Source organism: Mesonia aestuariivivens, from assembly GCF_019311235.1.
In the GTDB taxonomy this organism is placed as follows: Bacteria; Bacteroidota; Bacteroidia; order Flavobacteriales; family Flavobacteriaceae; genus Mesonia; species Mesonia aestuariivivens.
The window spans coordinates 1-115,343 of sequence record NZ_JAHWDF010000003.1 but is presented as its reverse complement, the minus strand read 5'-3'; the positions used below and the strand labels follow the sequence as shown (position 1 = coordinate 115,343).

Annotated in this window: 115 protein-coding genes, 5 tRNA genes and 1 other RNA gene (1 of these 121 running past the window's edge); 66 read left to right on the top strand and 55 right to left on the bottom strand. The window is 32.5% G+C overall.

Translation table 11 applies throughout. The annotated features are described in order from the left end of the window. Positions 1-23, bottom strand: partial view of a glutaminase gene (locus KW502_RS03815; protein WP_219039212.1) — the 5' portion only. 892 nt of this gene lie to the left of the window's left edge; only the first 23 of its 915 coding nucleotides appear in the window; its start codon is at positions 21-23; the stop codon falls past the left edge of the window. A gap of 1 nt (position 24) precedes the next feature. Continuing rightward, positions 25-729 (bottom strand): dipeptidase PepE, encoded by a 705-nt coding sequence (gene pepE / locus KW502_RS03810; RefSeq protein ID WP_439651376.1) that lies wholly within the window; start codon positions 727-729, stop codon positions 25-27. Between the two features lie 112 nt (positions 730-841). Between pepE and KW502_RS03805 the strand changes: the two genes are divergently transcribed. From KW502_RS03805 to KW502_RS03775, 7 genes are all read left to right on the top strand, one after another. Continuing rightward, a complete protein-coding gene (locus tag KW502_RS03805; RefSeq protein ID WP_219039210.1) occupies positions 842-1,636 on the top strand; it encodes a BamP family beta-assembly machinery protein in 795 nt (264 codons plus the stop codon). A 34-nt stretch (positions 1,637-1,670) separates the two neighbouring features. Beyond that, complete coding sequence (locus KW502_RS03800; RefSeq protein ID WP_219039209.1) at positions 1,671-2,420, top strand: BamP family beta-assembly machinery protein; 750 nt, start codon at positions 1,671-1,673, stop codon at positions 2,418-2,420. Next, positions 2,420-3,187, top strand: coding sequence for a BamP family beta-assembly machinery protein (locus tag KW502_RS03795; protein ID WP_219039208.1), 768 nt, complete (start codon positions 2,420-2,422; stop codon positions 3,185-3,187). The genes KW502_RS03800 and KW502_RS03795 overlap by 1 nt, the downstream gene beginning before the upstream one ends. Then, complete coding sequence (locus tag KW502_RS03790; protein WP_369412510.1) at positions 3,188-3,694, top strand: DUF6702 family protein; 507 nt, start codon at positions 3,188-3,190, stop codon at positions 3,692-3,694. A gap of 26 nt (positions 3,695-3,720) precedes the next feature. Continuing rightward, entirely contained in the window at positions 3,721-6,033 is a 2,313-nt protein-coding gene (locus KW502_RS03785; protein ID WP_219039206.1) for a M1 family metallopeptidase, read from the top strand. Between the two features lie 80 nt (positions 6,034-6,113). Beyond that, positions 6,114-6,392, top strand: coding sequence for a Sec-independent protein translocase subunit TatA/TatB (locus KW502_RS03780; RefSeq protein WP_219039205.1), 279 nt, complete (start codon positions 6,114-6,116; stop codon positions 6,390-6,392). A gap of 8 nt (positions 6,393-6,400) precedes the next feature. Next, positions 6,401-6,970, top strand: coding sequence for a phosphatase PAP2 family protein (locus KW502_RS03775; RefSeq protein ID WP_219039204.1), 570 nt, complete (start codon positions 6,401-6,403; stop codon positions 6,968-6,970). Here the strand turns inward: KW502_RS03775 and KW502_RS03770 are convergent. From KW502_RS03770 to KW502_RS03690, 17 genes are all read right to left on the bottom strand, one after another. After that, the gene (locus KW502_RS03770) at positions 6,965-7,606 is read right to left on the bottom strand and encodes an O-methyltransferase (protein WP_219039203.1); all 642 of its coding nucleotides are present in this window, start codon (positions 7,604-7,606) and stop codon (positions 6,965-6,967) included. The genes KW502_RS03775 and KW502_RS03770 overlap by 6 nt on opposite strands. Further along, positions 7,606-8,688 (bottom strand): amidohydrolase family protein, encoded by a 1,083-nt coding sequence (locus KW502_RS03765; RefSeq protein ID WP_219039202.1) that lies wholly within the window; start codon positions 8,686-8,688, stop codon positions 7,606-7,608. The genes KW502_RS03770 and KW502_RS03765 overlap by 1 nt, the downstream gene beginning before the upstream one ends. Before the next feature lie 169 nt (positions 8,689-8,857). After that, positions 8,858-9,643: an SDR family oxidoreductase gene (locus tag KW502_RS03760; RefSeq protein WP_219039201.1), complete on the bottom strand. Its 786-nt coding sequence runs from the start codon at positions 9,641-9,643 to the stop codon at positions 8,858-8,860. Between the two features lie 36 nt (positions 9,644-9,679). Next, complete coding sequence (locus tag KW502_RS03755) at positions 9,680-11,134, bottom strand: aldehyde dehydrogenase (protein WP_219039200.1); 1,455 nt, start codon at positions 11,132-11,134, stop codon at positions 9,680-9,682. Between the two features lie 101 nt (positions 11,135-11,235). After that, a complete protein-coding gene (locus KW502_RS03750) occupies positions 11,236-12,513 on the bottom strand; it encodes an AbiH family protein (protein ID WP_219039199.1) in 1,278 nt (425 codons plus the stop codon). A 33-nt stretch (positions 12,514-12,546) separates the two neighbouring features. Further along, the gene (locus KW502_RS03745) at positions 12,547-12,975 is read right to left on the bottom strand and encodes a RidA family protein (RefSeq protein ID WP_219039198.1); all 429 of its coding nucleotides are present in this window, start codon (positions 12,973-12,975) and stop codon (positions 12,547-12,549) included. An 81-nt stretch (positions 12,976-13,056) separates the two neighbouring features. Continuing rightward, positions 13,057-13,818: a 2-keto-4-pentenoate hydratase gene (locus tag KW502_RS03740; protein ID WP_219039197.1), complete on the bottom strand. Its 762-nt coding sequence runs from the start codon at positions 13,816-13,818 to the stop codon at positions 13,057-13,059. Between the two features lie 16 nt (positions 13,819-13,834). Beyond that, positions 13,835-15,226: an FAD-dependent oxidoreductase gene (locus tag KW502_RS03735; RefSeq protein WP_219039196.1), complete on the bottom strand. Its 1,392-nt coding sequence runs from the start codon at positions 15,224-15,226 to the stop codon at positions 13,835-13,837. Next, positions 15,226-16,497, bottom strand: coding sequence for a kynureninase (kynU, locus tag KW502_RS03730; protein WP_219039195.1), 1,272 nt, complete (start codon positions 16,495-16,497; stop codon positions 15,226-15,228). Before kynU ends, KW502_RS03735 begins: the two co-directional genes overlap by 1 nt. Positions 16,498-16,655: 158 nt before the next feature. Further along, positions 16,656-16,820 carry a hypothetical protein gene (locus tag KW502_RS03725; RefSeq protein WP_219039194.1) on the bottom strand — a complete coding sequence of 55 codons (165 nt, stop codon included), beginning with the start codon at positions 16,818-16,820 and terminating at the stop codon, positions 16,656-16,658. Positions 16,821-16,847: 27 nt separating this feature from the next. Next, complete coding sequence (locus KW502_RS03720) at positions 16,848-17,006, bottom strand: lmo0937 family membrane protein (protein WP_219039193.1); 159 nt, start codon at positions 17,004-17,006, stop codon at positions 16,848-16,850. Positions 17,007-17,089: 83 nt separating this feature from the next. Then, complete coding sequence (locus KW502_RS03715) at positions 17,090-18,625, bottom strand: cryptochrome/photolyase family protein (RefSeq protein ID WP_219039192.1); 1,536 nt, start codon at positions 18,623-18,625, stop codon at positions 17,090-17,092. A 27-nt stretch (positions 18,626-18,652) separates the two neighbouring features. Then, positions 18,653-19,972, bottom strand: a complete 1,320-nt coding sequence (locus KW502_RS03710) for a DASH family cryptochrome (protein WP_219039191.1) — start codon at positions 19,970-19,972, stop codon at positions 18,653-18,655. After that, complete coding sequence (locus KW502_RS15580; RefSeq protein ID WP_369412512.1) at positions 19,945-20,025, bottom strand: DUF2256 domain-containing protein; 81 nt, start codon at positions 20,023-20,025, stop codon at positions 19,945-19,947. The genes KW502_RS03710 and KW502_RS15580 overlap by 28 nt, the downstream gene beginning before the upstream one ends. Before the next feature lie 42 nt (positions 20,026-20,067). Beyond that, a complete protein-coding gene (locus tag KW502_RS03700) occupies positions 20,068-20,715 on the bottom strand; it encodes a flavin reductase family protein (protein ID WP_219039190.1) in 648 nt (215 codons plus the stop codon). Positions 20,716-20,841: 126 nt separating this feature from the next. Next, entirely contained in the window at positions 20,842-20,985 is a 144-nt protein-coding gene (locus KW502_RS03695; RefSeq protein ID WP_219039189.1) for a hypothetical protein, read from the bottom strand. An 89-nt stretch (positions 20,986-21,074) separates the two neighbouring features. Then, on the bottom strand, positions 21,075-22,724 hold the full coding sequence (locus tag KW502_RS03690) for a vWA domain-containing protein (RefSeq protein ID WP_219039188.1): 1,650 nt from the start codon (positions 22,722-22,724) through the stop codon (positions 21,075-21,077). A 108-nt stretch (positions 22,725-22,832) separates the two neighbouring features. Here KW502_RS03690 and KW502_RS03685 point away from each other — a divergent pair, with 108 nt between their 5' ends. Continuing rightward, the gene (locus KW502_RS03685; RefSeq protein ID WP_219039187.1) at positions 22,833-23,372 is read left to right on the top strand and encodes a DUF1697 domain-containing protein; all 540 of its coding nucleotides are present in this window, start codon (positions 22,833-22,835) and stop codon (positions 23,370-23,372) included. 186 nt (positions 23,373-23,558) lie between these two features. Here KW502_RS03685 and trpA read toward each other — a convergent pair whose 3' ends face one another. The 10 genes from trpA to KW502_RS03635 all read right to left on the bottom strand — a co-directional run bounded on the left by trpA (position 23,559) and on the right by KW502_RS03635 (position 32,273). Then, on the bottom strand, positions 23,559-24,323 hold the full coding sequence (gene trpA / locus KW502_RS03680; RefSeq protein WP_219039186.1) for a tryptophan synthase subunit alpha: 765 nt from the start codon (positions 24,321-24,323) through the stop codon (positions 23,559-23,561). Positions 24,324-24,476: 153 nt separating this feature from the next. Beyond that, positions 24,477-25,664, bottom strand: a complete 1,188-nt coding sequence (gene trpB, locus KW502_RS03675; RefSeq protein ID WP_219039185.1) for a tryptophan synthase subunit beta — start codon at positions 25,662-25,664, stop codon at positions 24,477-24,479. Beyond that, positions 25,661-26,284, bottom strand: a complete 624-nt coding sequence (locus KW502_RS03670; RefSeq protein ID WP_219039184.1) for a phosphoribosylanthranilate isomerase — start codon at positions 26,282-26,284, stop codon at positions 25,661-25,663. The genes trpB and KW502_RS03670 overlap by 4 nt, the downstream gene beginning before the upstream one ends. A gap of 122 nt (positions 26,285-26,406) precedes the next feature. Then, on the bottom strand, positions 26,407-27,198 hold the full coding sequence (trpC, locus tag KW502_RS03665; protein ID WP_219039183.1) for an indole-3-glycerol phosphate synthase TrpC: 792 nt from the start codon (positions 27,196-27,198) through the stop codon (positions 26,407-26,409). Next, positions 27,198-28,190: an anthranilate phosphoribosyltransferase gene (gene trpD / locus KW502_RS03660; protein WP_219039182.1), complete on the bottom strand. Its 993-nt coding sequence runs from the start codon at positions 28,188-28,190 to the stop codon at positions 27,198-27,200. The genes trpC and trpD overlap by 1 nt, the downstream gene beginning before the upstream one ends. A gap of 57 nt (positions 28,191-28,247) precedes the next feature. Then, positions 28,248-28,841, bottom strand: coding sequence for an anthranilate synthase component II (locus tag KW502_RS03655; RefSeq protein WP_219039181.1), 594 nt, complete (start codon positions 28,839-28,841; stop codon positions 28,248-28,250). Between the two features lie 129 nt (positions 28,842-28,970). Beyond that, a complete protein-coding gene (locus tag KW502_RS03650) occupies positions 28,971-30,365 on the bottom strand; it encodes an anthranilate synthase component I family protein (RefSeq protein WP_219039180.1) in 1,395 nt (464 codons plus the stop codon). 189 nt (positions 30,366-30,554) lie between these two features. Next, positions 30,555-31,130 (bottom strand): YceI family protein, encoded by a 576-nt coding sequence (locus tag KW502_RS03645; RefSeq protein WP_219039179.1) that lies wholly within the window; start codon positions 31,128-31,130, stop codon positions 30,555-30,557. 25 nt (positions 31,131-31,155) lie between these two features. Beyond that, positions 31,156-31,788 carry an NAD(P)H-dependent oxidoreductase gene (locus KW502_RS03640; RefSeq protein WP_219039178.1) on the bottom strand — a complete coding sequence of 211 codons (633 nt, stop codon included), beginning with the start codon at positions 31,786-31,788 and terminating at the stop codon, positions 31,156-31,158. 32 nt (positions 31,789-31,820) lie between these two features. After that, entirely contained in the window at positions 31,821-32,273 is a 453-nt protein-coding gene (locus tag KW502_RS03635; protein WP_219039177.1) for a MarR family winged helix-turn-helix transcriptional regulator, read from the bottom strand. Between the two features lie 196 nt (positions 32,274-32,469). Between KW502_RS03635 and KW502_RS03630 the strand changes: the two genes are divergently transcribed. The 10 genes from KW502_RS03630 (at position 32,470) to KW502_RS03585 (ending at position 40,596) form a co-directional block, all read left to right on the top strand. Next, positions 32,470-32,988, top strand: a complete 519-nt coding sequence (locus KW502_RS03630) for a TlpA disulfide reductase family protein (protein WP_219039176.1) — start codon at positions 32,470-32,472, stop codon at positions 32,986-32,988. A gap of 9 nt (positions 32,989-32,997) precedes the next feature. Continuing rightward, positions 32,998-33,636, top strand: coding sequence for a thioredoxin family protein (locus tag KW502_RS03625; RefSeq protein WP_219039175.1), 639 nt, complete (start codon positions 32,998-33,000; stop codon positions 33,634-33,636). Between the two features lie 31 nt (positions 33,637-33,667). Next, positions 33,668-33,982 carry a rhodanese-like domain-containing protein gene (locus tag KW502_RS03620; protein WP_219039174.1) on the top strand — a complete coding sequence of 105 codons (315 nt, stop codon included), beginning with the start codon at positions 33,668-33,670 and terminating at the stop codon, positions 33,980-33,982. Further along, the gene (locus tag KW502_RS03615) at positions 33,972-34,394 is read left to right on the top strand and encodes a rhodanese-like domain-containing protein (RefSeq protein ID WP_219039173.1); all 423 of its coding nucleotides are present in this window, start codon (positions 33,972-33,974) and stop codon (positions 34,392-34,394) included. The genes KW502_RS03620 and KW502_RS03615 overlap by 11 nt, the downstream gene beginning before the upstream one ends. Positions 34,395-34,536: 142 nt before the next feature. Next, on the top strand, positions 34,537-35,031 hold the full coding sequence (locus KW502_RS03610; protein WP_219039172.1) for a hypothetical protein: 495 nt from the start codon (positions 34,537-34,539) through the stop codon (positions 35,029-35,031). 140 nt (positions 35,032-35,171) lie between these two features. Next, positions 35,172-35,498, top strand: a complete 327-nt coding sequence (locus KW502_RS03605) for a hypothetical protein (RefSeq protein WP_219039171.1) — start codon at positions 35,172-35,174, stop codon at positions 35,496-35,498. A gap of 223 nt (positions 35,499-35,721) precedes the next feature. Beyond that, complete coding sequence (locus KW502_RS03600; protein WP_219039170.1) at positions 35,722-36,645, top strand: FixH family protein; 924 nt, start codon at positions 35,722-35,724, stop codon at positions 36,643-36,645. 1 nt (position 36,646) lies between these two features. Then, positions 36,647-38,635, top strand: coding sequence for a TonB-dependent receptor plug domain-containing protein (locus KW502_RS03595; RefSeq protein WP_219039169.1), 1,989 nt, complete (start codon positions 36,647-36,649; stop codon positions 38,633-38,635). 33 nt (positions 38,636-38,668) lie between these two features. Further along, on the top strand, positions 38,669-39,520 hold the full coding sequence (locus KW502_RS03590; protein ID WP_219039168.1) for an MbnP family protein: 852 nt from the start codon (positions 38,669-38,671) through the stop codon (positions 39,518-39,520). A gap of 56 nt (positions 39,521-39,576) precedes the next feature. Then, positions 39,577-40,596, top strand: coding sequence for a cytochrome-c peroxidase (locus KW502_RS03585; protein ID WP_219039167.1), 1,020 nt, complete (start codon positions 39,577-39,579; stop codon positions 40,594-40,596). Positions 40,597-40,783: 187 nt separating this feature from the next. On the opposite strand, the gene ssrA is transcribed toward KW502_RS03585, so the two are convergent. Beyond that, positions 40,784-41,182, bottom strand: a transfer-messenger RNA (tmRNA) gene (ssrA, locus tag KW502_RS03580). A gap of 279 nt (positions 41,183-41,461) precedes the next feature. Between ssrA and KW502_RS03575 the strand changes: the two genes are divergently transcribed. Genes KW502_RS03575 through KW502_RS03565 form a run of 3 tightly spaced genes read left to right on the top strand, consistent with a single transcriptional unit; the run spans position 41,462 to position 44,090 of the window. Beyond that, on the top strand, positions 41,462-42,667 hold the full coding sequence (locus KW502_RS03575) for an NAD(P)-dependent oxidoreductase (RefSeq protein ID WP_219039166.1): 1,206 nt from the start codon (positions 41,462-41,464) through the stop codon (positions 42,665-42,667). Positions 42,668-42,672: 5 nt separating this feature from the next. Further along, positions 42,673-43,506 carry an endonuclease/exonuclease/phosphatase family protein gene (locus KW502_RS03570; protein WP_219039165.1) on the top strand — a complete coding sequence of 278 codons (834 nt, stop codon included), beginning with the start codon at positions 42,673-42,675 and terminating at the stop codon, positions 43,504-43,506. A gap of 2 nt (positions 43,507-43,508) precedes the next feature. Further along, a complete protein-coding gene (locus KW502_RS03565) occupies positions 43,509-44,090 on the top strand; it encodes a DUF1287 domain-containing protein (protein ID WP_219039164.1) in 582 nt (193 codons plus the stop codon). Positions 44,091-44,234: 144 nt separating this feature from the next. On the opposite strand, the gene creD is transcribed toward KW502_RS03565, so the two are convergent. The 9 genes from creD to kdsA all read right to left on the bottom strand — a co-directional run bounded on the left by creD (position 44,235) and on the right by kdsA (position 52,564). Continuing rightward, on the bottom strand, positions 44,235-45,584 hold the full coding sequence (gene creD, locus KW502_RS03560) for a cell envelope integrity protein CreD (RefSeq protein WP_219039163.1): 1,350 nt from the start codon (positions 45,582-45,584) through the stop codon (positions 44,235-44,237). An 11-nt stretch (positions 45,585-45,595) separates the two neighbouring features. After that, positions 45,596-46,084 carry a hypothetical protein gene (locus KW502_RS03555; protein ID WP_219039162.1) on the bottom strand — a complete coding sequence of 163 codons (489 nt, stop codon included), beginning with the start codon at positions 46,082-46,084 and terminating at the stop codon, positions 45,596-45,598. 54 nt (positions 46,085-46,138) lie between these two features. Next, a complete protein-coding gene (locus KW502_RS03550) occupies positions 46,139-46,906 on the bottom strand; it encodes an oxygenase MpaB family protein (protein WP_219039161.1) in 768 nt (255 codons plus the stop codon). 97 nt (positions 46,907-47,003) lie between these two features. Beyond that, complete coding sequence (locus tag KW502_RS03545) at positions 47,004-47,303, bottom strand: winged helix-turn-helix domain-containing protein (RefSeq protein WP_219039160.1); 300 nt, start codon at positions 47,301-47,303, stop codon at positions 47,004-47,006. Position 47,304: 1 nt separating this feature from the next. Further along, a complete protein-coding gene (locus tag KW502_RS03540; protein WP_219039159.1) occupies positions 47,305-47,916 on the bottom strand; it encodes a hypothetical protein in 612 nt (203 codons plus the stop codon). Between the two features lie 111 nt (positions 47,917-48,027). Further along, positions 48,028-48,885 (bottom strand): universal stress protein, encoded by an 858-nt coding sequence (locus tag KW502_RS03535; RefSeq protein WP_219039158.1) that lies wholly within the window; start codon positions 48,883-48,885, stop codon positions 48,028-48,030. Positions 48,886-48,888: 3 nt separating this feature from the next. Next, positions 48,889-50,499, bottom strand: a complete 1,611-nt coding sequence (locus KW502_RS03530; protein ID WP_219039157.1) for a BCCT family transporter — start codon at positions 50,497-50,499, stop codon at positions 48,889-48,891. Positions 50,500-50,514: 15 nt separating this feature from the next. Then, complete coding sequence (locus KW502_RS03525; RefSeq protein WP_255554032.1) at positions 50,515-51,666, bottom strand: hypothetical protein; 1,152 nt, start codon at positions 51,664-51,666, stop codon at positions 50,515-50,517. A gap of 79 nt (positions 51,667-51,745) precedes the next feature. Next, positions 51,746-52,564 carry a 3-deoxy-8-phosphooctulonate synthase gene (kdsA, locus tag KW502_RS03520; RefSeq protein WP_219039156.1) on the bottom strand — a complete coding sequence of 273 codons (819 nt, stop codon included), beginning with the start codon at positions 52,562-52,564 and terminating at the stop codon, positions 51,746-51,748. A 299-nt stretch (positions 52,565-52,863) separates the two neighbouring features. On the opposite strand from kdsA, the gene KW502_RS03515 reads away from it, so the two are divergent. The 7 genes from KW502_RS03515 (at position 52,864) to KW502_RS03485 (ending at position 61,116) form a co-directional block, all read left to right on the top strand. Further along, positions 52,864-53,511 carry a hypothetical protein gene (locus tag KW502_RS03515; RefSeq protein WP_219039155.1) on the top strand — a complete coding sequence of 216 codons (648 nt, stop codon included), beginning with the start codon at positions 52,864-52,866 and terminating at the stop codon, positions 53,509-53,511. 5 nt (positions 53,512-53,516) lie between these two features. Next, a complete protein-coding gene (locus tag KW502_RS03510; protein ID WP_219039154.1) occupies positions 53,517-53,816 on the top strand; it encodes a hypothetical protein in 300 nt (99 codons plus the stop codon). A 2-nt stretch (positions 53,817-53,818) separates the two neighbouring features. Then, positions 53,819-55,039, top strand: a complete 1,221-nt coding sequence (locus KW502_RS03505) for a patatin-like phospholipase family protein (RefSeq protein WP_219039153.1) — start codon at positions 53,819-53,821, stop codon at positions 55,037-55,039. A gap of 229 nt (positions 55,040-55,268) precedes the next feature. After that, positions 55,269-57,071 (top strand): translational GTPase TypA, encoded by a 1,803-nt coding sequence (gene typA / locus KW502_RS03500; RefSeq protein WP_219039152.1) that lies wholly within the window; start codon positions 55,269-55,271, stop codon positions 57,069-57,071. A gap of 104 nt (positions 57,072-57,175) precedes the next feature. Further along, entirely contained in the window at positions 57,176-58,477 is a 1,302-nt protein-coding gene (locus KW502_RS03495) for an O-antigen translocase (protein WP_255554029.1), read from the top strand. Positions 58,478-58,841: 364 nt separating this feature from the next. Next, the gene (locus KW502_RS03490; RefSeq protein ID WP_219039150.1) at positions 58,842-60,029 is read left to right on the top strand and encodes a phosphoethanolamine transferase; all 1,188 of its coding nucleotides are present in this window, start codon (positions 58,842-58,844) and stop codon (positions 60,027-60,029) included. Continuing rightward, entirely contained in the window at positions 60,022-61,116 is a 1,095-nt protein-coding gene (locus tag KW502_RS03485; RefSeq protein ID WP_219039149.1) for a glycosyltransferase, read from the top strand. Before KW502_RS03490 ends, KW502_RS03485 begins: the two co-directional genes overlap by 8 nt. Here the strand turns inward: KW502_RS03485 and KW502_RS03480 are convergent. Further along, a complete protein-coding gene (locus tag KW502_RS03480; RefSeq protein WP_219039148.1) occupies positions 61,103-62,041 on the bottom strand; it encodes a glycosyltransferase family 2 protein in 939 nt (312 codons plus the stop codon). The two genes, KW502_RS03485 and KW502_RS03480, sit on opposite strands and share 14 nt — an antisense overlap. Continuing rightward, entirely contained in the window at positions 62,034-62,924 is an 891-nt protein-coding gene (locus KW502_RS03475) for a glycosyltransferase family 2 protein (RefSeq protein WP_219039147.1), read from the bottom strand. Before KW502_RS03475 ends, KW502_RS03480 begins: the two co-directional genes overlap by 8 nt. 46 nt (positions 62,925-62,970) lie before the next feature. On the opposite strand from KW502_RS03475, the gene KW502_RS03470 reads away from it, so the two are divergent. Beyond that, positions 62,971-63,795: a 2OG-Fe(II) oxygenase gene (locus KW502_RS03470; protein ID WP_219039146.1), complete on the top strand. Its 825-nt coding sequence runs from the start codon at positions 62,971-62,973 to the stop codon at positions 63,793-63,795. 24 nt (positions 63,796-63,819) lie between these two features. Here the strand turns inward: KW502_RS03470 and KW502_RS03465 are convergent, their stop codons facing one another. Together KW502_RS03465 and KW502_RS03460 are read right to left on the bottom strand one after the other, a co-directional pair. Then, positions 63,820-64,557: a class I SAM-dependent methyltransferase gene (locus KW502_RS03465; RefSeq protein WP_219039145.1), complete on the bottom strand. Its 738-nt coding sequence runs from the start codon at positions 64,555-64,557 to the stop codon at positions 63,820-63,822. Between the two features lie 3 nt (positions 64,558-64,560). After that, entirely contained in the window at positions 64,561-65,244 is a 684-nt protein-coding gene (locus KW502_RS03460; protein WP_219039144.1) for a cell division ATP-binding protein FtsE, read from the bottom strand. A 188-nt stretch (positions 65,245-65,432) separates the two neighbouring features. Here KW502_RS03460 and KW502_RS03455 point away from each other — a divergent pair, with 188 nt between their 5' ends. From KW502_RS03455 to KW502_RS03445, 3 genes are all read left to right on the top strand, one after another. Further along, on the top strand, positions 65,433-68,456 hold the full coding sequence (locus KW502_RS03455; protein WP_219039143.1) for a tetratricopeptide repeat protein: 3,024 nt from the start codon (positions 65,433-65,435) through the stop codon (positions 68,454-68,456). Positions 68,457-68,486: 30 nt separating this feature from the next. After that, positions 68,487-70,238: a TonB-dependent receptor gene (locus KW502_RS03450; protein ID WP_219039142.1), complete on the top strand. Its 1,752-nt coding sequence runs from the start codon at positions 68,487-68,489 to the stop codon at positions 70,236-70,238. A gap of 93 nt (positions 70,239-70,331) precedes the next feature. Further along, complete coding sequence (locus tag KW502_RS03445) at positions 70,332-71,993, top strand: amidohydrolase (RefSeq protein ID WP_219039141.1); 1,662 nt, start codon at positions 70,332-70,334, stop codon at positions 71,991-71,993. A 19-nt stretch (positions 71,994-72,012) separates the two neighbouring features. Here KW502_RS03445 and KW502_RS03440 read toward each other — a convergent pair whose 3' ends face one another. Next, a complete protein-coding gene (locus KW502_RS03440) occupies positions 72,013-72,774 on the bottom strand; it encodes a membrane metalloprotease (RefSeq protein WP_219039140.1) in 762 nt (253 codons plus the stop codon). 55 nt (positions 72,775-72,829) lie between these two features. Next, positions 72,830-73,543: a class I SAM-dependent methyltransferase gene (locus tag KW502_RS03435; protein ID WP_219039354.1), complete on the bottom strand. Its 714-nt coding sequence runs from the start codon at positions 73,541-73,543 to the stop codon at positions 72,830-72,832. 28 nt (positions 73,544-73,571) lie between these two features. On the opposite strand from KW502_RS03435, the gene KW502_RS03430 reads away from it, so the two are divergent. Then, positions 73,572-74,063, top strand: a complete 492-nt coding sequence (locus tag KW502_RS03430) for a YkgJ family cysteine cluster protein (RefSeq protein WP_219039139.1) — start codon at positions 73,572-73,574, stop codon at positions 74,061-74,063. A 51-nt stretch (positions 74,064-74,114) separates the two neighbouring features. Here KW502_RS03430 and KW502_RS03425 read toward each other — a convergent pair whose 3' ends face one another. After that, positions 74,115-75,335: an exo-beta-N-acetylmuramidase NamZ family protein gene (locus KW502_RS03425; RefSeq protein WP_219039138.1), complete on the bottom strand. Its 1,221-nt coding sequence runs from the start codon at positions 75,333-75,335 to the stop codon at positions 74,115-74,117. A gap of 5 nt (positions 75,336-75,340) precedes the next feature. On the opposite strand from KW502_RS03425, the gene KW502_RS03420 reads away from it, so the two are divergent. From KW502_RS03420 to KW502_RS03290, 27 genes are all read left to right on the top strand, one after another. Then, positions 75,341-76,579 carry an ABC transporter permease gene (locus KW502_RS03420; RefSeq protein WP_219039137.1) on the top strand — a complete coding sequence of 413 codons (1,239 nt, stop codon included), beginning with the start codon at positions 75,341-75,343 and terminating at the stop codon, positions 76,577-76,579. A 117-nt stretch (positions 76,580-76,696) separates the two neighbouring features. Next, complete coding sequence (locus KW502_RS03415) at positions 76,697-77,674, top strand: PLP-dependent cysteine synthase family protein (protein WP_219039136.1); 978 nt, start codon at positions 76,697-76,699, stop codon at positions 77,672-77,674. 131 nt (positions 77,675-77,805) lie between these two features. Beyond that, positions 77,806-79,086, top strand: coding sequence for a DUF2851 family protein (locus KW502_RS03410; RefSeq protein ID WP_219039135.1), 1,281 nt, complete (start codon positions 77,806-77,808; stop codon positions 79,084-79,086). Between the two features lie 15 nt (positions 79,087-79,101). Continuing rightward, positions 79,102-79,332 (top strand): PspC domain-containing protein, encoded by a 231-nt coding sequence (locus KW502_RS03405; protein WP_219039134.1) that lies wholly within the window; start codon positions 79,102-79,104, stop codon positions 79,330-79,332. Continuing rightward, positions 79,322-80,365: a potassium channel family protein gene (locus KW502_RS03400; RefSeq protein WP_255554026.1), complete on the top strand. Its 1,044-nt coding sequence runs from the start codon at positions 79,322-79,324 to the stop codon at positions 80,363-80,365. The genes KW502_RS03405 and KW502_RS03400 overlap by 11 nt, the downstream gene beginning before the upstream one ends. Before the next feature lie 133 nt (positions 80,366-80,498). Continuing rightward, positions 80,499-82,592, top strand: coding sequence for an amino acid carrier protein (locus KW502_RS03395; RefSeq protein ID WP_219039133.1), 2,094 nt, complete (start codon positions 80,499-80,501; stop codon positions 82,590-82,592). Between the two features lie 11 nt (positions 82,593-82,603). Further along, entirely contained in the window at positions 82,604-83,479 is an 876-nt protein-coding gene (locus KW502_RS03390; RefSeq protein WP_219039132.1) for a ComEA family DNA-binding protein, read from the top strand. 85 nt (positions 83,480-83,564) lie between these two features. Further along, positions 83,565-84,731: an acyl-CoA dehydrogenase family protein gene (locus KW502_RS03385; protein ID WP_219039131.1), complete on the top strand. Its 1,167-nt coding sequence runs from the start codon at positions 83,565-83,567 to the stop codon at positions 84,729-84,731. 135 nt (positions 84,732-84,866) lie between these two features. Further along, positions 84,867-85,061: a 30S ribosomal protein S21 gene (gene rpsU, locus KW502_RS03380; protein ID WP_219039130.1), complete on the top strand. Its 195-nt coding sequence runs from the start codon at positions 84,867-84,869 to the stop codon at positions 85,059-85,061. A 74-nt stretch (positions 85,062-85,135) separates the two neighbouring features. Then, positions 85,136-86,026, top strand: a complete 891-nt coding sequence (locus tag KW502_RS03375; RefSeq protein WP_219039129.1) for a tyrosine-type recombinase/integrase — start codon at positions 85,136-85,138, stop codon at positions 86,024-86,026. 292 nt (positions 86,027-86,318) lie between these two features. Next, positions 86,319-86,392 (top strand) — tRNA-Thr (locus KW502_RS03370). A 41-nt stretch (positions 86,393-86,433) separates the two neighbouring features. Continuing rightward, positions 86,434-86,515, top strand: a tRNA-Tyr gene (locus tag KW502_RS03365). Between the two features lie 39 nt (positions 86,516-86,554). After that, positions 86,555-86,627 (top strand) — tRNA-Gly (locus KW502_RS03360). 64 nt (positions 86,628-86,691) lie between these two features. Then, positions 86,692-86,763 (top strand) — tRNA-Thr (locus tag KW502_RS03355). A 109-nt stretch (positions 86,764-86,872) separates the two neighbouring features. Beyond that, entirely contained in the window at positions 86,873-88,060 is a 1,188-nt protein-coding gene (gene tuf, locus KW502_RS03350; protein ID WP_219039128.1) for an elongation factor Tu, read from the top strand. Positions 88,061-88,118: 58 nt separating this feature from the next. Continuing rightward, positions 88,119-88,191, top strand: a tRNA-Trp gene (locus tag KW502_RS03345). Between the two features lie 72 nt (positions 88,192-88,263). Continuing rightward, on the top strand, positions 88,264-88,461 hold the full coding sequence (gene secE / locus KW502_RS03340; protein WP_219039127.1) for a preprotein translocase subunit SecE: 198 nt from the start codon (positions 88,264-88,266) through the stop codon (positions 88,459-88,461). Between the two features lie 12 nt (positions 88,462-88,473). Then, complete coding sequence (gene nusG / locus KW502_RS03335; protein WP_219039126.1) at positions 88,474-89,025, top strand: transcription termination/antitermination protein NusG; 552 nt, start codon at positions 88,474-88,476, stop codon at positions 89,023-89,025. A gap of 79 nt (positions 89,026-89,104) precedes the next feature. Then, complete coding sequence (gene rplK, locus KW502_RS03330) at positions 89,105-89,542, top strand: 50S ribosomal protein L11 (protein WP_219039125.1); 438 nt, start codon at positions 89,105-89,107, stop codon at positions 89,540-89,542. A gap of 19 nt (positions 89,543-89,561) precedes the next feature. Next, positions 89,562-90,260 carry a 50S ribosomal protein L1 gene (gene rplA, locus KW502_RS03325; protein WP_219039124.1) on the top strand — a complete coding sequence of 233 codons (699 nt, stop codon included), beginning with the start codon at positions 89,562-89,564 and terminating at the stop codon, positions 90,258-90,260. Positions 90,261-90,270: 10 nt separating this feature from the next. Continuing rightward, positions 90,271-90,792 (top strand): 50S ribosomal protein L10, encoded by a 522-nt coding sequence (gene rplJ / locus KW502_RS03320; RefSeq protein WP_219039123.1) that lies wholly within the window; start codon positions 90,271-90,273, stop codon positions 90,790-90,792. A 55-nt stretch (positions 90,793-90,847) separates the two neighbouring features. Then, positions 90,848-91,222, top strand: coding sequence for a 50S ribosomal protein L7/L12 (gene rplL, locus KW502_RS03315; protein WP_219039122.1), 375 nt, complete (start codon positions 90,848-90,850; stop codon positions 91,220-91,222). Between the two features lie 169 nt (positions 91,223-91,391). Next, a complete protein-coding gene (rpoB, locus tag KW502_RS03310; protein ID WP_219039121.1) occupies positions 91,392-95,204 on the top strand; it encodes a DNA-directed RNA polymerase subunit beta in 3,813 nt (1,270 codons plus the stop codon). Between the two features lie 77 nt (positions 95,205-95,281). Continuing rightward, positions 95,282-99,583 carry a DNA-directed RNA polymerase subunit beta' gene (gene rpoC, locus KW502_RS03305; protein WP_219039120.1) on the top strand — a complete coding sequence of 1,434 codons (4,302 nt, stop codon included), beginning with the start codon at positions 95,282-95,284 and terminating at the stop codon, positions 99,581-99,583. 51 nt (positions 99,584-99,634) lie between these two features. After that, positions 99,635-99,955: a DUF3467 domain-containing protein gene (locus tag KW502_RS03300; protein WP_219039119.1), complete on the top strand. Its 321-nt coding sequence runs from the start codon at positions 99,635-99,637 to the stop codon at positions 99,953-99,955. Positions 99,956-100,152: 197 nt separating this feature from the next. After that, entirely contained in the window at positions 100,153-103,014 is a 2,862-nt protein-coding gene (locus tag KW502_RS03295) for a S8 family serine peptidase (protein ID WP_219039118.1), read from the top strand. 11 nt (positions 103,015-103,025) lie between these two features. Continuing rightward, complete coding sequence (locus KW502_RS03290) at positions 103,026-103,727, top strand: T9SS type A sorting domain-containing protein (protein WP_219039117.1); 702 nt, start codon at positions 103,026-103,028, stop codon at positions 103,725-103,727. A 63-nt stretch (positions 103,728-103,790) separates the two neighbouring features. Here the strand turns inward: KW502_RS03290 and KW502_RS03285 are convergent, their stop codons facing one another. Then, a complete protein-coding gene (locus KW502_RS03285; protein ID WP_219039116.1) occupies positions 103,791-105,377 on the bottom strand; it encodes a peptide chain release factor 3 in 1,587 nt (528 codons plus the stop codon). 192 nt (positions 105,378-105,569) lie between these two features. On the opposite strand from KW502_RS03285, the gene idi reads away from it, so the two are divergent. The 5 genes from idi to KW502_RS03260 are packed head-to-tail and all read left to right on the top strand — an operon-like array spanning position 105,570 to position 108,243. Beyond that, entirely contained in the window at positions 105,570-106,082 is a 513-nt protein-coding gene (idi, locus tag KW502_RS03280; protein ID WP_219039115.1) for an isopentenyl-diphosphate Delta-isomerase, read from the top strand. Beyond that, the gene (locus KW502_RS03275) at positions 106,082-106,495 is read left to right on the top strand and encodes a 6-pyruvoyl trahydropterin synthase family protein (RefSeq protein ID WP_219039114.1); all 414 of its coding nucleotides are present in this window, start codon (positions 106,082-106,084) and stop codon (positions 106,493-106,495) included. Before idi ends, KW502_RS03275 begins: the two co-directional genes overlap by 1 nt. A gap of 9 nt (positions 106,496-106,504) precedes the next feature. Beyond that, positions 106,505-106,966, top strand: a complete 462-nt coding sequence (locus KW502_RS03270) for a peroxiredoxin (protein WP_219039113.1) — start codon at positions 106,505-106,507, stop codon at positions 106,964-106,966. Then, on the top strand, positions 106,959-107,936 hold the full coding sequence (locus KW502_RS03265) for a type I phosphomannose isomerase catalytic subunit (RefSeq protein WP_219039112.1): 978 nt from the start codon (positions 106,959-106,961) through the stop codon (positions 107,934-107,936). The genes KW502_RS03270 and KW502_RS03265 overlap by 8 nt, the downstream gene beginning before the upstream one ends. 40 nt (positions 107,937-107,976) lie before the next feature. Further along, a complete protein-coding gene (locus tag KW502_RS03260) occupies positions 107,977-108,243 on the top strand; it encodes a hypothetical protein (RefSeq protein ID WP_219039111.1) in 267 nt (88 codons plus the stop codon). 59 nt (positions 108,244-108,302) lie between these two features. Here KW502_RS03260 and KW502_RS03255 read toward each other — a convergent pair whose 3' ends face one another. The 4 genes from KW502_RS03255 to KW502_RS03240 are packed head-to-tail and all read right to left on the bottom strand — an operon-like array spanning position 108,303 to position 112,095. Next, positions 108,303-109,031: a DUF4369 domain-containing protein gene (locus KW502_RS03255; protein ID WP_219039110.1), complete on the bottom strand. Its 729-nt coding sequence runs from the start codon at positions 109,029-109,031 to the stop codon at positions 108,303-108,305. Between the two features lie 45 nt (positions 109,032-109,076). After that, on the bottom strand, positions 109,077-110,342 hold the full coding sequence (locus KW502_RS03250; RefSeq protein WP_219039109.1) for a DUF819 family protein: 1,266 nt from the start codon (positions 110,340-110,342) through the stop codon (positions 109,077-109,079). Between the two features lie 13 nt (positions 110,343-110,355). Next, positions 110,356-111,165 carry a Cof-type HAD-IIB family hydrolase gene (locus tag KW502_RS03245; RefSeq protein WP_219039108.1) on the bottom strand — a complete coding sequence of 270 codons (810 nt, stop codon included), beginning with the start codon at positions 111,163-111,165 and terminating at the stop codon, positions 110,356-110,358. Between the two features lie 6 nt (positions 111,166-111,171). Further along, positions 111,172-112,095 (bottom strand): alpha/beta fold hydrolase, encoded by a 924-nt coding sequence (locus KW502_RS03240; protein WP_219039107.1) that lies wholly within the window; start codon positions 112,093-112,095, stop codon positions 111,172-111,174. A 142-nt stretch (positions 112,096-112,237) separates the two neighbouring features. On the opposite strand from KW502_RS03240, the gene KW502_RS03235 reads away from it, so the two are divergent. Beyond that, positions 112,238-113,023: a S1/P1 nuclease gene (locus KW502_RS03235; RefSeq protein ID WP_219039106.1), complete on the top strand. Its 786-nt coding sequence runs from the start codon at positions 112,238-112,240 to the stop codon at positions 113,021-113,023. Positions 113,024-113,029: 6 nt separating this feature from the next. On the opposite strand, the gene KW502_RS03230 is transcribed toward KW502_RS03235, so the two are convergent. The 4 genes from KW502_RS03230 to KW502_RS03215 form a co-directional block, all read right to left on the bottom strand. Continuing rightward, positions 113,030-113,305, bottom strand: coding sequence for a TIGR03643 family protein (locus KW502_RS03230; protein WP_219039105.1), 276 nt, complete (start codon positions 113,303-113,305; stop codon positions 113,030-113,032). After that, the gene (locus KW502_RS03225) at positions 113,302-113,655 is read right to left on the bottom strand and encodes a SpoIIAA family protein (protein WP_219039104.1); all 354 of its coding nucleotides are present in this window, start codon (positions 113,653-113,655) and stop codon (positions 113,302-113,304) included. The genes KW502_RS03230 and KW502_RS03225 overlap by 4 nt, the downstream gene beginning before the upstream one ends. A gap of 100 nt (positions 113,656-113,755) precedes the next feature. Further along, positions 113,756-114,337: an alpha-ketoglutarate-dependent dioxygenase AlkB family protein gene (locus KW502_RS03220; protein ID WP_219039103.1), complete on the bottom strand. Its 582-nt coding sequence runs from the start codon at positions 114,335-114,337 to the stop codon at positions 113,756-113,758. 3 nt (positions 114,338-114,340) lie between these two features. Further along, positions 114,341-114,700, bottom strand: coding sequence for a DoxX family protein (locus KW502_RS03215; RefSeq protein WP_219039102.1), 360 nt, complete (start codon positions 114,698-114,700; stop codon positions 114,341-114,343). Between the last annotated feature and the right edge of the window lie 643 nt (positions 114,701-115,343).

Genomic DNA, 115,343 nt, shown 5'->3' with positions numbered 1-115,343 from the left:
TTTAAAATTGCCTTGTAATCCATCTTAGTTTAAGTCTTTAAAAGAGGTTCCGCTTTCTACCTCATAAGGTTCTTGGTCTTTTTCGAAAACGCGTGCTTTTAAGCCACCTTCCAGTTTTATGTCTTGTTGGTGTACGCGAAGCCAACTTCCTTCTCTCAATCCAACAACGGGCATGGAGTTAAGGTGATGAAATTCTTTAATTCTAGTTTCACGGGTTTCTCCCTTGTGGGTAGAAGAAGGATCTGGATCTAAATAATGCGGGTTTAAATTAAATTCTAAAATACCTAGGGTTTTAAAACTTGGTGGGTAAACAATAGGCATATCGTTAGTGGTACCCATAGTTAAGCCACAAATATTACTCCCAGCGCTAGTGCCTAAATAAGGTGTTCCTCCTTTTATTGCTTCTTTAAGTGGAGTTAATATTTTTTGATTATAAAGTTGAGATACCAATAAAAAGGTATTGCCGCCGCCTGTAAATAATGCTTGAGCTTCTTGAATAGCTTTAACGGGATTTTCAAACTCGTGTAAGCCTTTTACCGTTTTGCCTAAAAATGCTAAACCTTTTTTTGCTTTTTTAGTATATTCAGCATGAGATATGCCTCCTGGTCTGGCGTATGGTATAAAAATTATTTCAGAAACATCTTTATATAATTCGTTTAACGCTTCTTCGAGGTATGCTAGATAATTACTACCATGAATGGTGGAAGTACTGGCTATAATGCAATTCATATTCTTCATTTTTTACGTAAATTTATAGCAAAGAATTACTTTAACAAAAGTTTACTCTCGTTTTAGGTTTTTTATAAGACACTTTATTGCTAACTTAACTTAAAAATTAACAATGAAAAATATAGTATTTATCTGTTCGCTCGTATTTATTGCTTTTTGTTCTACTGCCAATGCTCAAATAGATGTAAGGAGTCTAATTAAAGGTAAAATTAATGTAGATGCTAGTGCTTCAGCAGCAGATATAAATGTATATAACCTAAATACAACTAAAGGTACAGTGACTAATGATTATGGTGAGTTTTTTATAGAAGTAGAAGAAGGTGATGAGCTTTATTTTTCTGGGGTACAATACCAAGATTTTAAAGTGATAATTAAGAAAAAAACCATAGATAGTGGTAAAATAAATATAACGATTAATGAAGCCGTTACAGAGCTAGATGAAGTTACCGTAAAACCTTATGGACTTTCTGGTGATGTAGAGGTAGATGTAGCTAAAATTAATACCGTAAATACTAATTACCCTGATCAATCAAGTATAGAAATGGTTAGAACTACAGATTATGAGTTAAGACCAGATAGCCAAACAGAAGTAGAGAATGACGCTATTGATAAAAGTTATTTAAAAAATGGGTTGAATTTTGCTAACATTTTTAGAACCATTTTTAATTCTAAGAGAGACAACAATTCAGAAGCTATTAATGAAAATATAGATGTGCAAATTAGAAAGGTCTATAATGATGATTTTTTTAGAAAATACCTAGATATAGATCGAGATAATATTAATGAGTTTATTTATTATGCTGAAGAACATGGACTTAAAGAAGAGCTTTTAACGAGAGGAAGTGAATTAGAGTTAATTGAATTCTTAATCGATAAAAGCAAAATGTATAAAATGCAACAAGATTAATAAAATTACGTCTTTAAAGAATAGATGAACGCTTATGAAACACTATTCTATTCTATTTATATTATTTTTAGGTTTAAGCTTACAGGCACAGCAAGAACTAAAAGGTACCATTGTAGCAGATTCAATTTCTTTCACTCAAGTTAATATTGTTAACTTAAATAAAGAATTAGGAACCGTTAATAACACTAAAGGAAAATTTACAATTGTAGCGGAAGCTGGAGATGAAATCGTTTTCTCATCAGTACAATTTGAGCCTTATCAAATTCAGGTGACGCAAGAAATGCTAAAACAAGATCAAACAATTTATCTTTTTCCAGCGGTAAATGAATTAGAAGAAGTGAAATTAAGTAACATTAATTTATCGGGAGATCTAACCAAAGATGCATCAAATCTAAAAGTAAAACCCTATTTTAATCCGTCACAAGTAGGTCTTCCTAACCCGTTACCGAAATTAACAGTAGAAGATCGTCGTTTGTATACTGCGCAATCTGGTGGCCCTGCTGGAGTTTTAGCCGATGTGATTTCAGGTAGAATGGCTATGCTCAAAAGAATGAAAGAAATTGCAGAATATGAGGCGCTGGTTCATAAAGCTAAACGATTAGTAAGTTTAAGTTTTGTGGAAGAAGATTTAAATATACCCCAAGATTATATAGATGATTTTTTCTATTTCTGTACAAAAGATGAAAAATTTGAAGCAGTAGTAAAGCGAGCAGGGAAACTAGAAATGATTGAATTTCTAACCCAAAAGAAGGGTGAGTATTTTATATATAAAGAATGGGAGTAATGCGTTACTATTTTTTAATTCCTCTTTTTTTGATAAGCTTTTTATTATGCTCTCAGTCGCAATTAAGAGGAAAAATATTAGCAGATTCTATCGCTTTTACGCAAATAAACATCGTTAATTTTACTCAAGAAATAGGAACGGTAAATGCTAAAAATGGGAAATTTGTAATTGATGCCAATGTAGGTGATAGATTAATTTTTTCTTCAGTTCAATATGAACCTTATCAAATTACAGTTACTTTAAAAATGCTTCAAAGCGACAATAATAGTATTTATTTATTCCTATTGGTGAATCAATTAGATGAAGTAAATATTACTGATATTGATCTAACCGGAGATCTTAATAAAGATACGAATCATATAGAAACCCTTCCGTTTTTCAACCCTAAAAAGTACGGTTTACCTGTTAATTCTAAACCTAAACCAACAACTGCTCAAAGAAGAATTTACACCGCAAGTACCGGAAACGGAATTATACCTTTAGATCCCATCATTAATGCTATTTCTGGAAGATTGGCAATGGTTTATCGACAGCGAGATTATGAAATACAGCGAAACCTAATGATAAAAGCCTATAATTCTCGTCCGTTAGAATTTTTTGTAATACAGCTTAACATCCCAGAAGATTATGTGGAAGACTATTTATATTATTGTGTAAATTTTAAACCTTTTAGAAATTTACTAGTCCAAAAAGAAAACACCTTTAAATTATCTGAGTTTTTTCAAGAAAAAGCAGTTTCTTATAAAGATCTTAAAAAATTAGAATAAATGAAAATCGACAGATTCGTTATATTGTTCATTTGTTTCATCTCATTATCGGGCTTCACTTCAGCTGCTCATAAATATTATATGAGTGTAACCGAAATAGAATATGTAGAAGAAAAAGAAACGCTTCAAATTATAAGTAGGCTTTTTGTAGACGATTTTGAAAAACTTCTAAAAACACGTTATGATGAAAATGTAGAATTAATTAGAGGTGAAAACAACGCTCAAACCAACACTTATATTTCTAAATATTTTGAAGATAAGTTAAAAATTCTTATTCAAAATAAACAAATGTCTTTAAAATTTATAGGTAAACGCTATGAAGATGACTTGATAATTTGTTATTTTGAGGCGATTAAGGTTAAAGAATTTAACCAAGTAACTATCAAAAATCTAATTCTTACGGATTTATTTGAAGATCAAAAAAACTTAATTCATTTTAAAAAAGATGGAAATACAGAAAGTTTAATGTTAATGAAAGATAAATCTAAAGGAACAATAAAATTTTAATACACTAATTTAAAATTCAATATATAATGAAAAAAGTGAAGTTCTTATTTACTTTTATTTTTGCTTTTTTTTCGTTGCTAGCAATAGCTCAAGAAGAAGAACAAAATGAAAAAGAGCCTCAGTCGGGGCATATTAATCAAAATAAATTTAAGCAACTCTATCAAGAGTTCTCTACTCCCAATCAATACAGAACAGCATCTGGAGCTCCTGGGTCTGCATACTATCAAAACACAGCAGATTATGATATGGAGGTTACTTTAGATGATAAAAATCAAAAGTTATATGGTGAAGAAACGATTACTTACACCAATAATTCACCAGATCCTTTAACTTATTTGTGGGTTCAATTAGATCAAAATGTAAGAGCTAAAGACAGTAAATCTTCTTTAAGAAATGGCAACAGCATAAGTCCTGTAAACCAGCCAGGACGTTTTGTGTCAGAATATGTTGAAGAACCTTTTGATGGCGGTTTTAATATTGAAAAAGTTACTCAAAATGGAGATAATTTAAAATATACTATTAATCAAACCATGATGCGTATAGATCTTCCAGAAACATTAGAGTCGGGAGATGATTTCGAATTTTCAATTAAATGGTGGTATAATATTAATGACCATGTGGTGAATAGAGGTCGCTCAGGTTATGAATATTTTCCTGAAGATGGAAACTATGCTTACGTTATAGCGCAGTTTTTTCCTAGAATGGCTGTTTATAATGATGTTGAAGGTTGGCAAAATTATCAATTTTGGGGAAGCGGAGAGTTTGCTTTACCCTTTGGAAACTATAAAGTGAAAATTACTGTTCCCGCTGATCATATTTTAGATGCCACGGGGAAATTACAAAATAGAAATAAAGTTTTTTCGAAAAAGATGATGAGTCGTTACGAGAGAGCGAAAGAATCTTTTGATGATCCAGTATTGATTGTTACTCAAGAAGAAGCTGAGAAAGCTGAAAAAGGATTTTCTATCAAGACCAAGACTTGGGAGTTTGAAGCAGAAATGGTTAGAGATTTTGCATTTACAACTTCAAGAAAATACATTTGGGATATGCAGGCGGTTAACGTTGGCGGTAAAAATGTAATGGCAGTTTCTTTATATCCAAAAGAAGGAAACCCACTTTGGGAAGAATATTCAACAAAAGCTGTAGCACATACGTTAAAGTCTTATAGTGCACATACGTTTGATTATCCGTACCATAAAGCAATTTCTGTTCATGCTAAAAATCAAGGGATGGAATATCCTATGATTTGCTGGAATTACGGGAGACCTAATCCTGATGGAACATATACAGATAGAACTAAATTTGGGATGATTAGTGTAATTATACATGAAGTTGGTCACAACTTTTTCCCAATGATTGTAAATAGTGATGAGCGCCAGTGGGGCTGGATGGACGAAGGCTTAAATAGTTTTGTAGAATATATGGCAGAACAAGAATTCGGAAAAAAATATCCAGAAGCGATTGCGCCTTTAGACAAATATCCTTCTCGTCGTGGAGAGCCTACTAAAATTACTAGTTACATGAAAGGAGATCAGCAATATATTACTCCTATTATGAGTAATCCAGAAAATGTATACCAATTAGGTAATAATGCTTACGGTAAACCTGCCACCGCCTTAAATATTCTTAGAGAAACGGTAATGGGAAAAGAGTTGTTCGATTATGCTTTTGCAACCTATGCTAAAAGGTGGATGTTTAAACACCCAACACCTGAAGATTTTTTTAGAACGATGGAAGATGCTTCTGGTGTAGATTTAGATTGGTATTGGAGAGGTTGGTTTTACACCACAGATTATGTAGATATAGGAGTTGCAGATGTGAAGTCTTATTTTGTAACCGATAACCCAACTAAAGAAGGAAAAGAAATGTTGAAACGCTATGGAGTCGAAGATCCAAGTACAATTTCTGCAGTTTACGTGGTAGAAGAGTCTAGCGATGAATTTACAGAAGATTTAAAAGATAAATCTCCATTAGAAAATGCTGTTACGTTAAACGAATATATGATGGATAACTTTAATAATCAAGAAAGAAGAACAATGGAAGTCCCTCAACATTTCTACCAAATTACTTTTAATAAGCCAGGAGGTTTAGTGATGCCATTAATTGTAGAATATAAGTATAAAGATGGTTCATCAGAAAGAGTAACCTACCCACCACAAATTTGGAGAAAAAATGATAACGAGGTAAGTAGAGTATTAGCAACGAATAAAGAATTAGAAAGTGTGGTAGTAGATCCAGATTTAGAAACTGCGGATGTAAATATAGAAAACAATTCTTGGCCTAGAAAAGAAGAGCCTAATGAGTTTGAGAAATTTAAAGAGAAACAAACAAAAGGATAAAGCAAAATATCGAATTAAATTTAAGCTGACTTTAACGAGTCAGCTTTTTTTATACTACTTTTGATCTATATATTTGTATTATGTTCACAATACCATTTTTTATTAGCGGTGGCGAAATAGCTTTCATTATGTTTATCTTAGTGATGGTTTTTGGTGCCGATAAAATACCAGAAATCGCTAGAGGTTTAGGGAAAGGAATGCGTACTCTTAAAGATGCAACCAACGATATTAAATCTGAAATCACCAATAGTGCCGAAAAACACTTAGACGGTTCTGGGGGTGAAAATATTAAAAAAGAAATTGATAAGGTGAAAGATGATATTGAAGAAATTACTGGTTCTATCAGTAGAAAGAAATAAGATTTTAAATGTTTGAGCAATTAAAAGAATGGGATCGCGAGTTGTTTGTTTATTTAAACGGCTTAGGTATAGAAGGTCTCGATTCTTTTTGGATTTTTGTAACTCAAGAAGAAACTTGGATCCCGTTATACATCATCATGTTCATTCTTATTTTTGTTGTTTATAAGTTCAAAAAAGCTTTAGTTGTTACCGCATTTTTTTTGATTAGCTTCTTGCTCACTTTCGGTCTTACACGAATTATAAAAGCAACAGTCGCAAGGGCAAGACCCAATAATGTAGAAAGTTTAAAAGAAGTAATTCGTATTCTTCAGGAGCCAACTTATTATAGTTTTGTTTCGGGTCATACATCTACCTCTATGGCAATTACAACTTTTATTGTTTTGATGTTAAGGCATCGTTTTAAATGGATTTACATTTTTTATATATGGCCTATTTTATTTGCGACCAGTAGGGTTTATGTAGGTGTACACTATCCTTTAGATTTGGCTGCAGGAGCATTGCTAGGAGTGATAATAGCTTATTTTTGTTACCTAGTCTGTCTTAAAGTCTTGGCAAAAAATAGTTTTAAAGATTTATAAAACCCTAGTCACTGTCAATCCATCACGAATAGGAAATAAAACGGTTTCTACCCGCTTATCACTGGCTAATTGTTTATTGTAGGCTAATAAAACTTTGGTGTCTTTATCCCCTTTTTTTAATTCCTCCACCACTTTACCACTCCATAATACATTGTCAGAAAGTATAATTCCTCCCGTATTCATTTTAGGAAGAATAATTTCAAAATAGTTGGGGTAGTTTTTTTTGTCGGCATCAATAAATACCAAGTCAAATTTTTCTTCTATTTCCGGAATTATATCTAGCGCTTTTCCAACATGCTGATGCATTTGCGAACCCCAACCAGATTTATCAAAATATTTACGCTGAAAGTCATACAGCTCTTCATTTTTATCAATAGTATGCAAACTACCATTTTGCTGAATACCTTCCATCAAGCATAAAGCAGAATAGCCCGTATAGGTTCCAATTTCTAAAATATGCTGAGGTCTTATTAATTTAGAGAGCATACTCAAAATTCTACCTTGAAAATGACCACTAAGCATACGGGGTTGTAGTACTTTTTGGTGGGTTTCTCGGTTCAATTCCGCTAGAAGTTGAGGTTCTGCTTGAGAATGTTCTGCAGCGTAGGTATCGATAGCTTCTGGTAAAAAATGCATTAGCCTTTAATTCTTGTTAAGAGTTCTTGTTTCGCTTTTTCGTCATCACCACAAAGCCATTTAATCACGTTATTTTCCCAAATATCGTCATATTGATCTTCGGTAATGATGTTACGTTCTTTCGCCAAATCTAATATTTTTCCAGGATATGACGATTGCGGAGCACTCTCCATTTCACCTAAAGGGTAGGGATCATCAAGTCCCATAATAATTTGTTGTGGTTTTTGGTTTTCAACTAAAAGCTTCATCGAGCCAGTATCGTGAACGAGCGTGTCAAAAAAGATATTTTTATGACCAACAGATTTTCTAGGATGAACTTTTCCTTCAAATAAATCGGGTCTTCCATCAAAACCTTGTATTCTTCGGCCTAAATTAATTTGCGCTAACTGTCCGCCGTGCGCAAAACAAACTCGCATATTTGGATATTTATCAGGATAGCCATTTAGCGTTAAAAAGTGGTACGCATCGGCACATTGTGCAAGCATCCAAATAAGATGAAACCGCCAAGAAGTATTTTCTAATTTTATAAACTTCTCCCCGTCGTAAGGATGTATTTCTACCGCAAGATTATACTTACTAGCCATTTCAAAAATAGGCTCATTTTCTTCATCAAAAATACAACGCCAAGTACCAATACTATCCATATAATGTGTAGGTAAACATAATAAACGCATCCCTAACTCTTCTACACAACGTTCAATTTCCCATAAAGCGCCGCGCACAAAGCCCGGATGTACCACAAAACCACACGTAAATTTTGTCGGGTGATCGTGTTGCACACGTGCATTAAAATCATTCTGAAATCGAAGCGCTTGTTTCATTTCTTCAACCCTTAAACCATTACCATAAAGCTGAGAGAGATTTAAAACTACGGCGTGATCAATATTAAAACGCTCCATCCATTCTAACTTTTCTTTTAAGAAGAAACTAGAATCAGTTACCGGTCTGCTCCAGTTTTTTTGAAGCATAAATTTACGTTCTTCATCTACCCAAAAAATTTCTTTATCTTTCATAAACTGCGGAATTTCTTCTGGATAAGGCAGTAAATGAGAGTGTCCGTTGATACGTAATTTTTTTTTCATGATTATGTTGTTGGTTGGTTTATGGCGTGTTTTATAATTCTATTTTGTTAAAAATAGAATTATAAAACCGGGCTATTCGCTATATCTTTTTTAGGTTTAAAAACTTCTCGACTCCGCTCGAAGTGACATATAAAAAAGGATGCCGCTGCTATCCCTCACGCAAACTAAATTACAAACTTTTTGTTCTTCCGCCATCTACAGGAACGTTAATTCCGTTAATGTAACTTGCAGCTTCACTCGCTAAAAAGGTAACCGCATTTGCCAACTCTTCTGGTTGTCCAAATCGCTTGGCAGGCACTGCACTTTGCATAGCTTGACTTACTTCTTCTTCTGTTTTTCCAGTTTTATTCGCTTTATTCTTAATAATACCTGTTAGTCTTCCCGTAGCCGTAGCACCTGGTAGAATATTGTTTACCGTAATGCCAAATTCACCAAGTTCGTTCGCCATGGTTTTACTCCAATTAGCAACCGCACCACGAATAGTATTAGAAACACCTAAACCATCTAGAGGTTGTTTCACCGAAGTAGAAATTATATTAATTACACGACCGTAGCCGCGTTTTTTCATACCTGGCAATAAAGCTTGAACTAGAATATGATTACAAATTAAATGCTGCGTGAAAGCAGTTTGAAATTCTTCTGTTTTTGCTTCAGAAATTTTACCACCTGGAGGACCACCAGTATTATTCAATAGAATATGGTAAGCTTTCGTTTGAGTAGCTTCTCCTACTTTTTGTTTTAAAGTTTCTGGATTAGAAAAATCAGCAACAAAGTAATGATGTGTTTGCCCTTGATTGTTGTTTAATTCTTTTAAAACTTTTTTTAGTTTTTCTTCATTTCTGGCTACTAAGGTAATGTTTACACCTTCTGCTGCAAGTGCTAAAGCAGAAGCTTTGCCGATGCCTCCTGTTGCCCCACAAATGAGTGCGTTTTTATTTTTTAAGTTTAAATTCATAGATATATTTTCTATTCGTTTTTTATTTTTACAACTTTAGCTTCTAGCATTGTACTGAATACATACATTTTTAGGTTCGGTGAAAAAGCGTAAAGCTTCAAAACCTCCTTCACGACCAACGCCGCTATCTTTTATGCCGCCAAATGGTGTACGTAAATCTCGGTTTAACCAAGTATTCACCCAAACAATTCCAGCTTCTAACGTGTTGCTTAGTCGCATCGCACGATCCAAATTACTGGTCCAAACCGTAGCTGAAAGTCCGTAGTGAACATCGTTCGCCAGTTCTAAAGCTTCTTCTTCATTTTTAAATGGCATAATAGTAACCACTGGTCCAAATATTTCTTCTTGATTCAATTGGCAGCGGTTGGAAGATACTTCTATAATTGTTGGTTCTAAATAATATCCTTTTTCATGATCTTTAACAGTAATTCGTTTTCCTCCGGTGAGAATTTTAGCTTCTTGTTTTTCAGCATTATTGATATAACTTAATACCTTTTCCATATGTGCTTTGGAAACTACCGCCCCTAAATCTGAAGAAGCTTTACTGGGAACGCCAACTTGCAACTTTTTGGTTTCAGTAATAAAATCGTCTTTAAATTTTTCGTAAATTGATGCTTCCACAAAAATTCTTGATCCACATAAACAAATTTGTCCTTGGTTAGCAAAAGAAGATCTTACCGTAGTTTTAAGCATCTCATCATAATCGCAATCGGCAAAAATTAAATTCGGATTTTTCCCACCTAATTCTAACGAAAGTTTTTTAAACATTGGTGATGCGGTTCTTGCTAAATGTTCTCCAGTTTTGGTACCGCCAGTAAACGAGATTGCTTTAATTTGTGGGTGTTCTACAATGGCTTGCCCCACTTCGTTGCCTAAGCCGTGCACAATATTTAAAACACCATTGGGTAAACCAGCTTCTATACAAACTTCACTGAGTAAGTATGCTGTCATCGGAGTGATTTCGCTAGGTTTTGCTATTACGCAATTTCCTGCGGCTAGGGCAGGAGCAATTTTCCAAGAGAAAAGATAAAGTGGCAGGTTCCAAGGTGAAATACAGCCGACAACGCCAATAGGTTTTCGAAGTGTAAAGTTGATAGTATTTTTACCTACGCTTTCGTGAGCTTCGCTACCAAATTGAGTGAGTGCGTGTGCGTAAAATTTAAAATTACTAACCGCTCGCGGAATATCGATATTCAAAGCTAAAGCAAGCGGTTTCCCGTTATCCTTAGATTCAGCTTTCGCAAAATCGACTAATTTTTGTTGAAGTAAACTCGCAATGTTTAGAAGTACTTTGCTGCGTTCTTCTAAAGTAGTGTTACTCCATGCTGGGAAGGCTTTTTTTGCAGCTTCAAATGCGAGTTCTACATCTTCTTTTTTGCTTCTGGGAATTTGACTGTAAACTTCTCCTTTTGAAGGATCGAAATTGTCGATCCATTCTGAAGAAAGAGGTGAGATCAATTCACCATTAATATAATTTTGTAATTGTTGCATGAGTTGAAAAATTGTAGAATTCTGAAAAAATTCCACTCAAATATAACGCATGTTGAAAAAATGACTTAATAGAATTAGAAATATTATTTTTCTATTTTGAATTAACAAAGAGGAGAACAATATGTTTTATTTACAACCCTTTCTCTCATTTTTTTCTTATCATTAAAATTTCTAGAAATATTCATTACGATATTACTATAATTATCATGTTTTTCATCTTTTTGATGGTAATAAACTTTGATAGAGCAACAATTTTTATGTTCAAATAAAGTATTTAGCATGGTTCTATCTGATGTCCCGCAAGAATGTCCCATTATACAGATTTGATAGTAATCACTATTAGCAAATTCGAGTAGCTTTTTGTAATTATCAGTTTCTAAATATTTGATTGACTTGATGTTTTCTAAATATTGATTATCGTTTAATTTTTCAATTTCTTTATAATCCTCGTCTAGTTCATCACCAAATCCAAAAATTATTGGATTTTCATCTTCAATTTTATTGCTCCCATGGATGTGAATTTCTTGAGCATTTGTTACATTATCAAAGCTATAATATTTATATTTTGAAGGATTAGAGTAAAAAGAATCAGTAGAAGTATAGTTAAAGTTTAATATTAAAGTTTGTTCTGGAGTTAAATCGATGCATCCTTCACCATATTCACTTGATAATAATTCTCGAAAATCTTTTTTTGTAAATGGTCTTGATAACCTTTGGAATAATTTTTTTCTATATTCATCCAATAAGTCTTCACTAAACGTTCCATCTTTATTTAAAAATTTTTGATAATCATTTTTAACTAATTCATAGTGTTTATCTATTTCTAAATTTTTTAATTTTTCAGTTAATTCTTTTATTTTATACTTTGAGAAAATTTTGTGACCAATGCTATTTCTCTTTCGTAATATTGGCGTATTATTTGCGATTTTGTTAAAACCTTCTTCAATTGTTACTAAATAGTCATTTAATAAGTCTTTAATTCTTTGGAAATCTTTATTTAATTTGCTAATGTTTATATTGCTAGTTAATAGCCCTTTATAGCAATTTTTTAAGAGAATATAATATTCATTTTCAATATCAACCCATTTCTTTAAATCGCCTTGTTCAGTTATTTTTTCTAGAAATAAATTTTTGTATTCAATTTTAGAGCCGTAATTATTTAAGGTTGATTTTATTTCTTGATAGTTAGAACATTCAGAAATTAAATGGGTGGGTACATTTTTTATTAAAATGTCTTCATCCTCAAATATTCTACCTTGAAAAGTATTTTTTATGTTATTAATTTTATTTGACCAAAAACTATCTAAAAAATCTTTATAAGTAGTTTTCATTCCGTGAGCTAAATCAAAACCATTTCCAATTAATATTATTCTATTCATATTTACATTGATTAGTTAGAAATGTTTTTTATATTAATGCGTAGCGTATTGTTGCTTTTTGTAAGCGATTACTTTAATTTCGATCAATAAATGTGGATGCGGTAATTGATGCACGGCAACTGTCGTACGCGTTGGACCTGTTTCCGGTTCAAAAAACTTTCCGTAGGTTTCGTTGTAACCACCAAAATCGTTCATATTCACTAAAAATGTTGTCACATCGACGACATCTTTTAACGAAGCGCCTTCTTCGTGTAAAATACTGTCGATATTTTCTAGAACCGCTGCGGTCTGTTTCTTGATATCAAGATTGGTAGTTCCCATCTCATCAACTTCAACGCCCTCGAAAGTGTTGTCGGGTCTGCGAGAGCTGGTTCCTGAAACATAGATAAAATCGCCCACGCGTTTTACGTGCGGATATTTTCCTCTTGGGGTTGCTTTTCCTTCAATTACTTTTCCTGACATTTTTTTATTTTTTAGTTGAAAATAGGATTAAAGTGCGTGCTCATATTTTAAAAACAGATACTTATAATCTTTAATTTTTTTCTAATTTGTCTTAAAACTTACTTTTCCTAATTTTTCAATTTGTGCTTCAATTAATTGGTTACTTGAAAAATTTATGGAAGTTGTTGCTGCTCCCGCTAATACAATTTGCCCTTTTTTTATCACGGTACCAGCTTTAGAAGCCAGACGACTTAGCTCGACCACTGATTGTAACGGATTAGAAAGAATAGCGTTCGTTTTTCCTTCTGCTAAAGTTTCTCGATTCACCTTTAAATGAATTTGTAAGTCATTAATATTTTCTTCTAAATTAATCCAATCTCCAACAACATAAGCTGAAGCTGAACAATTATCGGCAACTACATCTTCTAGTGAAAATTTAAAATTCTCATAGCGGCTATCTACAATTTCTATGGCCGGTGCCATTTTATCAATGTAATTTGTGATCTCTTTTAAACCTACAGATTCTTCAATATCTTTTGAAATTCTAAAAGCGATTTCGGTTTCGGCACGTGGTTGTATCCATCTAATAACCTCTACTTTTTCTTGATTTAAAATTTCCATAGAATTAGTCAATACACCCCAAATTAAATCGTGTACTCCTAGTTCTTGCATCTTTGCGCGATTAGTAATACCGAGTTTATAACCGGTAACATACTCACCACGCTCTAAGCGTTTACTTACACAAAGATTTTGTATTTGATACGCAGCATCTAAATCTATTTGACAGTCTGTGGCTAATTGTGATATGGGTCTAGCATACCTTGCGGCCTGATCTAAAATCTCTGCTATCTCCTGATGATTCATTGTTATTGATTTTATTTTAATAGACAACGTTAATTTCTTCTAAGATATGAGTTGTTTCTGCTTTTACCAATTTTAATTTTTCTTCTAGCGTCATCTGCTCATTAATTTTACCTTTAGAAATTAACCGAAGCATCGCTTTATCTTGAGCTCGGCCACGTTGCATTGCTTCTGCATAACCAATTTCTTCTTGGAAGGTTACCAAGCGATATTTTGAAGCATATGCTGCTGGGAATTCTTGTTCAAAAGCAGTTTCTAATTTTCTTTTCTGCTGAAAAATAGGAGCCGCCGTGTGCTCTTTCATTTCATAGAAATTATCAATTGCTAAATCTGCAATGGCATCTGTATCTTTTTTACGAGCTTCTTGATAAGCTTTAAATGTTGTTTCCCAATCTCCAGTGTGATTTTCTAAAGCTTCATCAAAAACGACCACGTCTTCAAAAGAGGCATTCATACCTTGACCGTAAAACGGTACAATAGCGTGAGCAGAATCACCCATTAATAAACTTTTACCGTGACTATGCCAAGGCGAACATTTTACCGTTCCTAATGGACCGGTAGGGTTTTCGAAAAATTCTTTACCTAAATTCGGCATCAGTTTCAATGCATCGGGATAATAAGTATTGAAATATTCTACAGCTTTTTCTTCGGAAGTTATATTTTCAAAATTGTAATCTCCTTCAGCATAAGACATAAATAAAGTAACCGTAAAACTTCCGTCTAGATTAGGAAGAGCGATGAGCATATTCTCACCTCTTGGCCAAATGTGTAACGCATTTTTATGCAATTGAAAATCTCCATTCTTAGAAGGTTCAATCGATAATTCTTTGTAACCGTGTTGTAAATAGTCTTGTGAAAAACTAAATAGAAAACTGTGATCTTCCATCATGCTTTTACGAAGGGAAGAACCAGCCCCATCGGTTCCAAAAATAAGATCAGCTTCAATAGTTTTTTCTTCTTTAGAATGGTAATCTCTAAAAGTAGCTTTAGCTTCAGCAGAATTTACCGCTAAACATTCTTGATTAAACTGAATAGAAACATTTTCCATTTTTTCAGCTTCGTCTAAAAGTAAGGCGTTTAGGTCTGTTCTAGAAATTGAATTAATGTATTCGTGTTTTAATCCGCTATAAGGCGAAAGAAAGGTGTTTTCTTCTTGATCGTGAATCATTCTTCCGTTCATAGGAATGCAAATTTCTAAAGCTTTTCGTTCTAGCCCTACAAGTTTCATTGCCTTGATGCCACGGTTAGAAAATGCTAAGTTGATGGATCTTCCTGCAGAAATATCTGTTTTTCTTAAATCGGGGCGTTTTTCAATGAGTTGAACTTGATACCCGCGTTGTGCCATTCTTAAGGCTAATAAAGATCCGCAAAGTCCGGCTCCGATAATGAGGATGTTTTCTTTCTTTTTCATTACAATAGTTTCTTTAATCGTTCAACCATTTTATAAACATCTTCGTAAGAATTATAGAGCGGAGCAGGAGCTATTCGAATAACATTGGGTTCACGCCAATCTGCAATCACATCGGCAGCCATAAGTTTATCGAATAAAGCTTTGTTCGCATTTTTAACCTTTATTGAGAGTTGGCAACCACGCTCTTCTGGATTTTGGGGAGTGATAATTTCAATTTGATCACCTTCAATTTCCTTGAGTAGAAATTCTAAATAATTAGTAATTTTTATAGATTTTTCACGAATATTCTCAAATCCAGCTTCATTGAAAACAGCAAGAGAAGCTCTAATTGCCGCTAACGATAAAATAGGCGGATTACTTAACTGCCAACCTTCTGCTCCTGGAATAGGATCAAATTCGTGGCGCATATTAAATCGTGTTTGCTTGTTGTGTCCCCACCAACCTGTAAATCGTCTTAATTCTTTATTATTGGCGTGGCGCTCGTGAACAAAACAGCCACCAACACTTCCTGGACCGCTATTTAAATATTTGTAAGAACACCAAACGGCGAAATCTGGACCTGTTTCGTGCAAATTAGGTTGAATATTTCCTGCCCCGTGAGCTAGATCGAAACCTACTTTTGCACCGTGGCGATGACCTAATTCTGTAATTTTTTTTAAAGGAAAAGACTGTCCTGTGTAATAATTGGTAGAACCGATGAGCAACAAGGCAACTTGATCGCCTTCGGTTTGCATAATTTTTTCTAAATCTTCAAAGTGACATAATTCTTCGCCTTCGCGCGGTTTCCATAAAATTAAGGCTTCGTTGGGATCTTGACCGTGAAATTTCAGCTGAGATTCAACGGCATACTTATCTGAAGGGAAAGCATCACTTTCAATAATAATTTTAAATCGCTTTGAGGTAGGTTGGTAAAAAGAAACCATCATGAAGTGTAAATTTACACTCAATGTGTTCATCATAACCACTTCTGAAGGTTTTGCGCCTACAATTTTTGCCATATTCTCGGTTAGAAACTCGTGGTAGGGTAACCAAGGGCTTTTAGCTTCTGTGTGGCCTTCAACTCCTAAATTACCCCAGTCTTCTAATTCTTGCTGAATATATTCTTTAGTGAGCTTGGGTTGTAAGCCTAAAGAATTTCCGCAGAGATAGACTTGTTCTTCTCCATTGGCATTAGTAGGAATATGAAATTGATTTCTAAATCTTTTTAAAGGATCTTTTTGATCGAGCTCTTTCGCAAATTCTAAGGTACCTTTTAGTTGGGTTGTGTGCATTTTTGATATTGTGAAAAATGAGGTTTCTACAAATTTAGCAATAATTAATGAGTTGGTTTTGAATATTTGTATCTGTTAGATGTGAATTGTTGTATATAATAAAAACCTCTTGAGAATCTAATCTCAAGAGGTTTTTATTAAGTAGTAGGTTTGTAAGATTAATCTACAGCGTCTTCAACATCGTCTGCAGCATCTTCCATTGAATCTCCTACATCTTCTGCAGCGTCTTCTACTTTTTCTTCAGTACTTTTTTCTTCTCTACAGCTTGTAAAAGTAGCTGCTAAAGTTCCTACTAAGAACAGTGATAAAAATAATTTTTTCATAATTTAAGTTTTAATTAGTTTTTTTAATTAAGGATTTCTACCTGTGGCTAATTTATATAAAATTCCGATAACAGCCAATACAAGAAGAATATGTATTAAACTTCCTACTGCGTCAGCAAATCCAAAATAGCCAACAAGCCATCCTATAATTAGAATTGCAACAATAAGCCAAATTAAGTCTCTCATTTTTGTTAGTTTTGATTAGTTGAAATAAATGTATGTATAATGCTTATTCAGTTGCTATGCTTTAACTTTCAGTTAACTAACATTTAGTATTGATTTATGTTTTTGAGTATTCTACTCGCTCGTTCTTTATGTTTTTTTAAGAGTTCAGGATCCATTTTGTTGAGTAAACTCATCATCATATTCATGCGTTGGTTATCTTTAAAGTGTTTTCGCTTATCGTCTAAGAAATTCCAATAAAGTGAATTAAATGGGCAGGCAGTTTCGCCTTCTTTTTTATTCACATTGTAATGGCAATCTTTGCAATAATTACTCATTTTGTTAATGTAACTACCACTTGAAACATAAGGTTTTGTAGCAACCAAACCGCCATCTGCAAATTGACTCATCCCACGAGTGTTGGGCATTTCTACCCATTCTATCGCATCGATATAAATACCCAAATACCAAGTATCTACTTCATCTGGATGAATTTGTGCTAGCAAGGCAAAATTCCCCGTGATCATTAACCGCTGAATATGATGTGCGTAAGCTTCATCTAAACTTTGCTTAACGGCGTGATGAAGGCAATTCATTTTAGTTTCTGCAGTCCAATAAAAATCTGGCAGTGAATTTTGGTTGTTTAATTTGTTATTCCTTCGATAGCCGGGCATCTCTTTCCAATAAATACCACGCATATATTCTCGCCAGCCTAAAATTTGACGCACAAAACCTTCTACTTGAGAGATGTCGATTGCTTCTGAATTTTCATGATAAGTATCCATAACTTTTTCAATAATTTCTTGAGGAGAAAGCATTTTAGAATTCATAGCGAATGAAAGTCTAGAATGAAAAAGAAAATACTGATTGGTATGCATGGCATCTTGATAATCGCCAAAATGAACCAATAAATTTTTACAGAAATAATTAAGCACTTTTAAACTGTCTGCTCGAGAAGTAGGCCAATTAAAGTTTTCAGCTTCAATATTTCCTGTCGTTTTAATGTCTTGCTCTCGAATTTTTTTTAAAATTTTAGTCACGTCTTTTCTAAAACCTCTCTTGTGCGGAATTTCTGGTTTACCTTTCCATTTTTTACGATTACTTTTATCGAAATTCCATTTTCCGCCTTCAGGTTTTTTTTCATTTTGCATTAAAATGGAATGCTTTTTACGCATATAACGGTAAAAATATTCCATCGTCATTTCTTTTTTGCCTTCGTAGAAATTGGTTAAATCTGTTCTGGAAGTATAAAAATGTTCGGTATCAAAAGCTTCTGTTTCAATTTCTATGTTAATGCAGAAGTTTTTTAATTGTTCGTCTAAACGATATTCATCAGGGAGTTGATATTCAAATTTTTCAATTTCATATTTCTCTATAAGATGCTGAATATTTTTAACGAGGTCTTGTTGGTTTTCTTCGGCATCTATTTCATAATAGATTACTTGGTGGCCTTTATTTTTAATAAATTGATAGAAATTTCTCATCGACGCGAAAAACGCCACTATTTTCTGAATATGGTGGGTAACATAATCGGTTTCTTGTCGTATCTCTGCTATAAAATAAATGGTATTTTTATCTGTTGAAGTGAACCAAGAATGTTTATGATTGAGTTGATCGCCAAGAAGTAATCGAAGTTTTTTCATTTTAAATCAAGAAAAGATAGTTAGCATTTAAAACAATTCTTTTTGACCGCTTAGCCAAGTTTGTTGGTATTTTTTTTCAGGGTCATAACGTTTTGCTTGGCTGGCAATATTAAATTTTCGGTCTCTTGGGTCGTTACCTACGCCGCTATTGTACATCCAATTTCCCCAATTGCTATGCACATCATAATCTATGAGCATACTTTCTAAATAGACAGCACCAACTCGCCAATCTTGTTTTAACTCTTTAGCCCAAAAACTATTCACATTTTGTCTACCACGATTACTCATAAAACCGGTGGCTGCAATTTCTTTCATATTTGCGTTTACAAAAGGTTCTTTTGTGTTTCCTTTAATCCAATTTTTAAAAGCTTCTTGATCGTTATTCCAAGTTAAATTTTTATCTAAAATTCCACTAAGTTGAAATATTTTATTTCCGTGTTTTAAAGAAATGTATTTAAAATAGTCTCGCCAAATCAACTCAAAAATTAACCAATAAGTACTATCATTTTTAACCACTTGGTTTTCAAATTTTTTAACTTGCCAATAAATTGTTCTTGCTGAAATACTTCCGTTAGCTAACCAAGCAGAAAGCTTGGAGCTATAATCTGCACCTAAAAGTTGATTACGCGTTTTTTTATAATGCTGAAGTAAACCTGTTTCCCAAAAATAATATTGAATGCGTTTATTGGCTTCATCTTCTCCGCCACAAAAAGGAAAAGCAGTTCTAGAGTCTTTTTCAATTTTGGCTAAGCCTAAACCTTTTAACGAAGGAACTTTTGTCGTATGGTTTATAAGAAAATTTTCGGGTTGTGGTTCTGGTAAATTTGCGAGCGGTCTTACTTGAGCTTGGGCTTCTAATTTTTTTCTGAATTGCGTGTAAACTTTAGGAATATGCTGAAAAGAATCGTAGGGAATATCTTCGGGATGAAATAAAAATTGATCGTAAGTCTCAATAAATTTCACTTCGGGTAATTGATGCTGAATTTTTTGCTGAACTTTAACTTCTTCTTGCGTCCATTCTTTTTGAAGAAATAGCTTTTCTATGAAGTATTCTTCGTGTAAATTAGGTAAAACCTTCTCTGGATAATCATTAAAGATAAGCAAACTAATATTTAGCTTTTCCTTTAAATTTTTCTGAAGATTTTCTACACTTTCAATTAAAAACTGAGCCCTAAATTTTTCAGTTTTTTTAAAACCGAATTTATTAGTTTGATAATGACGAGGATCAAAGCAATAAACTGCAATGATGGGTAAGTTTTCTTGAAAAGCTTTTTTAATAGAATAATTATCAAAAACTCTTAAATCGTTCCTGAACCAAATTATATTGTATTTCTGTTTTTCGAGCATTTTTTACTGCAATATTTTACTTCTTCCCAATCTCGCTCCCATTTTTTCGCCAAGAAAATGGTCTTTTGCAAACAGGGCAAATTTTTGTGGGAAGGTTATTTTTCTTCATTAATAATAGAACTCACCTTTTTGTCGGGTTTTGCATGGTCAAATCTGTCTATTAAATGAGTTTCAGCATAGCCATCGAGACCATTAATGGCAACGGTTTCTGCTTTTTCTAAATTTAGCCAACCATCTTTTTCTTCAATTCCATCATCAAAAAAGAGATGCTCAATTTCTCCAACAATCATTCGGCATTTATTTTCTTTTATATAATAGTAATTAACTAATTTACATCCCATTTTTATTCTTGCTTCTTTTACAAACGGAGGGAAGAATCCTTTTTGATATTCTTCGGTTAAATTTGTTTTATCGAATTCTGAAATTTCTCCTTTGTATTTGGCCGAAGTATGGTGAGCTTCTTTAATAATGTCTCGATGAATATGATTGACAGTAAACTCTCCCGTAGAGACTAAATTATCGTAAGTGTTTCTTTCAACAGAAGTTGGACGTAAAATAAAGCCGAGTAATGGAGGGTTGCTACTTAGATGAATTACAGAGCTATAGATGGCAACATTGGTAACTTCATCTTTAGATTTAGTAGCAATAAGGTTGGCAGATTTATAACCACTTAAACTATTAACTAGGTTAATTCTGAATTGTTTATCAAACTTTTCAATATGTTCTTTATTATAATAGTTCATGGGTGTTTTATTTCTTTTTGAAAATTTTGTTTATATTTTTGTTTGTAAAATTAAACAAAAAGTGGTTAGGCTAAAAAAAAGCTGTCTTATATTGACAGCTTTAAATCAATTCTTTTAGAATTATCATTATTCTTTATTTTGTTGGTCTTTAACCGTAGATTCATCATAATCTACTTTATTGGTGTTTTTTTTACGATCACCAAAACTCCCTAATGGACTTTCTGTATCGTCATGTTTTCTTTTTTTATGATTATCTTCAATACGTCCCATAATGTATTTTTTTAATTTTACCTAAATTAAAGAATTGACGCTTTGTAGTGTATTAAAGGTTTTATAAAATCTTGTTAAGTCATTTATAATTAATCAAACTTATTTATAGATGCCTTTACAAGTCTAATAAATTCTGCTCTGTAGCCTTGCTTGTCGCTGCCTTTACCTTCTTCAGCGAATTTAATTATATCTTTTTTTGAAATGTCTTCGGCAAATTCAGACGCTCTAATTTTCATTCCGAACATGGAGAGTGCTGCGCTAAACTTTAAATCTTCAGAAGCTTTTTCAAATTGAATATCCTCATCTTTTGTCACTTTTGTAAGGAGCTTACTCTTATCACCATCGGGTTTTTTGTATCTAAATTTAACGGTAAGTAATTCATCTGAATTCCCTTTTACTTTTTTTTCTGAATATTTTAAATCGTCTACATCTTTTAGCCATTTGCTTCTTACCCCAACCGGAATAATTTCATAAAGCGCAGTTACCGAATGACCGCTACCCAATTCACCAGCATCTTTTTTATCGTCGTTAAAATCTTCATCGTTTAACAATCGGTTTTCATAACCAATAAGTCGGTAAGCTTGTACTTTTGCAGGATTAAATTCTACCTGAATTTTTACATCTTTCGCAATGGTATATAAAGTACCTCCAAACTCGGTTCCTAAGACGCGCTGCGCTTCTTGCATTGTATCAATATACGCGTGATTTCCGTTTCCTTTATCGGCAAGTGTCTCCATTTTCGAATCTTGGTAATTTCCCGTTCCAAACCCTAAGCAAGTAAGAAAAACACCACTTTCTCTTTTTTCGACAATTAAATCTTCCATCGCTCGGTCGCTACTGGCGCCTATATTAAAATCTCCGTCGGTGGCCAAAATCACTCTATTGTTTCCGCCTTTTATAAAATTTTCTTCAGCAGTTTTATACGCTAATTGTATTCCTTGTCCGCCAGCGGTTGATCCGCCTGCACTTAGATTATTTAAGGCTTCTAGAATTTTATTTTTATCTGAAGTTGGTTGTAAAGCCAAACCAGCTGCTCCAGCATAAGTAACAATGCTAATTTTATCTTCATCGCGAAGTTGATTTACCAATAATTTGAAAGCCGATTTTAAAAGCGGAAGTTTGTTTGCAGCATTCATCGAACCAGAAACATCAATCAAGAATACCAAATTAGAAGGCGGAATATTTCCTAAAGAAACTTTTTTTCCTTGCAAACCAATTTTTACCAATTTGATGTCTTTATTCCAAGGAGATTGAGCAACTTCAGTATTTATAGAAAAAGGATTCTCACCAGAAGGTTGCGGATAATCGTAATCGAAATAATTAATGAATTCTTCAATTTTTACCGCGTCTTTAGGAATAGTTTCTCCGTTGTTAATCATTCTTCTCACATTGCTATAACTTGCTTTATCTACATCGATAGAAAAAGTTGAAAGCGGCGAAGAGTTCACCATTTTAAAGATATTCTCTTCAATTTCTTTATACGATTCTCGGTTTTCTTGGGGATTTGGAATAGAAGGTATCTGTTTCATCTTCATATCACTTTGAATTGCTTGAGGAGCATATAGTTCTTTAACCTCAACTTCATTATACTCTAAATCTTCAATATTTTCTTCTAAAATCTCTGGGGGGTTAGCTGTTTTCGATTGTTGATCTTCTTGCTGAATCGAATTTTTAATTTCTTTATGACAAGAAAATAAGCCTAGCGCAAGTACTGCGAAAAGAATGTTGATGTTTTTCATAATTCAAGTTTTGTGTTGAAAAGACATTTACAAACAACTTGCCAAAAAAATTGATAGTTTTACAAATTCATTATTTTTTATATAAATCATTTAACCGAAATTTTAAAAATGAGTCAAAAATATATTGCCTTATTGAGAGGCATAAATGTAGGCGGAAAGCGAAAATTAAAGATGGCAGATTTACGCGAATCTGTGCTGAAAATAGGCTTTACAGAAGTTTCGACCTATATTCAAAGTGGTAATTTATTTTTTACTTCGGAAGAAAAGAGTTCGGCAATTCTAGAAGAAAAATTAACGCAACATTTATTAGAAGAATATACGTACGAAATTCCGGTGATTATTAGAACTGCCGAAGAAATAGAAAAAACAATAACTGAAAATCCATTTCCTGAAGCAGAAGATTTTAAACAGTTGCATCTTATTTTTCTAAAGGAAAAATCAACTAAAGAGGCAGTAGAAAATTTTAAAGAATTAAAATTTTCTACTGAAGAATTTAAAGTTGAAAACCAACATCTTTATGTAAATTATATTGATGGTGTAAGAAACTCGAAATTATCTACCACACTTATTGAGAAAAAATTGAATACAAAAGCCACTGCCCGTAATTGGAAAACTACTTTAAAAATTTCTAGTTTATTAAAAGATTGATTTAATGTCTTTTGAATCATAATAAGAAACCGTCACCCTTTTGTCACACTGAGCGGAGTCGAAGTGTTGATTCAGAGTCTCAGCCTGAATATTTTTGTTTTTCAATGGATTATGCGATTCCGGATCAAGTCCAGAATGACGAAAACACTCATGATTACAAATTACGTATAATCAAAAAGGTTAATTTTACATTCTAATCTGCTTGATAAATGAGTCAATATGCTGCGTTCCATTTTCGGTTAAATGTTTAATAAATGCAGAACCAATAATAGCCCCTTTTGTAAATTGTGTGGCTTTTTGAAACGTTTCTTGATTGCTTATACCAAACCCTACAATTTGTTGGTGTTGAAGTTTCATATTTTTTATGCGTTCAAAATAAGTTTGTTGTGCGTCTCCAAAACTATTTTTAGCTCCAGTAATACTAGCTGAACTTACCATATATATAAAACCTTCAGAAGCATTATCAATTTGTCGAATGCGTTCTTCTGCGGTTTGTGGCGTTATTAAAAAAATATTCTGTAAACCGTATTGCAGGAAAGTCTTTTGATATTCTTTGGTGTAAACTTCTAAAGGGAGATCTGGGATTATAAGTCCGTCAATACCAATAGTTGCACATTTTTCACAAAACTTTTCAATCCCATATTGTAGCATTGGGTTAAAGTATCCCATGATGATTAACGGAATAGAAACAGATTCTCGAATATCTTTGAGTTGTTCAAAAAGTTTTTCGGTAGTCATTCCGTTTTGTAAAGCTTTGGTAGAGCTTGCTTGTATGGTAGGGCCATCGGCTAACGGATCGCTAAATGGTAAACCAATTTCGACAAGATCTACTCCAGATGTTTCAAGTTTTTCGAGTATAGTTTTGGTATCGTTAAGTTCTGGGTAACCTGCCGTAAAATAGATAGAAAGTAACTTTTTATCTTCTTGTAGTTTTTTTGAAATTCTATTCATGTTAAGGTGTAATTTTGAAATTCTAATTTTTTAAAGATTTACAGTTGCGCCAGGGATAGAAGCGGCATCCTTTTTTGCTATGTAAAGCTTCTCTACTCCGCTCGAAGTGACAAGCAAAAAAGATATAGCGAATAGCCCGCTCGGGCGCCCAAATTATAAATTAAAATAGTCCATATAAGTTTCTAGATCTTTATCACCGCGACCAGATAGGTTAATCACCACCACCTCATCGGGTTGAAATTTCTTTTGTTCTAAAGCAGCCAAAGCGTGAGCACTTTCTATAGCCGGGATAATACCTTCTAGCTTAGAGAGGTTGGCTCCAGCTTGCATCGCTTCATCATCGGTAACCGATAAGAATTCTGCACGTTTACTAGCAAATAAATGAGCGTGCATTGGTCCCACGCCCGGATAATCTAAGCCTGCTGAAATAGAATACGGCTCGGTTATTTGTCCGTCTTCACTTTGCATTAACAAGGTTTTGCTTCCGTGAATAATTCCATTATTTCCGAGTTGAGAAGTTGCGGCACTTTCTCCGCTATTAATTCCTTTTCCTGCAGCTTCAACAGCTATGAGATTGACGTCTTTTTCATCTAAATAATGATAAAAAGCTCCCGCTGCATTACTACCGCCGCCCACGCAGGCAATAATATGATCGGGATTGGTTTTATTTTCTTTTTCTAGTAACTGTACTTTTATTTCTTGTGAGATAATACTCTGTAAGCGTGCCACCATATCGGGATAAGGGTGTGGACCTACCACAGAACCAATAATATAATGAGTTTCTTCAGGATTATTAATCCAATCACGAATAGCATCGTTGGTAGCGTCTTTTAAGGTTTTACTTCCTGAAGTTGAAGGGATCACTTCGGCGCCCAACATTTTCATTCTCGCCACATTAGGAGCTTGGCGTTTCATATCAATTTCGCCCATATATACAAAACACGGCATTCCCATTAATGCGCAAACTGTGGCAGTAGCTACGCCGTGTTGTCCAGCTCCTGTTTCTGCAATGATGCGTTTTTTGCCCAAACGTTTGGCTAATAGAATTTGCCCTACAGTATTATTTACTTTATGCGCGCCAGTGTGGCAAAGATCTTCACGTTTTAGATAAATTTTAGTGTTGTATTTTTCGCTTAATCGATTAGCGAAATAGAGCGGAGTAGGTCTGCCTACGTAATCTCTCAACAATTGTTGATATTCTTCTTGAAAAGTTTGATCGCCAATAATATCTAAATATTGGGCTTTTAGTTGCGCAATATTTGGGTAGAGCATTTCTGGTATAAAAGCACCACCGTATTCTCCGTAATAACCTTCTTTATTAATATGATTTGTTGTACTCATAGCAATTGAGTTTTAAATTTTTTTAAATTTTCTATGTTTTTTCTTCCGGGTTCGATTTCAAATTTACTGTTCACATCGATGCCATATAAAGGAAGATTTAATTGTTGAAATGCTTTAATTTTTTCTATTTCATTTAAACCAATTCCTCCACTTAACATAAACGGTTTTTGAAATGGATACTCTTTTAATACTTGCCAATCGAACGTATATCCGTTGCCTCCAGGTTGTTTTCCTTTGGTGTCGAACAGAAAATAATCTACAATATCAAGATATTCTTCTAATAGGCTAAAATTGAATTCATCTTTTATAGCAAATGCTTTGATAATTTCTGGCGTTTTATTTTTGAATGATTTTTTTAAATTTCTGCAAAAATCAACACTTTCATTTCCGTGAAGTTGAATTGTCTGTAAATCGTAATCTTTAACTTTTTGTTGAATAAAATTGAAGTCTGCATCTACAAAAACGCCTACTTTTTTGATAGTAGAATCTATTTCAGGAATTTTTTCACTTACAAATCGTCCTGATTTTTTATAGAAAATAAAACCCATATAATCAGGCTGAAGCTTTGCAAGCTCCAAGATATTCTCTTCATATTTCATTCCGCAGACTTTCAGTTTCATTTTTTTAATTTTTTTGTCATCCCGGATTTTATCCTGAATTCCTCTTCTGATGAGATGCTGAATCAAGTTCAGCATGACGTTAAAATTTGTTGTTAAATACTTAATCTATCAACATTAATTTATTAATTACCTTCAGTTTCTTTAATAAAATTTTCAGCACTTTCCCCAGGATTCTCAGTTTTCATAAAGGTTTCTCCAATTAAAAAGCCACGGAAACCGTAGGTTCTCAATTCTAAAATATCGTCTACAGATTTTAATCCGCTTTCAGAGATTTTAACGATTTCATTTGGAATTTGTTGGGCTAGTTCTTTGCTAATTTGTGTAGAAACCTCGAACGTCTTTAAATTTCTATTATTCACTCCAATAAGCTGAACTTGTGCATTAAGGTTTTCTTGTAGTTCTTTTTCATTGTGAACTTCTAGCAAAACCTCTAAACCCAATTGATTGGCGAGGTTAGTAAAGTTTTTAATTTGTAGCGGACTCAAAATTGCGGCGATTAACAAAATCACATCGGCTCCGTGTGCTTTAGCTTCTAAAATTTGATATTCATCGATAATAAAATCTTTTCGCAATAATGGAAAATCTGTAGTTGCTCTAGCCAATTGTAAGTCTTCTAAAGAACCTCCAAAAAAACTATTATCTGTTAAGACCGAACTTCCGCAAGCTCCTGCTTTTTGGTAACCTAAAACCACTTCATTAACAAGCAATTTTTGATTAATACTTGGCTTAGAAGGGGAGCGGCGTTTATGTTCTGCAATGATTCCGCTTTTGCTGTTTTTTAAAGTTTCACTTAACGAAAAGCATTTTCTTTTAAGTAGCGAAGATTGCTCTAAATAGGATATATTAAACAATTCTTTTTTTAACCGAACTTCTGTAAGCTTATGCTTAACGATGGTGTCTAATATAGTTGCCATTATGCGCTTAGTTTTTGAAGTGTTTTTAATTTTTCTAAAGCTTTTCTGCTTTTTAAAGATTCTTCAGCCATAGCTAAGCCTTCTTGAAGGCTACAATTTTTAACGGTTGAAATCGCTAAAGCTGCATTTGCGCAAACTACCTGATTTTGTGATTCTGTGCCATTTCCGTTTAAAATTTGTTGAAATAAGTGAACCGCTTCTGAAATGGTTTCTCCTCCATAAATTTCTTTTGCCTGAATTTTTTCAGCATTAAAATCTTTGGGAGTTAAAACGGTATTTATTTGATTACCCACTATTTTAGTATCTCCGGTTAGTGAAATTTCATCATAACCATCGAGTGCGTGTACAATTTTAAAATTAGTTGCTGTATCTTGGTAGAGGTAGCTATAAATTCTTGCCAGTTCTAAACTAAAAACTCCTACAATTTGATGTGTTGGTTTGGCAGGATTTACCATTGGGCCCAACATATTAAAGAAAGTTTTAACGGCTAAATCTTTTCTTACGGGAGCTACAAATTTCATAGCCGGATGAAAAAGTGGTGCGTGTAATACACAAATATTGGCTTTTTCTAAACAAGTTTCTAAAAAAGCTTGATCGTTAGAAAATTTTACACCCAAACTTTCAAGTACATTACTGCTTCCGCTTACCGATGAAACACTGTAATTTCCGTGTTTGGTGACATTCACACCAGTTCCAGCAGTAATTAAGGAGGCTAAGGTTGAGATATTAAAGGTGTTTTTTCCATCGCCACCCGTACCGCATAAATCTATAGAATTGTATGCTGACAAATTAATGGGAACCGCTAATTCTAAAAGTGCCTCACGAAAACCTGCTAATTCTTCAATAGTGATGCTACGCATCATATAAACGGTGAGAAAGCTGGCAATTTGACTGTGATTAGCATTTGCTTCAGAAATAGTAAATAGCGCCTGTTTAGCTTCCGCTTTGCTTAAAATTTCGTGGTGTGTTAATCTATTGAGTAATTGCTTCATATTAATGAAATTTTATAAATCGAAATCTGATTTTTTTTATAGAATTCAAGATCTTAGTTATGCAGGAATAGTTTCTTCGCTTTTTACAGGAATTTCAATCCAATTTTTCAGCATTTCTTTTCCCTGTGGCGTGAGCACAGATTCTGGATGAAATTGCACACCATATACTTGAAAATCCCGATGACGAAGCGACATAATTTGTCCGTTTTCATCATAAGAAGTTGGGATTAACGTGTTAGGTAAATCTTGAACCACCCAAGAATGATAGCGACCAACTTCTAAGGTTTGCGGTAAATTTTTAAACAGTTTATTTTCACCCTCTACAATTTGAATAGGAGTAGCTACTCCGTGAAAAACCTGATTAAGGTTATTAAGTTTAGCTCCAAATACTTCGCCTATAGCTTGTTGACCTAAACAAACTCCTAAAATACTTTTAGTAGGTGCATATTTGCTTACGATCTCATTTAATAAACCTGCTTCTGAAGGAATTCCCGGTCCTGGAGAAAGTAAAATTCTATCGAAAGCTTTAATCTCTTCTAAATCAATTTCATTATTTCTTTTAACAATTACTTCGCAGCCAAGGTCTTCTAAATAATGTACCAGGTTGTACACAAAACTGTCGTAGTTATCGATGACTAATATCTTTTTCATATTATAAGATTTCATATGGTAGTTAATGAACCTTTTAGTCATACTGAATTTATTTCAGTATCTCATTAGGGTTTTTTACAAGCTGAATGAGAACCTGAATCAAGTTCAGGTTGACGATTAGTTCGATTGTTATAATTCTTTAGCAATTTCTAAGGCTTTAGTAAGCGCTCCTAGTTTATTATAAACTTCTTGTAATTCGTTTTCTGGTTTAGAATCGGTAACGATTCCTGCCCCGGCTTGCCAATGTAGTTGGTGATCTTTGCTTAAAAATGTTCTAATCATAATGGCATGATTAAAGTTTCCTTTAAAATCCATCACACCAATCGCACCGCCATAAAAAGTTCTGTTTACGGTTTCGTATTTTTCAATTAATTCTAAGGCTTTGTATTTTGGAGCTCCGCTTAATGTTCCCGCGGGAAAGGTGTCTGCCACTAACTGCATGGTTTTGATGTTCTTTTTCTTTTTCCCTGTGACTTTACTCACCAAATGAATCACGTGCGAGAAAAACTGAATTTCGCGGTAGGTTTCTACTTTTACCGTTGCACAATTTCTACTCAAATCGTTTCTAGCTAAATCTACGAGCATGACGTGTTCTGAGTTTTCTTTAGCATCTGAAGCTAATTTTTTGGCAAGTTCTGCATCACGTTCGTCATCACCAGAACGCTTTATGGTTCCTGCAATGGGATGAATTTCTGCCATTTCATCTTCAACTACTAATTGTGCCTCGGGAGAACTTCCGAAGATTTTAAAATTTCCGTAGTCAAAATAGAATAGGTAAGGAGATGGGTTTACACTTCGTAAAGCACGATAAACGTTAAAATCATCGCCTTTAAATTTCTGCGTAAAACGCTTCGATAAAACCAGTTGAAAAACATCGCCTCGTGCGCAATGTTGTTTAGCTTTTTCTACGTTTTGCTTATAAACTTCGTCTTCTATATTTGAAGTGATATCGCCATCGGTCTCAAAATTGAATTGAGCAAAATTCTTAGTTTGTAATAAGGCAAGTAGCGTATCTAAATTACTTTCTGAATTGTAGTTGTGTGAAAATAAATAGGCTTCATTATTAAAATGATTAATGGCAATTATATTTTGATAAACGGCGTAATAAAAATCTGGGATTTCGAGTTTATTTTCTTTTTCTTGAAGTTGAATATTCTCAAAATATTTTACAGCATCGTAACCTGTATAACCGAAAATACCGTTATGAATGAATTTGTAATTAGTTTCTTCTGTATGAAATTGCTTGGCAAAATTTTCTATTTCTGAAGGAATATGAACTTCTGACGTAATATTTTTTTCAATTAGTTTCCCATCAGGATATTCAATATAAAGTGTGTTGTTTTCAGCTTTAATAGAAGCTATGGGATTACAGCAGATGTAAGAGAAACTGTTTTTATTAGCATGGTAATCGCTACTTTCTAACAGTAAGCTATGCGGGAATTGATCGCGTAACTTTAAATAAATACTTACCGGAGTAATCGTATCTGCGATTATTTTTGTTGATTCGGTTTTGAGGGTATACATAATTTTGTTTTAAAAATATTCAATAAAAAAAAGGCTTGTCGTGATGACAAGCCTTTTTGGATATGGTAATATACAAAGCGGTGCTAGCTCACGAATTTTGCCGTAAGTTATTCCACCACCAAGTATGTACAGTTAAATTTTTCATTGCTTCAAAGATAAGTATGATTTTTAATTTACCAAATCTTTTATTTAAAATTTAAGAGTGATGTCTAGTTCGAAATCATCATAAATTACATTATCACCTAAGTTATCGAATAAACTTCCAGATCCGTATTTTACATCATACTCAGTTCTATCTATTGTTAATTCTGTAGTAGCTGTATCAGCATTCATATCTAAATCGAAAGTAACTGGTTTAGTTATTCCTTTAATGGTAAGGTCTGCAATTACTCCGTAATCATTCCCTTTTTTAATTGCATTTTTAATTACTAATTTGGCAGTAGGGTGGTTTGCTGTTCCGAAGAAATCATCAGATTTTAAGTGACCTTCTAGTTTTTGCTTGTATTCACCTTCTAAATCTGTAGCAATAATAGAAGACATATCTACGATAAATTCACCACCTGTAATTTTATCTCCGTCCATGTTTAAGTAGCCTTCTTTAAACATGATGGTACCTTCGTGAGAACCGGTTAATTTTTCACCTTCCCACTCAATTTTACTTTGTTTTGTGTCTAAAGTTTTTTTCTTGATAGGGTTTGCTGTAAAGGAAATCATTGTGATTACCATTGCAAAAAGTGCAACTGATTTTAATAGGTTTGTTTTCATAATTTGCTGATTTTCGGAAATTTGATTAAATATTAATAAATAAATCTTCGTTAGACTTTCTAACCTTTTTTTGATTTTGTGTAGCGTCTTCTTCGCTTCTATAGCCTACTGGAGCGATAACTGCTGTTGTTAATCCTTTTTCTTTTAAACCTAGAATTTCGTCAAATTCTTCTGCATTAAAACCTTCCATAGGGCAAGAATCAATCTTTAAAGTGGCTGCAGCAGTTAATAAAAATCCTAAAGCGATGTAAGCTTGTTTAGCGGTCCATACTGCTTGTTGATCTTTTGGTAATGTCATAGATGCACCTTTAATCATGTTTGCATACCCTTCTAAATCTGAAACTTTTAAACCTCTTGTTTCAGCAACATCTTTCATAAAGTTTTGAATGTATTCTTCTTTTACTTCTGTATAAGAAGCTAAAATAATTACTTGAGATGCTTCTGTAAGTTGGGGCTGATTGTATGCTGCAGCGCGTAATTTTTCTTTTACGGTTTGATCTTCGACTACTATAAATTTATAAGGTTGTAAACCGTAAGAAGAGGCGCTTAAACGAATAGCTTCTTTTAGGTCTGAAAGATCTTTTTTATTAATCTTTTTATTTTCATCGAAACGTTTGGTAGCGTATCTCCAGTTTAAATTTTCTAAAAGTGTTTTCATAATTATTGTATATACAAATGTTTAATTAAAATTTATGATCTTAACTTTTCTAATAAGATATTTAATTGTTTTAATTCTTCTTGGTTTAAACCTTTGGTAGACTCTTTTTCTAAGGCTTCAACTTTGGGGTCAATTTTATTTAAAAGATCTAATCCTTGTTGAGTGATCACTATTTCTACTTTACGTCTATTTTCTTCACAAATACAGCGATCTACCAATTTTTTTTCAATTAATTTATCGACTAAGCGAGTAGTGTTACTCATTTGGTGTACCATTCGGTCTTGTATTGTACTTAAATTGGCTGGTTTTTTATCTTGGCCTCTTAATATTCTTAGCACATTGAATTGTTGTACAGAAACTCCAAATTCTTTAAGCGTGCACATCATCTCACTTCCTGTTTTAGTGCTCACTAACTGTAAGTTAATGAGCACTTTTTTTTCAATTGAAAACTTTGCTTTTGATTTTAAAATTTGTTCAACTTTCATTGTTTGTACAATATTTGTATATACAAATGTATGTTTAAATAAAGTTTTATTTATCAAACTAGTGTTAAATTTTTTTAAAATTTAGGTAGAGTAACAATCTAACCTATAGCTTTAGCTTTTAAATTTAGAATGAAATTTTAAATTCGTGTTAACGTATTGCTTTGAAATGAAGTAATGATGTAATTTTGAGTAATATATGAATAAATGGATATTAATATTAGGATTAATTTTACTCGTTATAAGTTGTAAAGATGCTGGTGAAAAAGAAAATGTTAAAGCAGATTTTCAAAGTTTAGAAATTCCTACTTATAATTTTAATCAGTTAGAAGCTCAACTTCCTAATGATGAAGATAAAACTTACATAGTTAATTTTTGGGCAACTTGGTGTGCTCCTTGTGTAGAAGAGCTGCCGTATTTTACCAAACTTAATAAGGAAGAAAATAATGTTGAGGTGATTTTGGTAAGTTTAGATATGCCAAACATGAAGGAATCACAATTGCTACCTTTTGTAGAGAAGAATAATATTAATGCAAAAGTAATTTTATTAGACGATCCAAGAAGCAATAACTGGATTCCAAAAGTAGATGAGAATTGGGATGGAGCCATTCCTGCTACTTTACTATATAACACAAAGAATAGAGAATTTTACCCTGAAAAATTTGACACTTATCAAGAGTTACTTGAAGAAGTTGAAAAATTTAAAAATGCCAAATAGAATATAATTATGAGAACTTTTAAAATCTTAACCGTTTCGGCAGCAATTATTGCTGCTTCTGCTTTTGCTGTAAACAATGTTGTAAACAGTGAAGAGTCTTCAAACTCATCTGAAAATGGTTACCATATAGGTGATACTGCTGCCAATTTTAAATTGAAGAATATAGACGGTAAAATGGTTTCATTAAGCGATTTTGATGAAGCTAAAGGTTTTATTGTAGTTTTTACCACGAATCATTGTCCTTATGCTAAAGCTTATGAGAATAGAATTGTGGCATTAGATAAAAAATACAAGCCTAAAGGCTATCCTGTAATAGCAATTAATCCAAACGACCCTAATAAAAATGAGCAGGATAGTTTCGAAAACATGCAGTTAAGAGCAAAGCAAAAAGGATTTACTTTTCCTTATTTATTAGATGAAGGGCAAAAAATATATCCAGTTTATGGAGCGACAAAAACGCCTCATGTTTATTTATTACAAAAAGAAAGAAAAGGAAATATAGTGAAATACATTGGTGCAATTGATGATAATTATCAAGATCCTAATGATGTAAAAGAAACTTTTCTAGAGAATGCAATTCAAGAGTTGTTAGCCGGAAAAGAAGTTTCTGTAAAGACTACTAAAGCTATTGGTTGTAGTATTAAATAAAAACTTATTTTTGTCTTCAAAAAAGTAATTTATGAAAGAATTATCTCAGAAAGAATGGAAAGAACAATATGAAAATGATAATAATTCATTTTTGTTAGATGTTCGTACCGATGAAGAATATGAAGAAAAACACATCCCTAATTCAACGCAATTAGATATTTTTCAAGCTCAAAAATTTATGGATGAAATCAATGAGTTAGATAAATCTAAAAATTTCTATGTGTATTGCCGCTCTGGTAAAAGAAGTGCACAAGCCTGTCAAATATTAGATCAAGTAGGCGCAGCAAATACTTATAACTTGCAAGGTGGTATTACAGAATGGGAAGGTGAAACTAATGCAAATTAATAAATTGGATATTTTCTTTAAAAAAAATATTATTCTCGCAACCTTAGTTCTTGTACTAGGGTTTTGCTTTTCGTGTAAAGAGGTAACACCTGATGATACTATTGAGATGGTGACCCCTGAAGAGGTTGAAGAACTTTCTGATGTGAATAATGTTAAACTCATCGATGTACGTACAGAAGATGAGTTTAATGAAGAACATATACAAGATGCGCAAAATATTGTGTATGATAAAAATTTCTCTGCTAAACTTTCACAATTAAATAAAGATCAGCCCTTGATTGTTTATTGTAATTCAGGAAATAGAAGTGAAAAAAGTGCTCAAATATTAAAAGATTCTGGCTTTGTAAAAGTCTACGATTTAAAAGGAGGAATTACCGAATGGAAGTATAGAGGCAAAGAGACAAAAAAATAAGAGTTAATTCATTTTCTAGAATAACCTTATCTTACTAAGATGATTAACTAAATTATATGTTGTATAATTTAGTTAATCATTTTTTGTTTTTAGACTTTAATTTTAATTATTTGTAAAGTATAGCGTGTTTATTTATAACAATATGAAATTTCTTGCAACAATTTTCAGTATTTTTATATTTATCAGTTGTCAGCATGAAAAGCAGCACATTTTCGGAAATAAAAATTATTCAATTACTTATGCGTCTAATTTAAATTTAGACAAAAGTGGAAAAGATAATACTGAATTTATTTTAAATCCTAAAAAGCCAAAAAGAGACCGTAAATATATAGAGAATATAAATATGGTAACTCGAGATTTCGGTAATTTAAGCTTAGCGAAAGCAGCTCAACAATTAAAAGATGAGATAGATCTAGTGGCAGTAATTACAGATTTTAATGAGTTTGAAAGAAATGCCTTAAATGGTTATCGTCTTGAGTTTAAAGTTATTTTTGATGAAGGAATGCGTAAGTATATTCAAGATTATTATAAAAAAGGAAATCAAGTTTATATTTTAACCTTGGCGAGTCAAGAAGATGTATATTCAGAAATTTATCCAGAAATGAATGGTGTGTTAGAAAGTTTTCAGCTGAAATAACTTATCTATTTAAAATCTCATTTCATTCGTAATTTTTTGAGATTTAGTCTATCTTATAAGACTAAATTGAGGTTGCTTCATAATAAAATAATAACGATCTTTACAGCGTGAAGTTAGGTGTTTACATATTTTTTATATTTATGCTCGTTAAGCCCGTTCTGCCTTTATTAGAATATGTGGCTTTTTACGATTATATTAAAACCGAACTTTGTGTAAATAAAGATAAGCCAAAACTTGCTTGTAATGGAAAGTGCTATTTAATGAGGCAGCTATCTAAAGCTTCAGATACAGAAAAAGAAAAAAAACATTTTTCTACTGAAACAAGTATTGTTTTCTTTCAGCAAATAGAAGAAGATTTTGGTATTGAAACTTTTGCCTATACGCTAAAATCTAAAATAAATTCAGAATATATCTATGCCTATTCTTATTTCGAGAAAGATTCTGTTTTTAGACCTCCCATCGTATAAATATCAAATTTTTTTAGAAGTGAGTTTAAGATATTGATTTTTCAATATCTCAGACTAATGCTATGGATATTTTTATTCATACTAAGAAAATTTAACTTATTCAAAATCAGCAAAAAATCTATACAAATACGATATGTTGTTTTTTATAATAACAGTGTTTTGTAGACTATCCCTTTTGCTGCCTTTCATTTACTCATCAATTTAATATTCATATTCAATAAAAATGAAGAATATTATATTTTGGTTAGCTGCAATGCTATTTGCAGTAACCCTGTCATGCACCATTGACAAAACAGATTATGAGGCAGAGTTAAGCCCAACAGTTACTGAAGATTATATTTTTGAAGACGCGCTTTCTTTTAATACTGGAGATTATAAAATTAGTGTCGAATCTTTAAACGGAACTTTTAATAAAGGCTATAATGAAATTCGTTTACAGCTTACGGTTACAGAAACCAATGAAAATTTAGCTGGTGCTGAGGTTACGTTACTGCCTATATTTTCAAGTGATGATGTGGCAACTTCTTGTCCGCATAGTTATAATTTGGTTTACGATGAAGCAGAGAACGCTTATGTAGGTTATGCCGTATTTACTTCTGAAAGTACTTCATTAGAGAGTTGGGAATTATACTTCAGCTTGACAGCGAATAATCAAATTCATCAAGTAAATCAACAGATTTCTGTTGAAGAGCAACTCAATAAAAACTTAAATATTACAAGTTTTACAGGAGCAGATAATCAAGAGTATGTTATTGCTTTAGTAGCTCCTAGAAAACCAAAAGTTGCAGAAAACGAGTTGATTGCTGGTATTTATAAATATAATAATCCAACAACACCAGCGGGAGATTTTCCAGATCCGTCACAGTTTTCATATTCAGTAGTTGAAGACTACACCCTGTTGATAGACCCAAGAATGCCAGAACCCTCTATGGGAAATCATTCTACTCCAAACAATCAAGATCTTACTCAAGGTAGCGATGGTTTCTATCACGGCGTGGTTAATTATACCATGACAGGCGCATGGACTTTAAATTTTATTATGCTGAATAGTGAAGATGAAGTTGTAAAAGGCACCGAGGTTTCTACAGCTTTTACCCCTGGTATTGAAGGTGAAAAAGGCGAATTGTATATAGATACTTTATTCTAAAATGAAGAAACAACTCACCATATTATTTCTTTTGGCAACATTTATAGCTAATGCTCAAAAAGAACCTAAAGAGAAAGATAGTATTCCGGTTTTATTGGGAGAAGTACACTTAATAAAAATACTGAAGAAGCAGTTAGAAACGGAAATGAAAATGGCAGTTTCTGTAGATGAGTATTTAGCCTCTTCAGATAACATCAGTTTTATAAAAAGAGGAGCATATGCTTGGGAGCCATTGCTGAATAATATGAATACAGAACGATCAATTATAACCATTGACGGGATGCATATTTTTGGAGCTTGTACCGATAAAATGGATCCGGTAACCTCGTATGTAGAAAGTAGTAATCTTTCTAAAATAGATATAAAATCAGGACAATCAGGCGGACTTTCTGGAGCAACTGTGGCCGGAAGTATCGATTTAAAAAGAAAAAGCACGCCTTTTGGGCTAGCCAAAAAATGGAATGGAAATTATCAGTCCGGATTTGAATTCAATAATAAACAATTTTTTAATCTTGGGAATGTAGCCTATTCTAGCGATAAGTTAGTAGCAGAAGGGAGTATATCTTATCGAAAAGCAGAAAATTATTCGGATGGAAATAGTAATGAAATCAACTATTCTCAATACAAAAAGTTTAATACGTCATTAGGGCTGGCATATAAAACCAGTGAATTATCGTCGTTAAAGGTAGATGCTATATTCGATATGGCAAGAGATGTGGGGTATCCTGCACTGCCTATGGATTTATCACTTTCTAGAGCCATTATTACTTCAGCGTCTTATAAACAGCTTTTTGATAAAGGTATATTCAGGGTTTGGGATACCAAAGTCTATTTTAATACAATAGAACATGAGATGGACGATACTACACGACCGGAAAATTTAGTCCATATGGATATGCCAGGGTGGAGTACTACTTATGGCTTGGTTTCAAAAGTGAATCTGCATAAAGAAAATTATTCTTTAGAAACACAGTTAAATGCCTACAATAATTTATCGATTGCAGAAATGCGGATGTACCCACAAGACCGAAGCAAGCGGACTATGTTTGCCTATAGCTGGCCTTGGGTGACTACACGTTATGCAGGTCTTTCTTTAAATAACCGATGGGATATTTCTGAAAAGAGTGCTTTAAATTTTGGCGGATCTTTAGGTGTGAATTACAATCATTCTAAATATGTAGATTTCAACTGGATTTTTCATCCGGATGCTCCTCAAGAAAAAACAAGGTTTTTACCTAGTCTTTATGGTGGATATACCTTAAATCTACATCAATTTAATTTTTCTGTAGGTGCAGGGTATGGAGAAAGAGCGCCTTCTGTATCTGAAGGTTATGGGTATTATATTTATAATAGCTATGATCGGTATGATTATATAGGAAACCCTAATTTAAAGAATGAAATTTCTTATGAAGCCAATGCCAGTGCAGGCTTTAAAACTAAGAAAATGAGTATTCAAACCAAGGTGAATTATTTTTACATCAGTAATTATATCATTGGGCGTGTGTTAAGTATGGGAAGCCCTATGAATTACCAATCGGTAGGAGTGAAAGGCTATACTTCTTTAGATTATGCTACCCTATTCAACTTTTCTTTAAATGCAGACTATACTATTTTAAAGAATTTAAACTGGAGTGGTTCGGTTACGTATGCACGCGGTCAAGATGATGATGGCGGGAATTTGCCATTTATCCGTCCGCTTAGTTACTTAACATCACTTCATTTTTCATATCAAAATTATGGGTTTCAGACTTCAGTTAATGGAGATTTTGAGCAAATTAATTATAGTCCAGAATACGGAGAAGATCAAACTCCCTCGTACACCATTTGGAACCTTTCAGCTAATTATACGTTTAATCTAAATAAGTATAAGGCAATTGTTCAAGTAGGGGCCGAAAATATTTTTAATGAATATTATAGCACGTATGCCGATTGGGGAAATATTCCTAGAATGGGACGTAATATTTTTACGTCTTTAAAATTCAAATTTTAATACAATTAATCTTTAATAAATAAATTTTTACAAATGAAACTATCAAAAAAACCAATTTTATTATTAGCTATTTCATTAGCGTTTATGTCTTGTAGCAGTGATGATGATATGCCTGTTGCAAACAATGTAGATTTAGAATTTACCAACACTTTCGGGAGTGAAACAATTGTACTTGGAGATGCAACTTCAGCAGCAGCAACGGTGAATACTTCTGCAGAAGGACAAGTACACCATTTTTCTGAATTGAAATATGTAATTAGCAACATCAGATTAATAAAAGAAGATGGTACAGAATTTCCATATAATGTAAACGATTTAGATGAAGGAGCTACAGTGGTAAATCAGGCAAAACCTGAAACTACTACTTACGAACTAACTAATATACCAACCGCAGAATACAAACAAATTAAATTCGGGTTAGGAGTACGTAGTGACATCAATACCTTAGATGAAACAAGATTTCCAGAATTTTATGCTTCAGCCGGAGCCAACGATACCGAAATGATGTGGGAATGGGGAACCGGTTACCGATTTACTAAAATAGAAGGATTTTATGATACTGATAATAAACAATTATCTATTCATACCGGAAGTACTGTAGAAGGACAAGAAGGTAGTTACACTCAGGGAGTAGATGCGTATAGAGATATAATATTAGATCTTCCTACTAACGCGGTTGTAGGTAATAGTGCACCTAAAATTAATATTCAAGCAGATTTTAATCATTTATTGAGTGGAGCAGCAAATACCATTACTCTAGGCGACGGCAATGCAACGCCTAGTGTTCATACCGCTGCTAATATGGTACAATTTGTAGATAACCTTGGGGGTAATGCAGAGACTAATACGAAAGGAATGTTCTCAATTATTTCAGTACAAAACTAGATGTGTAAAAAAGTCGCCTTTAACAAAATAGGCGGCTTTTTTCAATTTTTATAATGATGAAAAAAATATTTGCAATAGGTTTAATCATATTCTTTTTAATAGGATGTAGTGATGACGAGCTTTCGTCTGTTTCTTATGAAAATCCAGAAGTAGCATTAACTATTCCGACAGATTTTCCTGAATTAAATTCTTCGGTTTACACTAATATGCCTACAAAATATGGGGTTGAATTAGGTAAAAAGCTATTTCATGAAAAACGATTAAGTACAGATAATTCTATTTCTTGTGCTAGTTGCCATATTCAAAAACATGCTTTTGCAGATACGCATAGCCAAGCAATTGGAGTTGAGGGTCGCGTAGGAATACGAAATACACCGCCAATTCAAAATTTAGCTTTTATGAATTTTTATGGTTGGGACGGCAGTAAACTTCGGTTAGAAAATCAACCTTTAGTTCCTATTATTACTCATGAAGAGATGGATTCTTCTATTCTAGAGATAATTTATAAAATTGAAGACAATCAAGATTATCGAGAATTATTTCAGAAAGCTTACGGAGATCAAGAAGTTACTGCAAATAGAATATATAAAAGTATTGCTCAATTTGAATATACACTAACTTCTAACAATAGTAAGTATGATAAAATTCAACGAAATGAAGGAGAAGTCTTTACAGAAATTGAAGCGCTAGGCTATCAGGTTTTTCAAGAAAAATGTGTGAGTTGTCACAGTACTACGTTATTTACCGATCAAAGTTTTAGAAATATTGGTTTTCCTATTAATTCCGATTCTAATGAAGCGGGACGAGCAAGAGTCACCGGTCTAGAAAATGATTACATGAGTTTTCGAGTTCCTTCATTAAGAAATGTAGAATATACAGCGCCTTACGGAAGTTTTGGTCAATTTAAAACCCTAAAAGAAGTTTTAGATTATTTAGATTCTGGAGTTTTATATGCTGAAAATTTAGATCCTATTCTTAAAGATAATAACAATAAAATATCGCTTTCAGAAGAAGAAAAAGAACATCTTATAGCGTTTATGAAAACATTAAGTGATCCTGATTTTATAAATCATTAATCTCACTTTAAATTACTTTTCTTGGTTATTAATTTTTAAAAGATAAAAGACTTTCAGTATTAATCGGAATTCGGAAGAGCTCATTTTAAGGAAAATAGAAGTAAAAAGGATGTGTAAATTAAAACATTTTTATAAGTAAAAATAAAAAAGCTCAACTATTTGTTTTTAAAATAGTTGAGGTTTTTTTAAGTGGAGTCGGGGAGATTCGAACTCCCGTCCAAACAAGCAATTCAATAGCTTTCTACACGTTTATTTTTCACTTCAATTTTCGAGAAAGATCTGACAGAAAACCTTCTAATCTTTCCTTAACCTTTAAGATTTTAGTAACCCTTAAAGGTATCGAGTTACCTAGATTTACTTTATCGGTGCCTCTAGTTGGAACGCCATAAATCAAGGCTTTCCAGAGGCATCTTAGCCCTATGTCTTACATAGGTTAAGGTAATCTTACTTTAGTTCAGATTACGCAGCTAAGGCGTAATTATTTTCGCCGTTTAAAAAAGTTTGAAATATGATATTTACGAGCTATATCCCAGCGCTCGACGTGCTTACTACCCAATTAGACTCGCTGTCAAAACCAGTCGACCCCAAGTATTTCTGCGAAAGCAAAAATATAAATAACTTTTATTTGGGCGTTTCAATTGTCTAAAAAACAATTGGCGGGCTATTCGCTACAATTCCTCGCCCTATCGGGCTGTGGGATTTTCACTACTATCCCTAACGCAAAAATAATATATAAAAGAACTACTTACTTCTAAGTAAGGCTGGCAAAGATACAATAAAATCATATATTTACCCAACAACATTTAAATAACAAAGCTTATGCCAAGATAAGTTTGTCAGGCTAAACTTAAAACATAGAAAATATATGAAAATAGGAATCATTAGCGAGCGAAAAATACCTGCCGATAGAAGGGTGGTGTTTTCACCAACTAAGCTTAAACAACTTCAACAAAGATACCCTGAAGCACAAATAAAGGTAGAAACTTCATCTATTCGTGTTTTTCCAGACAAAGATTATCAAAAGCTAGGGTTTGAAGTTACAAAAGATTTATCAGACTGTGATGTACTTCTAGGGGTAAAAGAAGTTCCTATTTCCGCTTTAATTCCTAATAAAAAATATTTTTTCTTTTCACATACCATAAAAAAACAATCTTATAACCGAGAACTGTTGCAAAGCATTCTAGAAAAAAACATAGAACTTTTTGATCACGAAACTATAACAGATAGCAACGGTAATCGTTTAATTGGTTTTGGTCGTTATGCCGGTATTGTAGGCGCTTATAATGGATTTAGAGCTTTTGGTCTGCGAGAAAAAACGTTTCAGTTAAAAAAAGTGGAAGACTTACAAGATTATAAATCTGTAATTAAAGAATTAAAAAAAGTAAAATTACCAAATCTTAAAATCGTTCTTTCTGGTAACGGAAAAGTTGCTCATGGAGCAAGAGAGATTTTAGAGCACCTTAATTTAAAAGAAGTTAATGTAAAAGATTATTTGGTGAACGACTTTAAAGAAGCGGTTTTCTGCCAGATCGACGTGCTCGATTATAACAAACGTAAAGATGGTAAAAACCTCGATCGTTACGATTTTTATAATAATCCAGATGAATACGAATCTGATTTTATGCGTTTTGCTAAAGTAAGCGATGTATTTATGGCTGGTCATTTTTACGGAGATGGAGCTCCATCTTTATTCACAAAAGAAGATGCTAAACAAACTGAATTTAAAATTAATTTAGTTGCCGATATAAGTTGTGATATTGAAGGCCCTATCGCCAGTACCTTGCGACCCTCAACTATTGCTGAGCCATTTTATGGTTATGACCCCCAAACTGAAAAAGAAGTGAAATTTAATGATTCTAAAGCTATAACAGTAATGGCGGTTGATAATTTACCGTGTGAATTGCCACATGATGCGAGCGAAGGTTTTGGAGAAATGTTTTTAGAAAAGGTAATTCCTGCATTTTTTAATGAAGATGAAGACGGAATTTTAGAAAGAGCTAGAATGACTTTTCAGGGGAAATTAACACCTCGTTTTAAATATTTACAAGATTATATTGAAGGAAAAGAATAAACACTATGAATAAAAGAATTTTACTGTTAGTATTATCGATCATTTTTGCAGCAAACTTATGGGCACAAGAGTTTACCGCTATGAGTTATAATATTCGTTATGCCAATGAAAATGATGGAGAAAATAGTTGGTCAAACCGAAAATCATTTTTAGCTAATCAGCTTAAATTCTATCATCCCGATATTTTTGGTGTTCAAGAAGCATTAGCAGAACAAGTTTATTATTTAGAAAAGCAACTACCAACTTATAACCGAATAGGTATAGGAAGAGATGGCGAAGAAAAAGGAGAATTTAGTGCTGTCTTTTACGATACAACTAAATTTGAAATGCTATCAAATAATACGTTTTGGCTATCAGAAACTCCAGATAAAATTTCTAAAGGTTGGGATGCAAGTTTAAACAGAATTTGTACCTATGTGCTGTTAGAAGATAAGGAAAGCGGGGCTAAAATTTATTTCTTTAATACTCATTTTGATCATCAAGGAGATAAGGCCAGAATTAATAGTGCACGTTTAATAGTTGAAAAAATAAAAGAAATTAATACTGAAAATTATCCAGTTTTTTTAACCGGAGATTTCAATCTAGAGTCAACTTCAGCACCTATTCAATATGTAAAATCTTTTTTGAATGATGCTGCAGAATCTTCCGCTGAAATAAAATTAGGCCCTTCAGGGACTTATAATGATTTCAATTTTTCAAAACCTGTCACGCATAGAATAGATTATGTTTTTTATTCAGATCTTATAAAAGTTAATACTTATGCGGTTTTAAGTGATAATGAAGGTGGGAGGTATGCTTCCGATCATTTACCAGTGTTTGTAAAAGTAGAAGTAAGGTAGTAATGAAAGTTAATCTGTTATTTTTTATATTTTTCATAACTCAAGGTTTATGTGGTCAACAGACTTTTTTAGAAAAATTATCAGCTGCTGCAATTTCGCTAACAAAGCAAGAGGTTAGTTATGATCCTTCTTATTTTTCAATCGATTACCCAAATGGAGATGTACCCAAAGATAAAGGAGTGTGCACCGATGTTATTATTAGAGCTTATCGAAAGCTAGACATTGACCTCCAAAAACAAGTTCATGAAGATATGAAAGCTCATTTTTCAGACTATCCAAAAGTATGGGGTCTTTCTGTTACTGATAAAAATATAGACCATCGTCGTGTACCTAATCTAATGAAATTTTTCTCTAGAAATGGTAAAGAGTTATCAATAACTCAAAACGCAGAAGATTACCGACCAGGCGATATCGTTTCATGGAATTTGAATGGCGCTCTTACACATATTGGTATTGTGGTTAACAAAAAATCTTTAGATGAGCAACGTTTTTTAATTGTTCATAATATTGGTGGTGGTCAAGTTATAGAAGATGTATTATTTTCTTATAAAATTAGTGGTCACTACCGTTATCAACCACTGTAAAGAACTCAAATTTTAAGTAAAAAAAAACTGCCTAATTTGGAATTATTATCCTTTAAATTTTAAAATATCATCATTTGAATTATGATTCTATCAGAAAACATTAATCGAGAGAAAATAAACGAGCCATTTTAGGCAGTATTTTAATTAAGAAGCCGAACTCCAATCTATTTTTCGGGAAGCGAACATAATGATTGCTAGAATCATAAATAACCCGATACTTCCTATTAACAAGGCATAATTTTCTAGCTGAATAATTACATAAATAAAGCTATAAACTGCAGCTAAAGAAAAAACTATTAGTAAAGGAAATTTAATATTCTTAAAAATAAATTTAGAATAAATAGTAATTAATATTAAAACCGAACTTCCTGCAATGAGGTAGGCTTTAAAATAAGTAGCATGCTCCGATATAGAAATGAGTAAACAATAAAACATCACTAATGCCAAACCAATCATTAAATATTGAAAGGGATGAATATATATTTTACTAACGATCTGTATTAGAAAGAAAACCATTAGCGTTAGACTAATTACCATAAACCCATATTTGGCGGTACGCTCATTCTTTTGATAATCGTCTATAGTAATTATTAAATTTGTACCAAAAGCAAACTGAGATAAATTGGGAAGGTTATCCCTGAACGATTGCTCAAACTGTCGGTTAATTTGTAAGATTTTCCATTCAGCTTCAAATCCGTCTGAACTAATATTTCGAGAGCCATCTTCGGGTAAAAAGTTTCCATCAAAACTTGGCGAAGCCCAATTCGAAGTCATTTTGGCATTGGTTGTTTTTCCTATAGGAATAAATTTTAAACTTTCACTTCCATTAATATTCATTGAAAACTCAAACGGAATTTTAGCATCTTTTACTTCATTAAATTTTGAAATTGGATCTGATTGTAGCGTTTTCAAACTTTCTTGATTGTAAATAGGCATAAGTTGTGAAGAAAGTGAACCGAGTTGAATTTCAAGCTCACTTTTAATTCCCTTCAAATTCGATGTTTTTACTAAAATTGTAGCCTTATCCCAAAGTATATTTTCATCTGGAATTTCAAATTCTTCCATAGAAATTTTAGGGAAATATCCTTTTAATTGAAGTTGAGAATGATAAACTACAGATTTATAAATACTACGTTCTAATGGCTTTGTTTCTACTTTTGCATCGATATTTAATTCATCTGGAAAATAGTAAAGGTAGGAGAGGTGTACTTCACGTTTTGTGATATCTTCTTTCCGCTTTTGGTCATATTCTGTTTTTTCGGTATAATAATGGTACGGTATTTTTAAAATAGGTCCAGAAAGCAAAACCTCATTTCCCCATTTTTGATTAATTTCTGAAATTACTTGTGTTTGCCGAATTGAACGTTCATAAATAATTTCTTTTACAAAACTTAGTGGTATTAATAATACCAAAGCTAAAATACCAATTACTAGCATTTTTGCAGTGATAGAGTTTTTTAACCAGTTTCCAAATTTTCCTTTTTGCGTTTCCATATAATTTGATTTTAATTTCTGATGAGTTGAAGCGTTGAAGTATTTTTACTAAATATTGTAGATTTAAAAAGTTCGTAATCCAGATGTATAATTTGTTCGTAATCGAAATGATGAAACGGCTCGGCTGCTCTGCCTACTTGGTAAGATTTAAGATAAAGCGATAAATACTCTGGCAGAATTAGTGTTCCTAACAAAATTGCTCCGTACATATAGGGGCATTTTTTGCCATTACCCATACACAAAAATTGCAATCCAATTTCTTCTTCTACTTCCGTTCCGTAATTAGTAAGCGTGTGATATGCATCGTGACGTTCGACTTTTGGAAGAAGTTCGAAATTATTTTTCTGGAGAAATTCACCTAAATGATAACCAAAAGTTTCGGGAGGAAACTCTAGTAGCTCTACCGTAGTAAGATCCCACGGTAAATGGTTCTGTTTAAAAAATTTTGTGTAGAGGGTTTTCGAAACTTCGAACAGAAAGATGACAAGTTTTTTTCGCATTATAATATATTTTAAAGTACTTTGAATTTCAAAGTAAAAGATTAAAAAAATAGATTAGTTAGGTTGATGGTCTAATGCTTTAATTTGAACTTTATAAGCATTTGGTAAAATAATTGCTTTAAAAAAAGCATCGATTTTCAATAATTCACTTAATATATAAATTGGTATAATTAGTTTTAGTAAAGAATACGCTCTAAAATTCAAAAATTTTTTGATAGGCTTCGGAGCCATTAATGTTTGTACTTCTAGTACCAATCGATACCTAAAAACTTCCAAATGTTTTTTATATTGAAGAAATAAATCTCGAGTGTAATCACTGTATGCAAAATTTTCTTGAAGCTGAAGTTTTCGCTGTTTCTCCCATTCATCAAAACTTTTTGGTAATTCTGATATTTGCATTAATTTTCCTACACGATTGAAAACGTAAAACGCTTCTTCTTTTTCTGCGGAAGTCAATTTGCGTTCTAGACTTTCGTAAGCACAAATTGAATAATCAATCAACATAAATAATACATCGCGATAGGCCCAATCAGGTATTTTAAAACCGCGTTTTTCTTCTACTTTGTGGTGAATATGATTCATTTGCTGTATGGCTTGTATAGCGGTTTTTTCTTCAGCAAAAATAATTACTTTAGCATAATTAACAGTAGAAAGTAATCTACCTAAAGGATCGGAAGGGAGCTTGCCGGTAAAGTACAACCAATCTACCGCTATATTTAGGGCAAACTTGGCAGCAGCTCCAGCAAATATAAACATTACCGTATCTGCTTTGCCCCAAATCTTGTAAACAATAGAATCTTGTAGCACAAAATAAGTTTTCATAGTATTCAATCTATTTGATTATAGCCTTTTAATTCATCTAAAATTTAGCCATTACTTTTGCTTTGAAATTCAAAGTGAATAATAAAAAAAATCGACTTTATTTCATTTGTCTTTTTATAATATTTTCTAATGCTTCAATATGTTTTTTAAAAGCGGCTCTGCCTAACTTAGTAGCTCCATATTGAGTATTTGGTTTACGATCGATAAACGATTTTTCAACTACAATATATTCGGATTTCTCTAAGGCTTTTATATGACTGGCGAGGTTGCCATCGGTCACTTCTAGTAATTCTTTTAGGCGTTTAAAATTCACTTTTTCATTCACCATTAAAATCGACATAATTCCCAAACGAATTCGGTGATCAAAAAGCTTATTTATATTATCTATGATACTCAAATTATTGTCTTTTTTCTTCTCTCAACATCAAGGCTCCATAGACAATATGCAAAACTCCAAAGCCTAAAGCCCAAAAGTATAAACCATAACCAGAAAATGCAGCACAAATAAGGCCTAAAATTAATTCGGAATAACCTAAATATTTTACGTTACCGATAGTGAATTTCGAAGCGTTAACCAGCGCAAGACCATAGAAAATTAGCATAAGAGCTGGACTCAAGCTATAATTTTGTTGATACGCTTGTATTAAGATATAAATACCCCCAGCAACTAATGGAATTAGAAAATTAAGCAATAAACGTTGAGTGGTTGCGTCCCAAATCTTCTCTTCATTGCTTTTAGCTCTCTTGATGGTTAATATAATCGCTGAAAAAATACTTAAAGCAGCTATGAGGATGAGGTCTACAATAAGGTAGTAAATTATCATTGAATCATTTGCCGAGTGATCTATCGTTACATCCGACGGAAGAATATAAAGATAAGCTATTCCGGCTCCGATAAGCGCATAACTTCCTGCGAGTATTCCTGAAAGTCCGCTTAATGAGATAAATCGGCTAGACTTATTCATTAAGTCTTTGATTTCTGATAGGTCTTTAAAATAATCTTTCTGCATATTTAAAGTACTTTGAAAAACAAAGTAAATGTAAATAAATGATTTGTGCAAACAAAAAATAAAAAGCCTCACATAAATGTGGGGCTTTTTATTATAATAATAGGTGAATTGTTATTTAACAATCAATAGAGGAGCGGTTAAGCTCTCATCAAAAATTTCTTCTGTTAAACTTCCTATTAAAAGTGAAGAGATATTGTTGCCACCCTTGTCTGAAAGGATAACTAAATCTGGTTTTTTCTTTTCAATTTCAAACAAGAACTTTTCACTAACACTTTTGTCTTTTGCGTAAATCAATTCAACACTTTCGGGTTTTGAAATTACAAACTTGTTAAAAAACTTAGTAGATTTTTGTTGAAGGTGTTTTTCAATTTTAACCATCGCATCAGCTTTAGGTACATATGGTGAAAATTGAATTGGTACTTGGTACACGTGTACAGCATTTACTGTAAGCGGGAATTTTTTTCTTAATTGCTCAATAAATTGAAAAGATTTTCTAGAGTGCCCTGAAAAATCTGTACCTACCCAAATATTTTCAAAACTTAATTCTGCTGTTTTAGGTACACTAAGAATACTACATTTTAATAAACGCAGTAATTTAGCCGTAACTACTCCCGTGCCATCTTTAGAAGATTTGTTGCCAATTAAAGTGAGATGAATTTGGTATTTATTCACAATATAATCAATCAGAGATTCTGTATTAGAGTCTTCTGAAATAAGTACTTCCCAATTTGCATTGGCTTTAAATTTATTTTCTATTTTTTCATTAAGCTCATCACCAATAAGTTGATCGAGGTTTACCTCGTTAAGTTCATCTGCAAAAAGTTCTGAAATTTCATACTTTTTGATGTTATGTACAAAATAAACATTTTCAATTTCAAACTTTTCAGCTAAAAAAGAGCTGTATTCAATAAGGTGATTGTCTATAGAGGTGAGGTCTAACGCAACTAAAATATTTTTTACATTTTCCATTTATTATTCTTTTTTATTTCTTCTTGCTACAATTTCTTTTACGACTTCTTCATAGTCGTCCATTTGCTTTTCGGTTTTTTTCTTTTCTAATTTTAAGTAATCTTCTTTTAAGCCTTTATATAGCGAATAGCACATAATAAGCAGAATTACCGCAAATGGAAGTCCTGTAACTATGGTGGCGGTTTGTAAAGCTTCTAAGCCACCTCCAATTAATAAAACTGCAGCCACAGTACCTTCGGTTACAGCCCAAAAAATACGTTGACCAATTGGTGAGTCTATTTTACCCCCAGAGGTTAAACTATCTACCACTAACGAGCCTGAATCTGAAGAGGTGATAAAGAAACCAGCAATAAGAATTACCCCTACTACATTAATAATCATCGAGAATGGATAGTCTTCAAAGAACACAAATAGAGCAGTTGCAACATCATTTTGTACGGCAGCAACGATATTAGAATCTCCACCTAAAGCTTGTTGAATGGCAACGCTCCCAAAAGCAGACATCCAGAAAAAAGTCACTAATGAAGGAACTAATAAAACTCCTAAAATAAATTCTCTTACGGTTCTACCTTTAGATATTCTGGCGATAAACATTCCCACAAACGGAGACCAACCAATCCACCATCCCCAATAAAAGACAGTCCAATCATTTTGCCAAGAAGTACCTTCAAAGGTTTCACTCCAGGTAGAAATTTTTAAGAAATTGAAAAAATAACTTCCTGTATTCTCCACAAATGATCTAAAAATAAATATGGTAGGCCCTAAGATTAATGCTAAAAGTAATAATACAACGGCAATACGCATATTCCATTCACTTAAAATTCTAACTCCTTTATCTACACCTAATACCACAGAAGTTGTTGCAATAAGAGTTATTCCTGCAATTAATAATACTTGTGTAAGAGTTCCGTCAGGAACACCAAAAACATGATTAAGTCCGCTTGCAATTTGCTGAACTCCAAAACCTAATGAAGTAGCTAAACCAAACAAAGTGGCTAGTACTGCAAAAATATCGATGGCATCTCCAATTTTTCCGTGAATTTTATCTCCTAAAAACGGATAAAATATAGATCGTATCGTTAACGGTAAACCTCTTGAATAGGTGAAATAAGAAAGCGCTAAACCCACCAGTGCATAAACACCCCAAGCGTGAAAACCCCAATGTAAAAAGGTAAAATTCATTGCTTCTTGAGCAGCAGCAACAGTATTTGGTTCTGCGGTAGCAGGGTGAAGAAGGTGCTTAACGGGTTCTGCAACTCCAAAAAAGAGTAACCCAATACCCATACCTGCACTAAACAACATGGCAAACCAAGACCCGGTTTTAAATTCTGGTTTTGCTTTTTGACCGCCAATACGTAATTTTCCATATTTACCTACAGCTAGATAAACTAGAAAAATTAAAAATAAATTAATAGTAAGAATAAAAAACCAATCCGCTTTTTCTGCGACGGCATGTTGAATGTCTTCGAATATTTTTTGTGCTTTCTTTTCAAAAACAATAGTTAATACAATACTTATAATAATAATAATGGTAGAAGTAAAGAACACTGGTCCGTTCACATCTAGCCCAAATATTGATTTCTTTTCGTCGCTTCTAGTAACTTTTTTTGCCATAAATTAGTTGTTAAATTAAAAGTAGTAACCTACATTAATATTAAATCGGGCTTCCCATTTTGCATTGGGAGTTCCTGTTGAAAAATCATCTACAAAATTACCGCCTAACCAAGAATGATTATATCCTGCGGCATAATCTACAAAGGTGAGTAAATTTCCTGCGGTAACTTTAAAACCAATCACATTCATAAGAGAAGAATCAAATTCATCTTTCTTTTTTTGCATCCAACCAAAATCATTATAAGCTTCTATTTGTTCTAAGGGTCCCCAATTTATTTTGAATTTTCTAGAAGCAGAAAGTGTATAAATATTAAAATTAGCAGCAACTTCATACGGAGTTCCATAGGCTCCCATTTGAACTCGGTCTGAAGGTTGATCTGCCGCATTTTTGAGGTTATGTGCAACTTTATTTAAACTAATTTTAAAATTCCATTGATCATAATAAACTTCATAATGCAATGCTAAGGCATAATGATCTCCATTTTTTTGAGTATCTAAATTGTATAATTGACCGTATTGAGCAGAAAAACCTAATCTGTGATTAGTTCTATCTCCAAATTTCCAAACTATATTTCCGTTTACTTGGTTGGTTTCTTTATTTCTACCTACGACATCGTATGCATATCTGCTAGCATCATTTTCTTCACCTCCAGTAAACTTTGTTTCTTCAGCATTTTTAAAAAAGGCAAAAGCATATTCAAAATTTTTATCTTCATGAACATATTTTAACCCCATGTCGTGGTCATCTTCTAAGCCTACATAGTATGTAATATTAAAAAACCAATTATTAGAATTGTATTGCTGAATTCCAAAAGGTACATATACTAATCCCAATTGCAATTGGTCTTCATTATTAAAATGATAAGCTACCCAACCTTGTTTTAAAAAGCCACCACCAAATGCTTCTGAGTAAAATCTATATTCGGCATTTAATGATAATTTTTTGTAGGAAGCTTTCGGTTTAATGGCTATCATATCATAACCAAACTCTCCTCCTTTTGATTTTTGCTCTTTTTTCCAAGAAGAATTAACGTAATTAAAACGTACAGCACCTCCTATTTCAAGCTTAGGTTTTTCTGTTTCTTCTTTCTCTTGGCTAATCGCTAAATAGGGGGATATAAAAAAAACGAATAGCCATAAATAACTAGGTAGTTTTTGGATTTTCAATAGTTTAATTTTTTGGTTGGTTGGAAAATTAGGCGAAAATTTCACAACCGCCTAAAAGAAATTAAACATTAATAAAGATTTAGAACTTTTTGATAGTTTTTCTAATCGCAACCAAATTAGATAATAGTTTTTCTAAATATTGAAGATCAAGCATATTAGCGCCATCACTTTTTGCATGAGCAGGATCAAAATGAGTTTCTATAAATAAGCCATCTACGTTATTTACCACTCCAGCACGCGCAATAGTTTCTATCATATCTGGTCTTCCTCCAGTAACACCGCTATTTTGATTGGGTTGCTGTAAAGAATGTGTTACATCTAAAACGGTGGGTGCAAATTCTCGCATGGTGGGTATACCTCTAAAGTCTACAATCATATCTTGGTAACCAAACATAGTACCACGATCGGTAACCATCACTTGCTCATTATTACAATCGGTAACTTTAGTAACGGCATGCTTCATACTTTCTGGACTCATAAATTGCCCTTTCTTTAAATTCACTACTTTTCCTGTATTAGCAGCAGCTACAACTAAGTCTGTCTGACGAACCAAAAATGCGGGGATTTGTAAAATATCTACAAATTCAGCAGCTTTTTGAGCATCACTAACCTCGTGAATATCTGTAACTGTAGGAACGTTAAAAGTTTCTGAAACTTTACGAAGAGTTTTTAATGCTTTTTCATCGCCAATTCCTGTAAAACTATCTATTCTACTTCGGTTGGCTTTTTTAAAACTTCCTTTAAAAACATACGGAATGCCCAATTTATCTGTAATAGTAACTACTTTTTCAGCAATACGTAAGGCCATCTCTTCACCTTCAATGGCGCAAGGGCCGGCAAGTAAAAAGAAATTATCTTTATTTAAGTGTTTTATATTCGGAATCTTTTCTAATTTCATATCGCAGTATTTATTTTACAAATGTAATTTAATTCGACTTGCTTAGCAATTTTTCATTTTAAGGATCATTTTTTCTGAAATTGAATTATAAAATGCACTTCCTGAAATTATGAAATATGAGGTTGGTGATTAGTTGAACTTCATTTTATAAAGAATGATATTTTTTTAGCTTATATTTTTCAATTAAAGAAGAAGTGTTTCTCTTTGTGTTTTTGTTAGATGTTAATTAATATTTTAACAAAATAGTCTTCTTAAATAAAAAATGAAATGATTAATTTTCTAGGCGTAATTATATGTTTATGAAAAAGCAACTATTTTATTTTCTAGCTTTTATCTTTGTGTCGTGTGTAAGTGTTCCTAAACAAGCGCCAGAACTTTCAGAAGAAATAGGTATTCAACTCCAAGAATTAGAACATTCGCATCAGCAGCTTATTAAAGTTTTTTTTGAAAATGAGCGTAAACAAATAAGCGACTTTGTTTACGAGGAATGGTTGCCAATATTTGCGACTAATTTTTTTAGCCAAGCAGGTATAGAGCAAGTTTGGCAGCAAATTGTAACTTCAGAAAACAAACAAGATCGTTTAGAGTTCATATTAAAAACAGCTCCAGAAATTCAGTTCCAAACCCAACGTAAATATCAAGAGCTAATAGAGCCTTTAAATCAATTAGAAAGTGATTTGTCGAATGCAATTCAGCAAAAATATGCCGTTACCAATCAATTAAATAATACGATAACTTCTTATTTATACACAGCAGCGAAAGTAGACGAGAACCGCCAACGTTATTTAGATAGGTTAGGGGTGGCGCAAACCGATACCGATAAAATTTTAGCTGAAGCTGAAATGATTACCGATGAATTGGTCTTTCAGGCAGAAAAAGCGAAAGAAATAGAACAGCGAATAGAAGAATATAAAGCAAAACTGAAAGAAATTTTATCTAAATTCTAAATCATATGGTAAAAAAAAACACTTCAATAGACTGGGACAATTTTGAAAGAACAGCTAAAAATGCAGCTGAAAAAGCTGCAGTCGAAACCGACGAGGAGTTAACGCTAGAATTAGCAGCACTAACTAGATTGACTCAAAAAGACATTGTTGAGATTTTTCCTGAACCTGCCGATGTAGAAGCCTTTGCCGAATTAATGCTTATCGTAAAATCTGCTTCTAGAAGAAATACAAAAATTAATAAGATAGTAGCCAATTCTGAAAAATTTGCCGGAATAATAATAGACTTATTCGGAAAGGTGATTTAAAGATGGGAAAAGATTTTCTAGGAGGTGAAGAGCTTACTCAATTGGTAGCAAGAGCAAGAGCGTTGAAGGAATCTGGTAAAATATTTTCAGACCTTATCGATGAAGATGGAAACCAGTATGTAGATTTAGTACAAGAAGGCGGTGGTGTTTTAGGAATAAGTTTAGTAGGTTATACCTATATATTAGAGCAAGCAGGTATTCGTTTTTACAGTTTAGCAGGAACTTCTGCCGGAGCAATTAGTACTTTATTAATGGCTTCTTTAGAAAATGTAGGGAAACCAGTTTCTGTGAAATTACTCCAAATTCTGGCAGATAAAAATCTTTTTGATTTGGTAGACGGACCTCGAGGAATCAAACGTTTTTTGCAAAATCGTATTGAAGGTAAAGCTGGTTTTCTTATCAGTGTATTATGGCATTCTTGTTCTATTTATTTTTTACTTAAAAATAAACTAGGTCTAAATCCTGGTGATAATTTGAAAGAATGGCTGTCTTTTCATTTAAATGAAGAAGGTATTTGTACTTACAAAGATCTAAAGGCAAAGCGGAGTATATTACCTGAGCTTCACCACAGAAAAATTAATTCGAAAATAGTAGCTCCGAAATTAGCTATTGTAACTTCAGAAGTAAGTACTCATACTAAAGTAGAATTTCCTAAAATGGCACATTTATATTGGCAAAATGTTTCGGAAGTCTCTCCGTCAGAATTTGTTAGAGCATCAATGTCTATTCCTGTATTTTTTGAGCCTTATATGAAAAATAATCTTCCGCATCAGGGAGAAATTTTAAATAAACAATGGATCACGCACGCAGGTTATTATGGAGAAGTGCCCAAAACTGTAAAGTTTGTAGATGGTGGTTTATTGTCTAACTTTCCTATTAATATTTTTCATTTAGACAGAATACCTAGTCATCCTACTTTTGGAGTAAGGCTGAGTACACACCGTAAAAATTATAGTAAAACTTCAGGTTTCTTTAGTTACACGTGGGCTATTATTAGTACAATGCGCCAAATACATGATTACGATTTTATTCTGAAAAACCCTGACTATAGAAAATTAATTTGCCATATTGATGCCAATGAGCATTTCAACTGGCTTAACTTTAATATGAGTGCTCAACGCCAAAAAGAACTGTTTCTGCTAGGTGCCAAAAAAGGATTAGCTTTTTTAGAGAATTTTGATTGGGAAGCTTATAAAGAAATTAGAAGACAGAAAACTTTATAATTCGAATTTATTTTACAAACAAATACATTTTTGTCAAGAGATTTTAGCATCAATAATGTTTTAAACCTTTATGAATTTTTTTTCAAAAAAACCATATCGATATGTTTAAGCGCTAAGTGTTTAGGGTAATAATTTAATTATTACATTAAATAGCAGTTATATTTTTCGTTTAAAGCTTTATTTACAGAAAATTAAGCTTACATTTGCAGCCTTTTAAATGAGGCTTTTTATGACAGCAATTAAGAATATTGCAATTATTGCACACGTAGACCACGGTAAAACTACTCTGGTTGATAAAATTATGTACCATTGTCGTTTATTTCGTGAGAACGAAAATACGGGAGATCTAATTTTAGATAATAACGATCTAGAACGTGAACGTGGAATCACGATTACTTCTAAAAATGTTTCAGTAACATATAAAGATACTAAAATTAATATTATCGATACTCCTGGTCACGCCGATTTTGGTGGTGAAGTAGAACGTGTTTTAAACATGGCAGATGGAGTTTTATTACTAGTAGATGCTTTTGAAGGACCAATGCCTCAAACGCGTTTTGTACTTCAAAAAGCGATCGATCTTGGTTTAAAACCTTGTGTGGTTGTAAATAAAGTAGATAAAGAAAACTGTACTCCAGATATCGTACATGAAAAAGTATTCGACTTAATGTTTGAGTTGGGTGCTGAAGAATGGCAGTTAGACTTTCCAACCGTTTACGGTTCTGCAAAGAATAACTGGATGAGTGACGATTGGAAAAACGAAACTGATAATATCGAACCACTTCTTGATATGGTTATGGAGCATATTCCTGGACCAAAAGTAGATAGAGATGGTACGCCACAAATGTTAATTACCTCTTTAGATTTTTCTTCTTTTACAGGAAGAATTGCTATTGGTCGTTTACAACGCGGAATTTTAAAAGAAGGAATGCAAGTTTCTTTAGTGAAACGTGATGGAAGCATCAGGAAAACAAGAATTAAAGAATTACACACTTTCGAAGGTTTAGGCCGAAGAAAAATAGAAGAAGTAGTTGCTGGAGATATATGTGCTGTAGTTGGACTAGAAGGTTTTGATATTGGAGATACGATCGCCGATTTAGAAAACCCTGAAGGTTTAAAAACCATCGCTATTGACGAGCCAACAATGAGTATGTTGTTTACCATTAACGATTCTCCTTTCTTCGGAAAAGATGGAAAGTTTGTAACTTCAAGACACATTAAAGATCGTCTAAATAAAGAATTAGAGAAAAATTTAGCCTTAAGAGTTCACGAAACCGATAGTGCCGATAAATTTATGGTTTACGGTCGTGGGGTTCTTCACTTATCTGTATTAATCGAAACGATGCGTCGTGAAGGTTATGAGTTACAGATTGGGCAGCCACAGGTAATCATCAAAGAAATTGATGGTGTTAAATGTGAGCCAGTAGAAGAATTAACCATCGATTTACCAGAAGAAGTTTCAGGTAGAGCGGTAGAATTTGTAACCCTACGTAAAGGTGAGATGTTAAGTATGGAAGCTAAAGGCGACCGTATGGTTTGTGAGTTTATCATTCCATCTCGTGGGATCATTGGTTTACGTAACCAACTATTAACCGCTACTGCTGGTGAAGCAATTATGGCACACCGTTTTAAAGAATATCAGCCCTTAAAAGGAGGTATTCCAGAACGTTTAAATGGTTCTTTAGTTTCTATGGAAAAAGGAAGTGCTATTCCTTATTCGATCGATAAATTACAAGATAGAGGTAGGTTCTTTGTAGATCCGGGAGAAGATATTTATGAAGGTCAGGTAATTGGAGAAAATTCACGTCAAGATGATATGGCTGTGAACATTACCAAAACAAAGAAACTTTCTAACGTGCGTTCTTCAGGAGCAGATGATAAAGCAAAAATTGTACCTGCCATTAAGTTTAGTTTAGAAGAAGCTTTAGAATATATTCAGAAAGATGAATATGTAGAGGTAACTCCTAATCACTTAAGACTACGTAAAATTCACTTAACTGAAAATGATCGTAAAAGAAATAAAATTATCTAGTATTTTAGATAGTTTATAATAAAAAACCCTTTGTCTTTTAGATGAAGGGTTTTTTATGTATTAAGCATATTTAAAATTACTAAAATCGTATTTTAGACAGCTAAATGAATTTTCCTCAGCTAAATAGAAACAATTTATTAATAAAGACCTCGTTTTTGAATTCGATATTAGTGGCCGTAAAGTTAATTTCGGGATTAATTTCTTCAAAATCAGCGGCACTTTTCTTGGGCCCTTCTGGTTTAGCTTTGTTAGGTAATTTTAAAAATTTTTTACAAACTACTTCAAGTTTTACAGCTGAGGGGTATCAAAATGGAATAATTAGGTATTCGGCTGAATACCGAAATAATCAAAAACAATTAACTGAATTTATAATAACTATTTTTCAGTTGAGTTTAATGATTTCAATTTTAATTGGATTTATTATTTTTTTTACTTCAGATTATTGGGCTTATCTAATTTTAAAAGATTTAGAGTTTAGTTATGTATTTAAAACACTTTCAATCTGTTTGCCTTTTTTTTCTTTCAACTTGCTATATATTTATGTGTTAAACGGATTGCAAAGGTTTAGGAAACTCGTATTGATAAATTCCATTTTGAGCTTATCTAATATGTTAGTTTTAATATTTTTAATTTATTCTTTTAAACTTTCTGGAGCTTTAATTGCTACAGTAGCAAGTAGTTTATTGGTTTTCTTGATAAATTTAATTTTACTCAAAAAAGATAAGTACGTATTATTTCACCTTTTTAATTTAAATTATTTCTCATTCAAAGTTTTAAAAAACATGAGTGGGTACCTTTTTATGAGTTTTTATTCTTATGTTATTACCTCAGTAAGCTTATTGATTGTAAGAAATTTAATTATTACTAAAATTAATTTAGAATCAGCTGGTTATTGGGAAGCTATGAATCGTATTTCTTCTTTTTACACAATGTTTTTTATCAGTTTAACTTCCCTATATTTATTACCTAAACTTTCAGAAATTAATGACTGGAAATCTTTTAAGCTTGAGATGAAATCTTTTTACAAGTTTGTAATTCCATTATTAACAATAGCTTTGGTATTTATTTTTATTTTAAGAATATATTTATTGAGGCTGCTTTTAAGTGAAGAATTTATGCAAACAGCTACATTGTTTAAGTGGCAATTGTTAGGTGATTTTATAGCTGTAATTTCAATTGCATTGGTCAAACAATTTCATGCTAAACGTTTAATTAAATATTATTTAGTTTCAAATGGGTTATTAAATTTACTATACATCATATTTAGTTTTTTATTAATCGACTTTTATGGAATTCAGGGAGTAGTTAAGGCATATGCAATAAGTTATTTTATATATTTTTTTATTATCATGTTTTTAATAATCCGTTTTTATAAAAATCAACATAATCGTGAAAAAGCTTTTTAATATTTGTAAGGGTAAATTATTAATATTATTAGCTTATCCTATCATATTAAGCTTTAGTCTAGAACTCTATTTTCAGGAAATTGGTTATTCTACATTCAAGAACCTACAAGCTAATATTCTTTTAGCTTTGATTGTTTTTTTTGCGATAAACTTTTTAATGTCCTTTAAATTTAAATTTGTTTCAAAACTTAGCTTAATAATATTTTATGTTATCTTATTGATTGAAACTTCAATATTTCTTCTTTTTAAAACACGATTTAATGCTTCTTATTTATTTGTTTTGCTTAATACTAATTTAGCAGAAATAAAAGAATTTAGTTTAGTGTATTATAGCAGTAGACTTTTGTGTTTAATATTATTTGCGTTGCCAGTACTCTTTAAAAATAAAATTTTCACCTTAGATAGTTGTAAATCTAATTTTGTTTTTTTTAATCTACTCCCTTTAGTAGTATGTGTTTCTGTTTTGAAGTTTTCAGGATTAATTGTTTACAATCTGCCGTATATTGTTGTTAAATCTTATTTTCAATATACAAAACAAATCGATAGTATTGAGCAGTTCAATAATAATGCTAAAACGCTAGATGTTACATCAACCACAAATAATGATTTATTAGTAATTGTAATTGGAGAATCTGCGACTCGACAACATATGAGTATCTACGGATATGAAAAAAACACTACACCTTACTTAAATCGATTAAAAAATACTATTTCAGTATACTCCGATGTAATTAGTTCACAAGTATATACTACAGGTTCTTTAGTAGATGCTTTAACATTAAAAAATAGAGAAAACCCTTATAAAAATGAAACTTTAATTCCATTTTTTAAAAATGCAGGTTATAAAGTTAGTTGGCTCTCAAATCAGCGCCCAGTTGGTGTTCATGATAATATGATTTCAAGGTTAAGCTCAACAGCAGATAACAAAATTTATTTGACTTTTAATGATTTTAGGGATAATACATCTTTTGATGAAGTATTGTTGCCATTACTAGATGATAGAATTAAATCAAAAGAAAAACAAGTTATTTTTATTCATTTAAGTGGAAGTCATTATGATTATGAAAAACGCATACCAAAATCATTTAAATATTTTGGGTCGTCAGGAGATCAACATAATCAGAAAGTTATAAATGCTTATGATAATTCAATTTTATATACAGATTATATATTGAGTGAAATTATAAAAAAAGTAGATAAAGTAAACTTGAAAAGTGCTGTGGTATATTTTTCAGATCATGGAGATGAAGTTTATGACACTAGAAATTTTTTCGGTCATTTTCAAAATAAACCAACGCCAGCAATGTATGAAATACCTTTTTTAGTTTGGACATCAAGCACATTTGAGAAACCTGAGAATTTTGAAATTGATACTTGTCGAAAATATATGTTAGACGATTTGCCACACAGTTTAACTCATTTTTTTGGATTAAAAAATAAATTCCTTATTGAAGAAAGAAGTGTATTTAGCAAAAAATTTGAACCAAGATTAAGAAAAGTATATAGGGGTTTAGATTACTCTAAATTTAAAAAGCAATTTATGTATGAATAAAATTTGTATTCTCATTGAGCAACTAAATGGTGGCGGGGCAGAACGATCGGCTGCTATATTATCTAGTATGCTTACCGATTTAGGTTATAAAATAACTATTGTAATCTTATTTGATGATGTTGGTTATTCTTATAGTGGTAATTTAATTAATCTAGGTGAAGTTAAAGATGGCTCGAGAGCGAGCCTCAATAAATTTAAAAGGTATGTTGAATTAAAAAGAGTATTTGATCAATATCAATTCGATTTGATTTTAGATTATCGAATGAAGGGTTTAGTAATTCGAGAAATTTTACTCAATCAATTAATCTTTAAATCAAAAATAATAAATATGGTGAGGCATTATTACTTACCTTATTATTTTCCTAAACCTTATCAACTTTCAAAAAAGCTTTATCAAAATTATTCTGGTATAAATTGTGTCTCACAGAAAATACAAGCTCAGGTAGAAGCAAAAATAGGGTTGAAAAATGTTTCTACAATTCATAATCCTATAGATTTTGAAATGATTACAGATAAACTAAAAACAGAGGAGAGCCCTTTTGATTTTGAATATATATTAGCTGTAGGAAGACATCATCCTGTCAAACAATTTAAAGAGTTAATTCATATCTACTTAAAAACAAATCTTCCAGAGCAAGGAGTGAAATTAGTTATACTTGGTAATCCTTTAAAAGATAATCAATTAGAGAATTTAATTAACTCGTTAGAAGCTTCAGATTATATTAAATTGAAATCTTTCGATACCAATCCATTTGGATATTATAAACATGCAAAGTTTTTAGTCTTATCAAGTAAAAATGAGGGATTTCCTAGAGTATTGATCGAGAGTTTAGCTTCCGGAACGCCCGTAGTAGCATTTGATTGTAATTCTGGACCTTCAGAAATTATTCAGCATCGAGAAAACGGTTTGTTAGTTGAAGATCAAAACTTTGACGCCTTAGAGAGAGCTATAGAGAAAATGTATTTAGATAAAAGTTTATACCTTCACTGTAAAGCAAATGCTAATTCTAGTGTGAAAAAGTTTTCTATTGAAAATATTCAATTACAATGGAAAAATTATTTGGAATCTATTTTTAATAAGGCGTAACCTTAATCCCTTTTTTTAATAGAAATGCTTTAGTTTGTTTTAAAAATTCATACAACCAATAAGGACTTTTTAGCAGTAATATCTGTTTTTTAGAAAGCTGACTAAAGTTGAGAGCTTCTATATATTTTTTAAACATTTCATCATCCTGTGCTTTTTTAAATTGTGAAGCATAATAGTAATACTTCATATTTATATAAAGATCTAAGGCTTTTCTAGTTTTTACATTTTTATAAGAGCTTAAATCAGGAAGGTTTTTACCAATAATTCCATTAGCAGTGATTTGTTTATCGACCCCTAATCGATAGACAGCACAAGGTTTATGAAAATAAGCTAAGTTAAATTTTGTATTCACTCGAATATTATAATCTATATCTTCTCCATAGTTTATTTTTTTATCAAAAAAACCAACTTTATCAATTGCTTTTTTAGAGAAGGCTACAGAACTAAAACAGTAAATAGGGTTAAAAACGCTGGCTTTAAAAAAATCTTCAATTTCAATATACTGATTTGCTTTGTAGGTGTGGTTTAAATTTTTTTTAGTTGAATGCAATTTGTTTTCATAGCTTTCAAAATAATCTGTGGCAAATATGTCGCAATTCGTAAATTTACCTGAAAGTTTATCTATATGAAATAAAAAGTCTTCTTTCCAAAGGTCGTCTGCATCTAAAAAGGTAATAATCTTTCCTTGAGCAGCTTTGATGCCAGTATTTCTTGATGCTGAAAGTCCGCTATTTTCTTGATGCTGAATAATTTTTATACGATCATCATTTATTTGTTCAACTATTTTTAAGCTTTGGTCAGTAGAACAGTCATTTACAATTAATAATTCAAATTCACGAAAGATTTGATTTAATACTGATTCAATTGTAGTAGAAATGTATTTCTCTTTATTGTATAGCGGTATGATTACTGAAATTTCAACCATTCGAGATTCTATTATTGAAATGATACAGTCTATAGATATCAAAGAGGAATAAAGATGGATGTTTTGATTTTAAATTTTTCAAAATAAGTTTTCTGAAAATTTTAAAAATAAATCTAAAAATTAAAGTTAGTTTCAGCTTATTCAACATTAAATTTATTTTTTGAATTGGTCTGTAATCTTCTGGGATTTTTTTCATTTTACCAAGTTGATGAATAGTGTTCATCGCTTGAGCAGATTTTTTTAAAAATGAAACACTATTTTCTAACCCATAATGAATAATAGGATTATCAATATGAATAATATTTGCTTTTATCTCTTCTAAATTTTTACAGAAAAGAACATCTAAGCCATATTCGTTTTTATAAAAATTATTTACCTGAAGAAAAACTTCTTTTTTTATAAAAAGGGACATGGAAATTACAGAAAGGTAATGATATTTGTTTCGTTCTTCCACATTTTTTGCTTCACGCTCCCTTCCATATTTCCATCTTAAAATTTGCTTTTCGCTAGGAGGATTTTTAGTATAATCAATACCTCCAAAAACAAGATCGTATTTATTTACATAAGGTAAAAATTGCCTGATAAAATTGTTCTCTTTTGGGAGTACATCAGCATCTAAAAAAAGTAAATAATCATACTTTGCCTTTTGGGCCAATGTATTTCTGGCAAATGTTCGCCCTTTATTTTTAGAAAACTCGATTAAAAAACAATGAGATGTGTTTTCAATTTTGGTTTGATTCTTTTTTTTAAAAGCTAAATTGTTAGAAGCGTCATCTAATACGATTATTTCATAAGAAATCTTTTCTTTTTCAGCTTGAGTGTAAATCACATCAATTAATCCTGAAACGTCATAATTGTGAACTGGAATTAAAACTGAAACCATTTTATCTTTAATAATTTATAACTTTACAAAGTAAATAATTTTAAACATGGAAATCATTAATACTTCAGATCTTTCTGATCTTATTTTAAAAAAAATTCAAGATCAAAAATTACAATTAATTCAGCAGTATAAAACTTCCAAAAATAAAATAGGACATTTTTACTTAGATAACCTTTTACCAGAAAATATTGTCTTAAGAATCAATGAAGTTTTTCCTTTAGAGCAAAAAATGGTGCAGAAGAAGAGTATAAGGGAAAATAAGTTTGTTGCAGCTCAAATGAATCATTACGATCCTATTCTTGAAAATATAATTTACGCATTTCAAGACGATAGAATTGTAAATGAGATCTCTGAAATTTGCGGAATTGAAAATTCATTTCCTGATGAAAATCTTTATGCGGGAGGACTTTCTATGATGGGAAAAGATCAGTTTTTAAATCCGCACTTGGACAATTCTCATGATAAAGATAGAAACCGTTGGCGTGTGTTAAATTTATTATTTTATGTTACCCCTGAATGGAAGGAGGAATATGGTGGTAACCTAGAGCTTTGGCCAAATGGATTAAAAGAAGATCCAATTACTATTCATAGTAAATTTAATAGGTTAGTGGTAATGGCCACACATAACGAGTCTTTACATTCAGTTTCTCCAGTAAACTATGAAGGATTCAGAAAGTGTGTGTCTAATTATTACTTTTCAGACCAACCACTACAACAAACAGATAAATTTCATGTGACTTCATTTAGAGCTCGTCCAGATGAAAAATTGAAAGATTGTGTTTTACGACTAGATACTTGGTTAAGAATGAAAGTGCGTAAAGTATTTAAAAAAGGAATTGTTGAAAATCCGCACGTTTATAAAAAAGAATAGTAAATTAAATCTTGTGTTTTTGGATTACATTAAAGGTTTACTTGCAATAATTACGCTTTCACTTAATAAACCATTTGGTGATTTTTCTTCTTCAAATTGAAGATGTTCTGTTTTAAAACCAATATTATTTAAACGTTCTGTAAGACCTTCGATAGAGTATATTCTTACGTGATCTTCTTGGCCAAAAGCTTCCAGTCGTTTTTCTGGTGATTTTATACTATAATCTTCATAGATGCCTCCAGTTTTAAACGGGGTTTGGATATAACATTTTCCATTTGGTTTTAAAACTCGTAAAAGCTCTTCCATCGCCATTTGATCTTCCTCTATATGTTCTAAAATATGATAGCAAATGATAGTGTCAAAAGAATTATTGGGCATATCAATTTTCGTAATGTCTAACTTATAGTCAGCTAAAAATTCATTCTCGAAATCGGTGCTATAATAACTAAAGCGATAATCTTCTTTAAAAATTCTGAATAAACTTCGAGACGGCGAAAAATGTAAGACTTTACCTTTTAGATCGTTACGCTCGTTTAAAATTTTAAATAATCTTCTTGTTCTACTTCTACTACCGCAATAGGGACAGAGTAAATCATGATCGTCTAAAGAAATAAATTTTTTCCAAGATTTGCCGCAAATTATACATGAGTATTTGTTGCCTTTGTAAAAAGGAATAAGTGCTTTTTTAAATAAGAGTTCATTCTTAAAAAGAAACTCTTGAGGGATTATTTTTTTAACAAATAATTTGACTTGTTTATACATAAACTAAGCACTCTTTTGTACGACTTCAAACACCTTTTGCCCATCACATTTTAGGGTTTTAGAAGGGTATTTAAGTAAAAGGGCGTAATCGTGAGTTGCCATTAAAATGGTACGTCCGTTTTTATTAATTTCTTTTAAAACTTCCATGACTTCAACAGAGGTTTGCGGGTCTAAATTTCCGGTAGGCTCATCGGCCAAGATAAGTTCAGGATCGTTGAGTAAAGCCCGTGCAATGGCAATTCGTTGTTGTTCGCCACCAGAAAGTTGGTAAGGGTATTTAAAGTTTTTAGTTTTCATCCCTACTTTATCTAAAACTTCATCAATCTTACTTTCCATCGCGCGTTTTTCTTTCCAACCAGTAGCTTTTAGCACAAACATTAAGTTATCTTTTACTGTACGGTCGTTCAATAGTTTGAAGTCTTGAAAAACTACACCCAACTTTCTTCTAAGAAATGGAATCTCTTTTTGTTTTAATTTACGCAAGTCGAAGTCTACAATACTACCTTCTCCTTCACTTAGTGGTAAATCACCATAAAGTGTTTTCATAAAACTACTTTTACCAGTACCTGTTTTACCAATTAAATACACAAAGTCTCCCTTGTTTATTTCAACATCAACTTCAGATAAAATTAAATTTTCTCGTTGGTATATTGCGGCGTTGCGAAGTTCTAAAATCGTTGTAGACATAAATTTTACTTTAGGGTTTAAAGGTAATTTTTTCTATAAAATAAAACTTAAATTTCTTTAAAAAAGTATAGAAGAGGGTTGTGAGTTCTTTTTGTTTTAAGATTAACATAATTAAAGCATTTTTTATACGTTTTAAAAAAGCAGTTTAAATTATATTTGACATTGCAGTTAACAAAAAAATCAACTTAATGTTTTATAAATCATTTCTTAGCCTTGTTATAATTATAGCATTTAATTATAATGGCTTTTCACAGCAATCTGCGGTATATACCAATGATTTTACTGACTATGAAAAAGCGCTAGAGTTATATAATAATCATCAATATAAAGCCGCACAACAATTATTCTCTAAGGTGAAGTCTGAAGCCCAGACCACAAGTCTAGAGTCAGATTGTGCTTATTATGTTGCCAATTCTGCAGTACGATTAAATCAGTCAAACGCAGAACAATTGATGGAAGATTTTGTGCAAAATTACCCTTCTAGTACCAAAAGAAATTCTGCGTATATTAATGTGGCTAACTATTATTTTGAAAACGGACAGTACAACTATGCTCGTAAATGGTTTGATGAAGTAGATGAAAGTAGTTTGTCTAAAAAAGAGCTGCAAGAATTCTATTTCAATAATGGTTATGCTTATTTTAAAGCTGGCAGAAAGGATGAAGCGAAAAAGTATTTCAATAGACTTAGAGATTCTAAAGAATATGGTTCACAAGCAAAATACTATTTAGGTTTTATGGCTTATGAAGGAGATGATTACAAAGAAGCCAATGAGATGTTTGATCAAGTAAAAGGTGAAAATCGCTATAACCGTAATCTTAGCTATTTTCAGGCAGATATGAATTTTAAATTAGGTAAATTTCAAAAAGCAATCGACTTAGGTAAAGAGCAATTAGACAATTCAAATGCTTTAGAACGTTCAGAATTAAACAAAATTATAGGCGAAAGTTACTTCAATTTAGAACAATACGATCAAGCCATTCCTTATTTAAAAGAATACCGCGGTAAAAAAGGAAAGTGGAATAACACAGATTATTACCAGTTGGGTTATGCCTATTATAAACAAGAAGATTATCAAAAAGCAGTTTCAGAATTTAATAAAATTATTGATGGTCAAAATCACGTGGCTCAAAATGCGTATTATCATTTAGCTGAATCTTATATAGAATTAGACAAGAAACAAGAAGCTCTAAACGCTTTTAAAAATGCTTCTGAAATGAATTTTGATGAAAAAATTCAAGAAGATGCTGCTTTAAACTATGCAAAATTGAGCTACGAGATAGGTAATAATTATAAAAGTATTCCTGAAGTATTAATTAATTTTCTAGAAAAATATCCAGATTCACCCGAGCGTGATAATATAAAAGAACTTTTGGTAGACTCGTATGTGACTTCTAAAAACTACGAAAAAGCTTTAAGCCTGCTCGAAAATAGTAATGATTATAAAGATAAATTGGTTTATCAAAAAGTAGCTTATTATAGAGGGGTAGATCTTTATTTAGAAGGTAATTACACTGCTGCTTTAGTGCTTTTTAATAAATCTTTGTCAGAAAGAAACGATCAAAATTTTACGGCAAAAGCAACGTATTGGAAGGCAGAATGTGATTATAATTTAGAAAATTATAGCGAAGCATTAATTGGCTATAAAGAGTTTAAAAGTATGGCAGCAGCAAAAAAAACTGCCGAATATGAAAATATAGACTATAATATTGCCTACACTTATTTTAAAAGAAAAGAGTATGCTACGGCAATAGAAGCTTTTAAAACTTATACAGAAAAAGCTAATCTCGCTAAATCTCAAAAAAACGATGCTTACTTAAGATTAGGAGATAGTTATTTTGTAACTAGTGATTATTGGTCTGCTATGGAGGCTTATAATAAAGCTATTTCAATGAAAGGTATTGATAGCGATTATGCCTATTTTCAAAAAGCGATAAGCTATGGTTTTGTAGATAAAAACAATCGTAAATTAGAAGATTTAGAAGCATTTTTATCTAAATACAATACCTCTATATATAGAGATGATGCTTATTATGAATTAGGAAACACTTATGTAGCTACTGGTAAGCCTCAAAAAGCAATACAATCGTATAATAAATTAATTAACGAAGTTCCTGCAAGTTCATTTGTATCAAAAGCTTTACTAAAACAAGGTCTTATTTATTATAATAACGATCAAGGAAATGAAGCTTTACAAAAATTTAAGAAAGTAGTACAAGATTACCCAGGTACAGAAGAAGCAAATCAAGCGGTGAAAACAGCACGAGTAATTTATGTAGATTTAGAAAGAACAGATGAATATGCCGCTTGGGTAAGTAGTTTAGATTTTGTGAAAGTTTCAGATTCAGATATTGATAATGCTACTTATGAATCTGCCGAAAATCAATTTATAGAGAATGATGTTAAAGCCGCAAAAAACGGATTTAAAAAATATTTAAAAGATTTCCCTAACGGCTTACATGCGCTTTCAGCACATTTTTATTTAGGTCAGTTGCAATTTAGAGATGAAGAAAAAGCAGCAGCGCTTCCTCATTATCAATATGTAGTTGAACAGTCTAGAAACGAGTATACAGAACAAGCCTTGGCGCGTTTATCTCAATTGTATTTAGAAAATAAAAACTATCAAACTGCAATACCCGTATTAAAACGCTTAGAACAAGAAGCAGACTTTTCACAGAATATAACCTTCGCTCAATCTAACTTAATGAAGTCTTACTATCAGTTAGAAAATTACGAGCAAACTAAACTCTATGCAGAAAAAGTATTAAACGATACTAAAATTGAAAATAATGTAAAGAGTGATGCACAAGTATTTATAGCTAGATCTGCGATGAAAACAGGAGATAAAGCTAGAGCAAAAACTGCTTACCAAGAAGTAAAGAAAATTGCTACTGGTAGTTTAGCAGCAGAAGCTCAATATTATCAGGCATATTTTAAAAGAGATGAAAATAAGTATGAAGCCTCTAATGAAGCAATTCAACTTTTAGCCAAAGAGTATTCTGGTTACCCTAAATGGTCAGCAAAAAGTTTACTGTTAATGGGGAAAAACTTTGATGATCTAAACGATGCTTATCAAGCTACTTATGTGTTAGAAGGTTTAATTAAAGGATATCCAGAATATAAAGAATTGGTAGCAGAAGCAAAAGCTGAATTATCAAGAATTAAGAAAAAACAGGCTGAAACTAATTCTTCAGTAGAAGCTGAGCAAAACTAATTTCAACACAAATAAACTAATCTTTCTTATATGCAACGCATTTCATTAAGTAAAGTATTTTTATACATTTCGGTTCTGTTATTTACCACATCGGTTTTTAGTCAAGATAAAGAAGAAGCAGATATTAATACCGAACGATTAATAATTGTTAAACCCTATTCTCCTACGGTAAGCGATGCTTTTAAAGTTAAGCAAACGCCTACGCTTAACGATTCTACAGCACAAAAGAAAAAAGAGGTGAGTTATGATATTTTTTCTTTTCCGGTAGCTTCTACATTTACCCCCGCAAAAGGTAGAGCTGCAGGAGTAACTACCAAATCTAAACCAAAATTATTTAATAATTATGTGGCATTAGGTTTTGGAAATTACTCAAATGTCATGGCCGAATTTTATGGTGGTTTGCAAGTAAATAGAAACCAAGAATTAGGTATTGCTTTGACTCATAATTCTTCTCAAGGTGGAATTGATAATGCTACCTTGGATGATAAGTATTATGATACTGGCTTAAATTTAGATTATAACGGAGAAGCAAGAACCTTTACATGGGGGGCAGAAGCAGGTTTTCAGCATCAAGTCTTTAATTGGTACGGAACGCCCAACTTTTTACCATTGTCAGACCAAGAATACAGTAATATCGATCCGCAACATAGTTTTTATGCAGTTGCTTTAGGTGGAAATATAGATGTAGAAAGAGGCGTGTTTGATAAAGCAAAAATTAACTATAGAAGGTTTGGTGATAATTTTAGCAGTGGTGAAAATCACGTGGTAATTTTACCAGAATTTGAATTTGCCGTAAGTAATCAGCTCATTAATTTAGATTTTTCGGCAGATTATGTGAATGGTAAATTTGACCAAGGTTTTGGTAACCCAGAAGCAGAAATGAATTATAGTTATTTTAACCTAGGAGCGCATCCTAGTTTAAAATATACAGAAGGTCCACTTTCATTAGACGCTGGGGTTGAAGTAGTTTATTCTATGGATGGTGAAAACGACGAAAATAAGTTTTTCGTGTATCCTAAAATTCATGCAGATTACCAAGTTGCTGGAGAATATTTTTCTGTTTATGCGGGAGCCGATGGAGGTTTGCAACAAAATACGTATTATAATTTTGCTCAAAAAAATCCTTTCGTATCACCAACATTAGCTATCACTCCAACAGATAAACAATATGATATTTATATTGGAGGAAAAGGGAAATTTACAGAAAGTATAAGCTATAACGTAAAAGCCAGTTATATTTCAGAGCAAAGTAAAGCCTTATTTAAACATAATTCTTATTTAGCAGTAGCACCTAGAGAAGATTATGAGTATTTTAATTCATTTGGAATAAGTTACGATAATATAAATACGCTAAAGTTATTTGGTGAGTTGCAGCTTGCCGTAAACGAAGATCTAAATTTAAGATTGAATGCTAGTTTTGCTACTTACGATAATAAATATGAAAAAGAAGCTTGGAATTTACCACAAGTTAAAGCAATATTAATGGCAGATTATCAAATTTCAGAGCAGTGGTTTGCTGGAGCGAGTTTGTACTTTGTAGGAGAGCGTAAAGATTCTTATAATTACAACTTATCATCTATAGCTGGCGGCCAAAATCAACATGTAGAAGAATTAGGGGCATTTCTAGACGCTAACTTAAGAGTGGGTTATAAATTAAACGATCAGCTTTCATTTTTTATAAGAGGAAACAATTTAGCCGAAGGAAACTACCAACGTTGGATGGGTTATTCTGTACAAAGTTTACAAGTCATGGGTGGCGCTAGTTATCAGTTTGATTGGTAAAAAAATTAAAGTATAGTTAAATAGAATTTATAGTTGTTAAAAAGCGTTTATCATTCATAAACGCTTTTTATTTTTATAAAAAAGAAATTCAAAATGAATAAAATAGTATATATCATTATCTGTTTCACTCTTTTTGCTTGTCAACCAAAAGAGTCGGTAGATCTATTAGTAGTTAATGCTAAAGTTTACACGGTTAATAAAGATTTTGATATTGCTAAGGGCTTTGTGGTTAACGATGGTAAAATTGTAGCAGTAGGTCAAGGTGAAAAGTTATTACTTAAGTATAAACCCAAAGAAACCTTAGATGCTGAAGGCAAAACGATTATACCAGGATTAATAGATGCGCACGCTCATTTTTATAATCTAGGCTTACAATTAGAATCGGTAGATTTAAATGAAACGAAAAGTTTTGATGAAGTAATACAAAAAATTGTAGCCTACCAAAAAGTGCATCAAGCTAAATTTATTTATGGTCGCGGTTGGGATCAAAATGATTGGAAAATAAAAGAATTTCCTACTAAAAATAAATTAGATCAACTTTTTCCAGATACGCCAGTAGCAATTACTAGAATCGACGGTCATGCCATGCTGGTTAATCAAAAAGCATTAGACTTAGCCAAAATTAATAAGAATACAAAAGTAGACGGTGGTGAGATTGAAATTAAAAATAAAGAACTTACGGGAATTTTAATAGATAATCCCATGCTAAGAGTTTGGGATATTATGCCTAAACCCACTCGAAAACAAGAAATAGAAGGTTTGCTTGATGCTGAAAAAGAAACTTTAAAATATGGCTTAACTACTATAGATGATGCTGGATTGAGTAAATCTTCAATTCTATTAATAGATAGTTTACAAAAAGAAGGAGACTTAAAAACAAAAGTTTACGCAATGGTTCAAAATCAAGAAGAAGATCTTAACTATTTTCTAAATAAAGGAATTTTAAGAACTAAAAGACTACACGTACGTTCAGTAAAAGCTTATGCAGATGGGGCTCTAGGGTCTCGAGGGGCAGCTCTAAAAAAACCTTATGCAGATAAAGAAGATCATTTTGGTGCGATGCTTATTAGTTTAAGAGACTTTAAAAAACTGGCGGGTAAAATAAGTAAATCAGAATTTCAATTAAACACACATGCTATTGGAGACTCTGCCAATTATGTAGTATTAAAAGTCTATGATTCAATTTTAAAAAACAAAAGCGGCCAACGTTGGAGAGTAGAACACGCACAGATTTTAGAAGAACAAGACTTTAGCTATTTTAAAGGAAATAAAAATATCATTCCGTCAATTCAGCCAACGCATGCAACAAGCGATATGTATTGGGCAGAAGATAGAATTGGAGATCGCGTACATAATGCCTATGCTTATAAAAAGTTATTGAATAAAGCTGGTTTGGTTGCATTAGGTACAGATTTTCCTATAGAAAAAGTGAGTCCATTTTTAACTTTCTATGCTGCTGTAGTTAGAAAAGATATTTCGGGTTATCCTAAGACTGGCTTTCAAATGGAGAACTCTCTAAGCAGAGAAAATACATTAAAAGGAATGACGATTTGGGCAGCTTACGCCAATTTTGAAGAAAAGGAAAAAGGAAGTATTGAAGTTGGTAAATATGCAGACTTTATAATTTTAGATAGGGATATAATGATGATTAATGAAAAAGATATACTGAAAATTAAGGTTGACGCTACTTATATTAATGGAGAAAGAGTTTATGGGAAACAAAATAAACTCAAACCCCAAGAAGTAGAACATTAAAGCATTTAATTATTTTAATTTACTTGCCTCCATTTGCTCTTAAATCTGCTATACATTGCGAGCCTAAATCTGGTATACCATTACCTAGCATACCCATCACATCGCTAGTAAATTCTGTTTTTGCCTGCATTAGGCAGTTTTCTACATTGCAATGAGAACGAGAATCTGCATCTTCATGGTTGGTTTGCATATCAGAGCCTACATTTACGAGTCCAAATAAATGTCCAAATTCATGAGTTAATGTAGTAATTTCAATATTGGTAGTTCTTGGTGTACCAAAACCTTGGGTAATGTCTTGAATAGTTTTTTCAAAAATTACCATAGAGGTATTTTGATAAGCCGTTCCTAAAGTTACCTGATTGTCTTGGTTGCCTTCGCGATCGGCATTAGCGAAAAATACAAAAACACTAATGGTATTTTCAGTGTTAAAAGAAGTTCTATGTATATCTTCTAGAGCTCTAATCTCTTCAATAGTATAAGCAGAAGTATTGGGGATTTCAATTTGGCGTTTAATAAATGTGATGTTAGTTTTAAAAGTACGTTGCTCTAAGAAATTTTTAAGCTGAATGAGACTATTTTCTTTTGGAGCAAAACCTTCAGAATAAACAATTTCGACCTCTAGGTTTGAGAACGTGTCGTTGGCTAATAGATCGTGAGCAGATTTGCCTAGATTTAAATTATTTCCTGCAATTTGATTCTCTGAGTTTAAACTGTCATCATCACTACAAGCAAAGTTTATGAAGCATAAGCTTATCAGTAATAAATATTTAATTTTTTTCATAGGCGCAAAATGAGTACAAATAAATTAACGAAAATCTAGCTTTGTTGGTTTTAAATTATTTCATTTTAAGCATCGCTAGGTAATCAAAATGTTCACCTTCTTTAATTAATTCACAAGAAAATTCATTGCTTTGTGCAGCGAGTTGTAGAGAATTAAAATCTATATAAAGCCAATCAAATTTTGTTGAGGTTTCATTTTTATAACTAATAGAATAACTTAGTTCTCCGTAATATTTATTGGGGTTAACCCAAATACCGCCATCTTCATCTTCATCAAAAAGATACCTTAAATCAGAAGAATCAATTAAAATTTTTCCATTTGGTTTTAAAAGTGTTTTAACGTGCTGAAAGAATTGTGTAAGATTTTTTAATTTTCCTATAATTCCGCTACCATTCATGAGCATTAAAATTGTATCGAACTGTTCATTTTTAAGTTGAAAGAAATCTTTTACCTCAGCATTTTTAACTCCACGTAACTGGCAAACTTCAATCGCTCCTTCAGAAACATCTATAGCTTTTACCTCTTTATTTTGCTGTTGAAGATAAAGCGAGTGACTTCCTGCACAACTGCCCACATCTAAAATTTTTCCTTCAGCTAATTGAAGCGCTTTTTGCTCTAATATTGGCATCTCTTCATAACTGCGGAAGAGGTAATCGGTAGGGATTTCATCATCATCAAAATCTTCTGAATGCACAATAATGTTTTCAGGTTGCTGCTGATGATGGAAGTCAAGTACGGCTTGACCAAAAATATCTGGATTTTTCAAAATATAAATTGCTTATAGTTACCTTTGCGCTATGGAAGAAGTAATAAAAAATCTACCAAAGCAAGCCAAAGATAAGCATAACGAAAACAAAAAGTTTTTTGCAAAGCTTAAAAAAAAGCCGCCGAAACATTTAGACCTACTTATGCAAGAATTGCATGAAGAAGAATTTGAGCGTACAGATTGCTTAGACTGCGCTAATTGTTGTAAAACTACGGGACCATTATTTTTGAATAAAGATATTGAACGGATTTCAAAATTTTTAAAAATGAAGCCTCAGCAGTTTATAGATCAATACTTGCGGGTAGATGAAGAGAACGATTATGTGCTACAGCAAGTGCCTTGTACATTTTTAGGACACGATAATAAATGCTTAATTTATGAAGTTAGACCTAAGGCTTGTGCTGAATTTCCGCATACTGATCGTAGAAAATTTCAGCAAATATCAAATTTAACGCTTAAAAATGTAGCTATTTGTCCTGCTGCTTTTAATATTGTTGAAGCGATGAAAAAACGACTTCAGTAATATTTGTTTAGAAATAAAGTGAGCGTATTAATAGCTCTCTCTAAGTTGCTATTATCTATATAGAAGATATTTTTTTTGAATAGTTTTATAGTCTTCTAATCCCTTTTTCCAAGTGGCTTTAATTTCTTTTTCACTCATACCACTTTCTATTTGTTGCCTAAGTTTTTTAGTGCCTGCTAGTTTAGAAAAGAAACTATTAAAGAATTCATCTTTATTCTTCGTGTTTTGGTAAGCCTTTATTAACCAAGTTAAATTGATTTCAGATTGCTTTTCTGTGAAAGTTAAATCCATTCCATAGCATTTTTCACTTTTATTTTTTGGATGTTTAGCACCTTCATTAGGTTTTGGAATGTAAGTATATTCAAAGATTTTAGCATCTAAGTCTGGAGAACCAAAAACTTGAAACTGATGATCAGTTCCTCTGCCAGCATTTACATTAGTTCCTTCAAAAAAACATAAACTCGGGTACAAATTAATGGCTTGATCATTGGGTAAATTTGGCGAAGGTTTGATAGGAATATGATAAGGTTGATGATGATCGTAATTCTTTATTTTAATCACCATTAAATCACATTTAGCTTTATTATCCAACCAATTTTCACCATTAATCATTTGTGCATATTCACCAATCGTCATCCCATGAACAATAGGAACGGGGTGCATTCCCACAAAACTTTGTTGAGATTTTTCTAAAACAGGTCCATCAATATAATGCCCATTTGGGTTGGGACGATCAAGAATTAATAGTAGAATATTATTTTCGGCACAAGCTTCCATCACATAATGTAGCGTAGAGATATAAGTATAAAAACGAACGCCTACATCTTGAATGTCAAAAATCATTATATCAATACCTTTAAGCTGCTCAGGAGTAGGTTTTTTATGGCTTCCGTAGAGCGAAACTAAAGGCAAACCGGTTTTAGTATCTATGCCATCGTTTACTTTTTCACCAGCATCGGCTTTTCCGCGAAAACCATGTTCAGGAGAAAAAACTTTTTCAATACTAATGCTGGCAGCAAGTAGAGAATCTACAAGGTGAATATGGTCACCATTTTTTTTGAAAATGATAGAAGTTTGATTGCCAACAATTCCAATTTTTTTGTTTTTTAATAACGGAATATATTTTTGAGTACGATTGGCACCAACCACAATAGAATTTTCTACGGAAGTGTTAACAGCAGAAGTCTTTTGTTTTTTTGTTTGAGCTTCACAAGAAATCAATCCTAAAGCTAGAATAAAAAATGTATTTTTGAGCAATCGGTTAAAAAGCATTTCTTTTGAATTTTGAATATTTTATTTCTAAACGCTTAATAAGCGCAAAAGATTATAAAAGTAGTATATCGGCACCAATAATTAAAATTGCAGTGACGGCAATTGCTGTGGGTGTAATTATGATGCTTATTGCAGTAGCTACAGGTGTAGGCCTAGAGCAAAAAATAAGAGATAAAATAGCAGCCTTTAATGGTCATATTATTATTAATAATTTAAATAATAATAATTCTCAAGAAACTCAAAAACCTATATCGACCGACCAAGATTTTTACCCTGAGTTTAATGCTGTTGAAGGAATAAACCACATTCAAGGGGTAGCAACTAAATACGGTATTATAAGAACCGAAACCGATTTTGAAGGGATTATTGTAAAAGGCGTAGGCACAGATTACCGTTGGGATTATCTACAAGAGTATTTAATAGAAGGAGAACTTCCAACCTATCAAAAAGAAGGTTACAGCACTCAAATTTTAATTTCGCAATATTTATCTAAACGCCTAAAATTTAAGGTAGGGGATAAAGTGATCGTCTATTTTATGAACGATGAGAATAGTGATCGTCCGCGTTTAGTAGCATTTGAGGTGAGTGGTATTTTTAATTCGGGGTTTCAAGAGTTTGACGAAACTTTTCTAATTGCCGATCTTAACCAGTTGCGTAGATTGAATAAATGGGATAAAAACGAAGTAGGGAATTTTGAAGTTTTTGTAGATGATTTTCAAGAAATAGATCAAAAAGGAGGAGAGGTGTATGAAAATATTGGCTCTTTTCTAGATGCAAAAACCATTCGCCAAGCTTATCCTTCGATATTTGAATGGGTTTCTTTGTTCGATTTTAATATTGCATTAATTATAGGAATTATGATTATCGTTTCGGGCATTAACATGATTACCGCTTTGCTCGTGCTTATTCTCGAACGTACCCAAATGATAGGAATGCTAAAAGCAATAGGAAGTACAGATTGGAGCATCCGTAAAATCTTTCTATTTAATGCTGCTTATTTAATAATTAAAGGACTTCTCTACGGAAATGTAATTGGACTTGGAATATTACTTCTTCAAAAATACTTTAAAATCATTCCGCTAAATCCCGAAACTTACTATGTAACCGAAGCTCCTGTTTATTTAAGTTGGGAATTTATCACACTCATAAATGTAGGCACGTTGGCACTTTGTATGTTTATGCTATTAATCCCTTCCTATATCATTACTAAAATTACTCCTGCCAAGTCAATTCGGTTTGAGTAAGTATTAAATTTTTAGATAGTATTGTTCGTAATTTAATACTTAGCTTTTACTTTAAACACTTAACTTCTATTTCAATATCTAATTCTTATATTTGCAGTTGGAAAAATTGCAAAAAAAATGGATTATAAAAACAATATATTAGAAACTATAGGGAATACGCCTTTAGTGAAAATAAATAAATTAGTAGAAGATATTCCTGCTTTAGTTTTAGCGAAGTATGAAACCTTTAATCCCGGAAATTCGGTAAAAGATCGTATGGCAGTAAAAATGCTTGCTGCTGCTGAAGAGAAAGGATTAATTAAACCTGGCGGGACAATAGTTGAAGGTACTTCTGGAAATACTGGTATGGGCTTAGCTTTAGCGGCAATTGTTAAAGGCTATAAAATGGTTTGCACCCTAGCCGATAAGCAAAGTAAAGAGAAAATGGATATTTTAAGAGCCGTAGGTTGCGAAGTAATTGTTTGCCCGACCAATGTTTCACCAGAACACCCAGATTCTTATTATTCTGTCGCACAAAGAATTGCTGAAGAACGACCAAATTCATGGTATGTAAATCAATATGATAATTTAGCCAATACGCAAGCTCATTACGAGAGTACTGGTCCGGAAATTTGGGAGCAAACCGAAGGAAAGGTAACTCACTTTGTAGTAGGTGTAGGCACTGGCGGAACTATTTCTGGAGTTGGAAAATATCTAAAAGAAAAAAATCCTAATGTGAAAATTTGGGGCGTAGATACTTATGGTTCTGTATTTAAAAAATACCATGAGACTGGCGAGTTTGATGAAAAAGAAATCTACCCATATGTAACTGAAGGTATAGGTGAAGATATTTTACCTAAAAACGTAAATTTTGATATTATCGATGGTTTTACGAAAGTTACCGATAAAGATGCTGCGGTTTATACCCGAAGATTGGCAGAAGAAGAAGGTATGTTTTTAGGAAACTCTGCAGGAGCCGCTATCAAAGGTTTAATTCAGTTGAAAGATGAATTTAAAGAAGATGATGTAGTGGTGGTGCTTTTTCATGACCACGGGAGTAGATATATTGGTAAAATCTACAATGACGAATGGATGAAAGAACAAGGTTTTATGTAATCATTTTTAAACCTTTCTAATCATTAAAAAACCTCTTGCAGAAATGTAAGAGGTTTTTTAATTAAAATTCTTTAACTTACCATAGATATAAAAGAAGAAATTTTTCATATCGTTAAAAATATGTAGAATGAATGAAAGAAGATTTTTTACATTACCTCTGGAAGTTTAAAAAGTTTGATTTTTTAACTGCGAAAACCACCGAAGCGGAAACACTTCAATTACTCAATGTTGGTCAGCATAATTTACAATCTTCAGGGCCAGATTTTTTTAATGCGAAACTAAAAATTGCAGATCAAGTTTGGGCAGGTAATGTTGAGATTCATCTAAAATCAAGCGATTGGTATGCGCATAAACATGAACAAGATGCTAATTATGATAATGTAATTTTACATGTGGTGTGGGAGCATAATGTAGAGGTGTTTCGTAAAGATGAAACTAAAATTCCTACCCTTCAACTTAAAAATTACGTTCACGAGTATACTTTACAGAATTACCTTAATTTAGTTAACGGTCCCGAAAAATGGATTAATTGTGAAACAAATTTTGCTAGTGTTCATGATTTCTTACTAAAAAATTGGCTAGAACGTTTATATGTAGAACGCCTACAAGAAAAATCTAAATTAATTTTTCAGCTTTTAGAGAATTCAGAAAACGATTGGGAAGCGGTTCTTTTTAAGTTGTTAACTAAAAATTTTGGCTTGAATAAAAATGGAACAGTTTTCTTACAAATGGCCAGTTCTATTCCATTTTCAACAGTGAGGAAAATTAATGAAGAACTTAGTTTAGAAGCTTTGTTTTTTGGACAGGCAAATATGTTAAATGTAGACATAGATGATGCCTATTTTCTTCAGCTTCAGAAAGAGTATGAGTATGTAAAGCAAAAATTTAAACTTAATTCTATTCACGAAAAGCCAGCTTTTTTTAGGTTGCGCCCTCATAATTTTCCTACCCTTAGGTTATCACAGTTAGCGCAGTTGTATCTTCAGCATAAAACATTATTCAGTAAATTAAAATCTAGCACTACATTAGAAGAGTTATATGGTATTTTTGATGTGACCACTTCTGTTTATTGGGAAAACCATTATTCTTTTGGTAAAGAAAATAAAAGCACAAAGAAAAGATTGAGCAAGAAATTTATAGATTTACTTATTATTAATACAATTATTCCATTAAAATTTGCTTATCAAAAATCTGTAGATAAAGTTGAAATAGAATCTCTTTTAGATATTTTGACTTCTATCACATCAGAAGAGAATTCGACTGTTAAAAAGTTTAATATTTTAAGAAAAAATACGGCTAGTCATGCTTTAGATTCTCAAGCCTTATTACATTTAAAATCTAATTATTGTGATTTAAATAAATGTTTGCATTGTGAAATTGGTACAAGTTTATTGCAAAGCAAGATGTCATAAACTATCTTTGTAGGTATGAAAAGGTTCATTTCTAACATAAGGTATTATTTTGAGCGTAACGGTTTTTATGTGAGTTCTCGATTGGCAGATCGTTTAGGTATGCGTGTAAAAAGTGTTCGGTTATTTTTTATTTATGTTTCTTTTGCTACCTTAGGCGTTGGTTTTGCTGTTTATTTAACTTTGGCCTTTTGGTTAAGATTAAAAGATTTAATTTATACTAAACGAACCTCAGTCTTTGATTTATAAAAATCCGCTACAACAATTTTCATTAAAAAATCAACTCGGTTCTAGACTTAGAATAGCCTTATTGTTATTAGTAGGTGTTTTCTTAGTAGGAATATTTGGGTTTAAGTTTTTTTCTGGTTATAGTTGGATTGATGCGATTTATATGACAGTCATCACCATTAGTACAATTGGGTTTGGTGAAGTACAAAAATTAAGTCCGTTAGAAAAATTACTTACCTCTACTTACATTATATGTAGTATTTTCTTTGTGGGTTATGCAATTTCAGTAATTACCGAATATATTTTAAGTAAAAATAATATAGGAAATTTAAGAGCAAAAAAAGTGAAGTCTAAAATTGATTCATTAAAAGATCACGTCATAGTTTGTGGTTATGGAAGAAATGGAATGCAGGCAGTAAGCAAATTAAAAGCTTATCATAAAAGTTTTGTGATTATAGATAAAGATGAAAAAGTATTAGAACCTTTATATGATTCTGGAATGCTTTATATTAACGGTAATGCTACAGAAGATGAGGTGCTTAAACAAGCAGGTATAGACCGAGCATCAACTTTAATGTGTACATTACCTGGAGATACAGATAACGTTTTTATTGTACTTTCGGCTAAACAGCTAAATGATAGGTTAAAAATTATAAGTAGAGCTACCAAAGAAAGTACAACTTATAAATTAAAATTAGCTGGTGCAGATAATGTGATTATGCCAGATAAAATAGGGGGCGATCATATGGCAAGTTTAGTGGTTACTCCAGATTTAGTTGAATTTTTGGGACATCTTTCTGTTTCTCGACAAGAAGGAAGTATTAATATAGAAGAAATTAATTTTGATCATATTTGTAGCGACGGAAAAGAGCATGCGATTAAAGAATTAGATCTTCGTAAAAAAACGGGGTGCACCGTAATTGGCTACCGTGATCCAGAAGGAAATTATAGCGTTAATCCCGATGCAAACATGGTGCTTAAAAAGAATTCTAAGTTAATTTTTATAGGAAAACCTTCGCAAATAGAAAAGCTTAAACAGACTTATAAACTATAGCTTAAATCGAATTCTATTAACATTTACTTTGCATTTTAACTCCTAAGCCTTTGAAATAGCATTTTTTTTTAGGATATTGGTGCCTTTCTAAATTTTAACATTTAAATTTCTATTAATAAAACTATAATATTTTATGAGAAAGTATTTGCTTTCAGCATTATTTTTATGTTTTTCAATCAGCGTGATGAGTGCGCAATCTAATCAAACAGATAGCAATCAAGATTTTGTAGTAGAAGCTGATATCATTAATCCATCCACTTTAATTAATGATGGTACTATCGACTTAACTATCAAAGGAGGCACGCCACCATACTCTTATAAATGGTCTAACAAAGAAACTTCTTTGAAGTCTAATAAAGCGACGGGCTTGGTGGAAGGTGTGAGTTATCAAGTAATTGTTACCGATGCTAAAGGTAATTCCGTTACTAATTCTTACCGAATTAAAGCAGAGTCGATTACAGAACATTTTAATGGATTTTTTCAGCCGGTCGTAGATAATATGTCGGCTGTTTTATTTTGGGATCCATTTGCAGCTATTGGTATTTACGATCCTGTAGTTTATGCAGATGTAAAATTAATAGCTACTCCAAGTTGGTCTGCCAAAACAAAAGAAATTTACACGTTGCAAAAATGGTTAAAACCAGAAGGAGCAAAAGTGAAGAAAGGAGACAAACTGGCGATTGTACAACATGGTGAACAAGAAGAGGCTGTATTTGCTTTAGCTAATGGAGAACTAAAATATTTAGTTAAAGAAGGAAACGAAATTTTTGATCCAAATAGTACAGAAGATTTAATTGAACAAGGAGCACATTATTTAGCTGAAATAAAATATGATGATCCCGTAGCTTTAACACATCCTAACGGAGATCTTCAAAAAAATAGCATCCCTTTTATCGTAATTTGGCTAGTATTAGGAGCTGCATTTTTTACGATAAGAATGAAGTTTATCAATTTTAGAGGTTTTAAACATTCATTAGATTTAGCCAAAGGAAAATATGACGATCCTAACGCACCAGGAAACATTACACACTTTCAAGCCTTGGCAACAGCAGTTTCTGCAACCGTTGGTTTAGGAAATATAGCTGGAGTTGCTGTAGCGGTTTCTTTAGGTGGAGCTGGAGCTACTTTTTGGATGATTATTGCGGGTTTATTAGGGATGTCTTCTAAGTTTGTAGAATGTACATTAGGGGTGAAGTATAGAAATATCACTGAAGACGGTCGTATTTTCGGAGGACCAATGAACTATTTACGTTACGGTTTAGAAAAGCGTAATATGAAAGGTTTAGGTAAATTTTTAGCAGGCTTTTTTGCCATTTTAGGTGTAGGAGCTTCTTTTGGAGGTGGTAACATGTTTCAAGCTAATCAATCTTTTGAAATTTTATCAGGTCAATTTCCTATGCTAGACGGAAATGGTTTTTGGTTTGGTGTTGTAATAGCAGTTCTTGTAGGAGTTGTTATTATTGGCGGTATTAATAGTATAGCAAAAGTAACCGGTAAAATTGTTCCTATAATGGCATTAGTTTATGTGTTAGGAGCTTTAACAGTTATTGGTGTAAATATAGAGAATATAGGTCCGGCGTTTAATGCAATTATAGATGGAGCTTTTTCACCTAGTGCATTAAAAGGTGGTGTGTTAGGTGTTTTAGTAGTTGGTTTTCAAAGAGCAGCCTTTTCAAATGAAGCAGGTGTAGGTTCAGCAGCAATCGCACATAGTGCAGCTAAAACCAACCACCCAGCATCAGAAGGATTTGTGGCGTTATTAGAACCTTTTATAGATACAGTAGTCGTGTGTACACTTACGGCTTTAGTGTTAGTGTTTACAGGTATGCACGAAGTAGAAGGTATTGGAGGTGTAGAATTAACATCAGATGCGTTTGCAAGTGTTATTTCTTGGTTCCCATATGTATTAGCAGCAGCCGTATTCTTATTTGCTTTTTCAACAATGATTTCTTGGTCTTATTACGGAATGAGAGCTTGGACATATTTATTTGGAAGAAGTAAAAAATCTGAGATGATTTATAAATTTTTATTCTTAATCTTTGTAGTAGTAGGGTCTTCAATTAGTTTAGGTGCCGTATTGGTATTTTCAGATATGATGATTTTAGCAATGTCATTCCCAAATATTATTGGACTTTATATTATGTCTGGTGAAGTAAGAGAAGATTTAAGAGAATATTTTAAAAAGGTAAAATCTGGCGATTTATATATAAAAGGTAAAACCGCGTAAACTTTCATCTTATGAAATTTAAAAAATCCCATTTTGTGTTTATGCCCAAACAACAAAGTGGGGTTTTTTTATTAATCATTTTAATTTTGATCGCTATGGGCGGTATGTATTATGTACATCATTTACCTATAAAAGATCAATTATCAGCGAGTGAACAGAAACAATTAAAAGAAGTAGAACGTTTTTTAGACTCTATTAAAAAAGAAAATCAAAAACCTAAAAAAGATACCATTTATCCTTTCAATCCTAACTATATAAATAATTCTAGAGGTTATCGATTAGGGATGAGTTTAGTGGAAATACAACGACTAAAAGATTTTAGAGCTCAAGGAAAATGGATTAATTCGGCTAGAGAATTTCAAATTATCACAAAAATTTCAGATTCTATATTCAATAAAATATCACCTTCATTTAATTTTCCAGAATGGGTGAAAAAAAGAAATCTTACTAATAAAAATTATTCCAAACCTTCAAAATATTCAGCAAAAAGAAAAGATCTAAACACTGTTACAAGGGAAGAATTAATAGAGGTTTATGGAATTGGAGAGAAGTTAAGCCAGCGAATTATTAATTACAGATTAAAAATAGGAGGTTTCGTAAATGATATTCAGCTGAAAGATATTTATGGTTTGCCGTATGAAACAGAACAAAACATCTTAAAAGAATATACGGTTTTACAACCTGTCGAAATTGAAAAAATCTCAATTAATGAGGCCTCACTCATTCAACTTTCAGAAGTAATTTATTTTAACTATGAATTGGCTAGAGAAATTATAGAATACCGAAAACTACACGAAGGAATTAAATCTTTTGAAGAATTAGCAAAAATAGAATCTTTTCCAGCTTATAAAATAGATAGAATTAAATTATACGTTAAAATAAATTAGAATTCCTTAAAGAACGGATTGTTTTTTACTTAATTTTACGTTTAATTAGCAGTAAATATTACCAAATTTCAATTTCAACAATACAATGAACACAACATATTTTACAGAAGAGCATCATTTATTTAGAAAAAGCCTTAGTGACTTTTTAAAAAAAGAAGTAGTACCGCATTTAGATAAATGGGAAAAAACAGGAACTATAGAACGTTTTATTTGGGAGAAGTTTGGAGAAATGGGTTTCTTCGGCATTAACTATCCTGAGCAATATGGTGGTTTAGATCTGGATATTTTTTATACGGTTATTTTTTTAGAAGAACTACAGAAAATAAATTCAGGTGGTTTTGCTGCAGCTATGTGGGCTCACGCTTATTTAGCGATGACGCATTTAAATAAAGAAGGTAGTCACGAACAAAAAGAAAAATATTTAGCACCAAGTATTACAGGAGAAAAAATAGGTTGTCTTTGTATTACAGAACCTTTTGGAGGTTCTGATGTTGCAGGGATGAGATCTACCGCTATAAAAAATGGAGATCATTACGTGTTAAATGGTTCTAAGACATTTATTACCAATGGCGTATATTCAGATTATTTGGTGATTGCAGCCAAAACTAATCCAGAAGATGGAAACAAAGGAATGAGTATTTTCGTAATAGACCGTGATACACCTGGAATAGCCTCTACAAAATTAGATAAATTAGGATGGAGAGCTTCAGATACAGGAGAAATATCTTTTACTGATGTAAAAATCCCGACTGAAAATTTAATGGGAGAAGAAGGTAAAGGTTTTCCTTATATTATGCAGCATTTTGCTCTAGAACGTTTAATTATGGGGATTAATGCACACGCTAGAGCTGAAAGCGCGATAGATTATACGTTACAATATATGAGTGATCGTACCGCATTTGGAAAGACAATAGATAAGTTTCAAGCACTTCGTCACCGTATTGCAGACATTGCTAGTGAAGCAGAAATGTGTAAGCAGTTTAATTATTTAACCGCTCAGCGCTTAGGTCATGGAGAATATGTAGTGAAAGAGGCGACGATGTCTAAATTATTATCTACAAAAATGGCAGATAAAGCCATCGATGAATGCCTACAGTTTTTAGGAGGTTATGGTTATATGGAAGATTATCCATTAGCGCGAATGCTTCGTGATAGTAGATTAGGCCCAATAGGCGGTGGTACCAGTGAAATTTTAAGGGAAATTATCGCCAAAATGATCATCGATAAAAAAGAATACAAACCAGCGACATAAAGTTTTTGATTGTTTTGGCAAAAATGCTAATAAGAAATTATCGCCAAAATGATCATCAAAAAAATACTTTGAAATGTTAAAATAAGTTTTAATTTTGCCCTTCATGATTTTTAAGTGAAAGGAGGTGAATAAACTATGTTAGTTATACCGGTTAAAGACGGAGAGAATATCGAAAGAGCCTTAAAACGTTTCAAAAGAAAATTCGACAAAACAAAGACTATGCGTGAGCTGCGGAGTCGTGAAAATTTTTCTAAACCTTCTTTTGTTAATAGAGATAAAACTCAGAAGGCAAGATATATTCAACGTTTAAAAGATCAAGAGAATATTTAATTCTTTTTAGATCATACTTATTTCAAACTGTTGGTGCGTAAAGTTTCTTAACTTTGTTTACCAACAGTTTTTTTATGCATTTACCTCAATTTATAGATTATCTTCAGTATGAAAAGAAATATTCTTTACATACGGTAAATGCTTATCAAAAAGATATTTCAGATTTTTCGCATTTTGTACAAGAAACTTTTAATGAAAATAATATTTCAGCATGTAACTATTCCATGATTAGATCTTGGGTAGTTAGTTTAGTAACCGCTGGTATAAGTAATAGAAGTATTAATCGTAAAATTTCATCGTTAAAAACCTTCTATAAATTTCTTCTTCATACTAAACAAATAGAAGTTTCGCCATTACTTAAACATAAATCTCTCAAAGTTTCTAAAAAAGTTCAGTTACCATTTTCAACTAAAGAAGTAGAAGAGGTCATGGCTAATTTTAATGCTGAAGGTTTTTCAGGACTGCGGGACCAATTAATTATAGAATTGTTTTACGCTACAGGTATGCGTAGAGCAGAGTTAATTAATTTAAAATTGAATAATATTAATACTGAAGCTTCGCAGATTAAAATATTAGGAAAAAGAAATAAAGAGCGCATTGTACCTCTTTTGCCGAGCATAAAAAAAACTATGTCTTTGTATTTAAGAGAAAGAAACCTATTAGAGCTTATTCAAGATAATGAATATTTACTGTTAACCAATAAAGGTAGCAAGTTGTATGATACCTTTGTTTACAGGCTTGTAAACACTTATTTTAGTAGAGTGTCAACAAAATTAAAAAGAAGTCCGCATATTATTCGTCATTCTTTTGCTACGCATTTACTTAATGAAGGGGCAGATCTAAATTCAGTTAAAGAACTTTTAGGGCATTCAAGCTTGGCATCTACACAAGTTTACACTCACAATAGTATTAAAGAATTAAGTAAAGTGTACGCTAATTATCATCCTAGAAATAAAATTAAATAGTTGTACTGTTTTAGTCTGAAGATAATTTAATTTTTTGATTAGATAGTGAACAATAAGCTGAGACCATTTAAGTTGTATAACAGAAAAAATATTTCAAAAAAGATAAATTTTCAAGATTTGTATAAATAGTTGTAAATTAGATATTTGTGTTTATATTTAATTAGTTTTTGTTTATTCATTGAAAAAAAATTAAAAAAAAATTAAAAAAAGTTTTGCAGTAAAGCTAAACTGCTATATATTTGCGCTCCGTTAGCGATAACGTTCTTTTCTGAAAAGAAAAGTTGAACATAACGCCGATGTAGCTCAGCTGGCTAGAGCAGCTGATTTGTAATCAGCAGGTCGTGGGTTCGAGTCCCTCCATCGGCTCTGTTCTATGAAATAATGAAGGTTTTGAAAAACAAACCATTGGGGAGATACTCAAGCGGCCAACGAGGGCAGACTGTAAATCTGCTGACTACGTCTTCGCAGGTTCGAATCCTGCTCTCCCCACAACTGAATTTTAGTTTAGATTAAATTAATTTTTGGAATGCGGGAGTAGCTCAGTTGGTAGAGCGTCAGCCTTCCAAGCTGAATGTCGCCAGTTCGAACCTGGTCTCCCGCTCTATTTCCTTGAGTATATCAAGGCTAAATAGGGCTTAATCTGTTTGATGCAGGTTGGTTTTAAGGCCGACGTAGCTCAGGGGTAGAGCGCTTCCTTGGTAAGGAAGAGGTCACGAGTTCAATTCTCGTCGTTGGCTCTAGTTGAATTCATTTTCAACTTATACTTGACAGCATATAATGTTGTTGAGTTTTATGTTTATATAAATTGAACACTAATATATAACTAAGATTAAATAAGTATTAATTATGGCAAAGGAAACTTATGATCGTTCCAAACCGCACTTAAATATAGGTACAATTGGACACGTAGATCACGGAAAAACAACTTTAACTGCAGCGATTACTAAAGTATTAGCGGATGCAGGATATTCAGAAGCTTCTGCTTTTGATCAAATTGATAATGCTCCGGAAGAAAAAGAAAGAGGTATTACAATTAACTCTTCTCACGTAGAATACGCGACTGCTAACCGTCACTACGCACACGTTGACTGTCCAGGTCACGCCGATTATGTAAAGAATATGGTTACTGGTGCTGCTCAGATGGATGGTGCTATCTTAGTTGTTGCAGCAACAGATGGTCCTATGCCTCAAACTCGTGAGCATATCCTTTTAGGTCGTCAGGTAGGAATTCCTAGAATCGTTGTTTTCTTAAACAAAGTTGATTTAGTTGATGATGAGGAGCTTTTAGAGTTAGTGGAAATGGAAGTTAGGGATTTACTTTCTTTCTATGAGTATGATGGTGATAATGGTCCTGTTGTTTCTGGTTCTGCTTTAGGAGCTTTAGAAGGTGAAGATAAATGGGTTCAGACTGTTTTAGAATTAATGGAAGCAGTTGATAACTGGATTGAATTACCAGAGCGTGATGTAGATAAGCCTTTCTTATTGCCTATTGAAGATGTATTCTCTATTACAGGTCGTGGTACTGTAGCAACTGGTCGTATTGAAACTGGTGTAGCTAATACTGGAGATCCTGTGGAAATTATCGGTATGGGAGCTGAAAAATTAACTTCTACTATTACTGGTATTGAGATGTTCCGTCAGATTTTGGCTAGAGGTGAAGCAGGAGATAACGCTGGTATCTTATTAAGAGGTATTGAGAAGTCTCAGATTTCTAGAGGTATGGTAATTACTAAGCCTGGATCTGTAACTCCACATGCTAAATTTAAAGCTGAGGTTTATATCTTGAAAAAAGAAGAAGGTGGACGTCACACTCCATTCCATAATAACTACCGTCCTCAGTTTTATGTAAGAACAACTGATGTTACTGGTACTATTAACTTGCCTGATGGTGTAGAAATGGTGATGCCTGGTGATAACTTAACTATTACTGTTGAGCTTATTCAGACTATTGCTATGAATGTAGGTTTACGTTTTGCTATCCGTGAAGGAGGTAGAACAGTAGGTGCTGGTCAGGTAACTGAAATTTTAGACTAATTTTAGATATTTAAAAGCTAAGGTATTTTGATACTTTAAAATACCTTAGCTTATATTTACGGGTTTAGCTCAGTTGGTAGAGCACTGGTCTCCAAAACCAGGTGTCGGGAGTTCGAGCCTCTCAACCCGTGCTTTTTAGAATTAATTTTCTGAATTTATTTAAACTTTAATTTTTAATTAAAGTTTTTTAATATATAGATATAATGGCAGGAATCGTAAACTACATATCAGAGTCTTACAATGAGTTAAAGAATCATGTTACTTGGCCTTCTTATGCAGAAGCACAAAAACTAACCGTAATCGTACTTGTATTTTCAGTTATTTTTTCTTTACTGATTTTTGGTGTTGATAAGGTTTTTAGTTCTTTAATTGAGCAGTATTTTAACTGGGTTAAATCATAAGATTACTAGTATATGGCAGAGAATAAAGCGAAAAAATGGTATGTGGTAAGATCTGTAAGTGGTCAAGAGAATAAGATTAAAGACTACATAGAGAAAGAAATCGCTCACCAAGGATTAGAAGATTATATTGAGCAGATTTTAGTTCCTACTGAAAAAGTGGTTCAGGTTAGAGACGGAAAGAAGATCAATAAAGAGCGTGTATATTTTCCGGGCTATATTATGGTTCAGGCGGCTTTAGAAGGTGAGGTTCCTCACGTGATAAAGGGTATTAATGGTGTGATTGGTTTTTTAGGTGAAACTAAAGGAGGTGACCCAGTGCCGTTAAGAATGTCTGAGGTAAATAGAATGCTAGGTAAGGTTGATGAGTTATCGGTTAGACAAGATAATGTAGTTATACCTTATAATGTAGGAGAAACGATAAAAGTAATCGATGGTCCTTTTAATGGTTTTAATGGAACTGTTGAAAAAGTAAATGAAGAAAAGCGTAAGCTTGAAGTGATGGTGAAGATTTTTGGAAGAAAAACACCATTAGAATTGAGTTATATGCAAGTAGAAAAAGTTTAGAATTGTTACACTTATATAGAATTATTGTTATTAATGCTTCCACTTTTTTAATTAATAATTCAAATTAAATTTTTAAAAAATGGCAAAAGAAGTAAGTAAGGTTGTAAAATTACAAGTGCGCGGAGGTGCGGCTAACCCGTCTCCACCAGTTGGACCTGCTTTAGGTGCTGCCGGGGTAAATATCATGGAATTCTGTAAGCAATTCAATGGTAGAACTCAAGATAAACAAGGAAAAGTTTTACCTGTTGCTATTACAGTATACAAGGATAAATCTTTTGATTTTGTAATCAAGACTCCTCCAGCAGCTGTTCAAATTATGGAAGCAGCAAAAACTAAAAAGGGTTCAGGAGAACCTAACCGTAAGAAAGTAGCGAGTATTTCTTGGGATCAGGTAAAAGCGATTGCAGAAGATAAAATGCAAGACCTTAATGCATTTACTGTTGAGTCTGCTATGAAGATGGTTGCTGGTACAGCACGTTCTATGGGAATAACAGTAAAAGGTGATGCACCATTTTAATCTAAAAAGAAACTAAGAAATGGCAAAATTAACAAAAAAGCAAAAAGAAGTTCAGGCTAAGCTTGATAATTCTAAGTTGTATACTGTAGCTGAAGCTTCTGCTTTAATAAAAGAAATATCTAGTGTAAACTTTGATCCTTCTGTAGATTTAGCAGTTCGTTTAAATGTAGATCCACGTAAAGCTAATCAAATGGTTAGAGGTGTGGTTACATTACCACACGGTACTGGTAAAGATGTGAAAGTTTTAGCTTTGGTAACTCCTGATAAAGAACAAGAAGCTAAAGATGCTGGTGCAGATTACGTTGGTCTTGATGAATACCTTGAGAAAATTAAAGGTGGTTGGACAGATGTAGACGTTATTGTAACAATGCCTAGTGTAATGGGTAAATTAGGTCCTTTAGGTAGAATATTAGGTCCTAGAGGTTTAATGCCAAACCCAAAAACTGGTACAGTTACTATGGATGTTGCGAAAGCAGTATCTGATGTGAAAGCTGGTAAAATTGACTTTAAAGTTGATAAAACTGGTATAGTTCATGCAGCAGTTGGTAAAGCATCTTTTGATGCTGAAAAAATTGCAGGTAACGCAAGAGAATTATTAACTACGCTTGTAAAATTGAAACCTCAGGCTGCTAAAGGTATTTATATTAAAAGTATACATATGTCTAGTACTATGAGCCCGAGTGTTGAAATTGATACTAAAAGGTTTACTGAGCAATAATTAAATTATTATGACAAGAGAAGAAAAATCACAAGTAATAAAAGATTTAACTGCCCAGTTAGCTGATACTTCAACGATTTATTTAGCAGATATTTCTGGTTTAGATGCTGGCACAACTTCTAATTTAAGAAGAGCTTGTTTTAAAGCAGATATCAAATTATCGGTAGTTAAAAATACATTGCTAGCAAAAGCGATGGAAGCTTCTGAAAAAGAATTCGGTGAGTTACCATCAACTTTAAAAGGCAATACATCTATTATGATTTCTGAAACTGGTAACGCACCAGCTAAAGTAATCAAAGAATTTAGAAAAAAGAACGAAAAACCAATTCTTAAAGGAGCTTTTATTGATGAAGCAATTTATGTAGGAGATGAGTATTTAGAAACTCTTTCTAGCATTAAATCTAAAGAAGAGGTTATTGGAGATATTATCGGATTATTGCAATCACCAACTAAGAATGTTATTTCAGCACTTAAATCTGGTGGCGGTAAAATTGCAGGTATCTTAAAAACGCTTTCTGAAAAAGAAAGTTAGAAAATAGTACGCACTTTTTAATAATTATAAATAAAACATTTTAAAACGATAGAAAATGGCAGATTTAAAAGATTTCGCAGAGCAATTAGTTAACTTAACAGTAAAAGAAGTTAATGAATTAGCTGATATTTTAAAAGAAGAATATGGTATTGAGCCTGCTGCTGCTGCAGTAGCTGTAGCTGGTGGAGCTGCAGGTGGTGAAGATGCTGCTGAAGAGCAAACAGAATTTGATGTAATTCTTAAAGCTGCAGGAGGATCTAAATTAGCTGTTGTTAAATTAGTAAAAGAACTTACTGGTTTAGGTCTTAAAGACGCTAAAGGATTGGTAGATGGTGCGCCAGCTCCAGTTAAAGAAGCAGTTTCTAAAGACGAAGCTGAAGCATTAAAAGCACAATTAGAAGAAGCAGGAGCTGAGGTTGAGCTTAAGTAAGCTTAACAAGCAATATTATTTAGGTTTAGGCCTCAGGATGTAATCCTGAAGGTCTAAACCCTTTTGCGTATTTATGCGTTTGTGCAATATTTGCACGTTATTTTATAAAGTTAATTATGTGCTTTCAACTTTAATTTTTAAAGCTGAAAACCTCAAATTCCGTCCATAGATGTTAGAAAAGCAAACTGAAAGATTGAATTTCTCTTCTGTAAAGAACAGACCTGATTACCCGGATTTTCTTGATATCCAGATAAAATCATTTCAGGACTTCTTTCAATTAGAAACCAAATCAGAAGAAAGGGGAAATGAAGGGTTATACAATACCTTCATGGAGAACTTCCCAATTACGGATACCCGTAACCAATTTGTATTAGAGTTTTTAGATTATTTTGTAGATCCACCTCGTTATTCTATCCAAGAATGTATCGAGCGAGGGTTAACATATAGCGTGCCATTAAAGGCAAGATTAAAACTTTATTGTACCGATCCAGAGCACGAAGATTTTGAAACTATCGTTCAAGATGTGTATTTAGGTACAATTCCTTATATGACACCTAGCGGAACTTTCTGTATAAATGGTGCAGAACGTGTTGTAGTTTCTCAATTACACCGTTCTCCAGGAGTATTCTTTGGACAATCTTTCCATGCGAATGGAACAAAATTATATTCAGCAAGAGTTATTCCTTTTAAAGGATCTTGGATTGAATTTGCTACCGATATTAACAGCGTAATGTATGCTTATATCGATAGAAAGAAAAAATTACCAGTAACAACTCTTTTCCGTGCAATCGGGTTTGAAAGAGATAAAGATATTTTAGAAATTTTTGACCTTGCAGAAGAAGTAAAGGTTTCTAAATCTGGTCTTAAAAAAGTATTAGGCCGTAAACTAGCGGCTCGTGTTCTTAATACTTGGTACGAAGATTTTGTAGATGAAGATACAGGTGAAGTAGTTTCTATAGAAAGAAATGAAATTGTATTAGATCGTGATACCGAGTTAGATAAAGATCACATTGAGGAAATTTTAGAGACGGGAACTAAAACTATTCTTCTTCATAAAGAAGATAACTCAACAGGCGATTATGCAATTATTCATAATACGCTACAAAAAGATCCTACCAATTCAGAAAAAGAGGCGGTAGAGCACATCTATAGACAATTACGTAACGCAGAGCCGCCAGACGAAGAAACAGCAAGAGGAATTATTGATAAATTATTCTTCTCTGACCAACGTTATAATCTAGGTGAGGTAGGTCGTTACCGAATGAATAAAAAATTAGGTCTTAATATCGAGATGGATAAGCAGGTGCTTACTAAGCAAGATATTATAACCATTATAAAATATTTAATTGAGTTAATCAACTCAAAAGCAGAAATAGATGATATTGATCACCTTTCTAACCGTCGTGTTAGAACTGTAGGTGAGCAATTATCTCAACAATTTGGTGTAGGTCTTGCTCGTATGGCACGTACTATTCGTGAGCGTATGAATGTAAGAGATAACGAAGTGTTTACACCAATAGATTTAATTAACGCGAAGACACTTTCTTCTGTTATTAATTCTTTCTTTGGTACCAACCAGTTGTCTCAATTTATGGATCAGACCAATCCATTAGCAGAGATTACACATAAGCGTCGTCTTTCTGCATTAGGACCAGGTGGTCTTTCTAGAGAAAGAGCAGGTTTTGAGGTTCGTGATGTTCACTATACACATTACGGTCGTCTTTGCCCTATCGAAACTCCTGAGGGTCCAAACATTGGTTTAATTTCTTCACTTTCAGTATATGCGAAAGTTAACGGAATGGGATTCATTGAAACTCCTTACCGTAAAGTAGAAAATGGTAAACTTGATATTATCAATGAACCAGTTTATTTTTCTGCTGAAGAAGAAGAAGGAAAATTAATCGCACAAGCAAATATTCCTTTAAAAGATGATGGAGAAATAGATACCGATAAGGTTATTGCACGTATGGAAGGTGACTTCCCAGTAGTAGATCCAAGTGAGGTTCATTTTACTGATGTTGCACCAAACCAGATTTCATCTATTTCGGCATCTTTAATTCCATTCTTAGAGCATGATGATGCAAACCGTGCATTAATGGGATCTAACATGATGCGTCAGGCTGTACCGTTATTAAGAGTAGATTCTCCAATTGTAGGAACAGGTCTTGAGCGTCAGGTAGCTTCAGATTCACGTGTATTAATAAATGCTGAAAGAGCAGGTACCGTAGAATATGTAGATGCTAGACAAGTAACAATAAAATACGACCGTACTGATGAAGAGCGTATGGTAAGTTTTGAATCTGATTCAAAATCATACAATCTTATCAAGTTTAGAAAAACTAACCAAGGTACTTCTGTAAACTTAAAACCAATCGTAAGAGTTGGAGATAGAGTTGAAAAAGGTCAAGTACTTTGTCAAGGTTACGCAACTGAAGAAGGAGAACTAGCTTTAGGTAGAAATATGAAAGTTGCTTTTATGCCTTGGAAAGGGTATAACTTTGAGGATGCGATTGTAATCTCAGAAAAAGTAGTAAGAGAAGATATTTTTACTTCTATTCATATTGATGAGTATTCTTTAGAAGTTAGAGATACTAAATTAGGAAATGAAGAATTAACAAATGATATTCCAAACGTATCAGAAGATGCTACAAGAGACCTTGATGAGCATGGAATGATTCGTATTGGAGCAGAAGTAAAACCTGGTGATATTTTAATTGGTAAGATTACTCCAAAAGGAGAATCAGACCCAACACCAGAAGAAAAATTACTTCGTGCAATTTTTGGTGATAAAGCCGGCGATGTAAAAGATGCTTCTTTAAAAGCTTCTCCGTCATTAAATGGTGTTGTGATCAATAAAAAACTTTTTGCTAGAGCGGTTAAAGATAAACGTAAACGTGCTCAGGATAAAGAAGATATTGCAAGATTAGAAGACAAATACAGAGTGAAGTTTGAAGAACTTCGTAATGAGTTAATCGATAAGCTTTTCGCAATTGTTGGAGGTAAGACTGCACAAGGAGTGAAAAATGATTTAGGTGAAGATATTTTACCAAAGGGTAAAAAGTATACACTTAAAATGTTAAACTCTGTAGATGACTATGTACATTTAACTCAAGGTACGTGGAGTACAGATGATCATATAAATACTCTTGTTGCAGATTTAATTCACAACTATAAAATTAAAGAGAATGATCTTCAAGGTAACCTAAGAAGAGAGAAGTTTACCATTTCTGTAGGAGATGAGCTTCCTTCTGGAATCCTAAAACTAGCTAAAATTTACATCGCTAAAAAGCGTAAATTAAAAGTTGGTGATAAGATGGCGGGGCGTCACGGTAACAAAGGTATTGTGGCTAGAATAGTTCGTCAAGAAGATATGCCATTTTTAGAAGATGGAACACCAGTAGATATTGTATTAAATCCACTTGGGGTACCATCACGTATGAATATTGGTCAGATTTATGAAACTGTACTTGGATGGGCAGGTCAAAAATTAGGTCAGAAGTATGCAACACCAATTTTTGATGGTGCTACGTTAGATCAAATTAACGACTTAACAGACCAAGCAGGAATCCCAAGATTTGGTCATACTTATCTTTATGATGGAGGAACAGGAGATCGTTTCGATCAACGTGCAACAGTAGGTGTGATTTATATGTTGAAATTAGGACATATGATTGAAGATAAGATGCACGCACGTTCTATTGGACCTTACTCATTAATTACTCAACAACCATTAGGTGGTAAAGCACAATTTGGTGGTCAGCGTTTTGGTGAAATGGAGGTATGGGCACTAGAAGCTTATGGAGCTTCAGCTACGCTACGTGAGATCTTAACAGTGAAGTCTGATGATGTAATCGGTAGAGCTAAAACTTACGAAGCTATCGTAAAAGGAGAGCCAATGCCAGAACCAGGATTGCCAGAATCTTTTAATGTATTGATGCATGAATTAAAAGGTCTTGGTTTAGATATAAGATTAGAAGAGTAATAACATCGTCTTCAGCTATTTAGTTGAAGGCGACAGTTATCATTTAAAATTACAATAATTCTTTAGCACCATATATTATGGCAAGAAATAATGATAAGAATACACAAAAGAGATTTAATAAAATCTCTATAGGTTTAGCTTCTCCCGAGTCGATTCTATCTGAGTCGAGAGGTGAAGTTTTAAAACCTGAAACTATTAACTACCGTACGCACAAACCTGAGCGTGACGGTCTGTTCTGTGAGCGTATTTTTGGTCCTGTAAAAGACTATGAGTGTGCTTGTGGAAAATATAAAAGAATTAGGTATAAAGGCATTGTTTGTGACCGTTGTGGAGTAGAAGTTACTGAAAAGAAAGTTCGTAGAGACAGAGTTGGGCACATTAACTTAGTAGTACCTGTTGCACATATTTGGTATTTCCGTTCTTTACCTAATAAGATTGGATACCTTTTAGGAATTCCTTCTAAAAAACTCGATATGATTATTTATTACGAACGTTACGTAGTAATTCAAGCGGGTATAGCTAAAGATGAAGAAGGAGAGCCACTAAAGAAAATGGATTTCTTAACTGAAGAAGAGTACTTAAATGTATTAGAAAGTCTTCCGCAAGAAAATCTATATTTAGATGATTCAGACCCAAACAAGTTTATCGCTAAAATGGGAGCTGAATGTTTAATTGAAATTTTACGTCGTCTTGATTTAGATGAATTATCTTACGAATTAAGACACAAGGCAAACAACGAAACTTCAAAACAACGTAAAACAGAAGCTTTAAAGCGTTTACAAGTTGTAGAAGCTTTTCGTGATGCTAATAAGACTAGAGAGAACAGACCAGAGTGGATGATTATGAAGGCTGTACCTGTAATTCCACCAGAATTACGTCCTTTAGTGCCTTTAGATGGTGGTCGTTTTGCTACATCAGATTTAAATGATCTTTATAGAAGAGTTATTATTAGAAATAACCGTCTTAAAAGATTAATGGAGATTAAAGCTCCTGAAGTAATTTTACGTAATGAAAAACGTATGCTTCAAGAGTCGGTAGATTCATTATTTGATAATACCAGAAAATCTTCAGCAGTAAAGACTGATTCTAACCGTCCGTTAAAATCGCTTTCAGATTCATTAAAAGGTAAGCAAGGTCGTTTTCGTCAAAACTTATTAGGTAAACGTGTAGATTATTCAGCTCGTTCTGTAATTGTTGTAGGACCAGAGATGAAATTATTTGAATGTGGTTTGCCAAAAGGTATGGCTGCTGAACTTTACAAACCTTTCGTAATTAGAAAATTAATTGAAAGAGGAATTGTAAAGACGGTAAAGTCTGCTAAAAAAATCATAGACAAAAAAGAACCAGTAGTTTGGGATATCTTGGAAAATGTTCTTAAAGGACATCCAGTTTTACTAAACCGTGCGCCTACACTTCACCGTTTGGGTATTCAAGCATTTCAACCAAAATTAATTGAAGGTAAAGCTATTCAATTACACCCATTAGTTTGTACTGCATTTAATGCCGATTTTGATGGTGACCAAATGGCGGTTCACTTACCATTAGGACCAGAAGCTATTCTAGAAGCGCAATTATTAATGTTGGCTTCACATAACATCTTAAATCCTGCTAATGGTTCACCAGTAACCGTTCCTTCTCAGGATATGGTACTTGGTCTTTATTATATGACTAAGGAGAAAAAATCTACTCCAGAGGAAGTTGTAAAAGGTGAAGGTTTAACTTTTTACTCTTTTGAAGAAGTTAAAATAGCTTACAACGAGAAGAAAGTAGACTTAAACGCATCAATTAAAGTAAGAGCTAAAGACTTTAATGAAGAAGGTGAGTTGGTTTACCAAATTATAGCTACTACTGTAGGGCGTGTACTTTTTAACGAAGAAGTACCAGAAAAAGCAGGTTTTATAAATGAAGTACTTACCAAAAAATCTTTAAGAGATATTATTGGTAATATTTTAAAAGTAACCAGCGTTCCTGAAACAGGAGAATTCTTAGATAAAATTAAGAGTCTTGGTTATGGTTTTGCATTTAGAGGTGGTTTATCTTTCTCTTTAGGTGATATTATTATCCCTAAAGAAAAGTACGAGATGATCGATGATGCAAATGAGCAAGTTGAAGGTATTATGGCTAACTATAATATGGGGCTTATTACCAACAACGAGCGTTACAATCAAGTAATTGATATTTGGACTGCTACCAATGCTAATTTAACTGAATTAGCGATGAAGCGTATTAGAGAAGACAAGCAAGGATTTAACTCAGTATTTATGATGTTAGACTCTGGAGCACGTGGATCTAAAGAGCAAATTCGTCAGTTAACTGGTATGCGTGGTTTAATGGCGAAACCTAAAAAATCTAACTCAGGTGGAGGTGAAATTATTGAAAACCCAATTCTTTCTAACTTTAAAGAAGGTCTTTCAATTCTTGAATACTTTATCTCTACTCACGGTGCTCGTAAAGGTCTTGCAGATACCGCATTAAAAACGGCAGATGCAGGTTACTTAACACGTCGATTAGTAGATGTTTCACAAGATGTAATTGTAGGTGAAGAAGATTGTGGTACATTAAGAGGTATCGAAATGAAAGCGCTTAAGAAAAACGAAGAGATAGTAGAATCTCTTGGGGAGCGTATTTTAGGTCGTACAGCACTTAATGATATTGTAGATCCAATCACGCAAGAACTAATTGCAAAATCTGGAGACGAAATTACCGATGCTATTGTTTCAAAAGTAAAAGCTTCAGCTTTAGATTCTGTAGAAGTTAGATCTGCATTAACTTGTGAAGCTAAAAAAGGAATTTGTGTGAAATGTTACGGTCGTAACCTTGCTACTGGTAAAACAGTACAAAAAGGTGAAGCTGTAGGTGTTGTTGCTGCGCAATCTATTGGAGAGCCTGGTACACAGTTAACCTTACGTACCTTCCACGTGGGTGGTATTGCAGGAAACATTTCAGAAGAAAATAAATTAGTAACTAAGTTTGATGGTATAGGAGAGATTGAAGATCTTAAAACAGTTAAAGGTGAAGCTCCAGATGGTAGCGAAGCTGAAATTGTGATCTCAAGAACTTCAGAATTAAAAGTTGTAGATCCTAATACAGGTATTACATTAAGTAATAATGTGATCCCTTACGGAGCTCAATTATTTATTAAACCAGGAGACAAGGTTAAAAAAGGAGATACTATCTGCCAATGGGATCCATATAACGGAGTTATTATCTCAGAATTTGCAGGTAAGATCAAGTTTGATAATATTGAACAAGGTGTAACTTATCAAGTAGAAACAGATGAGCAAACTGGTTTCCAAGAGAAAGTAATTTCTGAATCTAGAAACAAGAAAAAAATCCCTACATTATTAATTATGGGTAAAAAGGATGAGATTATTCGTTCTTATAACTTACCTGTAGGTGCTCACTTAATGGTAGATGATGAAGAGAAAATTAAAGTTGGTAAAATTTTAGTTAAGATTCCTCGTAAATCTGCTAAAGCAGGGGATATTACTGGAGGTCTTCCTCGTGTAACAGAGTTATTCGAAGCACGTAATCCTTCAAACCCAGCTGTAGTAAGTGCAATTGATGGTGTGGTCTCTTTCGGTAAAATTAAACGTGGTAACCGTGAAATTATCGTTGAATCTAAATTAGGTGAAGTTAAAAAGTATTTAGTTAAACTTTCTAACCAAATCTTAGTTCAAGAAAATGATTATGTAAGAGCGGGAATGCCTTTGTCAGACGGTTCTATTACTCCAGAAGATATCTTGAATATTAAAGGGCCAAGTGCTGTACAACAGTATTTAGTAAATGAAGTTCAAGAAGTATATCGTTTACAAGGGGTGAAAATTAACGATAAGCACTTTGAGGTTGTAGTACGTCAAATGATGCGTAAAGTTAGAATTCAAGATCCAGGCGATACAATTTTCTTAGAAAATCAGTTAATACATAAAGCAGATTTCATTGAAGAGAATGATGATATCTTTGGTAAAAAGGTAATTGAAGATGCTGGTGATAGTGCAAACTTAAAACCAGGACAAATTGTTACGGCTCGTGAGTTAAGAGATGAAAACTCTATTTTACGTAGAGAAGATAAAAATCTTGCAAACGCTAGAGACGTGCAACCGGCAACGGCAACTCCAATACTACAAGGTATTACCAGAGCATCACTTCAAACTAAATCATTTATCTCTGCAGCATCATTCCAGGAAACTACAAAAGTACTGAATGAAGCAGCTGTAAGTGGTAAAGTAGATACTTTAGAAGGTCTTAAAGAAAATGTAATTGTTGGGCATAGAATCCCTGCAGGAACAGGTTTAAGAGAATACGAAAATATAATCGTAGGTTCTAAAGAAGAGTTTGATGAGATGATGGAAGAAAAACAAGAAGTTAATTACAATTAATATTTAAAACCCGACTAGTAATAGTCGGGTTTTTCTTTTATACAGCATATTATGAGTGAAGAAAAAGATAAAAAAAATAATCAGAAGCAACTGAATATAGAATTAGATGAAGCAACAGCACAAGGTACTTATAGTAACTTGGCTATTATTAATCATTCAGCTTCTGAGTTTGTGGTAGATTTTGTAAATATTATGCCAGGTGCACCAAAGAGCAAAGTGAAATCAAGAATTATTTTAACTCCGCAGCATGCCAAGCGTTTATTAAAAGCGTTAGGAGATAATATAAATCGTTTTGAAAAGGCTCACGGTGAAATCAAAGATTACGACAAACCGCCAATTCCATTAAATTTTGGCCCAACTGGTCAGGCATAAAACTGAAAACTCCGAAGTGAAAGCTTCGGAGTTTTTTTATACTATTTAATCATAATATATACAAGACCGGTATCTATCACTGAAATAAAAAATGATTTGCGTTAGTGATATTTTAATCATAGCTTTATAACATTAACCAAACCAATAAATTATGAAAAAAATTACTTACTTACTTACTTACATTAGCTAGTTCAGTAATGTGGGCACAAGAAACTTACCCAGAAGTTTATTACTATTATGTAGAAGAAAAAGAAGCTGGAGATTTAGAGCCACTCAGTAAAACTAGAGATAGAGAAAGTCAGGTTTTAACCTTAACTTTTGAGAATAATGAATTCAATTCATTTATTAATAACCAAACTGTATATGTTTTTAAAAAAGCATTCCCTGGAGCTTTGACCGAACGTCTTCAACGTATGTACTATGTTGGGGTAACCTCTGATACATTAGTCAATAGTTTCTATGCTTTTGAAGATATACCCTATGCCGACTTTTTGGGAACCCAAGACTTTGAAGAGTTAAGCATACCAGATGATTATATATCTAATGCCAATATACCTACACAGGGAGTAACTTCACAGGGGTCAACTATAAGTTTACCTGCAAGCTCGTATGCACATTTAGATTTAGTAAATGCAAAACAAGCTTGGAACCTATCTACAGGAAATCCTAACATCGCAATTGGTATTAGAGATAGTCGTATAAACCCAAACCATCCTGACCTAGTTAATAAAATTTCCCAACATTATGGCTCCATACCTTCTAACCCAGGTAGCAGCACAACTTGGCATGGTACCAAGGTGGCTGGGTGTGCAGCAGCAGACACAGATAACGGTATTGGTATTGCCTCTATAGGCTACAATACGAGTATGGTTACTTCAAATGGAGGATCGTCAAATACATCTACCGATCCTAATTTTCCAAACGCAGGACCTTTACCGATGAGTCTTTTATATATAGTACAAAATCATCCAAACGTTAAGGTTATTACCCATAGCAAATTAGAAAGTTGTAATTATATACAAGCAAATGCATTAGTCTATAAAGAAATTTGGGAGCAATATGGAGTGACTGTAATTACTGCTGGCGGCAATGGTAATTGGAAAAATTACTGCCCTGATGCTAACGGAGGCCATCAAGGCTACGCTTATCCAGCATCTTATGATCATGTGATTTCTGTAGGCACCGTAGGACATAATAATCCATACGGATATACTGATTCCAACGGTAATGCTTGGGGCTGGAAGGATGTGCATGAGTTTGTTATTGGCGATGACTATTACACTTTTACCCATAACGACAAAATAGATATTGTGGCTCCGGGCTATGGTATTCCTTCTACGAATTTAGATAATAAATATGCTACAGGGTTTGGAACTTCTTATTCTGGTCCTTTTGTTTGTGGTATTGCTGCTTTAATGTATGATGTAAACCCTAATATAACCCCAGACCAAGTAAAACAAATTTTAATGGATACTGCTGTAGATATTTACCAGATCCCTGAAAACCAACCCTATATTGATATGTTAGGTGCAGGTAGGGTAAATGCCTATGCAGCGGTTCTACAGGCAAAATGTTTAGCCAACCCCACAGCAGGATTGGATTTGATGATGCAAAATTCTGATGATGACTTTGGTATAGAACCAGATACAGTGACCAACCCTATTTGGAACAGTCCCGATATCTGGGTGCGTAACCAACCTGACGGTCATTTGGTACAAGAACATCAAGATTTACATTATGTGAGCAACCAAACGCCCGTATACGTATATGTAAAAGTAACCAATAACAGCTGTGAAACCTCCCTAGGTACAGAAGAGTTAAAACTATACTGGGCAAAAGGAGGTGTTTCTCAAACTTGGCCTGTGGTTTGGAGTACAGGAGCTACGCAAAATAATTTGCCTATAGGCAATGATGTTGGAGCACAAAATATACCTGTATTAGCCCCTGGGGAATCTACCATTCTTGAATTTGAATGGCAACCACATAACCCAGATGATTATGAAAATAACGGAAATTTCACCAAACCTTGGATGTTCTGTTTCTTGGCAAGGATAGAAGCACCTAATGATCCTATGACCTTTACAGAAGTTACCAATGTATCTACCAATACCCGTAACAATAACAATATAGCCTATAAAAATACCACGGTACTTAATGTAAGCGGTGGTCCAAAAGGAACCATTACCGCAGGTAATTATTTTTCAGAAACGCCTACAGTTGTAGACTTTAATTTTTTTACGGTTGGAGCTAACAATACCAACATCTGGAAGCAGGCAGAAATCTCTATAGAATTAGATGAGACGATTTGGGATAATTGGTTAAGAAATAGTGGAGAAGGGAGAAACTATGAAATAGTTAATAAAGAAAAGCATCGTATTTTACTTACTGGTAACCATGCCCAATTAACAAATGTTCCTTTTGGGTCTGATGAAGGAGGGCTCATTACATTAGAAGTGAACTTTTTAACTGATGAAGTAGATTCTCAAGATAATTTTGAGTTACATATAGAACAGTATGATGTATCTCGTGATGAAAGTAAAGGAGGCTTTACCTTCAATGTTAGAAGGGATGTATCAAGACCTGATTTTGAAGCAGAAGGAGAACGTGAAAGAATTAACAATACGACTACATTAAAAGCTATTTCTATCAATGAAAATGCTATCTACAATTGGTATGATGAACAGGGAGAATTAGTACATATGGGAGTACAATTAACTGTAACGGACCCTATAGCGCAAGAATATAAGTTGGAAATTATTGCAGATAGTGACGGACATAAAGATTATACTAGCGTAAATAGTGAAAGCCCCTATAAACTTGAAAGTTTAAGCCCGAACCCTGCCAACGACCAAGTACTGGTAACGTATGAAGCACAGGGTGCTGTTTCAGGTTACATTAGTATTACTTCCATACAAACCGCTGTAAGTAACAACTATATATTAAACGTAAATAATCCCGATTTGAATGTAGATGTTTCCACATATACTCCAGGAATCTATGTGGTTGCTCTTTCTTGTGACGGCGAAATCATCGAAACTAAAAATCTAATAATTCAGTAAAAAATAAAATCATGAAAACAATTATAAAACTAATAATTTGTATGCTAAGCTTTAATAGTTTTGCACAAGTAGCTCCTCTAGAAGATCATACGTGGTATCTGGAGAAAATTATCATTAACAATGCAGATTTTTTGGTTCCCAGTGAATTTGAAAATAATTATAATGCAGATTTTTCTAACAGTGCAGATTATTTACTTAGTGCTCCTTGTTACCCCATTGAGGGAACACTAATCTATAGTCAAAATCAAACTTTTAATATTAATGATGCGGGTACACCTTTGGATTGTGACGGGTTGCCGCAATATGTTGTAGAATATGATGATTTTTTTTTTCATGAGTTAATATTAAGCATTAATACTATATCCAACCCTTTTTCTTACACTTTTACCACCCAACCCAATTATATTGTGTTAACAATTACCAATGCTAATGGAGATCAAGCTATTTACCGTAACCAACAACTTGCGGTGCGGGGTAAGAAAAAAGTAGCGTTTAGCCTTTACCCTAATCCTACGGCAAACAGCTTTCAAGTAGAAATGAGTTCAGGCGAAAAAATAAAATCTATTCGTGTTTTTTCTGTTAACGGAAAAGAGGTGTTGCGTTTTAAGGAAAGTCAAACTAATTATGACGTCTCACAACTTTCAAAAGGTGTTTATTTTGTGAAAATTGAAAGTGAAATTGGGCAAAGCTTAAAGAAAATTGTTAAAAAGTAAATATTAGTAAATAAAAATCCGAAGTTTTTAGCTTCGGATTTTTTTGTGTGTGTTTTTCTGAAATTAAAACTCAGAAGTATAATGGAATTTAATATTCTTGTATTTCTGTTCAGTCATTTGCAAACTAAACATAGAATCTGCTAAAAATACCAATTGACCTCGTTTGTCTTTAGCTAAGTATTTATTCTTAACTCTTTTAAATTCTTTAAACTCTTCGCTCTTTTCATTTTCAGGTTCTACCCAACAAGCTTTGTGTACGTTTAGGGGTTCGTAGGTACATTTGGCACCATATTCATGCTCTAATCTGTATTGAATTACTTCATATTGAAGCGCACCAACCGTACCAATAACTTTTCTATTATTTAATTCTAATCGAAATAATTGTGCCACTCCTTCATCCATTAACTGATCGATACCTTTTTCTAATTGCTTAGACTTCATAGGGTCGGCATTATTAATATACCTAAAATGTTCTGGTGAAAAGCTAGGAATACCTTTATAATTTAAAATTTCACCTTCGGTAAGAGTATCTCCAATTTTAAAATTACCAGTATCATGAAGACCTACAATATCACCAGGGTAAGATGTGTCTACAATTTCTTTCTTTTCAGCGAAAAAAGCATTGGGACTGCTAAATCGTAATTTTTTATTATGCCTTACATGTAAATACGGTACATTTCTTTCAAATTTTCCCGAAACAATTTTAATAAACGCCAAACGATCACGGTGTTTAGGATCCATGTTAGCGTGAATTTTAAATACAAAGCCAGTAAACCCTTTTTCTTTAGGCTCTACAATTCTCGTATCACTCTCTTTAGGTCGAGGCGAAGGAGCTATATCTACAAAGCAATCTAATAATTCTCTAACTCCAAAATTATTTAAAGCAGAACCAAAAAATACAGGTTGTAAATCTCCTGCTTGGTAAGCATTTTTATCAAAATCTGGATAAACTCCTTGTGTTAAATCTATCTCTTCTCTTAGTGTGTTGGCTGCTTTTTCACCAATTAAATCATCCAAATCTGAAGAACTTAAATCTGAAATTTCAATTGTTTCTTCAATATCTTTTCGAGGGTCACCGGTAAATAAATTAATATTTTTTTCCCAGATGTTGTAAATTCCTTTAAAATCGTAGCCCATACCAATAGGGAAACTTAAAGGGCAAACAGTAAGGTTTAGTTTTTGTTCAATTTCATCTAATAAATCAAATGCGTCTTTACCCTCACGATCCATTTTATTAATAAAAACGATCATCGGTATTTTTCGCATTCTACAAACTTCAACAAGTTTTTCGGTTTGTTCCTCTACACCTTTAGCAACATCTATTACTACAATTACACTATCTACAGCAGTTAATGTTCTAAATGTATCTTCAGCAAAATCTTTGTGGCCAGGGGTGTCTAAAATATTTATCTTTATATCACGATATTCAAAAGCTAATACAGAGGTAGCGACAGAAATTCCTCTCTGGCGTTCAATTTCCATAAAGTCACTCGTAGCTCCTTTTTTAATTTTATTAGACTTTACCGCTCCAGCTTCTTGAATAGCTCCACCAAAAAGTAACAACTTTTCTGTTAACGTTGTTTTACCGGCATCGGGGTGAGAAACGATACCAAACGTTCTTCTTCTATTTATTTCTTCTATAAAACTCATGCTGCAAAGATATTGTTTTCTTGTACCTTAACAAGTTTTAAAAAAAATTAATCTAACTGTTACTAAGAGTATATTTTGAAGGTTTCAATTTAGGGGTTTAGGTCATTAAATATTAATTTTCTTACTATAAAAAGAAAGATAAGTAAATGAATAATTAAGAAATTTATAATTGATTTTGTAGCTTTGAAAGCTATGGAAGAAAAAGTTATCCTTGTTAACGAACAAGATGAGCAAGTTGGCTTAATGGAAAAAATTGAAGCTCACGAAAAAGCTTTATTACATCGTGCATTTTCTGTTTTTGTATATAACGATCAAGGTGAAGTAATGCTTCAGCAACGTGCCTTATCAAAATATCATTCTCCTGGTTTATGGACCAACACCTGTTGTAGCCATCAAAGAGAGGGAGAAACCAATATAGACGCAGGTAAAAGACGATTAATGGAAGAAATGGGCTTTACAACAGATCTAGAAGAAACCATTTCTTTTATTTATAAAGCTCCTTTTGATAATGGTTTAAGCGAGCACGAATACGATTATATTCTAATAGGTAAATATAATGGTGAGCCAACGATAAACCCTGCAGAAGTTGCCGCTTGGAAATGGATGAACTTAGAAGAGGTAAAGAAAGACTTAAAAGAAAACCCTTCTAACTATACCGCTTGGTTTAAAATTATTTTCGATAAGCATTATAATTCAATTAAATAATGGGTAATAAAGTTACAGTCAGTAGAAAAGCTCATTTTAATGCAGCACATCGTTTATTTAAAAAAGAATGGAGCGATGAAAAAAACGAACAAGTTTTTGGTAAATGTAGCAATCCCAACTATCACGGTCATAATTATGAACTTATCGTTTCTGTAACCGGAGCTGTAGATCAAGAGACCGGTTTTGTAATGGATATGAAATTGCTGAAGAATTTAATTTATCAAAAAATAGAAAACCATTTTGATCATAAAAATTTAAATATTGAAGTTGAAGAATTTAAAAACTTAAATCCTACCGCAGAAAATATTTCTATGGTCATTTGGAAACGATTAAGAGATGAAATTAATTCTAACTTATCATTAGAAATTACATTATATGAAACTCCTAGAAATTTTGTAACTTATAACGGTTAATCATAATTTATGAAACTTAAAATAGGCGATAAAATACCATCATTCACTCTTACAGATCATGAAGGAAATCTTTTTAAATCTAACAAGGTAATAGGAGATAAGGTATTAGTAATTTATTTTTATCCTAAAAATTTTACTCCTGGCTGTACTAAAGAAGCCTGTAGTTTTAGAGATAGCTACGAAGAATTTAAAAAATTAGGAGCAGAAGTAGTAGGGATAAGTTCAGATTCTGTAGAGTCACATCAAAAATTTAGTAAAAAACACCAATTACCGTATACTTTTCTTTCAGATCCTACAGAAGATATTAGAAAGAAATTTGGTGTAAAGGGTCACTTATTAGGGTTAATCCCAGGAAGAGAAACTTTTGTGATTGATAAAAACGGAATTATAAAATTTAAGTTTAATAGTCTTAGTGCTTCCCAACATATGGAAAAAGCTTTAGAGACGGTAAAAAAAATAAGCAATGAGTAGCCATAAATTACATCCATTAAAATTTGTACCCATTCTCAAAGAAAAAATTTGGGGTGGTGAAAAGCTAAAAAATTATCTTCATAAAGATTCAAAGGGAACTCAAATAGGAGAGAGTTGGGAAATTAGTGATGTAAAAGGCGACTGCTCAATTGTAGCAAATGGTAGTTTAAAAGGAAAGTCATTACAAGAATTGCTAGAAGAATATCAAGCACAATTAGTAGGGGAAACAATTTATAAGCGTTTTAAAAATAAATTTCCTTTACTTATTAAATTTATTGATGCTAAAGAAAATTTATCAGTTCAATTACATCCAGACGATACTTTAGCAAAAGAACGACACAATTCTTTTGGTAAAACTGAAATGTGGTACATTATGCAAGCCGATAAAAACTGCGGAATAATTGTTGGTTTTAAAGATGGAGTGAGCGTAGATGATTATAACCAATCGTTACAAGAAAATACTATTGAAGAAATTTTAAATTTTGAAGAAGTGCAGCCTGGCGATACCTTTTTTATTAAACCAGGTTTAATACACGCTATAGGTAAAGGAGTAGTATTAGCAGAAATACAACAAACTTCAGATATAACTTACCGCGTTTACGATTATAACCGTAAAGATAACGAAGGTAATGAGCGTGATTTACATACAGAAGAAGCCAAAGAAGCCATAGATTTTGAAGCAAATAACGAATATAAAGTAAATTATTCGGCTACAGAGAATGAAAAAACTTCTTTAGTAGAGAATCAATATTTTATCACCAAACAGCTTCAACTATCTAAAAGCTTACATTTAGATTATACAGCAACCGATAGTTTTGTGATTTTAATGAATATTGAAGGAGAAACTCAAGTAGATGTAGATAATTTTAGTGAAACATTACATGCCGGTGAAACACTACTAATCCCTGCTTGTTTTAATCAAGTTAAATTAACTTCAAATAAATCTACATTATTAGAGGTAACTATATGATTTTAGATTACTTTTGCGGAATTAAATTTTATAATTAATTATGGCAAGCGTAAGAATTTTAAAGCGTGATCTTAATTATGTAATGGGCGATATTATTGAAGCTTCTTACATTCATCAGATTGCAAATCCAGATGAAGATCATTCAAAATCAGATCAAATAGTAGAAGATGCAATTTCTTCTTTCAATGAATTTATTGTAGAAATCAACAAAAAAGACGTTGAAAACAGAGGAGATCACTTAAAGAAAGTAAACAAATCATTAGAAGTAAAAGCTAATGATTTAGTGAAAAGAGTGAACGAACTTTAGAAAATAAAAAAAGCGGAACAATTTGTTCCGCTTTTTTTATGATTTTACTTTACTTCTTTTTAATCTTTTATTTTTTCTTCTAAATCATCAAGCTTTTTTCTTTCTTTAATAAAGCTTTTTAATTCTTTACCATATTTAGATTTTCTCACTTTTTTATCTAAAGAATTATAAACAGTATCTAAATATTTTGTGTTAGCATCAAATGCTTCTGTTAGCATAACGTATGGAGCTACTTCAAAATTTTTGTGATTCATAGCAAAATTAACCGTATATAAATATTTTCTTTTTAAGCTATTTTCATATTTTTTATTGACGGCTAGAATTTTTTCTTCATCATTTTCTTTTTGTGCTTCAAAATTTTCTTTAATCAAATCTAGATTTTGATTATTAAAACGTTGCATGATATCTCGGTATTCATTTAGCTTTTCATGATTTTTAGAGCCGCTTACTTGAGCATCTACGGCAAAATTTCTCAAAGAAGTGTTAATGATCATTTCTCCTTCTTCAGCAAAAAACTCTACTATATCATCATTTTTATCTCCGTTTACTTTGTCTAGGTATAAAAATAGAATTTGTGGTTCTTTAAGATTAGCCGCTAAATAGTAATTAGAATCTCCATTTACATCTACAGAATCTAGATTAACGACAAGCGTATCTTTTATTTGTTGCAGATATAGGGTTCCTTTTTTTAGTCCGTTAACTTTTCCTGAAAGCTTAAAGTTAGCTTCTTTGTTAGCACAGGCAAAAATAAAAATAGTCATTAGACCAAGGGTAATCAACTTTTTCATATCATTAATATAAGGCTGCAAATATCATATTTTTTTATTCAAAAACTAATTTCCGGAAGCTATTTGCATTAAAATAGCACAACCGTATGCAGACCAAGTTCCTACTACATATCCCATCACAGCTAGAAGCACGCCCACTGTAGCTAAAGAAGGGTGAAAAGCTGCGGCTACTACGGGAGCAGAAGCTGCGCCTCCAACATTGGCTTGACTACCAACGGCTAAAAAGAAAAATGGTGCTTTTATAATTTTAGCCACTACAATAAGTAATGTAGCATGAATAGCCATCCAAACTAAACCAATAGCAATTAAACCTGGGTCATCAAATATCATGGTAAGGTCCATTTTCATACCTATAGTAGCCACTAGAATATAGATAAAGATACTCCCTATTTTGCTAGCTCCTGCGCCTTCATATTTTTTAGCTTTAGTAAAAGAAAGTAAAATACCTAATAGCGTAGCGATACTAATCATCCAAAAGAAAGTAGAGGTAAAAGAAGAAAGAGCAGAACTCTTGTTATTAAATATTTTAAAATTTGAAGTTAAAAAGTTAGAAATATGATCGGCTCCAAAATGTGCAACGCCAACTGCACCTAAAGCAAGTGCTAGCATCACCATATAATCAGTAAGACTCGGATTTTTAGTAATGCTTTGCGTATAGTTTTCGACTTTATTTTTTAATTCTGTAATTGCTGAAGCATCAGCGTTAAACCATTTATCAATTGCTTTATTTCTACCTATACCTAATAGAATAATGGCCATCCATAAATTAGCAACGACAATATCGACAAAAACCATTCCGCCATATTTTTCAGGATTAAACTTGAAAATTTCCAGCATTGCTGCTTGGTTAGCGCCACCACCAATCCAGCTGCCAGCTAATGTAGCAAGCCCTCGCCAAGTAGCATCTGGACCAATACCACCTACAGTTTCGGGTGAAAATATAGAAATTAACAAAATAGCCAATGGTCCACCAATTACAATACCAATAGTTCCTGTAAAAAACATGATGAGTGCCTTGGGGCCTAAATTAAAAATGGCTTTTAAATCTATACTTAGCGTCATTAAGACTAAAGCGGCGGGTAAAAGAAATCTACTTGCTACAAAATAAAGTTGAGAATTTTCAGAATCTATAACATGAGTAGAGTTTAATATTGCAGGTAATAGGTAGCACATTAATAGCGCTGGTACGAACTTATAAAATTTTCCCCAAAAGCCAGTTTTTATTGAAGAGGTATAAAAAACTGCCCCTAAGAGCAGCATTAACATTCCTAAAACTATAGCATCATTTTCTATAAAAGCTACTTGTTCCATATATAATTTTAGTTTACGTTAAAAAAAGTTCTTCTAAACTTTTAGCGACTCCATCATCAATGCTAGCATCGGTAATCTTATTGGCTACCGCTTTAGATTCTTCTCTAGCGTTGGCAACAGCAATACCTAGACCAACACCATTAATCATTTCTACATCATTGTAATTATCACCAAAAGCAACGGTTTCTTCAATAGATAGGTTGTAATGATTTTTTAATAGGTATTTAATAGCTGTAAGTTTTGAAATTTGTTTGTCGGCAATTTCTATATAGGTGTTTTTAGAACGATAAACGTGCAGTTGATTGCTATAATTATCCTTTAAAAACTGATACATGTTTTCAATTTTATTCTCTTCTCCCATACACATAATCTTATGTGCACCAAGATCACGCTTTCCCCAATCGTCCATCACATCATGAATGTGTTTTATAGAAGGTGTTACTTTGGTATTTCTTTCTTCACGTTTTGCCCAATAGTCATGTGCAGGTACGTGCCACTCGTCTGCATTATAAAGACTTAAATGTACTTGGTTAGTTTCATTAAATTTAGCGAGTTCTTGAATTGTGTTTACAGGAATAGCTGTAGAGCTTACAGGTTTTTCATCTACAAGTAGAAAACCACCGTTGTAACATATAATAGGTTGATTTTCTATTCCTAATTGTTGCTGTAAATGACGCATTGCTTTTGGCATTCTTGCAGAAATTAGTACTACAGGAATATCGTCTTTTATAGCTTTAATGGTTTTTATAGTTCTTTCTGATAATTCTCTCTCCTTATTAAGTAAGGTTCCATCAATATCTGAAAATACAATTTTATAGCTCATAGGGGATTAGTTTAAAATGAAGTTTGAAATTTGTGTTACCAATTCTTTAGAAATGGGAAGTTGAGGTTCATTATAAGATTTTTGGTTAGCAATATCGTCGTTTTTATCTATAATTCTAAATATATGATTCATATCTTCAATAATCACTAATTTGGCTCTGGGTTGAGCTGCTTTTAATTTTTTTGCTTCTTCTAAATTTACTTGTAGGTCTTGATCACCATTAACCAATAAAACAGGAATAGTCAGTTTTTTTATTTCTTGTTGCGGATCGTAATTCATCCAAGATGCCATAAAGGGTTGTACAGATTTTTTAAACAGAGAAGCTAACCCAGGATTAAAATCTTTCGATTTTCCTTTTTTTCTCAATTCATTAAAAGATTCACGAGCACTTTCTTTTAATCCCGGCATTTGTCTGCCAATCTGTTCTACAATTACGCTATCTATAGGTTGTCCTGCACCAGCAATACTTATAAAACCATCAGCATTATTTTGTGCAGCCACCATGCCTACTAACGAACCTTGACTATGACCTATAATATAAATACTAGTAAACTGTTTATCGTTTTTAAATTTTTTAAGCACCGCAATAGCATCTTCAATAAAATCACCAAAACGCATATCTTCTTCTTTTGTCTCTAACTTTTGCGCTTTTAATATTCGTTTGTCATATCTAAAAGAAGCTATATTGTGTGTAGAGAGAGCTTCTGCTAGTTTTTTAGAAGAATCGTTTTTCATCATCATCTGGTTACCATTACGATCGGTGGGGCCAGAACCATTAATAATAATTGCTAAAGGAATATTTTTTTGTCTTGGTGCTAATAATGTTCCTTCTACATATCGATTAATTCTAATATCATTAGCGATAAAATTTTCTTGTGCATGAGTCAGGAAAAAACACATAAAGGTGAAAATGAAAAATTTTAATTTCATATTAGCTGTTTAATTTTAAGCTATAAATTTATAATAAAAAATAACCTTAGCCTTAAACTGAAATGATAAGTGTTGAATTTTAAAATTTATTATAAGTATATGTCGAGTTACTTTTATATTTTCGGCTTCTAAATGAATTGAAATGAAAATTAAGATATTTTTACTGATAGTTATATTAAGTCTTGGCAATACTATACACGCAAACAATAAAGAAGACTGGGGGAAGAATGGTCATCGAAGTACTGCTAAAATTGCTGAAGGTTATCTAAAGAGAAAAACCGCCAGAAAAATAGAAAAATTACTAGATGGTAAATCTTTAGCTTTAGTTTCAACTTTTGGAGATGATATTAAAAGTGATCCTAAGTATAGAAAATACAGCAAATGGCATTATGTAAATATTCCTGAAGGTAAAACTTATGCTGAGGTAGAAAATCAATTAGGTGAAAATTTAATTTGGGCAATACAAGAATGTGTTTCTAAATTGAAAAACGAACATACTTCAAAGAAAGATAAGCAGTTTTTCTTAAAGATGCTTGTGCATTTAGTGGGAGATTTACATCAACCTCTTCATGTTGGTAGAGCGGAAGATAAAGGTGGAAATGATATAGAAGTGAAATGGTTTAATAAAAGCTCTAACCTTCACCGTGTTTGGGACAGTGAAATGATTAATTTTTTTGATATGAGCTATTCAGACTTAGCTATAAATCAGAAAAAATTAACTAAAAAAGAACTTAAAGCAATTCAGGAAGGAGATGTTGTAGATTGGGCGCAGGATTCTCGAGTTTTAGTAAATAAAGTTTATAATTCAGCTAAAGAAGGTGATAAACTTTACTATGGTTATATGTACGATTGGTTTACACAAGTTAGAGCCCAATTGCAAAAAGGCGGTATTCGTTTGGCTGTGCTTTTAAATGATGTTTTTGCTTAAACCCATTTACCTTTTAGAAATACTATTGTGAGTGATATGTTTTTGCCTTGAAGATTTAAAGGTATTTACATCATCAGTCCTTAAATTTTGATGTTTTGTTTTTCTACCCTGTACACGTTTACGCCACATTCTAAAGCTAGATGCTTTCATGTGTTTTTGCATAAATTTAATCACATCTTTTTCTGTTAATTCAAATTGAAATTCAATAGCTTCAAAAGGAGTGCGATCTTCCCAAGCCATTTCTATAATTCTGTCAATTTCTCTGTCGGTGAATTTTTTCATAAATTTTCTATCCAGTTTTGTGCTTCTTTTTTCTCTTGTTGAGTAAAATATTTAATTTCGGTATTCTTAAATGGTTTCATAAGCTGCGTTAACCATTCTTGCCATTCTTTACTGCAAACCATCGCTATTTTATGAAGCTGATTTTGTGAATCAATATCAATTTCAAGGTTTTTCCAAGTATCGATTGCCGACCATTCATCAAAATTTTTTATTTCAAAATACCAATTTACATAGTCGTTAACATCAGTTTTTCGTTCTAAAAAAGGAATCAACTGTTGGTAATCATCAAGGTCTAGATTTTCTTCGGCTATAGTATAAATTGCATTTCCTTTACACTCCAATGAAATCATAACTTTTTTAAGCAAAGTTATCTTTTATAAATCAATAGCTTTCTTAAACATTCTGTAAAAGTTTAGTTTTGAGAAGTTAATAAATCTTAAATATTTAAAGTTAGAGAATTCTAAACGTAAGATTAATACGTTTATCGATTTTTTTTTGAGTTTTTGGTATTTGGTGCTGCCAAAAATGTTGAGTTTCTCCTTTCATTAAGAGTAAACTGCCGTGCTCAAGTAGGAGTTTATGATTTAATTGATGGTTAGATTTGTGTCTAAGTTTAAAATTCCGCTCGGCTCCTAAACTTAATGAAGCAATTATGGGATTTTTCCCTAATTCTTTTTCATCATCGGCATGCCACCCATTACTGTCTTTTCCGTCTCTGTATAAATTTGCAAGGCAAGAAGTGAATTCTAAATCCGCTAATTTTTCAATATCACTTTTTATTTTTTGTAAAGTAGAAGTAAAAGGTAGGGGTTTCATTTTTAGTGAAGAATAAGAGTAAGTTTTGATATTATTAGCGTAAAAGGCAGTAAGTCGAGGTTGCCAGTATAATTTTCCGAAAATCTTTATTTGATCTTCTTTCCATTTAATTTTTTGAATCAACTCTTGAAACAAAATATTCGATTTTTCTTCGGAATAAAAATTCGGATAATATAATAGAGTAGAATCTGGTAATTTTAAATCTATTTCTTTCATTTTCTAATAGGCTAAATAATAATAAGCCCAATACATTAATACAAATTGAAGCGGAATTCTTAAAATAAGTACCCATTTAGGTAAGCCTGATCCAGCTTTTTCTGAGCTTAACATATAAAAATGTACTAAAAAGAATACAGCAAGCATAGCAATTATACCGTAAATAGCTGTATTTTTAGTTGAAGAAAAACAAAGACCAATACCAAGAATAATTTCTGCAATTCCACTTAAGTACACTAATAATTTATGCGCTGGTAAATAATTAGGCATAATTCTCATATACATTTTAGGTTTAATAAAATGATTAATGCCAGCTAATACATAGATAATAGCCATGAGGTAAAGATGCCAAGGATAGTCCATTCTTTTAATTTAAAGATAAGAAAAATATGTTAAGAAATTCCAATTCAAAATTTATAGTTTTCTACTCCATTGATTAATAAAACATTATAAGTTATATTAAATAAAAATTAAGAAAACATTAAAAAAAGTTTGTTTAGGGAAGAAAAAGAGGTGTATATTTGCATCCGCTTTTAGAGATAGAAGTATGTTCATTGAGAGTGTAGTTTGGGTTTAGATTAAGTTAGAGATTTGGTTAAAAGAAAGTTTTATTTTTCTTGCTAGAATTAAAATTAGTTTTACATTTGCATCCGCTTTTAGAGGTAGCGAAAGTTCATAGAGAAGATGTGTTTTTAAGTTGAAAAACTTAAAAAAAATAAAACTAAAAAAAACTTATTTTTTCATTGCAGGTTTAGAAATTAGTTTTACATTTGCACCCGCAAAACGCGCTAAGCGTCTACGTTCATAACGAGGTATTAAAGAAAAGAAAAGCTAGGGAATAGCGATTAACTGTAGAGTTAATAAGTAAGGTTCGACTCCTTTATTTTCGACAAAAACGGAAGTCTTTTTTAAAGGTTGAAGTTATATGAGTTCATTGAAGTATTGATTGACAGTAAAAACGAATTAAGGCTAAATAGCTAATTTTTAAATTTTGAGTCTTGTTTCT

Excerpts from the sequence above, each read along its gene's own strand:
- KW502_RS03785 (WP_219039206.1), top strand. The coding sequence starts at position 3,721 with ATGAAAAAAGTGAAGTTCTTATTTACTTTTATTTTTGCTTTTTTTTCG.
- KW502_RS03405 (WP_219039134.1), top strand. The coding sequence starts at position 79,102 with ATGAAAAGGTTCATTTCTAACATAAGGTATTATTTTGAGCGTAACGGT.
- tuf (WP_219039128.1), top strand. The coding sequence starts at position 86,873 with ATGGCAAAGGAAACTTATGATCGTTCCAAACCGCACTTAAATATAGGT.
- KW502_RS03790 (WP_369412510.1), top strand. The coding sequence starts at position 3,188 with ATGAAAATCGACAGATTCGTTATATTGTTCATTTGTTTCATCTCATTA.
- KW502_RS03375 (WP_219039129.1), top strand. The coding sequence starts at position 85,136 with ATGCATTTACCTCAATTTATAGATTATCTTCAGTATGAAAAGAAATAT.
- KW502_RS03270 (WP_219039113.1), top strand. The coding sequence starts at position 106,505 with ATGAAACTTAAAATAGGCGATAAAATACCATCATTCACTCTTACAGAT.
- KW502_RS03735 (WP_219039196.1), bottom strand. The coding sequence starts at position 15,226 with ATGAAAAAGAAAGAAAACATCCTCATTATCGGAGCCGGACTTTGCGGA.
- KW502_RS03650 (WP_219039180.1), bottom strand. The coding sequence starts at position 30,365 with ATGTATACCCTCAAAACCGAATCAACAAAAATAATCGCAGATACGATT.
- KW502_RS03515 (WP_219039155.1), top strand. The coding sequence starts at position 52,864 with ATGAAAAAGCAACTATTTTATTTTCTAGCTTTTATCTTTGTGTCGTGT.
- KW502_RS03300 (WP_219039119.1), top strand. The coding sequence starts at position 99,635 with ATGAGTGAAGAAAAAGATAAAAAAAATAATCAGAAGCAACTGAATATA.
- KW502_RS03245 (WP_219039108.1), bottom strand. The coding sequence starts at position 111,165 with ATGAGCTATAAAATTGTATTTTCAGATATTGATGGAACCTTACTTAAT.
- rpoC (WP_219039120.1), top strand. The coding sequence starts at position 95,282 with ATGGCAAGAAATAATGATAAGAATACACAAAAGAGATTTAATAAAATC.
- KW502_RS03655 (WP_219039181.1), bottom strand. The coding sequence starts at position 28,841 with ATGAAAAAGATATTAGTCATCGATAACTACGACAGTTTTGTGTACAAC.
- trpA (WP_219039186.1), bottom strand. The coding sequence starts at position 24,323 with ATGAATAGAATTTCAAAAAAACTACAAGAAGATAAAAAGTTACTTTCT.
- creD (WP_219039163.1), bottom strand. The coding sequence starts at position 45,584 with ATGGAAACGCAAAAAGGAAAATTTGGAAACTGGTTAAAAAACTCTATC.
- KW502_RS03775 (WP_219039204.1), top strand. The coding sequence starts at position 6,401 with ATGTTTGAGCAATTAAAAGAATGGGATCGCGAGTTGTTTGTTTATTTA.
- KW502_RS03685 (WP_219039187.1), top strand. The coding sequence starts at position 22,833 with ATGAGTCAAAAATATATTGCCTTATTGAGAGGCATAAATGTAGGCGGA.
- KW502_RS03695 (WP_219039189.1), bottom strand. The coding sequence starts at position 20,985 with ATGGGACGTATTGAAGATAATCATAAAAAAAGAAAACATGACGATACA.
- KW502_RS03600 (WP_219039170.1), top strand. The coding sequence starts at position 35,722 with ATGAAGAATATTATATTTTGGTTAGCTGCAATGCTATTTGCAGTAACC.
- rplL (WP_219039122.1), top strand. The coding sequence starts at position 90,848 with ATGGCAGATTTAAAAGATTTCGCAGAGCAATTAGTTAACTTAACAGTA.
- KW502_RS03780 (WP_219039205.1), top strand. The coding sequence starts at position 6,114 with ATGTTCACAATACCATTTTTTATTAGCGGTGGCGAAATAGCTTTCATT.
- KW502_RS03465 (WP_219039145.1), bottom strand. The coding sequence starts at position 64,557 with ATGTATAAACAAGTCAAATTATTTGTTAAAAAAATAATCCCTCAAGAG.
- KW502_RS03260 (WP_219039111.1), top strand. The coding sequence starts at position 107,977 with ATGGCAAGCGTAAGAATTTTAAAGCGTGATCTTAATTATGTAATGGGC.
- KW502_RS03595 (WP_219039169.1), top strand. The coding sequence starts at position 36,647 with ATGAAGAAACAACTCACCATATTATTTCTTTTGGCAACATTTATAGCT.
- KW502_RS03530 (WP_219039157.1), bottom strand. The coding sequence starts at position 50,499 with ATGGCAAAAAAAGTTACTAGAAGCGACGAAAAGAAATCAATATTTGGG.
- typA (WP_219039152.1), top strand. The coding sequence starts at position 55,269 with ATGACAGCAATTAAGAATATTGCAATTATTGCACACGTAGACCACGGT.
- KW502_RS03495 (WP_255554029.1), top strand. The coding sequence starts at position 57,176 with ATGAATTTTCCTCAGCTAAATAGAAACAATTTATTAATAAAGACCTCG.
- KW502_RS03485 (WP_219039149.1), top strand. The coding sequence starts at position 60,022 with ATGAATAAAATTTGTATTCTCATTGAGCAACTAAATGGTGGCGGGGCA.
- KW502_RS03290 (WP_219039117.1), top strand. The coding sequence starts at position 103,026 with ATGAAAACAATTATAAAACTAATAATTTGTATGCTAAGCTTTAATAGT.
- KW502_RS03505 (WP_219039153.1), top strand. The coding sequence starts at position 53,819 with ATGGGAAAAGATTTTCTAGGAGGTGAAGAGCTTACTCAATTGGTAGCA.
- KW502_RS03590 (WP_219039168.1), top strand. The coding sequence starts at position 38,669 with ATGAAACTATCAAAAAAACCAATTTTATTATTAGCTATTTCATTAGCG.
- KW502_RS03750 (WP_219039199.1), bottom strand. The coding sequence starts at position 12,513 with ATGAATAGAATAATATTAATTGGAAATGGTTTTGATTTAGCTCACGGA.
- rplJ (WP_219039123.1), top strand. The coding sequence starts at position 90,271 with ATGACAAGAGAAGAAAAATCACAAGTAATAAAAGATTTAACTGCCCAG.
- KW502_RS03535 (WP_219039158.1), bottom strand. The coding sequence starts at position 48,885 with ATGGAAAATGTAAAAAATATTTTAGTTGCGTTAGACCTCACCTCTATA.
- rplK (WP_219039125.1), top strand. The coding sequence starts at position 89,105 with ATGGCAAAAGAAGTAAGTAAGGTTGTAAAATTACAAGTGCGCGGAGGT.
- KW502_RS03215 (WP_219039102.1), bottom strand. The coding sequence starts at position 114,700 with ATGGACTATCCTTGGCATCTTTACCTCATGGCTATTATCTATGTATTA.
- KW502_RS03450 (WP_219039142.1), top strand. The coding sequence starts at position 68,487 with ATGCAACGCATTTCATTAAGTAAAGTATTTTTATACATTTCGGTTCTG.
- KW502_RS03225 (WP_219039104.1), bottom strand. The coding sequence starts at position 113,655 with ATGATTTCATTGGAGTGTAAAGGAAATGCAATTTATACTATAGCCGAA.
- KW502_RS03770 (WP_219039203.1), bottom strand. The coding sequence starts at position 7,606 with ATGCATTTTTTACCAGAAGCTATCGATACCTACGCTGCAGAACATTCT.
- secE (WP_219039127.1), top strand. The coding sequence starts at position 88,264 with ATGGCAGGAATCGTAAACTACATATCAGAGTCTTACAATGAGTTAAAG.
- KW502_RS03430 (WP_219039139.1), top strand. The coding sequence starts at position 73,572 with ATGGAAGAAGTAATAAAAAATCTACCAAAGCAAGCCAAAGATAAGCAT.
- KW502_RS03755 (WP_219039200.1), bottom strand. The coding sequence starts at position 11,134 with ATGCAACAATTACAAAATTATATTAATGGTGAATTGATCTCACCTCTT.
- KW502_RS03425 (WP_219039138.1), bottom strand. The coding sequence starts at position 75,335 with ATGCTTTTTAACCGATTGCTCAAAAATACATTTTTTATTCTAGCTTTA.
- KW502_RS03630 (WP_219039176.1), top strand. The coding sequence starts at position 32,470 with ATGAATAAATGGATATTAATATTAGGATTAATTTTACTCGTTATAAGT.
- KW502_RS03240 (WP_219039107.1), bottom strand. The coding sequence starts at position 112,095 with ATGAAATTAAAATTTTTCATTTTCACCTTTATGTGTTTTTTCCTGACT.
- KW502_RS03230 (WP_219039105.1), bottom strand. The coding sequence starts at position 113,305 with ATGAAAAAATTCACCGACAGAGAAATTGACAGAATTATAGAAATGGCT.
- KW502_RS03710 (WP_219039191.1), bottom strand. The coding sequence starts at position 19,972 with ATGCTCGAAAAACAGAAATACAATATAATTTGGTTCAGGAACGATTTA.
- KW502_RS03415 (WP_219039136.1), top strand. The coding sequence starts at position 76,697 with ATGGATTATAAAAACAATATATTAGAAACTATAGGGAATACGCCTTTA.
- KW502_RS03800 (WP_219039209.1), top strand. The coding sequence starts at position 1,671 with ATGAAACACTATTCTATTCTATTTATATTATTTTTAGGTTTAAGCTTA.
- KW502_RS03540 (WP_219039159.1), bottom strand. The coding sequence starts at position 47,916 with ATGCAGAAAGATTATTTTAAAGACCTATCAGAAATCAAAGACTTAATG.
- rpoB (WP_219039121.1), top strand. The coding sequence starts at position 91,392 with ATGTTAGAAAAGCAAACTGAAAGATTGAATTTCTCTTCTGTAAAGAAC.
- rplA (WP_219039124.1), top strand. The coding sequence starts at position 89,562 with ATGGCAAAATTAACAAAAAAGCAAAAAGAAGTTCAGGCTAAGCTTGAT.
- KW502_RS03575 (WP_219039166.1), top strand. The coding sequence starts at position 41,462 with ATGAAAATAGGAATCATTAGCGAGCGAAAAATACCTGCCGATAGAAGG.
- KW502_RS03720 (WP_219039193.1), bottom strand. The coding sequence starts at position 17,006 with ATGAGAGACTTAATTTGGCTTATTGTTGCAATTCTAATTATAGGATGG.
- KW502_RS03460 (WP_219039144.1), bottom strand. The coding sequence starts at position 65,244 with ATGTCTACAACGATTTTAGAACTTCGCAACGCCGCAATATACCAACGA.
- KW502_RS03410 (WP_219039135.1), top strand. The coding sequence starts at position 77,806 with ATGAAAGAAGATTTTTTACATTACCTCTGGAAGTTTAAAAAGTTTGAT.
- KW502_RS03445 (WP_219039141.1), top strand. The coding sequence starts at position 70,332 with ATGAATAAAATAGTATATATCATTATCTGTTTCACTCTTTTTGCTTGT.
- KW502_RS03550 (WP_219039161.1), bottom strand. The coding sequence starts at position 46,906 with ATGAAAACTTATTTTGTGCTACAAGATTCTATTGTTTACAAGATTTGG.
- KW502_RS03805 (WP_219039210.1), top strand. The coding sequence starts at position 842 with ATGAAAAATATAGTATTTATCTGTTCGCTCGTATTTATTGCTTTTTGT.
- pepE (WP_439651376.1), bottom strand. The coding sequence starts at position 729 with ATGAATTGCATTATAGCCAGTACTTCCACCATTCATGGTAGTAATTAT.
- KW502_RS03255 (WP_219039110.1), bottom strand. The coding sequence starts at position 109,031 with ATGAAAAAGTTGATTACCCTTGGTCTAATGACTATTTTTATTTTTGCC.
- KW502_RS03565 (WP_219039164.1), top strand. The coding sequence starts at position 43,509 with ATGAAAGTTAATCTGTTATTTTTTATATTTTTCATAACTCAAGGTTTA.
- KW502_RS03670 (WP_219039184.1), bottom strand. The coding sequence starts at position 26,284 with ATGAAACTGAAAGTCTGCGGAATGAAATATGAAGAGAATATCTTGGAG.
- nusG (WP_219039126.1), top strand. The coding sequence starts at position 88,474 with ATGGCAGAGAATAAAGCGAAAAAATGGTATGTGGTAAGATCTGTAAGT.
- KW502_RS03235 (WP_219039106.1), top strand. The coding sequence starts at position 112,238 with ATGAAAATTAAGATATTTTTACTGATAGTTATATTAAGTCTTGGCAAT.
- KW502_RS03475 (WP_219039147.1), bottom strand. The coding sequence starts at position 62,924 with ATGGTTTCAGTTTTAATTCCAGTTCACAATTATGACGTTTCAGGATTA.
- KW502_RS03570 (WP_219039165.1), top strand. The coding sequence starts at position 42,673 with ATGAATAAAAGAATTTTACTGTTAGTATTATCGATCATTTTTGCAGCA.
- KW502_RS03250 (WP_219039109.1), bottom strand. The coding sequence starts at position 110,342 with ATGGAACAAGTAGCTTTTATAGAAAATGATGCTATAGTTTTAGGAATG.
- trpB (WP_219039185.1), bottom strand. The coding sequence starts at position 25,664 with ATGAGTACAACAAATCATATTAATAAAGAAGGTTATTACGGAGAATAC.
- KW502_RS03620 (WP_219039174.1), top strand. The coding sequence starts at position 33,668 with ATGAAAGAATTATCTCAGAAAGAATGGAAAGAACAATATGAAAATGAT.
- KW502_RS03605 (WP_219039171.1), top strand. The coding sequence starts at position 35,172 with ATGCTCGTTAAGCCCGTTCTGCCTTTATTAGAATATGTGGCTTTTTAC.
- KW502_RS03395 (WP_219039133.1), top strand. The coding sequence starts at position 80,499 with ATGAGAAAGTATTTGCTTTCAGCATTATTTTTATGTTTTTCAATCAGC.
- KW502_RS03745 (WP_219039198.1), bottom strand. The coding sequence starts at position 12,975 with ATGTCAGGAAAAGTAATTGAAGGAAAAGCAACCCCAAGAGGAAAATAT.
- kdsA (WP_219039156.1), bottom strand. The coding sequence starts at position 52,564 with ATGAAATTAGAAAAGATTCCGAATATAAAACACTTAAATAAAGATAAT.
- KW502_RS03455 (WP_219039143.1), top strand. The coding sequence starts at position 65,433 with ATGTTTTATAAATCATTTCTTAGCCTTGTTATAATTATAGCATTTAAT.
- KW502_RS03795 (WP_219039208.1), top strand. The coding sequence starts at position 2,420 with ATGCGTTACTATTTTTTAATTCCTCTTTTTTTGATAAGCTTTTTATTA.
- idi (WP_219039115.1), top strand. The coding sequence starts at position 105,570 with ATGGAAGAAAAAGTTATCCTTGTTAACGAACAAGATGAGCAAGTTGGC.
- KW502_RS03700 (WP_219039190.1), bottom strand. The coding sequence starts at position 20,715 with ATGAACTATTATAATAAAGAACATATTGAAAAGTTTGATAAACAATTC.
- KW502_RS03510 (WP_219039154.1), top strand. The coding sequence starts at position 53,517 with ATGGTAAAAAAAAACACTTCAATAGACTGGGACAATTTTGAAAGAACA.
- KW502_RS03480 (WP_219039148.1), bottom strand. The coding sequence starts at position 62,041 with ATGGTTGAAATTTCAGTAATCATACCGCTATACAATAAAGAGAAATAC.
- KW502_RS03740 (WP_219039197.1), bottom strand. The coding sequence starts at position 13,818 with ATGAATCATCAGGAGATAGCAGAGATTTTAGATCAGGCCGCAAGGTAT.
- KW502_RS03470 (WP_219039146.1), top strand. The coding sequence starts at position 62,971 with ATGGAAATCATTAATACTTCAGATCTTTCTGATCTTATTTTAAAAAAA.
- kynU (WP_219039195.1), bottom strand. The coding sequence starts at position 16,497 with ATGCACACAACCCAACTAAAAGGTACCTTAGAATTTGCGAAAGAGCTC.
- KW502_RS03285 (WP_219039116.1), bottom strand. The coding sequence starts at position 105,377 with ATGAGTTTTATAGAAGAAATAAATAGAAGAAGAACGTTTGGTATCGTT.
- KW502_RS03760 (WP_219039201.1), bottom strand. The coding sequence starts at position 9,643 with ATGAATTTAAACTTAAAAAATAAAAACGCACTCATTTGTGGGGCAACA.
- KW502_RS03585 (WP_219039167.1), top strand. The coding sequence starts at position 39,577 with ATGAAAAAAATATTTGCAATAGGTTTAATCATATTCTTTTTAATAGGA.
- KW502_RS03295 (WP_219039118.1), top strand. The coding sequence starts at position 100,153 with ATGTGGGCACAAGAAACTTACCCAGAAGTTTATTACTATTATGTAGAA.
- trpC (WP_219039183.1), bottom strand. The coding sequence starts at position 27,198 with ATGGCAACTATATTAGACACCATCGTTAAGCATAAGCTTACAGAAGTT.
- KW502_RS03440 (WP_219039140.1), bottom strand. The coding sequence starts at position 72,774 with ATGAAAAAAATTAAATATTTATTACTGATAAGCTTATGCTTCATAAAC.
- trpD (WP_219039182.1), bottom strand. The coding sequence starts at position 28,190 with ATGAAGCAATTACTCAATAGATTAACACACCACGAAATTTTAAGCAAA.
- KW502_RS03765 (WP_219039202.1), bottom strand. The coding sequence starts at position 8,688 with ATGAAAAAAAAATTACGTATCAACGGACACTCTCATTTACTGCCTTAT.
- KW502_RS03625 (WP_219039175.1), top strand. The coding sequence starts at position 32,998 with ATGAGAACTTTTAAAATCTTAACCGTTTCGGCAGCAATTATTGCTGCT.
- KW502_RS03640 (WP_219039178.1), bottom strand. The coding sequence starts at position 31,788 with ATGAAAACACTTTTAGAAAATTTAAACTGGAGATACGCTACCAAACGT.
- KW502_RS03555 (WP_219039162.1), bottom strand. The coding sequence starts at position 46,084 with ATGCGAAAAAAACTTGTCATCTTTCTGTTCGAAGTTTCGAAAACCCTC.
- rpsU (WP_219039130.1), top strand. The coding sequence starts at position 84,867 with ATGTTAGTTATACCGGTTAAAGACGGAGAGAATATCGAAAGAGCCTTA.
- KW502_RS03385 (WP_219039131.1), top strand. The coding sequence starts at position 83,565 with ATGAACACAACATATTTTACAGAAGAGCATCATTTATTTAGAAAAAGC.
- KW502_RS03610 (WP_219039172.1), top strand. The coding sequence starts at position 34,537 with ATGAAATTTCTTGCAACAATTTTCAGTATTTTTATATTTATCAGTTGT.
- KW502_RS03690 (WP_219039188.1), bottom strand. The coding sequence starts at position 22,724 with ATGAAAAACATCAACATTCTTTTCGCAGTACTTGCGCTAGGCTTATTT.
- KW502_RS03725 (WP_219039194.1), bottom strand. The coding sequence starts at position 16,820 with ATGAAAAAATTATTTTTATCACTGTTCTTAGTAGGAACTTTAGCAGCT.
- KW502_RS03275 (WP_219039114.1), top strand. The coding sequence starts at position 106,082 with ATGGGTAATAAAGTTACAGTCAGTAGAAAAGCTCATTTTAATGCAGCA.
- KW502_RS03715 (WP_219039192.1), bottom strand. The coding sequence starts at position 18,625 with ATGAAAAAACTTCGATTACTTCTTGGCGATCAACTCAATCATAAACAT.
- KW502_RS03615 (WP_219039173.1), top strand. The coding sequence starts at position 33,972 with ATGCAAATTAATAAATTGGATATTTTCTTTAAAAAAAATATTATTCTC.
- KW502_RS03645 (WP_219039179.1), bottom strand. The coding sequence starts at position 31,130 with ATGAAAACAAACCTATTAAAATCAGTTGCACTTTTTGCAATGGTAATC.
- KW502_RS03635 (WP_219039177.1), bottom strand. The coding sequence starts at position 32,273 with ATGAAAGTTGAACAAATTTTAAAATCAAAAGCAAAGTTTTCAATTGAA.
- KW502_RS03265 (WP_219039112.1), top strand. The coding sequence starts at position 106,959 with ATGAGTAGCCATAAATTACATCCATTAAAATTTGTACCCATTCTCAAA.
- KW502_RS03390 (WP_219039132.1), top strand. The coding sequence starts at position 82,604 with ATGAAATTTAAAAAATCCCATTTTGTGTTTATGCCCAAACAACAAAGT.
- KW502_RS03220 (WP_219039103.1), bottom strand. The coding sequence starts at position 114,337 with ATGAAAGAAATAGATTTAAAATTACCAGATTCTACTCTATTATATTAT.